Origin of the sequence: Pedobacter fastidiosus (genome assembly GCF_014306625.1) — a bacterium.
In the GTDB taxonomy this organism is placed as follows: domain Bacteria; phylum Bacteroidota; class Bacteroidia; order Sphingobacteriales; family Sphingobacteriaceae; genus Pedobacter; species Pedobacter fastidiosus.
The window spans coordinates 236,778-352,120 of record NZ_JACRYL010000001.1; the positions used below are offsets into that span (position 1 = coordinate 236,778).

Annotated in this window: 93 protein-coding genes and 1 riboswitch (1 of these 94 only partly in view); of the genes, 71 read left to right on the top strand and 22 right to left on the bottom strand. The window is 36.2% G+C overall.

Annotation, left to right across the window (positions count from 1 at the left end):
• Positions 1-108 precede the first annotated feature (108 nt).
• The 3 genes from era to H7U22_RS01065 all read left to right on the top strand — a co-directional run bounded on the left by era (position 109) and on the right by H7U22_RS01065 (position 3,247).
• Positions 109-1,005, top strand: a complete 897-nt coding sequence (gene era / locus H7U22_RS01055; RefSeq protein ID WP_187069484.1) for a GTPase Era — start codon at positions 109-111, stop codon at positions 1,003-1,005.
• Between the two features lie 131 nt (positions 1,006-1,136).
• Complete coding sequence (gene der / locus H7U22_RS01060) at positions 1,137-2,438, top strand: ribosome biogenesis GTPase Der (protein ID WP_187069485.1); 1,302 nt, start codon at positions 1,137-1,139, stop codon at positions 2,436-2,438.
• A gap of 299 nt (positions 2,439-2,737) precedes the next feature.
• Positions 2,738-3,247 carry a GNAT family N-acetyltransferase gene (locus tag H7U22_RS01065; protein ID WP_222621773.1) on the top strand — a complete coding sequence of 170 codons (510 nt, stop codon included), beginning with the start codon at positions 2,738-2,740 and terminating at the stop codon, positions 3,245-3,247.
• A gap of 4 nt (positions 3,248-3,251) precedes the next feature.
• Here H7U22_RS01065 and blaB1PEDO read toward each other — a convergent pair whose 3' ends face one another.
• The 3 genes from blaB1PEDO to H7U22_RS01080 all read right to left on the bottom strand — a co-directional run bounded on the left by blaB1PEDO (position 3,252) and on the right by H7U22_RS01080 (position 6,512).
• Positions 3,252-3,965: a PEDO-3 family subclass B1 metallo-beta-lactamase gene (gene blaB1PEDO / locus H7U22_RS01070; protein ID WP_187069486.1), complete on the bottom strand. Its 714-nt coding sequence runs from the start codon at positions 3,963-3,965 to the stop codon at positions 3,252-3,254.
• A 10-nt stretch (positions 3,966-3,975) separates the two neighbouring features.
• Positions 3,976-4,482 carry a GNAT family N-acetyltransferase gene (locus H7U22_RS01075; protein WP_187069487.1) on the bottom strand — a complete coding sequence of 169 codons (507 nt, stop codon included), beginning with the start codon at positions 4,480-4,482 and terminating at the stop codon, positions 3,976-3,978.
• A gap of 422 nt (positions 4,483-4,904) precedes the next feature.
• A complete protein-coding gene (locus tag H7U22_RS01080; protein ID WP_187069488.1) occupies positions 4,905-6,512 on the bottom strand; it encodes a S41 family peptidase in 1,608 nt (535 codons plus the stop codon).
• Between the two features lie 189 nt (positions 6,513-6,701).
• On the opposite strand from H7U22_RS01080, the gene murQ reads away from it, so the two are divergent.
• The 10 genes from murQ to H7U22_RS01130 all read left to right on the top strand — a co-directional run bounded on the left by murQ (position 6,702) and on the right by H7U22_RS01130 (position 18,376).
• Positions 6,702-7,517, top strand: coding sequence for an N-acetylmuramic acid 6-phosphate etherase (gene murQ, locus H7U22_RS01085; RefSeq protein ID WP_187069489.1), 816 nt, complete (start codon positions 6,702-6,704; stop codon positions 7,515-7,517).
• 114 nt (positions 7,518-7,631) lie between these two features.
• Positions 7,632-8,198, top strand: a complete 567-nt coding sequence (locus H7U22_RS01090; RefSeq protein ID WP_187069490.1) for a hypothetical protein — start codon at positions 7,632-7,634, stop codon at positions 8,196-8,198.
• Positions 8,199-8,236: 38 nt separating this feature from the next.
• Positions 8,237-8,992: a Bax inhibitor-1/YccA family protein gene (locus tag H7U22_RS01095; protein WP_187069491.1), complete on the top strand. Its 756-nt coding sequence runs from the start codon at positions 8,237-8,239 to the stop codon at positions 8,990-8,992.
• 115 nt (positions 8,993-9,107) lie between these two features.
• A riboswitch (SAM riboswitch) is annotated at positions 9,108-9,211 on the top strand.
• Positions 9,212-9,384: 173 nt separating this feature from the next.
• Positions 9,385-13,092, top strand: a complete 3,708-nt coding sequence (gene metH, locus H7U22_RS01100; protein WP_187069492.1) for a methionine synthase — start codon at positions 9,385-9,387, stop codon at positions 13,090-13,092.
• An 81-nt stretch (positions 13,093-13,173) separates the two neighbouring features.
• Positions 13,174-14,127, top strand: coding sequence for a methylenetetrahydrofolate reductase (locus H7U22_RS01105; protein ID WP_187069493.1), 954 nt, complete (start codon positions 13,174-13,176; stop codon positions 14,125-14,127).
• 33 nt (positions 14,128-14,160) lie between these two features.
• Positions 14,161-15,849, top strand: a complete 1,689-nt coding sequence (locus tag H7U22_RS01110) for a WG repeat-containing protein (RefSeq protein ID WP_262890342.1) — start codon at positions 14,161-14,163, stop codon at positions 15,847-15,849.
• 142 nt (positions 15,850-15,991) lie between these two features.
• Positions 15,992-16,291 carry a hypothetical protein gene (locus H7U22_RS01115; protein WP_187069495.1) on the top strand — a complete coding sequence of 100 codons (300 nt, stop codon included), beginning with the start codon at positions 15,992-15,994 and terminating at the stop codon, positions 16,289-16,291.
• Between the two features lie 81 nt (positions 16,292-16,372).
• Positions 16,373-16,792: a tail fiber domain-containing protein gene (locus H7U22_RS01120; protein WP_187069496.1), complete on the top strand. Its 420-nt coding sequence runs from the start codon at positions 16,373-16,375 to the stop codon at positions 16,790-16,792.
• Between the two features lie 98 nt (positions 16,793-16,890).
• Complete coding sequence (locus H7U22_RS01125; protein WP_187069497.1) at positions 16,891-17,445, top strand: hypothetical protein; 555 nt, start codon at positions 16,891-16,893, stop codon at positions 17,443-17,445.
• A gap of 67 nt (positions 17,446-17,512) precedes the next feature.
• Positions 17,513-18,376 carry a hypothetical protein gene (locus tag H7U22_RS01130; protein ID WP_187069498.1) on the top strand — a complete coding sequence of 288 codons (864 nt, stop codon included), beginning with the start codon at positions 17,513-17,515 and terminating at the stop codon, positions 18,374-18,376.
• 87 nt (positions 18,377-18,463) lie between these two features.
• Here H7U22_RS01130 and thrC read toward each other — a convergent pair whose 3' ends face one another.
• The 3 genes from thrC to thrA all read right to left on the bottom strand — a co-directional run bounded on the left by thrC (position 18,464) and on the right by thrA (position 23,430).
• Positions 18,464-19,771: a threonine synthase gene (gene thrC, locus H7U22_RS01135; RefSeq protein WP_187069499.1), complete on the bottom strand. Its 1,308-nt coding sequence runs from the start codon at positions 19,769-19,771 to the stop codon at positions 18,464-18,466.
• Positions 19,772-19,850: 79 nt separating this feature from the next.
• Entirely contained in the window at positions 19,851-20,813 is a 963-nt protein-coding gene (locus H7U22_RS01140) for a homoserine kinase (protein ID WP_187069695.1), read from the bottom strand.
• 166 nt (positions 20,814-20,979) lie between these two features.
• Entirely contained in the window at positions 20,980-23,430 is a 2,451-nt protein-coding gene (gene thrA / locus H7U22_RS01145) for a bifunctional aspartate kinase/homoserine dehydrogenase I (RefSeq protein WP_187069500.1), read from the bottom strand.
• 783 nt (positions 23,431-24,213) lie between these two features.
• Between thrA and rsgA the strand changes: the two genes are divergently transcribed.
• A complete protein-coding gene (rsgA, locus tag H7U22_RS01150) occupies positions 24,214-25,134 on the top strand; it encodes a ribosome small subunit-dependent GTPase A (RefSeq protein ID WP_187069696.1) in 921 nt (306 codons plus the stop codon).
• A 174-nt stretch (positions 25,135-25,308) separates the two neighbouring features.
• The gene (locus H7U22_RS01155; RefSeq protein ID WP_187069501.1) at positions 25,309-26,259 is read left to right on the top strand and encodes a Smr/MutS family protein; all 951 of its coding nucleotides are present in this window, start codon (positions 25,309-25,311) and stop codon (positions 26,257-26,259) included.
• A 199-nt stretch (positions 26,260-26,458) separates the two neighbouring features.
• Here the strand turns inward: H7U22_RS01155 and H7U22_RS01160 are convergent, their stop codons facing one another.
• The 3 genes from H7U22_RS01160 to H7U22_RS01170 all read right to left on the bottom strand — a co-directional run bounded on the left by H7U22_RS01160 (position 26,459) and on the right by H7U22_RS01170 (position 28,469).
• On the bottom strand, positions 26,459-27,163 hold the full coding sequence (locus H7U22_RS01160) for a pirin family protein (protein ID WP_187069502.1): 705 nt from the start codon (positions 27,161-27,163) through the stop codon (positions 26,459-26,461).
• Position 27,164: 1 nt separating this feature from the next.
• On the bottom strand, positions 27,165-27,671 hold the full coding sequence (locus H7U22_RS01165) for a hypothetical protein (protein WP_187069503.1): 507 nt from the start codon (positions 27,669-27,671) through the stop codon (positions 27,165-27,167).
• Positions 27,672-27,740: 69 nt separating this feature from the next.
• Positions 27,741-28,469 carry a dioxygenase family protein gene (locus H7U22_RS01170; protein WP_187069504.1) on the bottom strand — a complete coding sequence of 243 codons (729 nt, stop codon included), beginning with the start codon at positions 28,467-28,469 and terminating at the stop codon, positions 27,741-27,743.
• Between the two features lie 263 nt (positions 28,470-28,732).
• Here H7U22_RS01170 and H7U22_RS01175 point away from each other — a divergent pair, with 263 nt between their 5' ends.
• The 13 genes from H7U22_RS01175 (at position 28,733) to H7U22_RS01235 (ending at position 42,097) form a co-directional block, all read left to right on the top strand.
• On the top strand, positions 28,733-29,032 hold the full coding sequence (locus tag H7U22_RS01175; protein ID WP_187069505.1) for a hypothetical protein: 300 nt from the start codon (positions 28,733-28,735) through the stop codon (positions 29,030-29,032).
• A 135-nt stretch (positions 29,033-29,167) separates the two neighbouring features.
• A complete protein-coding gene (gene secA, locus H7U22_RS01180) occupies positions 29,168-32,470 on the top strand; it encodes a preprotein translocase subunit SecA (RefSeq protein ID WP_187069506.1) in 3,303 nt (1,100 codons plus the stop codon).
• Positions 32,471-32,615: 145 nt separating this feature from the next.
• Positions 32,616-32,891, top strand: a complete 276-nt coding sequence (locus H7U22_RS01185; RefSeq protein WP_187069507.1) for a type II toxin-antitoxin system Phd/YefM family antitoxin — start codon at positions 32,616-32,618, stop codon at positions 32,889-32,891.
• A gap of 2 nt (positions 32,892-32,893) precedes the next feature.
• A complete protein-coding gene (locus H7U22_RS01190) occupies positions 32,894-33,169 on the top strand; it encodes a Txe/YoeB family addiction module toxin (protein ID WP_187069508.1) in 276 nt (91 codons plus the stop codon).
• Entirely contained in the window at positions 33,169-33,396 is a 228-nt protein-coding gene (locus H7U22_RS01195; protein ID WP_187069509.1) for a hypothetical protein, read from the top strand. Before H7U22_RS01190 ends, H7U22_RS01195 begins: the two co-directional genes overlap by 1 nt.
• A 168-nt stretch (positions 33,397-33,564) precedes the next feature.
• Entirely contained in the window at positions 33,565-34,008 is a 444-nt protein-coding gene (locus tag H7U22_RS01200; RefSeq protein ID WP_187069510.1) for an SPOR domain-containing protein, read from the top strand.
• Positions 33,995-35,179 carry a M20 metallopeptidase family protein gene (locus H7U22_RS01205; RefSeq protein WP_187069511.1) on the top strand — a complete coding sequence of 395 codons (1,185 nt, stop codon included), beginning with the start codon at positions 33,995-33,997 and terminating at the stop codon, positions 35,177-35,179. Before H7U22_RS01200 ends, H7U22_RS01205 begins: the two co-directional genes overlap by 14 nt.
• A gap of 97 nt (positions 35,180-35,276) precedes the next feature.
• A complete protein-coding gene (locus H7U22_RS01210; protein ID WP_187069512.1) occupies positions 35,277-36,218 on the top strand; it encodes a hypothetical protein in 942 nt (313 codons plus the stop codon).
• Between the two features lie 58 nt (positions 36,219-36,276).
• Positions 36,277-37,851 carry a serine hydrolase gene (locus H7U22_RS01215; protein WP_187069513.1) on the top strand — a complete coding sequence of 525 codons (1,575 nt, stop codon included), beginning with the start codon at positions 36,277-36,279 and terminating at the stop codon, positions 37,849-37,851.
• A gap of 21 nt (positions 37,852-37,872) precedes the next feature.
• On the top strand, positions 37,873-38,532 hold the full coding sequence (locus H7U22_RS01220) for an SGNH/GDSL hydrolase family protein (RefSeq protein WP_187069514.1): 660 nt from the start codon (positions 37,873-37,875) through the stop codon (positions 38,530-38,532).
• A 163-nt stretch (positions 38,533-38,695) separates the two neighbouring features.
• Complete coding sequence (dnaG, locus tag H7U22_RS01225; protein ID WP_187069515.1) at positions 38,696-40,669, top strand: DNA primase; 1,974 nt, start codon at positions 38,696-38,698, stop codon at positions 40,667-40,669.
• Positions 40,670-40,677: 8 nt separating this feature from the next.
• Positions 40,678-41,043, top strand: coding sequence for a YraN family protein (locus tag H7U22_RS01230; protein WP_187069516.1), 366 nt, complete (start codon positions 40,678-40,680; stop codon positions 41,041-41,043).
• Positions 41,021-42,097, top strand: a complete 1,077-nt coding sequence (locus tag H7U22_RS01235) for a glutaminyl-peptide cyclotransferase (RefSeq protein ID WP_187069517.1) — start codon at positions 41,021-41,023, stop codon at positions 42,095-42,097. Before H7U22_RS01230 ends, H7U22_RS01235 begins: the two co-directional genes overlap by 23 nt.
• Positions 42,098-42,129: 32 nt before the next feature.
• On the opposite strand, the gene H7U22_RS01240 is transcribed toward H7U22_RS01235, so the two are convergent.
• The 5 genes from H7U22_RS01240 to pgi all read right to left on the bottom strand — a co-directional run bounded on the left by H7U22_RS01240 (position 42,130) and on the right by pgi (position 46,715).
• The gene (locus H7U22_RS01240; RefSeq protein WP_187069518.1) at positions 42,130-42,660 is read right to left on the bottom strand and encodes a DUF4251 domain-containing protein; all 531 of its coding nucleotides are present in this window, start codon (positions 42,658-42,660) and stop codon (positions 42,130-42,132) included.
• A gap of 169 nt (positions 42,661-42,829) precedes the next feature.
• The gene (locus H7U22_RS01245; protein ID WP_187069519.1) at positions 42,830-43,282 is read right to left on the bottom strand and encodes a QcrA and Rieske domain-containing protein; all 453 of its coding nucleotides are present in this window, start codon (positions 43,280-43,282) and stop codon (positions 42,830-42,832) included.
• A 12-nt stretch (positions 43,283-43,294) separates the two neighbouring features.
• Entirely contained in the window at positions 43,295-44,233 is a 939-nt protein-coding gene (locus tag H7U22_RS01250) for a DUF5777 family beta-barrel protein (RefSeq protein ID WP_187069520.1), read from the bottom strand.
• Positions 44,234-44,237: 4 nt separating this feature from the next.
• Positions 44,238-44,798 carry a YceI family protein gene (locus tag H7U22_RS01255; RefSeq protein ID WP_187069521.1) on the bottom strand — a complete coding sequence of 187 codons (561 nt, stop codon included), beginning with the start codon at positions 44,796-44,798 and terminating at the stop codon, positions 44,238-44,240.
• Positions 44,799-45,068: 270 nt separating this feature from the next.
• A complete protein-coding gene (pgi, locus tag H7U22_RS01260; RefSeq protein ID WP_187069522.1) occupies positions 45,069-46,715 on the bottom strand; it encodes a glucose-6-phosphate isomerase in 1,647 nt (548 codons plus the stop codon).
• A gap of 160 nt (positions 46,716-46,875) precedes the next feature.
• On the opposite strand from pgi, the gene H7U22_RS01265 reads away from it, so the two are divergent.
• Positions 46,876-47,397 (top strand): hypothetical protein, encoded by a 522-nt coding sequence (locus H7U22_RS01265; protein WP_187069523.1) that lies wholly within the window; start codon positions 46,876-46,878, stop codon positions 47,395-47,397.
• A 209-nt stretch (positions 47,398-47,606) separates the two neighbouring features.
• Positions 47,607-48,911, top strand: a complete 1,305-nt coding sequence (locus H7U22_RS01270) for an amidohydrolase (RefSeq protein WP_187069524.1) — start codon at positions 47,607-47,609, stop codon at positions 48,909-48,911.
• A 68-nt stretch (positions 48,912-48,979) separates the two neighbouring features.
• Here H7U22_RS01270 and H7U22_RS01275 read toward each other — a convergent pair whose 3' ends face one another.
• From H7U22_RS01275 to H7U22_RS01285, 3 genes are all read right to left on the bottom strand, one after another.
• On the bottom strand, positions 48,980-49,306 hold the full coding sequence (locus H7U22_RS01275) for a hypothetical protein (protein ID WP_187069525.1): 327 nt from the start codon (positions 49,304-49,306) through the stop codon (positions 48,980-48,982).
• 65 nt (positions 49,307-49,371) lie between these two features.
• The gene (locus H7U22_RS01280; protein WP_187069526.1) at positions 49,372-52,206 is read right to left on the bottom strand and encodes an outer membrane beta-barrel protein; all 2,835 of its coding nucleotides are present in this window, start codon (positions 52,204-52,206) and stop codon (positions 49,372-49,374) included.
• Between the two features lie 9 nt (positions 52,207-52,215).
• Positions 52,216-53,472, bottom strand: a complete 1,257-nt coding sequence (locus H7U22_RS01285) for a 6-bladed beta-propeller (protein WP_187069527.1) — start codon at positions 53,470-53,472, stop codon at positions 52,216-52,218.
• Between the two features lie 298 nt (positions 53,473-53,770).
• Here H7U22_RS01285 and prfB point away from each other — a divergent pair.
• The 3 genes from prfB to H7U22_RS01300 all read left to right on the top strand — a co-directional run bounded on the left by prfB (position 53,771) and on the right by H7U22_RS01300 (position 56,641).
• A protein-coding gene (prfB, locus tag H7U22_RS01290; protein ID WP_187069528.1) for a peptide chain release factor 2 occupies positions 53,771-54,845 on the top strand; the annotation gives its coding sequence in 2 pieces (ribosomal slippage) (positions 53,771-53,830 and positions 53,832-54,845; 1,074 coding nt in all).
• A gap of 10 nt (positions 54,846-54,855) precedes the next feature.
• Complete coding sequence (locus H7U22_RS01295) at positions 54,856-55,770, top strand: alpha/beta hydrolase (RefSeq protein WP_187069529.1); 915 nt, start codon at positions 54,856-54,858, stop codon at positions 55,768-55,770.
• Positions 55,771-55,813: 43 nt separating this feature from the next.
• Entirely contained in the window at positions 55,814-56,641 is an 828-nt protein-coding gene (locus H7U22_RS01300; RefSeq protein ID WP_187069530.1) for a hypothetical protein, read from the top strand.
• A gap of 58 nt (positions 56,642-56,699) precedes the next feature.
• Here the strand turns inward: H7U22_RS01300 and H7U22_RS01305 are convergent, their stop codons facing one another.
• On the bottom strand, positions 56,700-57,572 hold the full coding sequence (locus tag H7U22_RS01305) for a transglutaminase-like domain-containing protein (protein WP_187069531.1): 873 nt from the start codon (positions 57,570-57,572) through the stop codon (positions 56,700-56,702).
• 45 nt (positions 57,573-57,617) lie between these two features.
• On the opposite strand from H7U22_RS01305, the gene H7U22_RS01310 reads away from it, so the two are divergent.
• The 4 genes from H7U22_RS01310 (at position 57,618) to H7U22_RS01325 (ending at position 62,394) form a co-directional block, all read left to right on the top strand.
• Positions 57,618-58,400, top strand: coding sequence for an O-methyltransferase (locus H7U22_RS01310; protein WP_187069532.1), 783 nt, complete (start codon positions 57,618-57,620; stop codon positions 58,398-58,400).
• Positions 58,401-58,402: 2 nt separating this feature from the next.
• Entirely contained in the window at positions 58,403-59,074 is a 672-nt protein-coding gene (locus H7U22_RS01315; protein ID WP_187069533.1) for a DUF1345 domain-containing protein, read from the top strand.
• Positions 59,075-59,833: 759 nt separating this feature from the next.
• Positions 59,834-60,196 carry a BlaI/MecI/CopY family transcriptional regulator gene (locus H7U22_RS01320; RefSeq protein WP_187069534.1) on the top strand — a complete coding sequence of 121 codons (363 nt, stop codon included), beginning with the start codon at positions 59,834-59,836 and terminating at the stop codon, positions 60,194-60,196.
• 2 nt (positions 60,197-60,198) lie between these two features.
• The gene (locus H7U22_RS01325) at positions 60,199-62,394 is read left to right on the top strand and encodes a M56 family metallopeptidase (protein ID WP_187069535.1); all 2,196 of its coding nucleotides are present in this window, start codon (positions 60,199-60,201) and stop codon (positions 62,392-62,394) included.
• Positions 62,395-62,419: 25 nt separating this feature from the next.
• Here the strand turns inward: H7U22_RS01325 and H7U22_RS01330 are convergent, their stop codons facing one another.
• A complete protein-coding gene (locus H7U22_RS01330; protein ID WP_187069536.1) occupies positions 62,420-63,550 on the bottom strand; it encodes a BamA/TamA family outer membrane protein in 1,131 nt (376 codons plus the stop codon).
• Between the two features lie 394 nt (positions 63,551-63,944).
• Here H7U22_RS01330 and H7U22_RS01335 point away from each other — a divergent pair, with 394 nt between their 5' ends.
• The 26 genes from H7U22_RS01335 (at position 63,945) to H7U22_RS01460 (ending at position 93,809) form a co-directional block, all read left to right on the top strand.
• A complete protein-coding gene (locus H7U22_RS01335) occupies positions 63,945-64,925 on the top strand; it encodes a deoxyhypusine synthase family protein (RefSeq protein WP_187069537.1) in 981 nt (326 codons plus the stop codon).
• 300 nt (positions 64,926-65,225) lie between these two features.
• Positions 65,226-66,530 (top strand): c-type cytochrome, encoded by a 1,305-nt coding sequence (locus H7U22_RS01340; RefSeq protein WP_187069538.1) that lies wholly within the window; start codon positions 65,226-65,228, stop codon positions 66,528-66,530.
• A gap of 48 nt (positions 66,531-66,578) precedes the next feature.
• Complete coding sequence (locus H7U22_RS01345; protein WP_187069539.1) at positions 66,579-69,605, top strand: TAT-variant-translocated molybdopterin oxidoreductase; 3,027 nt, start codon at positions 66,579-66,581, stop codon at positions 69,603-69,605.
• A gap of 26 nt (positions 69,606-69,631) precedes the next feature.
• Entirely contained in the window at positions 69,632-71,104 is a 1,473-nt protein-coding gene (nrfD, locus tag H7U22_RS01350; RefSeq protein ID WP_187069540.1) for an NrfD/PsrC family molybdoenzyme membrane anchor subunit, read from the top strand.
• Between the two features lie 2 nt (positions 71,105-71,106).
• Positions 71,107-71,643: a DUF3341 domain-containing protein gene (locus tag H7U22_RS01355; protein ID WP_187069541.1), complete on the top strand. Its 537-nt coding sequence runs from the start codon at positions 71,107-71,109 to the stop codon at positions 71,641-71,643.
• The gene (locus H7U22_RS01360) at positions 71,615-72,226 is read left to right on the top strand and encodes a c-type cytochrome (RefSeq protein ID WP_187069542.1); all 612 of its coding nucleotides are present in this window, start codon (positions 71,615-71,617) and stop codon (positions 72,224-72,226) included. The genes H7U22_RS01355 and H7U22_RS01360 overlap by 29 nt, the downstream gene beginning before the upstream one ends.
• Before the next feature lie 15 nt (positions 72,227-72,241).
• Positions 72,242-73,465, top strand: coding sequence for a quinol:cytochrome C oxidoreductase (locus H7U22_RS01365; RefSeq protein ID WP_187069543.1), 1,224 nt, complete (start codon positions 72,242-72,244; stop codon positions 73,463-73,465).
• A 71-nt stretch (positions 73,466-73,536) separates the two neighbouring features.
• On the top strand, positions 73,537-74,763 hold the full coding sequence (locus tag H7U22_RS01370; RefSeq protein ID WP_187069544.1) for a cytochrome c oxidase subunit II: 1,227 nt from the start codon (positions 73,537-73,539) through the stop codon (positions 74,761-74,763).
• Positions 74,764-74,785: 22 nt separating this feature from the next.
• Positions 74,786-76,666: a cytochrome c oxidase subunit I gene (locus H7U22_RS01375; RefSeq protein ID WP_187069545.1), complete on the top strand. Its 1,881-nt coding sequence runs from the start codon at positions 74,786-74,788 to the stop codon at positions 76,664-76,666.
• Between the two features lie 79 nt (positions 76,667-76,745).
• A complete protein-coding gene (locus tag H7U22_RS01380; protein WP_187069546.1) occupies positions 76,746-77,804 on the top strand; it encodes a COX15/CtaA family protein in 1,059 nt (352 codons plus the stop codon).
• Positions 77,805-77,815: 11 nt separating this feature from the next.
• The gene (cyoE, locus tag H7U22_RS01385) at positions 77,816-78,724 is read left to right on the top strand and encodes a heme o synthase (protein ID WP_187069547.1); all 909 of its coding nucleotides are present in this window, start codon (positions 77,816-77,818) and stop codon (positions 78,722-78,724) included.
• 15 nt (positions 78,725-78,739) lie between these two features.
• Positions 78,740-79,306 carry a cytochrome c oxidase subunit 3 gene (locus H7U22_RS01390; RefSeq protein ID WP_187069548.1) on the top strand — a complete coding sequence of 189 codons (567 nt, stop codon included), beginning with the start codon at positions 78,740-78,742 and terminating at the stop codon, positions 79,304-79,306.
• Between the two features lie 31 nt (positions 79,307-79,337).
• On the top strand, positions 79,338-80,045 hold the full coding sequence (locus tag H7U22_RS01395) for a cytochrome c oxidase subunit 3 (protein ID WP_187069549.1): 708 nt from the start codon (positions 79,338-79,340) through the stop codon (positions 80,043-80,045).
• A 25-nt stretch (positions 80,046-80,070) separates the two neighbouring features.
• Positions 80,071-80,427 carry a cytochrome C oxidase subunit IV family protein gene (locus H7U22_RS01400; RefSeq protein WP_187069550.1) on the top strand — a complete coding sequence of 119 codons (357 nt, stop codon included), beginning with the start codon at positions 80,071-80,073 and terminating at the stop codon, positions 80,425-80,427.
• Positions 80,427-81,122, top strand: a complete 696-nt coding sequence (locus tag H7U22_RS01405; RefSeq protein WP_187069551.1) for an SCO family protein — start codon at positions 80,427-80,429, stop codon at positions 81,120-81,122. The genes H7U22_RS01400 and H7U22_RS01405 overlap by 1 nt, the downstream gene beginning before the upstream one ends.
• 74 nt (positions 81,123-81,196) lie before the next feature.
• Positions 81,197-81,736 (top strand): DUF420 domain-containing protein, encoded by a 540-nt coding sequence (locus H7U22_RS01410; RefSeq protein WP_187069552.1) that lies wholly within the window; start codon positions 81,197-81,199, stop codon positions 81,734-81,736.
• A 110-nt stretch (positions 81,737-81,846) separates the two neighbouring features.
• Positions 81,847-82,449 (top strand): RNA polymerase sigma-70 factor, encoded by a 603-nt coding sequence (locus tag H7U22_RS01415; RefSeq protein ID WP_187069553.1) that lies wholly within the window; start codon positions 81,847-81,849, stop codon positions 82,447-82,449.
• 118 nt (positions 82,450-82,567) lie between these two features.
• Positions 82,568-83,542 (top strand): FecR family protein, encoded by a 975-nt coding sequence (locus H7U22_RS01420; protein WP_187069554.1) that lies wholly within the window; start codon positions 82,568-82,570, stop codon positions 83,540-83,542.
• 26 nt (positions 83,543-83,568) lie between these two features.
• Positions 83,569-87,231, top strand: coding sequence for a SusC/RagA family TonB-linked outer membrane protein (locus H7U22_RS01425; protein ID WP_187069555.1), 3,663 nt, complete (start codon positions 83,569-83,571; stop codon positions 87,229-87,231).
• 11 nt (positions 87,232-87,242) lie between these two features.
• On the top strand, positions 87,243-88,703 hold the full coding sequence (locus tag H7U22_RS01430; RefSeq protein ID WP_187069556.1) for a RagB/SusD family nutrient uptake outer membrane protein: 1,461 nt from the start codon (positions 87,243-87,245) through the stop codon (positions 88,701-88,703).
• A 16-nt stretch (positions 88,704-88,719) separates the two neighbouring features.
• The gene (locus H7U22_RS01435) at positions 88,720-90,075 is read left to right on the top strand and encodes a zinc-binding metallopeptidase (RefSeq protein ID WP_187069557.1); all 1,356 of its coding nucleotides are present in this window, start codon (positions 88,720-88,722) and stop codon (positions 90,073-90,075) included.
• Between the two features lie 15 nt (positions 90,076-90,090).
• A complete protein-coding gene (locus H7U22_RS01440; RefSeq protein WP_187069558.1) occupies positions 90,091-91,404 on the top strand; it encodes a DUF4302 domain-containing protein in 1,314 nt (437 codons plus the stop codon).
• 112 nt (positions 91,405-91,516) lie between these two features.
• The gene (locus H7U22_RS01445; RefSeq protein WP_187069559.1) at positions 91,517-91,789 is read left to right on the top strand and encodes a hypothetical protein; all 273 of its coding nucleotides are present in this window, start codon (positions 91,517-91,519) and stop codon (positions 91,787-91,789) included.
• Between the two features lies 1 nt (position 91,790).
• Positions 91,791-92,186, top strand: a complete 396-nt coding sequence (locus H7U22_RS01450) for a DUF983 domain-containing protein (RefSeq protein WP_187069560.1) — start codon at positions 91,791-91,793, stop codon at positions 92,184-92,186.
• Positions 92,187-92,264: 78 nt separating this feature from the next.
• The gene (locus H7U22_RS01455; RefSeq protein WP_187069561.1) at positions 92,265-92,924 is read left to right on the top strand and encodes a DUF2461 domain-containing protein; all 660 of its coding nucleotides are present in this window, start codon (positions 92,265-92,267) and stop codon (positions 92,922-92,924) included.
• Positions 92,925-92,969: 45 nt separating this feature from the next.
• A complete protein-coding gene (locus tag H7U22_RS01460; RefSeq protein WP_187069562.1) occupies positions 92,970-93,809 on the top strand; it encodes an OmpA/MotB family protein in 840 nt (279 codons plus the stop codon).
• Between the two features lie 57 nt (positions 93,810-93,866).
• Here the strand turns inward: H7U22_RS01460 and H7U22_RS01465 are convergent, their stop codons facing one another.
• Positions 93,867-96,449: a hypothetical protein gene (locus H7U22_RS01465; RefSeq protein WP_187069563.1), complete on the bottom strand. Its 2,583-nt coding sequence runs from the start codon at positions 96,447-96,449 to the stop codon at positions 93,867-93,869.
• A gap of 233 nt (positions 96,450-96,682) precedes the next feature.
• Here H7U22_RS01465 and H7U22_RS01470 point away from each other — a divergent pair, with 233 nt between their 5' ends.
• The 4 genes from H7U22_RS01470 (at position 96,683) to H7U22_RS01485 (ending at position 112,930) form a co-directional block, all read left to right on the top strand.
• A complete protein-coding gene (locus H7U22_RS01470; RefSeq protein WP_187069564.1) occupies positions 96,683-106,900 on the top strand; it encodes an Ig-like domain-containing protein in 10,218 nt (3,405 codons plus the stop codon).
• Positions 106,901-106,941: 41 nt separating this feature from the next.
• Positions 106,942-107,943 carry a PorP/SprF family type IX secretion system membrane protein gene (locus tag H7U22_RS01475; RefSeq protein ID WP_248284645.1) on the top strand — a complete coding sequence of 334 codons (1,002 nt, stop codon included), beginning with the start codon at positions 106,942-106,944 and terminating at the stop codon, positions 107,941-107,943.
• Positions 107,944-108,018: 75 nt separating this feature from the next.
• Complete coding sequence (locus H7U22_RS01480) at positions 108,019-110,010, top strand: OmpA family protein (RefSeq protein WP_187069566.1); 1,992 nt, start codon at positions 108,019-108,021, stop codon at positions 110,008-110,010.
• 115 nt (positions 110,011-110,125) lie between these two features.
• On the top strand, positions 110,126-112,930 hold the full coding sequence (locus H7U22_RS01485) for a lantibiotic dehydratase (protein ID WP_187069567.1): 2,805 nt from the start codon (positions 110,126-110,128) through the stop codon (positions 112,928-112,930).
• Here H7U22_RS01485 and H7U22_RS01490 read toward each other — a convergent pair.
• Complete coding sequence (locus H7U22_RS01490; protein WP_187069568.1) at positions 112,923-114,041, bottom strand: sensor histidine kinase; 1,119 nt, start codon at positions 114,039-114,041, stop codon at positions 112,923-112,925. The two genes, H7U22_RS01485 and H7U22_RS01490, sit on opposite strands and share 8 nt — an antisense overlap.
• A 141-nt stretch (positions 114,042-114,182) precedes the next feature.
• Here H7U22_RS01490 and H7U22_RS01495 point away from each other — a divergent pair, with 141 nt between their 5' ends.
• The 4 genes from H7U22_RS01495 to H7U22_RS01510 are packed head-to-tail and all read left to right on the top strand — an operon-like array spanning position 114,183 to position 114,802.
• Positions 114,183-114,329, top strand: coding sequence for a hypothetical protein (locus tag H7U22_RS01495; RefSeq protein ID WP_187069569.1), 147 nt, complete (start codon positions 114,183-114,185; stop codon positions 114,327-114,329).
• Between the two features lie 12 nt (positions 114,330-114,341).
• Complete coding sequence (locus H7U22_RS01500) at positions 114,342-114,488, top strand: hypothetical protein (RefSeq protein ID WP_187069570.1); 147 nt, start codon at positions 114,342-114,344, stop codon at positions 114,486-114,488.
• Between the two features lie 13 nt (positions 114,489-114,501).
• The gene (locus H7U22_RS01505) at positions 114,502-114,645 is read left to right on the top strand and encodes a hypothetical protein (protein WP_187069571.1); all 144 of its coding nucleotides are present in this window, start codon (positions 114,502-114,504) and stop codon (positions 114,643-114,645) included.
• A 13-nt stretch (positions 114,646-114,658) separates the two neighbouring features.
• Positions 114,659-114,802, top strand: coding sequence for a hypothetical protein (locus H7U22_RS01510; protein ID WP_187069572.1), 144 nt, complete (start codon positions 114,659-114,661; stop codon positions 114,800-114,802).
• A gap of 183 nt (positions 114,803-114,985) precedes the next feature.
• Here H7U22_RS01510 and H7U22_RS01520 read toward each other — a convergent pair whose 3' ends face one another.
• Positions 114,986-115,343, bottom strand: the 3' portion of a protein-coding gene (locus tag H7U22_RS01520; protein WP_187069574.1) for a LytR/AlgR family response regulator transcription factor. It continues 386 nt past the right edge of the window; only the last 358 of its 744 coding nucleotides appear in the window; its start codon lies beyond the right edge, outside the window; its stop codon occupies positions 114,986-114,988.

Below are 115,343 nucleotides of genomic sequence, written 5' to 3' on the forward strand. Positions count from 1 at the left end.
ACAACTCGTTTTTTCACTTGAATTAAATCCTTAACTCTATTTCCGAATTGGAATGCAAAGATATAATTCGTTTCTTTGTACTGCAAATTTTTTTTAAAAAATATTTTAATGGCGCATAAAGCAGGTTTTGTTAGTATAATAGGTAAACCAAATGTAGGTAAATCGACCCTCATGAATGTGCTTGTAGGCGAGCGACTTAGCATCATTACGCCTAAGGCTCAAACCACAAGACACCGTATTTTAGGGATCGTAAATGAGGAAGATTATCAGATTGTTTTTTCTGATACTCCAGGTATAATCAAGCCAAAATACAGCTTACAAGAGAGTATGATGAGCTTTGTTAACGGATCTTTAACCGATGCAGATGTACTTTTGTTCGTAACAGACATCAATGAAGAGCACGATGAAGAAGATGTTTTGGAGAAAATTTTGAACCGAGATATTCCAACAATCGTACTGATTAATAAAATAGATAAAGCACTTCAAGATCAGGTTGATGAGAAGATTGCCTACTGGCAAGAAAAGCTAAATCCGGTTTCCATCCATGCAATTTCTGCGTTACATAAACACAATGTCGACGGAATTATGGATTTGGTTCTAGATTTATTGCCAGAACACCCAGCATATTACGATAAAGAAGAATATACAGATCGTTCTGAACGTTTCTTCGTTTCGGAGATTATCCGCGAAAAAATCTTCCTAAATTATCAGAAAGAAATTCCTTACAGCACCGAAGTTATCGTTAAAAGTTTCAAGGAAGAACAACTTAAAAATGGCAAAGGCGAGATGATTCGCATCAGTGCAGAAATTGTGGTAGAACGCGATTCTCAAAAAAACATTCTAATTGGTACCGGTGGCAACATGCTGAAGAAAGTCGGTACGGAAGCTCGGATGGAAATTGAGAAATTTTTAGATAAAAAAGTCTTCTTAGAGATGTTTGTAAAGGTGATTCCCGATTGGAGAAGCAAAAAGAACTACCTAAAGAGCTTCGGTTACGATAATTAAGCGTACCTTTGCAGCCCGAAAGAAATCGGTTAGTAGTTGATAGTCAATGGTTGATAGCCAAATCATTTAAGCGTAATGCGTAAATATCCCGACCATTAACTATAAGCCATTAACTATCAATAATACAGATCATGAGTAACATTATAGCCATCGTAGGCAGGCCGAACGTAGGCAAGAGCACCCTTTTTAATAGATTAACCGAAAGTCGCAAAGCAATTGTTGATGATTTAAGTGGCGTAACCCGCGATAGACATTACGGTGTTGGCGAGTGGACCGATAAACAATTTACAGTAATTGATACTGGTGGTTATGTAGCCAATTCGGAAGATGTTTACGAAGCTGCAATTCGCGAACAGGTAATGATTGCGATTGAAGAAGCTAGCGTTTTAATCTTCATGGTTGATGTTACTACAGGCATCACCGATTTGGATGATGATATTGCTCAGGTTTTACGTAAAAGCAACAAGCCCGTTTTTGTAACGGCAAATAAAGTAGATAATACAGCTTTACATAGCGAAATCAGCACTTTTTATGGTTTCGGTTTAGGTGAAGTTTTTCCGTTATCTTCAATGACGGGTTCTGGAACAGGAGAATTGTTGGATGAAATCATCAAAAATTTCGAAGATATTCCTGAAGAAGAAAATCAATTGCCTAAAATTACCATTGCTGGTCGCCCAAATGTGGGTAAATCTTCTTTGGTAAATGCCTTAATTGGTAAAGAACGTAACATTGTAACGGCAAATGCTGGTACAACCCGCGATTCAATTAAAATTCATTACAACCAGTTTGGTCATGAATTTATGCTGATTGATACCGCTGGATTGCGTAAGAAAACCAAGGTGAAAGAAAATCTTGAGTTTTATTCGGTAATGCGTACCATTAAAGCTTTAGAAGAAGCTGATGTTGTTATCTTAATGATTGATGCTCAGGAAGGAATCGAAAGTCAGGATATTAATATTTTCCACCTTGCCGAGAAGAACAAAAAGGGGATTGTAATCTTAGTAAACAAATGGGATTTGATCGAAAAAAATACGCAAACGATGAAAGCTTTCGAAGAGCAGATTCACGAGCGGATTCGTCCTTTTACAGATGTACCGATTATCTTCACTTCAGTATTAAATAAGCAACGTATTTTTAAAGCAATTGAAACGGCTTTAGAGGTATATAAAAACAGAAGCAAAAAAGTTCCTACATCGAAATTGAATGATGTAATGTTGCCGTTGATCGAGAAATTCCCACCGCCAGCACTAAAAGGAAAGCACATCAAAATTAAATACATCACTCAAATTAATGCCACTTCGCCAATGTTTGCATTTTTCTGCAACTTGCCACAGTACATCAAAGATCCGTATAAACGTTTCATTGAGAATAAATTGAGAGAGAACTTTGATTTTTCTGGTTCTCCAATTCAGATTTATTTCAGACAGAAGTAAGAGATAAGACTAAAGCTAAAAGACCAAAGTCTAAAGCGATGGTTAGGTTTTAAAATAATTATAAAGCAGGGTTTGCATGAGTTGCAAATCCTGCTTTTTTGTTTTCTTAGCCAAGCCATCATCTAGAATAACCCGTCATCTCGATCGAGTTCCGATTTTTCATCGGAAGAGGAGAGAACTGTGTTGTTAATTTAGGTTTCTCCTCGCGAAAAGCTCGTTCGAAAGGACGGTGTGGTGGGAAATCCCATGCGTAAAGGACAGTGTTTTAGATTTCCAAAAACCTTTCTACCTTCGTATCCATGCAAATCCAAGTATTAAACAGCCAAAGCAACGACATCGATACCATTTTTGAATTTTATGATTTCGCCGTAGCACATCAAAAGAAAGTATTTAACAAACATTGGCAAGGCTTTAGTTTGGAATTGGTTTCACAAGAAGTTTCAGAAAACAGGCAATATAAAATCTTGGTTGATGGTATTGTCGCCTGCGTTTTTGCAGTTACATTTGATGACAAATTAATTTGGGGCGATCGCGATCAGGATTCCATTTATATCCATCGGATTGTTACCCATCCAAATTTTCGCGGATATTCTTTTGTCAAGGAAATTATCAAATGGGCGAAAAAATACGCCTCAGAAAACAGCATTAAATACATCCGAATGGATACTTGGGCCGATAACGAAAAGCTCTTAGAATATTACACTGCTTGTGGTTTCGACTATGTTGGTGTAGTTACCATGAACGAAACTGAAGGTTTGCCCAAACATTACGAAGGCATCAGTTTAAGCCTCTTTGAAATTGTAGTGTAGTCTATCACTTCTTCTCGCTCAATAACTTTAACGTATAATCTAAAGATTCCTTTCCTGCCCAAGCTTGATGACCGGTAACAACAATCTTAGCATCAGGATATTTTTGCTTCAAATTTTTTATGGCCGTGGGCCATTGGGCTAGGTTTGCCTCAACGATATAACCTAAATCTTTTGCCTCCGTACTTTTAACTAGGCAACCTCCAAATAAGACTTTATCCTTCTCGAACCAGATCACGATATTATCTTTTGTATGGCCCTCGCCAGCAAAAAAAGTATTTATTTTGTAACCATCAACAACAAAAGTTGTGTCATTTGAAAACGTAAATTGTGGGCGCTCTAGTTTTTCAGTCTTTAAAATTTGATCAGTTTTTTTGCTCGTATAAGTTTTAATTCCTTTAGCTTTAAAAAAGGCCAATCCGCCAGCTCGGTCTTCATGCGAATGTGTTGCAATGTCTAAAATAACTTTCTTGTGGTGCTTGGTTTCAATGCTATCTAAAAAAGGCTGAAACTGTGCCGAATCCCAAGGAGCATCAACCACCACAACACCTTTACTCGTTACCAGATAAACTGAATTAGCATCAGTAATTGTTCCCTTATAATCATGATAAGTAGTGTAAGAATATAAATTTCCCGTTAGATGTTTTATTTTGATTTTTGGGTTTTGGCCTAGAGCAACTGAAAAAATAAAGCTTAGGGTAATTGAAAATAGGTAACGCATCGTAAATAGTTTATTTAATTAGAATTTTCCAGACCATCATGTCATCCACTTCGCCAACGTGTACAAAATTGTTTTTCTCTAGTATAGAATAAGAAGCAACATTGTCTTTAGCGGTAGAAGCGAAGATTGATTTAACTTTCGGCTGCGCTTTAGCCCATTCAATTATCCTGCCAACCGCTTCCGTCATAAATCCCTTTCCACGAAACTCCTCATAAGTTCCATATCCAATTTCGATTTCTCCATTTGGATCAGGTTCGCCAACAAAACTGATATCGCCAACTATTTTATTATCTGGTTTGGAGATGATTGTCCAAAGCGTATTGTACAGATAATCTTTATCCTTATCGAATACATTTGGCAAAATGGTTTCCTCTAATGCTTGTTGAAGCGTGGGAGAGATGTTTTTTTTAGTTGGTAAAAGTCCAAACTCCTGCTCTAAAGAATGATCATCTTTAATGTATTTTAAAAGTTGATCGTGGGTTAAAGGCTTTAATATGAGTCTTTCGGTTTCTATCATTTTGAGAACGGTTTATTAGATAACCGAAGATAGTTTTTTGAGTTTTAAAATATCTGTTATTTTATTTAAGTTTTTGTTAACTCAAATATTGGGTTGAAGAAAAGCCTAACCAACAATTAAAGCTTTGCTAATTGATAAATCGACAAGGTATTTGGAAAGCAAAAGCGGTGCTTATCGGCTTCGGTAGTCCCGCTCTTTGCTTTAATCTTTTTGATGAAATTTCTGTTAACAATGAATTTCTTTGCAATCAAAAAGGATTAACGCGTTGATCGGGTTTAGCTAAATAAAATCATTGCAAAAACTTAATTTCTTAAACATTAGGGCAAATGAAATACTGTTTGCAAACGTCGTAGGTTTTTAAAACCAACAAGGTGTAGATAAAACATTTATCGTTTGGTGTCCCAACCGGCCGAAATTGAAGACTATTGAAGATTAGCCAATGCCTGTTTTACAGCATTATCATTCTGGTTAACCGCTTTGTAATAACCAACATCACCTAAATAATAACGGCAAAGTAAGGCTTTCAAATCGTTTTGAATAACCGCTTTTGAACTGTACAACTGAAGCCGATCTATCTGCACATTTTTACGTTGAATGAAACCGATAAAATCTTTAAAATCGTTGTCGTTAATGTTGAAGATATTGATGTTCTGTTCTACAAAACTTGCACTGTATCTGCTGGTTAAAACATTGAAAACAAAATCGGAAAGAATTTTTTTACTGACTAAATTGCCATAAAATTTATTGTAACCTGTAGTGTCTAGTTTTACAAAAACATCGGGCTGGATGCCTCCACTTGTTCTGCCTTTTTTTACGGACGGAACATTAACTCCTTCGGCTTTTTCTACAGTATCCTGAAAAGATGTACGATCACCTGTGAGTTCACCATCAGTCATGCGTTCATCAAGCTCGTGTTTGTAAGCATCATAACCTTTTTTATATGATTTTTGAATGCTCCTGCCAGATGGCGTATAATATCTTGCTATGGTTAAATTTAAGGCAGAACCATCGCCAAAAGCAAATTGTTCTTGCACCAAGCCTTTGCCAAAAGAACGGCGACCAACAATAATACCTCTGCCTAAATCTTGAATCGCACCTGCCACAATTTCACTTGCTGAAGCGGTATTTTCATTAATTAGGATGGCCAGTTTTCCCTGTTGGAAAGAGCCATTTCCGGTAGAAAAATAATCTGTACGGGGTTCGTGCTTGCCATGAGTATAAACAATTAACTTATTTTCTGGCAAAAACTGATCGGCTAAGCCGGTGGCTGCGGTAAAATAACCGCCGCCATTATCGCGTAAATCTAGAATGAGTTTTTTCATTCCCTTAGCTTTAAGGTTAGTTGCTGCGGTTGCAAAATCATCATCCGTATTTGCACCAAATTTGCTAATTCGAACATAACCCGTTTCGTTATTGATCATATAAGAAGCATCAATACTGCTCACATTTACCTTGCCTCTAGTAACCATTAACCTGCTCGGTTGGGGCATTCCGGCTCTTGTTAAAAGTACGCTAACACCACTTCCAGCTTTGCCTTTAAATCGGCCGGTAAGTTGTTCTTTAGGTAAATTTCTGCCACTTACAAAAGTAGAATCTATGCTTAAAATTTTATCGCCAAGTTTAATTCCTGCCTGATAGGCTGGCCCATCTTTAACCACTCCGGTAACCATCATGGTATCGTTAAGCATATAATATTCTATGCCCACACCTTCAAAATTTCCTTCTAAGTTATCGGTCATATCTTGAGCGTCAGAAGGCGGAAGATAAACGCTATGCGGATCGAGTTGATGGAGAACGCTGTCAATTGGCAAATTTTGTAAAGAATCTGTATTGATGTCGTCTACGTAATTCCTGTTGATGATGTGAAGAATTTCATCTAGTTTTTCGGAATTGTTATCAGCAAGTTTTGTGTTTTTTTGAACGCCATAACCTTGATCTTTGATGAATTTTATGCCCAAAAACATTCCAACTATTAAGATCACAGAATAGCTTAAAGATATAAGTAGATTGTTGCGGGTGTTTTTTTTCATCAGCGTTGCTGCAAATTTATGAAAATTAGCGGGTTGATTAATTTTTTAACTCCATTTTACTGTCTTTTGTTTATAATTTTTAACATAAATTAACTCGGCGATTTATAAGATTGGAGTTTGAACACATATTTTTGAATTTTTAAGACAGTTTTTAGAAAGAATTTACCGAATTTTATCAAAATTTAATTTATGGATAGAGTAACCGAGCATGAATCCAACTACAACCACATTGATGAAATGTCGGTGATGGAAGTTCTGCAGGGCATTAATAACGAAGATAAAACTGTTGCTTTTGCTGTAGAAAAATCTTTGCCTCAGATAGAAAAATTAACAACGGCTGTAGCCGAAAGAATGAAAAAAGGCGGTCGTCTTTTTTATATTGGAGCAGGTACAAGTGGCCGATTAGGTGTTGTAGATGCTTCCGAATGTCCGCCAACTTATGGCGTTCCTTTCGATTGGGTTGTGGGGATAATTGCTGGTGGCGATACGGCCATTAGAAAGGCGGTAGAGTTTGCTGAAGATGATGCTGAACAGGCTTGGAAAGATTTGCAGGAATTTAACATTAACGAGAAAGATTGCTTAGTAGGTTTGGCCGCATCTGGTACAACGCCTTATGTAATCGGTGGTTTAAATACGGCTCGCAAAATGGGCGTTTTAACTGGTTGTATTGTTTGTAATACTGGTGGGCCGATTGCTGCAGAGTCTGATTTTCCGGTAGAAGTTGTTGTGGGTCCTGAATTTATTACAGGTTCTACACGAATGAAATCTGGAACCGCTCAAAAGCTCGTTTTAAATATGTTGAGTACCACAGTAATGGTTCAATTGGGGAGAGTTGTTGGCAATAAAATGGTCGATATGCAGTTAACTAACCATAAACTGGTCGATCGTGGTGTGCAAATGGTAGCCAATGAATTGAAAATTCAATACACTGAGGCCGCCGATTTGTTAACACAATACGGAAGCGTTCGCAAAGCTGTTGCTGCAGGGCAAAAACAACCTCATTAGGAAATAATTGAATTATAGAATGAGAGAGTGAATGTAAGATTGAATTATTTGTATTGGCCAATTAAGATGACCATTCATTTTAATCATGATTCATTCATTCAATAATTATTAAAAATGCACGAAATAGAGCCTTATTATCAGTGGAGAGATGAATATATTTCGGCGGAAGATGAGCGTTCGCCATTTTACAATACCGAATATTCTGAACTTTATTTCGATAAACAGATTTATAACTTTTTACTGCACCCGCAATGGGACGAATTTGGATCGAACACACTTTATATGAAAGTGCTGTTTGCAGATTACGACCGAAGTTATGCCATAATAGAGTTTATTGGGGAATGGAATGACGCCATAAACAACGATATTATGTTGTTAAAGCGAGATATTCTCGAGCTAATGATGGATGAAGGCATTAATAAATTTATCCTAATTGGCGAAAATGTTTTAAACTTCCATGCGTCAGATGACAGTTACTATGAGGAATGGTTTCAGGAAGTTGAAGATGGCTGGATTGCTGGCATAAACTTTAGCGACCATGTAATTAATGAGTTTAAAGATAACAACATCGATTACTTTATAAACTTTGGCGGCGCTTTTGATGAGATGCCTTGGCGCACATTGAAACCTTTACAATTCTTTAAAAAAGTTGAAGAGCAACTGACAAAAAGATTGAATTAAAGCTTTATTTTTATATAATTTAAATACACAAAATTAAAATGGAACAACAAAATTTTCAATATCAAAAGAATAGTGTTTTTGTACAGGAGGGATCGGTTTCTAAAAAATTCTTTGCAAGCGTTTTTACGTGGATGTTTGTGGCTCTGGGATTATCAACAATAGCAGCGTACTTATTTGGCACCAATCTGGAGTTGATGCAATATTTAAGAGTGGTAAACCCACAAACTGGGAAAATGAGCACTACCATTTTTGGTTACATTGCTATGTTTGCCCCACTTGGTTTGGTTATGACAATTAGTTTTGGATTAAGTAGACTGTCATACGTTGCTTTAGTATCGCTATTTGTACTTTATGCAGCATTAACAGGCGTAAGTTTAAGCTTTATATTGTGGGCATACACCTCTAATTCTGTAGTTAGCTGTTTTGCTGGTGCTACCGGGATATTTGGCATTATGGCTTTTATGGGTTATACCACAAATGTTGATTTAAGTAAATTTCGAACTATTTTAATGGTAGGTATTGCTGGGATCATCATTGCTACATTGATTAATTTCTTTATCCGAAGTGAAAGTTTTAATTTGCTTTTGGCTTACGCCGGTGTTGCGGTATTTACGGCTTTAACAGCTTATGATGTTCAAAAGATTAAAAGAATTGGAGAAGGGATTGAGGCAAGCGGAGATCAGGTATTGTCTATAGATGCCAAGAAAACTTCCATAATTGCTGCGCTGTCGCTTTATCTGGATTTCTTGAACATATTTATCTTCTTACTGCGAATTTTCGGAAATAGAAAGTAATTCGATAAACAGAACAATATTCTTAAGGCTGTGCAGATTTGCATGGCCTTTGTAATTTTATTTGGCAGCAAAGCGATAATTTTTGGAATTGATGTTGCTTTGTTGCATTTTTGTATGCTTATTAAGAAAGACGGAGGGATTAGACCCAAAGATGTCTTAGCAACCTGTGCCAACAAGGTGCTAAATTCTAATCTCAGCAGTGGCGAGAGAAGATAAGTTTAGGGAGGTAATCAATTGCCAACTTTTAAGATAAGCCTTTTTTTAAGTATCGGGTATTAGGTATCAAATATCAAGCATGATAAGCTTGCCTTGGTTTCTATAATCCGAATGCCTGTATTAATAATTCAAGAAAATCTTGATACTTAATACTCGCTACTTGCTACTACAAACAAATGAGCATTAGAGAAGAATTAGAAAAACGTATTTTAGTAATCGATGGTGCGATGGGTACCATGATTCAGCGTTATACATTATCTGAAGAAGATTTTAGAGGGGAACGTTTTGCAAATCATCCTTGTGATGTAAAAGGAAATAACGACCTTTTGAACATTACTCGTCCGGATATTATTAAGGCCATTCATTTAGAATATTTGCAGGCTGGTGCAGATATTATTGAAACCAATACCTTCAGCACACAGCGCATTTCCATGGCTGATTATCAGATGGAAGACCTTTCTTACGAGATGAGTTTCGAAGGTGCTCGTGTCGCAAAAGAAGCTGTAAATGAATTTATGGCAGCCAATCCAGATCGTAAATGTTTTGTGGCTGGCGCTGTTGGTCCCACAAACCGCACACTTTCCATGTCGCCTAATGTGAACGATCCTGGTTACAGAGCCGTTTATTTTGATGAATTGGAAGCTGCTTATTACGAGCAAGTTCGTGGTTTGGTTGATGGTGGTTCTGATGTGCTTTTAATCGAAACTATTTTTGATACTTTAAACGCTAAAGTGGCTATTGTTGCCATTAAGAAATACGAGGAAATTATCGGTAGAAAACTGGAAATTATGATTTCTGGTACCATAACCGATGCTTCTGGCAGAACACTTTCCGGACAAACTGCTGAGGCATTTTTAAATTCGGTGATGCATGCCAAGCCTTTAAGTATTGGTTTTAACTGTGCTTTGGGTGCAAAAGAAATGCGTCCGCACATTGAGGAACTGGCGGCGAAAGCAGGATGCTATGTTTCTGCTTATCCAAATGCAGGCTTGCCAAACGAGTTTGGTGCTTACGATGAACAACCACATGAAACTGCACATTTGGTTGATGATTTTATCGCCTCTGGTTTTGTAAATATTGTGGGTGGCTGTTGCGGCACTACGCCAGAGCATATTGGTTGTATTGCTAAAAATGCGAGAAAGGCATCGCCAAGAAAAATCCCTAAAATTGAGCCATTTATGCGCTTGAGTGGATTAGAACCAGTTACCATTACACCAGAAAGTATCTTCGTAAACATTGGCGAAAGAACCAATATCACAGGATCACCAAAATTTTCCAAATTAATTTTAGGTGGCGATTACGAAGCTGCGCTTGCCGTTGCCTTGCAACAAGTAGAAGGTGGTGCGCAGGTAATTGATGTGAATATGGATGAAGGGATGCTGGATTCGGAAGCCGCCATGACTAAATTCTTAAACCTAATTGCTTCTGAACCGGATATTGCAAAACTGCCAATCATGGTCGATTCATCTAAGTGGTCGGTTATTGAAAATGGTTTGAAATGTTTGCAGGGAAAGGGAATCGTTAACTCCATATCTTTAAAAGAAGGAGAAGATAAATTCCGGGAGAGTGCCCGCAAAATTATGCAGTATGGCGCCGCTGTTGTGGTAATGGCTTTTGATGAAAAAGGTCAGGCAGACAACTACGAGCGGAGAAAAGAAATCTGCAAGAGAAGTTACGATATTTTGGTTCACGAAATTGGTTTCCCAGCGGAGGATATTATTTTCGATCCAAATATTTTAACCGTTGCAACTGGGTTAGAAGAGCACAATAATTATGCTGTCGATTTTATAAATGCCACAAGGTGGATTAAAGAAAACCTGCCTTATGCTAAAGTAAGTGGAGGGGTTTCTAATATCTCATTCTCTTTTAGAGGTAATAATACCGTTCGCGAAGCGATGCACTCTGCATTTTTATACCATGCTATTCAGGCAGGTTTAGATATGGGAATTGTAAACGCTGGCATGCTTGAGGTTTATCAAGAAATTCCACCAGAACTTTTAGAGCGGGTAGAAGATGTTTTGCTTAATCGCAGAGATGATGCTACTGAGCGTTTAGTAGAATATGCCGACACGATTAAAAGTAAAGGAAAAGAAATTGTTCGCGATGAGGAGTGGCGTAAGAACTCTGTTGAAGAAAGATTATCGCATTCTTTGGTAAAAGGAATAGTAGAGTATTTGGATGATGATGTAGAAGAAGCTCGTCAAAAATATGCTCGCCCAATTCAGGTTATCGAAGGCCCATTGATGGATGGGATGAACATTGTTGGAGATTTATTTGGAGCAGGAAAAATGTTCTTGCCTCAAGTGGTAAAATCTGCAAGGGTAATGAAAAAGGCAGTTGCTTATTTGTTGCCATTTATCGAGCAGGAAAAATTAGATAATCCCGATCAAAATCAAAGTTCATCAGCAGGACGAGTTTTAATGGCCACCGTAAAAGGCGATGTTCATGATATTGGAAAAAATATTGTGGGTGTGGTATTGGCTTGTAATAACTTCGAAATTGTAGATATGGGCGTGATGGTTCCTGCACAGGAAATCATTAAAAAAGCCAAAGAAATTAATGCCGATATTATTGGTTTAAGTGGCTTGATCACGCCATCGTTGGATGAAATGGTTCATTTTGCCAAAGAAATGGAACGTGAAGGTTTTACCATTCCGTTGATTATTGGCGGGGCTACAACTTCTAGGATTCATGCTGCCGTTAAGGTTGCACCAAACTATTCTGGTCCTGCAATTCATGTTTTGGATGCTTCGAGAAGTGTAACGGTTTGCAGTACCTTGATGAATCCTGAAACTAAAGACGACTACGTTGCGGGAATTAGAGCCGAATACGATAAAGCTAGAGAAGCACATTTAAATAAGCGTTCTGATAAACGATTTAAAACAATCGAAGAGGCTCGAGAAAATAAGTTTAAGATCGATTTTAAAGAGAATCTTCCTGTTCCAGAATTTACCGGAACTAGGGTTTTCGATAATTATCCGTTAGAAGAATTGGTTCCTTATATCGATTGGACACCATTTTTCCATACTTGGGAACTTCGTGGCAGTTATCCAAAAATATTTGATGATAAAAATGTTGGCGATGAAGCGAAAAAACTGTTTGATGATGCGCAAGTATTATTAAAGCGGATTTTGGATGAAAAATTGTTAACCGCAAGAGGTGTAATTGGTTTTTGGCCAGCAAATTCAGTTGGAGATGATATTGTTTTAGATGTAAGAGGTAAAATGGAAAATGGAATGGAAAACCCATCATCCATCTCACATCTTCCATCTTCGGTTACCATTCACACCCTCCGCCAGCAGGCAGAAAAAGTAGATGGACAACCTTACTATGCACTATCTGATTTCATTGCTCCGAAAGAAAGTGGCATCCAAGATTATTTTGGTGGTTTCGCCGTTACAACAGGGATTGGGGTTGATGAGTTAGTTGCCGAGTTTGAAGCCAATTATGATGACTACAATAGCATTATGGCAAAAGCATTAGCCGACAGGTTAGCAGAAGCTTTTGCAGAACGGATGCATGAGAGAGTGCGTAAGGAATATTGGGGTTATGCAAAAGATGAAAACTTAAGCAATTCTGAATTGATTAAGGAAGAATATGCAGGTATTCGTCCAGCGCCTGGTTACCCCGCTTGCCCCGAACACACCGAAAAGGGAACTTTATTCCAGTTGCTTGATGCTGAAAAAGAGATCGGCTTACGCTTAACAGAAAGTTACGCCATGTATCCAACGGCTGCGGTTAGTGGTTTTTATTTCGCACATCCAGAATCGAGATACTTCGGATTGGGAAAAATTACCAAAGATCAGATTGATGATTACGCAACTAGAAAAGGCATGTCTGTAGAGGAAGCAGAAAGATGGCTGAGCCCGAATTTGGCGTATTAATCCCCCGACCCCAAAGGGGAGGGCATAAAAATTAAACTACATATAAAAGAAATTTAGAAGCCCCTTTAGGGGTTTGGGGTTATGAAGATTACAGACCATATAAAAAACGCAAAGGGTAAAACCTTATTCTCTTTTGAACTTTTGCCACCAATAAAGGGCCAAAGCATTCAATGGATTTACGATGCAATTGATCCTTTATTGGAGTTTAATCCTCCTTTTATTGATGTGACATCTTTAAGGGAAGATTACATTTATAAAGAACAGGAAAACGGCCTCTTGCAAAAAGTTTCTTACCGCAAACGCCCAGGTACAATAGCCATTTGTGCAGCCATAATTCATAAATATAAAATAGATGCGGTTCCACATTTAATTTGTGGTGGTTTTACCAAAGAAGAAACCGAAAATGCATTAATAGATTTGCAGTTTTTGGGCATTGATAATGTTTTGGCTTTACGTGGCGATGCCCGTGCTGCCGATCATTCGTTTATTCCGACAAAGGGTGGCCATTGCTATGCAACGGATTTAATTCAGCATATTAAAAACCATAATGATGGGAAATTTTTGCACGAGGATATAGAAACCTTTAAAAGCGATTTTTGTATCGGCGTTGCCGGATATCCTGAAAAACATTTCGAAGCACCCAACTTAAATGCAGACTTCAAGTTTTTGAAGCAAAAAGTAGATATGGGCGCTGAGTTTATTGTAACTCAAATGTTTTTCGACAATCAAAAATATTTCGACTTTGTTAAAAAATGCAGAGAAAATGACATTAACGTCCCTATTATACCAGGTTTAAAACCGATTAGTACGCTTACGCAGTTAAACGTTCTCCCTAAAATTTTCCATATTGATTTGCCAGATGAATTAACCGATGCATTAGCTCATGCAAAAAGTAATGCAGAAGCTAAAGAAATTGGAACAGAAGCCATGATTAAACAATGTAAAGAGCTGATGGAGTTTGGTGCGCCAGTATTGCACTTTTATACAATGGGCAGACCGGGCCAAACTAAGGAAATTGCAAAGGCGATATTTTAATAATATATTTGAGGTCTAAATTAGACTCTCAACATGAAATTTAAAAATTATCTATTATTTTTTGTCATCTTAAGCCTTAGTTGCAATTTCTTTAAAAAATCCCGCGAAATAAATTTAGTCCCATTTTCTCAAAAGGATAAATTTGGCTATTTTGATTTGAAAGGAAAGATCATTATCAATCCACAGTTTGCTATAGCATCTGCATTTCGGGATGGATTAGCATTGGTTAAAACATTTGGTGTTAACGGAAAATGGGGGTTTATTGCTGAAAGTGGCCATTTTACGATCAATCCAATATTTACTCAGGCAACTGTTTTTCAAGAAGGCATTGCATGGGTTACTACTGAGAATTCTGCACCGATGGCTATTGATGCCAAGGGAACTACTAAATTTACCCTACCACAGGCAGAAGAGGTTCATAACTTTTCTGAGGGTATGGCTGCATTTTCTCAAAAGGATTCATCAGAAACAAAGTGGGGCTTCATAGATAAAACAGGTAAAGAAATCATCCACATTCAATTTTCTGAAGTTTCTAAATTCTCCAATGGATTTTGTGCCGTTAAGAATACACTTGGTAAATGGGGATACATAAATAATGCAGGTCAGATCGTAATTAATTGTCAATTTGATGAGGCACAAGTGTTTTTAGGAAAGAAAGCTGTTGTTAAAACTGGAGATAAATATGGCGTAATAGATGAAAATGGCAAATATTTAACTAATCCTCAATTTGATTTTGCCATAAGCGATGGAGATAAATTGTTGGTAATCTCCGATAAAAAATTCGGATGGACAGATTTTAATGGGAAATATTTAATAAACCCACAATTTGATGATATTCGACTTTTTGGTGAGGAAAAATTAACTGCTGTAAAAGGCTCAGAAAAATGGGGATATATTGATGTTGAGGGAAAATTTATAGTTAATCCTCAATTCGATATGGCATCTTCGTTTTTCAATGGGCTATCAGTTGTTAAAAGTGGTGATAAATTTGGGTTAATTGATAAAAATGGAAAATTTGTAGTTAATCCACAATTTGATAGTATATCCGATGATTTTTTTGCATTTCTATTTAATAATACTAACTATTCTTCAATTTTATCAGAATATGTCGATGTTCAAAATATTCTTAAGGTAATTAACGTAACTGATCCAGAAAAACTTTCACTAAATGATTCATTTGTTTCAATAGTAAAAAAAATGAATAAAAAAATTGGTGATTTTAATTACAGTAATTATTTTCACGAGCTGTTCTCGGAAAAAAAAATAGATCAGAATTCAACTTATAATTTTTCTGTAGTTGGAAAATTAAAAGCTATTGACTACAATACATATACAGAATACATCACTACGGATCGTCCAGATGGTTTTTTGTATCAATTTAATTTGATTAACAGAGCTTATGGAAAGGCTGAGTTATTGAAAAAAGAGTTTGAAAAGAAATTATCGGCTTACGTTCTTGTTAAAAAAGGATATGTGGATAGTGAATATACAGCTGTTTATAAATCCAGCAAAAATATTATAATTATAACATCTAAAGATACTTCGCATCCATATATCTACTTGTTAAAAAATGGATTTGATTTAACAGCCTATTTGAGTAAAATTGAAACGCAACTCACAAAAACGATTGAACGAGATTACAGCTCTGATACAACACTTACCGATTCTTCAACTATCGTAACGGATACAACTGCGGTTGATACAACAGTATCAGATTATTAAGTAAATAATGGAAAAGAGGAATTAAAATTTATAATTCTTCTTTTTTTATGGGAGCTTTTAAAGCATAATGCCTACGGAATTCTGACAGAACTTTAACCTTAATTGGTCGTTAAACAGATTTTACAACTTATATTTGTAGGTAATGAATTTTAAAAGCCCAAGATATCTCATTATTGTTGCTATTGCGCTCACCCTATTCTTAAAGGTTAGCAATGTGGTATGGTATTTTGGTAATTCATCAGTAGATATTGAAAATGTTGCTGCTAACGATGCAACTGAAAAAGAAGAAAAGAAAATCGAAACAGAATATTTGGTTGAAAGTATCTTCCTTTTTGATGATAATTCTTATGCTATACAAAACAGTAAAAAAGTGATTAGCCCTATTCACTTTAATAAATTAAATTATTTCCCAGAGGTTTTAACACCTCCTCCTTTAGTTTAATAAGGTTTTTTTCAATTAATTCCCTGTATTCGGCAGTGGAAAGCAATTTAGTATATCATTAATTTCAAATTAAATTATAATATGAAACGAGCAATTTCATTATCTTTTGCGGTATTTTTAATATCCGCATCTCTTAAAATTAGGGCCCAAGAAGTTGCGCAGACAAATGTAAAACCAGTTGAAAAAGCTTTGGAAATGGTTTCAAGACTTCAACCAGTAACCTTTAATTACGATAAAGCTTGGGCTGAAAAACTTAAACTTCCATCAACTTCACAGTATGGATTTGTAGGTGTAGATGCTAAAGCTGCAGTTCCATCTGTGGTGACTGTGCAGGCGAAACACTATCCAGCAGCTAAAAATGCTTTTAATTCTGCCAACATTACCAAAGTTGATAGCGAAAGTTTAATTCCCTTGCTGGTGGGAAGCATTAAAGAACAGCAACAGCAAATCGAAGAACTTAAAAGAGAAATCGATAGCCTAAAGGCTCAAAATGCAAAATAATTTTTTTAGTTTTTAGTTTGGAGGTTGGGATGAAAATCTCAACCTTTTTTTATTTGACAATATTTAGCGTAGATTCAAAAAATAAATAAAATCATTATATGAGAAAAACCTTTCTAATCATCATCCTTTCCCTATCCCTAAATTATCTTCATGCCCAAATTACTTCTATCTCTATGAGTGTTGAAGATTTAAAAGATGCACCATTTAAGTTTAAGGGAACACGAGCGATGATGGTGGATCGGATAGATGATGCGTCATCAAAGAATATCTTCGTTTTCTCTAAAGTAAAATCTGGAAGTAATCCGGATACTTTATATGCCGAAAAATTCACCAAGATTAATGATATATGGAAGTTAACACAACAAAAAACCATTACTTACAAAGGGGTTATCAGCATTTGGGGAGCAAGAAAGACATTTGCTGATGCGGATAAGGATAAGCAAGTTGACGCACTGTTTATATATAGCTTTCATGATGCATCGATGAAAACGCAACTCGCTGTAAATCTTTTATTGATGTATAAAGGTGAAAGTTATACCATTAGCGAAACACCCGATAAGAAAAATACGTTCAGTTCGAATTATACATCGCTTCCAGAAAACTTAAAAACTTATGTTAAGGAGTACTGGGAGAAGCTGGATAAATGGAAATAATTAAATAATAATTGATTGTGATTCCCTATTGTTATCTAATTATTTTTTGATTTTTTATCCATTTTAAATGAAATTTTTAAAGAAAGTAGACTGGTGGAGTTTACTAAGGGAAATTGTGATTCCTCATTTGGGCACTGTAATATTATATGCTGTCATTTTTTTTCTAATTGGAATCATCTGCGGGATATTCTACAATCTAATTTTATGGAAAAAGAAAATCTATGTAAGGAAACCTAAATATTATAACTGGGCAGTAAAACTTTACATCGTGGCCAGTATGGGAGTTTTTATTTATTTTCCAATTCACCTTGCCTTAATTTTTGCTGCGAAAGATATTCTTAAAAAGGAAGAACCTCGAATTGTTGCTCAACTGTATGAACAAATCGCATCAATAACTTTTGAAACTCCAGCGCTCCGACAAAAGTTTATCCAAAAAATTCAAAGCGGTGCGACAGAAATTCAGCAGGGAACCAAGAATACTGCGATTAGTTTAAACGAATATATTGCGAAGAAAAATACTGGAATCCACCTTGTTGATAATAGTAAAAATAAATTATCAGCATACCTAGTTGATAAATATAAAGAAGATATTTATAGTGCAAGTATGTATGGAATGTTGCTGGCAGCCGGAAAAGGTCACGTGCAAATTGAAGATCTCAGTTATACAGATTTGAAGGCAATCGTTGCAACACTTAATTCGCTCGAACCAAAAACAATCGAACAGTCTATCAAGATAAAATTAACTGAAAAAGTAGATGAAATTCTCTCAGAAAAAATAAATCGGTTGATTAAGGGTAACTTTATTTTGTTTTTTGCATTGTTGCTAATTCCGATCATTGAGTTTTTTATTTATGGACTATTTATGAAAAGGCAGAGTAACAAGGGATTGAATACGGTTAGTTCAAAAGACGGGATTGCAAATCCCGTCTAGCAAGTTTTTTAGGTTGGTCGAGAAATGTTTTCTCAACCATTAGAACGGTGGATTTGCCACAAAGCGGTTCCTGTGGAATAATCCACATTAGCTCTTCAACAAATAATTTTTAAAGCCTTCAAAATCTACTCCTAATTTATCGGCATGTTGAGGTTTACTGTCTAAAGCTTTTACCTGTTCTGGGATTTCTATTTTAACAGCAATATCCTGCGGAAAAATATCTGGAAATTTACAAGCATGTGCTGTTGATAAAAATACGGTTGCACTTTCATCATCAGGATTTTCTTTTCTATATTTTTCTATAGCTAAATATGCAATCGCTGTATGTGGACAGGCAACATAATTAAATTTCGAATCGATCTCTTTAATGCCTGCAAGTGTTTCTTCATCGTTAAAACGATAAGAAGTAACCACTTTTTTCAGTTCTTCAACATCACCATCAAACAAATCCATAATGCGGATCCAATTACTTGGTGCGCCAACATCCATGGCGTTTGAGTACGTTTGTGTAGATGGTTTGGTTTCATAAACTCCACTTTCCAAAAAGCGTGGCACCGTATCATTTACATTCGTAGCAGCGATAAATTGTTTTACGGGTAAACCTAATTTATAAGCCAACAAACCTGCACCGATATTTCCAAAGTTACCACTCGGAACAGAAAAAATAACATCCGTTAATCCTTGCTTTTTCAACTGCGCATAAGTGTTGAAATAATAGAAAGTTTGCGGAATTAATCTCGAAATATTGATTGAATTTGCAGAAGTTAATCGAAACTTGGCATTCAATTCAGCATCAGCGAAAGCTTGCTTTACTAAAGCTTGGCAATCATCAAAAGTGCCTCTAACTTCGACTGCCCGAATGTTTTGGCCGTTAGTGGTTAGTTGTAATTCTTGTATCGGACTAACTTTTCCTTCAGGATAAAGAATGGTTACTCTGGTATTTGGTACACCTAAAAAGCCCAATGCCACAGCGCCACCTGTATCGCCTGAGGTGGCTACTAAAACATCTAAAAGTTGTTCGCCATCTTTCAAGAAATAAGCCATTATGCGACTCATAAAACGAGCTCCAAAATCTTTAAAAGCTAAAGATGGTCCGTGAAAAAGTTCTAATACGAAAGTCTTGTCATCAAGTTTTACTGCAGGTGCTTCAAAATTAATGGCATCATCAATTAATGCTTTTAAATCTTCAGTAGGAATCTCATCCTTTAACAAAGTTGAGGTAACTTTATAAGCAATCTCTGGCAAAGAATACTTTTCAATATTATTGATAAAATCAGCTTCAAGATTAGGGATTTCTACAGGCATGTACAAGCCTTTATCTTGTGGCATGCTATTAAAAACCGCTTCTTTAAAGGAAACGCGTAAATCTTTATTGTTTGTTGAATATAGTTTCATTTTGAGAATGGAAGAGGTAAGATGGGGTGATGGATGATGTATTTACACATCGCCCATTTTCCATCTCACATTTATGTGTTTATAGTACTCTTGGTCCTTCAGCGTTAACCGAAGAAACATAAGCTTTGCTATTAATATTTAATTTGTGTAAAAGTTGCTGTTGTGCTTTGGTAATGCGTTTTGCAGTTTCCTCATCTTTGGCCAAAGAAAAAACCGATGGTCCTGAACCCGAAATTCCAAAGCCAATTGCGCCGTTTTCCATAGCTAAGGCCCTCATTTCTTCAAACCCTGGAATTAAAATTGACCGAGTTGGCTCAATTAAAACATCTTTCATACTTCGGCCGATTAAATCGAAATCATTCATAAATAGTCCGCTAACCAAACCGGCAACATTTCCCCATTGGGTAACGGCATCTTTTAAAAGCACTTTACTGCGGATCATTTGACGGGCATCTTTGGTTGGAACATCAACCTCTGGATAAACAATTGCAGCATACATTCCAGCAGGTGTTGGCAAGGAAATTACATCCAAAGGGTCGTAACTTCTAACTAAAACAAAGCCACCTAAAATGGCTGGTGCAACGTTATCAGCATGACCGTAACCACAAGCCAGTTCTTCACCTTTCATGGCAAAAGGAACCAGTTCTTTTGGGGTTAATAAATCGCCCATTAGTTTGTTAATGGCAAATAAACCCGCAACTGTACTGGCAGAACTCGAACCCAAGCCGCTTCCGATTGGCATTTTTTTGTGCAATTCAATTTCTACGCCAACATCTAATCGGTTAATGTGCTGTAAATAATGCTGAACACTTGCGCTTACCGTATTTTTTGCTGCATCTAAAGGCAATTTGCCATCATCGCCAGTAATTCTTTTAATTATTACTCCAGGTGTTTCGGTTAAACGCATTTCAACTTCATCGCCAGGCTCATTTACTGCGAAACCCAGCACATCAAAACCGCAAACTACGTTGGCAACAGTTGCTGGAGCGAAGACTCTAACCCCCCGACCCCCTGAAGGGGGAGTTGCCTTTCCTGTGGTCATATCTAAAGTTTCAGCAGGACTTAAATTGTTATTTGACATTTTATATCTTTTTTATAATCCGGGGTTTCAACCCCGGGCTATTCATTAATTTCATTAAATTTAGGCTTTAACTATTGTTTTTGCCTATTTCTATTTCCATCTCGCCTTTAGTTCCCCCTTTAGGAGGCTAGGGGGTTTGGCCAACATTTATAATATCTGCAAAAACACCTGCAGCTGTAACTTCAGCCCCTGCACCTGGGCCTTTTACCACCAACGGACGAGATTTGTATCTATCTGTTGTAAAGGAAATAATGTTATCACTTCCAGAAAGCATATAAAAAGGATGACTGTCATCAACCATTTGCAGGCTAATTTCTACATTTCCGTTTTCCAGCTTACCGATGTAGCGTAATACTTTTTTATCATTAGCTGCTTTCGTTTTTAAATCTTCGAAATAAGCAGAGTTTTTTTGTAGCTCTGAATAAAAATCTTCAACCGATGTTGCGTTTAAACAAGCTTCTGGTAAAATGTTGTCGATTTTTACATCTGATGCTTCTAAAGGATAACCGGCGTCTCTAGCCAGAATTAACATTTTACGCATAAAATCTTTTCCATTCAAATCATCACGAGGATCTGGTTCGGTGTAGCCCAATTCTTGTGCTTCTTTAACCGTTTCGTAAAATCCTGCATCACCTTTAAAGTTATTGAAGATATAAGAAATCGTTCCAGATAAAATTGCCTCAATTCGAGCCACTTTATCCCCGCTCATCATCAATTCTCTTAATGTACGGATGATCGGTAAACCTGCACCAACATTAGTTTCATAGTAAAAATCTACACCAAATTTACGTGCTGTATCCTTAAAAGATTTGTACTGGGCAAAGTCTGCCGAGTTTCCTTTTTTATTACACGTAACTACAGATATGCTGCTCTCGAAAATTCCCTGATAAAACTCAATCGGCGCTTCTGCTGCAGTGTTGTCTACAAAAACACAGTTTGGCAGATTCATCGCTTTCATTTTTTCAACAAAACTGGCTAAATCGGCTTGTTCTCCATCGTTGTTTAATTCCGACTCCCAATTTTCAAGAGATAAACCCTCAGCTTTAAAAATCATTTTTCTGGTGTTGCTAATTCCCGCAACTTTAACCTGTAAATCATTGTTAGCAGCTAGAAACGGCATCTGCTCTTTCAATTGATTGAATAAAGTTTTGCCGATATTTCCTGTGCCCAAGCAGAAGATATTTAACGTTCTTTTTAAGTCTGTAAAGAATGCATCATGCACTGCATTTACTGCTTTGGATAAATCGCCAGCATTGATAATCACCGAAATATTGTATTCAGAAGATCCTTGAGCAATTGCCCTAACGTTAATTCCGTTTCTACCTAAAGCATTAAACAATCTGCCACTCATGCCTGGCGTATGTTTCATGTTTTCGCCAACAATGGCCAAAACCGCTAAATTATTCTCTACTTCTGGTAAGGCTAATTTATTTGCATCCAGTTCCAGTTCGAATTCCTTTTTAATTAGAGCAATTGCCTGACTAGCATCTGTCGGTTTTACCACGAAAGTAATGCTATGCTCAGATGAAGATTGTGTAATCAATACCACATTAATCTGCTCTCGAGAAAGTAGAGAAAATAATCTCCCACTAAAGCCAGCTTTTCCAACCATTCCGCTTCCACTTAGGTTAATAATGCTGATGTGATCGATTGATGAAATACCTTTAATTGGCAAATTTGATGCCTTAACATCACTTTTTATATAAGTTCCAGCGAAGTCCGGTTCGAAAGTATTTTTAATTACGATCGGAATTTTTTTCATAAAAGCCGGAATCATCGTTGGCGGATAAATTACTTTCGCTCCAAAATAACTCAATTCCATTGCCTCTGTATAACTCAGTTCTGGTAAGGAGAAAGCTTTTTTCACAATCCGCGGATCGGCAGTCATCATTCCATTTACATCCGTCCAAATTTCTATTTCCTCAGCGTTCAAAGCTGCGCCCCAAACCGCTGCTGTATAATCAGAACCACCTCGACCTAAAGTAGTTACTCTGCCGTTTGCATTGCTGGCAATAAAGCCAGTTACAAATAAAACCTTCTCTTTATTTGCTTGGTAGAAATCGTTAATTAACATTTCGGTAAGCTCGGTATCAACTTTTGCCTGCCCGAAATTGCTATCGGTTTTTATTAACTCAGAGCCATTCACATACATTGCTTCTGGTATTTGCTGCGATGCAATGTGCCCGACCATGAAAGACGAACAACGTTCGCCATAACTCAAAATCTGATCTTTGGTTTGCAAGCTCAACTCACGCAAATTGGTTACGGCTTGCAATAAATCTTCTAGCTCATTAAAAAAGATTTTTAAACGTGTAAACACTGGGTTTTGTGCCGCTGCTGGTAAGAGCGAACGAATTACCGCGAAGTGTTTAGCTTCAATTTCCTTTAAAGATGCATCGTAATCTTCACCACGTTCGGCCCTTTCGGCCATATCGGTTAGTAAATTGGTTACGCCACTCATTGCCGATAATACAACTACCGGATTGCTCTGTAATTTTTCTTGGGCTACTATTCGCAGTAGCGTTTTAATGTTCTCGGCCGAACCTACGGATGTGCCACCGAATTTTAATACTTTCATTTGGTTTGGGTTTAAAAAAAAAGCGTCCCGACTTGTGTCGGGACGCTTTCTGTGTTTTTATGTTTTTAATTCAATTTACAACAAATTAGCCCCGCTGGTTTAACCCGGTGGTAATAATAATCGTTGTAATAATCGAAGTGTTAAAATTCATTTCTTAGTGTATTATCTACACCGTAAAGTAGCAGATTATTTTTCTTAATTGCAAACAATTTTTTAATTTTTTTGAAAATATTTTAATAAAACGTTTAATCGGATGAAATAGCCACATTTTCTGAGCCGAAAACTAAACTGGTCAAGTCGTCATCATGAGGAGGAAAGACGCGAGAATCTTAATGCTGTGGGTTTTTAACTCCCCACCTTTTTTTAAGGAGGGGTGCCCACAGGGCGGGGTGGTTAAATTGCAATGGCTTAATCATTAGAAAAGGTGCTGCAGCAATTCTTCGGATGCAGCAGCCCTGCTATCCACTGTAGCTCCGATGAAAAATCGGAGGCTGCCGTTTCTGTCAGGTTCATTTAAATTGGGGTTGAGGTACTGTTTTGAGTCTCATGGCTGGCGCATGCGTGTCGCGTGTGACATATTGAAGTTGCACACTCGACACGCGTGCGTCAGCGGACGACCTTAAAGAAGTCCGTCATTTCGAGCGCAGCCGAGAAATCTTTGTACTTTGAAAAACATCATAGTGAAAAGATTTCTCCATTCGCTGTGCTATAGTCGAAATGACGATTATACAAGTAATTTTTACCTCTAACATCTTCCGTCCTTTTCTTACCTTTGTTGCAAATATGCAGGGCTTAGTAATTAAATCTACCGGAAGTTGGTATAGCGTTTTGGCCGATGATGGCGAACGCTACGATTGCCGTATTGTTGGAAAATTCAGAATGAAGGGAATCCAGACCACCAACCCGATTGCGGTTGGCGATCAGGTGAAATTTGATTTGGAACGTGATGGAATTACCGGAATCATTAACGAGCTTTTACCACGAAAAAACTACATTATCCGTAAGTCTATAAATCTAAGTAAGCAAGCTCAAATTTTGGCAGCGAATTTAGATATGGCGATTTTGCTAGTCACATTGGCATCTCCACGTACATCTTTAGGTTTTATCGATCGTTTTTTAGTAACTGCTGAAGCTTACGATGTGCCAGCGGTTTTGGTGTTTAACAAACTCGATTTATTTAGTAAGGAGGGTTTGGAGATTCTGCAAGATTTTAAAGAAATTTATCAAACCATTGGTTATCCTTGCTATGAGGTTTCCGCTTTAAAGGGAATCAATATTCCGATTATTCAAGATTTAATTGCCAATAAAATTACCTTAATCTCTGGGCATTCTGGTGTAGGAAAATCGAGTTTAATTAATGCACTTTTACCCGATCGGGATTTAAGAACGGGCGAAGTTTCTGATTGGAGCGATAAAGGACAGCATACTACAACCTTCGCCGAAATGTTCGAATTGCCGCAAGGTGGTTTCATTGTAGATACGCCAGGAATTAGGGAACTAGGGGTAATCGATATTGAAAAAGAAGAACTGGGGCATTTCTTTCCAGAGATTTTTAAAACCTCACATAATTGCCGTTTTAATAATTGTAGACATGTTAACGAACCTGGTTGTGCAGTTTTAGAGGCCGTAAATGAGGGCGATATCGCAGTATCGAGATACGAAAGTTACTTAAGCATTTTTCATGGGAATGATACAAGACATTAACCCCCCAGCCCCCTAAAGGGCGAGCTGAATAATAGGACGGTTAGGCAAGAGTGCAATAAATAAAAATAAATGTTTTGGCGTTGTGCTAAACTATAGAAAGTCAAAAGCCCTCTTTAGGGGGTTTGGAGGTTAAAACTTTAGAAAGGAGAAGTCCCCTTAGGGGATTTAGGGGTTATGAAATTTAAACTAGGTGATTTTGTTCGTTTTGTTGATGAAAAACGTGAGGGTTATGTTACCAAAATAATCGATGCCCAAACTTTGGGTGTTACAGATGAAGATGGCTTCGAAATTCCGGTTGCGGTAAGCAACTTAACATCGGTGCATGGACATGGCGCTGTGGCTGAAGAATTAGATGCCCCAAAACCAATTCAGGTTAATGTTCCCAATATCAGTAAAATTGAAAATGGAATTTATCTTGCTGTAGCAAATGATAATAAGGCCGGAAATGTAGTTCATTTCAATCTGCAAAATCAAACACCCAATATTTTGTTGGTTACCTTAAACACAGAACGTAAGGATAAATACGCAGGTGCATTTTATGGGGTTTTGGAAGCCTATAATACTGCGTTGGTTTATTCGGCTTCTTTGGCAGATTTAGATCTTTGGCCGGAATTTAATTTTCAGGTTTTAATGTATAGCAAAGCTGATGTTAAGCCTGTAGAACCACTCGTAATCCGTAAAAAATTTAGGGCAAAAGATTTTAGTGGAGAACTTAAAGAATTGCCAAACTCGAAGCAAAAGGGCTGGTTGATTCGTTTAGATGATAAAGCTCCATTAATTGATGCGCAAAAGCTAAAGGAAAGTTTTTTTAGAGGTGCTGATCAGAAAAAAACGGTCGATGTGCCTGCAAAGGAAATTGATTTGCACATAGAAAAATTACGAGATGATCATCATTTCTTGGAAGCAGATGAGATGTTGCAGATTCAGCTTAATCATTTTCAAACAGCAATTGATGCTGCAGTAGTTCATCATTTCGATAAAATTGTTTTTATTCATGGCTCTGGCAATGGAACACTGAGAGATAAAATTCATAAACTGATTAGTAAGAATCCGCATGTGAAAACATATATGGATGCCCAGAAAGAAAAGTTTGGCTACGGAGCAACTGAAGTTGTTTTTAAATAATTGGGTAATTGGTTCATTAGTCACTGGTTCATTTGTCCAGTAAATTGCCCATGACTCGAATATCAAACTGCTAAGCTTTCGTAGTGTTGTTCATTCTGTGCGCAACGAAGGATCTCTAAGTTAATAGCTCCAAATTACGTTAGTTGCTGATTTTAAGTTGAATACGTACTATTATCTGCAGTCTATCAACAGAAAACCGTTAACTGTCCAGATCTGAAGTCAATTCTAATATAAGCACTATCGCATTATTACTTAATGCCTCTAGTTCTACTTGTTCTAAATTCCATAAGGCTAAGCCATCTCGTGCATGCATTAGTCTGCCTTCAATTTCGAAGGCACCATCAATAATAAAGCAGTAAAATTTATTGTTGGAGTTTTTTATACTGTAAATCGCTTCCTCGCGACCAGCAAAAATTCCAGCGCTTAATTTAAAGGGCAATTTCGGATTGGAGATAATTTTTATAAGTTGATTTTGATTATTTTCAAAATTGAAATTAAACAGCATTTCACTCGCCCTCATTAAAAAGATATCAGTCTTAATCCCAATCTGTAGGTAATTAATTACATCCGTTGGATACGGATTGCTAATTTCCAAAACCTCACCTTTACCCAAATTAAGAACCTGAACTTGTCCGGTTTCCAAGGCGTATTCTCTCCCGTTATAAACGATGTCGATTCCTCCTGTAATTGGCATAAATAGATGGACAGAGTCATCTTTGGAGAGGAAGAAGGTTAATTTTCCGCCAGCCACAAAATCATCGTTACAAAGAAATAAATCGCCAAAAGGCTCTTTATGCTCGTTGTAATATTTTTTAAAATTAAAGGTAGAATAACTTCTTAATATAGTGGTTTCTGCTAAGCCACGTTGATCGGCCAAATAAATTTTTCCCGGTGATAATTCCATTTTATTCAACAATTTTAATAGAATAAATACTTACAAAAGGTTGCATTGGAAATAGATTGGTAAAAGTTTCTTCCTCCACTGTTTCTGTAAACTGCGAAACCAAAAGCTGATTATCGATTGTATCATGCCAAACCAATGGTTTTGAGAAAAAATTGATCGCAATTTTATGCCGATCTATATCATTTATATCTGAATTGATTAGTTCAAACCGAAAGTTTTCGAAGGCTAAAAATCGTCTCCCCAAATTATCCAATACATCTGGAATAATGCCTTTCAGTTGTTGCAAATAACCTGTAATAGAAGCGCTAACCAAGAAATGGAGTTTTTCTGCATCTGTTACATTCAAAAGCAGTTCGGCAAAAGTGGTATATTTCTGTTCTTGATTATAAAACTGCGATTGCATTTTAAATTCGGCAAAACTATCTTCATGTACAAATTTATCCCAAGGTTTAATATTGGTATTGTCTATAATTTTGCGATAGCACAGCGTGATTACTTTTTTCGGCATGGCATAAAATTAAAAAAGACGTTAAGAAATCCTAACGTCTAGATAAAAATAAAACAATTTATAAGGATACTATGCTTTAACGTTTAATTTGAAAGTAAGTTCGAAGCCTGCCGCCAATGTTCCTGTTACTTTTGATATTTCTATACCAGAAGAGTCATCACTAAAAACATTATCGGCATTATTATAAGTATAACCCGTCATCCCTTTAGCATAGCCGTTTACTAAAGCTAAGGCTGTTCCTGTTCCTTCTGGGAAGGCAATTTGGGTAACATTTAATGAGGTTCCACCAGCGGTATAAACGTGCACGTGGATATGAGTAGCTCTTCCACTATACCAACCGGGAAAGATTGAGGTAAAAGTTACCAAGCCGTTTGCATCTGTAGTTTGCCGACCGCGTAAAAAATGGACCGATTGATAATTTGTACTTTGCATCCCACTTCCACCGTATTCAGAATAATTTCCTTCCGCATCGCAATGCCAAATGTCTACTATTGCACCGGCTAAGCCTGCACAGCTATTATTCAAATTGCCAATGGTAATTTTTGCTGTCATTTTATAGCCCGAGCGACCGTCGGTTATATCACTTCGTACGTAAGATGCAGGTACTTTGGTAGGGAAGGGCCCTTCAGTTTCAGTAGGGGCAACGGTACAAGTTCCATTTGTGCCAGCAGTTCCGCCAGCTGTACCAGAACTTGTTGAAGAACCATCGCTAATGCTACTTTTTTTACATGCCTCTATAATTACTGGAGTTGAGATTGCCCCAATCATTAAACTCCTGATGAAATTTTTTCTTTCCATGGTTAGAATGTTTTGCTTTGTTGATATAAAAGTAAAATGTTAGGCAATAAGTAACAGCTGTGTGACGATGTATGCCGATTTTGTATCGTTAAATGATGAAAATTCGGATAGCACATTCCCCGGTTTTATCAACTAAGCTATTCAAAGTGAGATCTGCCCGAGCGGTTGAAGGGCAAAACAAAATGGGCTAGAAATTGAGGTACGCTTTTTGCGAAGATGTAATTTCTTTTTATAAAAGATTAAAACTAGCTTTGCCGCTATTAATGAAACACCTAGTTACCATATCACTTGTATTTTTTAGCTTAACACATTTGGCAAAGGCCGAACGTGTTGAAGGGCTTAGAATATTGAATGAATATTGTAATGAACATAAAATCAGTGCTAGTTCTACTGATAGAGCATCTGTTCAGCTCAACGAACAACATAATCCTTACTTATTATCCTATAGCAGTCTTGCTTTAATAGGAACTCAAACTCCTTACAAAGTTTCGAAATATGTAAGTGTTAACCAGATAATCACTGATTTAACGATAAGGAAAAAACCGAAGAACAACAGTCCGTAGTTCTACTCTCTTAAAAATCTTTAGAAGATTTTCTGCCCCATTTATACCAACAACTGCCAAACTGACTTAAGCAAGACAATGGCTTGGTTGTTGTAACACACCATTTTTTTAATAATAAATACGATTTAGAACATAATGTTAGGATTTTTAGCGAAGGTTTTCGGAAGTAAATCAGAAAGAGATATAAAAAGCATCCAGCCTCTGGTTGTTAAGATAAATGAATACTACAGTAAACTTTCGGTGCTAAGCAACGATGAGTTACGTGGAAAAACAATTGAATTTAAAGAAAGAATTTCTACTTTCTTAAAGGATATTGATGAGAAAATTGCAGGTTTAAAAGCAGATGCAGAAGGAGACGATTTAGATCTTCATCAAAAAACGGCGTTGTACGATCAAGTTGATGCATTGGGTAAGGAACGTGATGCAGAATTAGAAAAAGTACTTTTGGAAATTCTTCCAGAGGCTTTTGCTGTAGTTAAAGAAACTTCTCGTCGTTTAAGCGAAAACGATTATCTTGAAGTTACCGCCACACAATTTGATAAGGATTACGCTGCAAGAAAAAACAATGTAAAAATTGTTGGCGATAAAGCACAATGGGCAAATAAATGGGATGCTGCAGGAACTGAAGTTTCTTGGAACATGGTTCATTACGATGTTCAGTTGATTGGTGGTGTTGTTTTACACAGCGGTAAAATTGCCGAGATGGCTACTGGTGAGGGTAAAACCTTGGTAAGTACCTTGCCAGCTTATTTAAATGCACTTGCCGGGCAAGGGGTTCACATAGTAACCGTGAATGATTACCTAGCTCGCCGTGATAGTGAGTGGAATGGTCCATTATTCGAATTCCATGGTTTAAGTGTAGATTGTATTGATAAACACGAGCCAAATTCAGAAGAAAGAAGAAAAGCTTACGCTGCGGATATTACTTATGGAACCAATAATGAGTTCGGTTTCGATTACCTGCGTGACAATATGTCGCAAACGCCAGATCAATTGGTTCAGCGTAAACAGCATTTTGCAATGGTGGATGAGGTCGATTCAGTTTTAATTGATGATGCCCGTACACCGTTGATTATTTCTGGTCCGATTCCTCGTGGAGATGAACACGAATTTTATGAGTTGAAACCACGTATCGAACGTTTGGTAAATGCTCAAAAAGCGTATGTTTCTTCAGCATTGAACGAAGCAAAAAAATTAATTAATGCTGGTAACACCGGAACTGAAGAAGGTGAAGGTGGTTTAGCCTTATTACGTGCATTCCGAGGTTTGCCAAAAAGCAAAGCTTTAATTAAATTCTTGAGTGAAAGTGGCGTTCGTGGTTTGTTATTGAAAACGGAAAACCATTATATGGCAGATCAATCTAAGAATATGCCTAAGGTAGATTCGGAATTGTTCTTCTATATTGATGAAAAAAATAACCAAGTTGAATTAACTGAAAAAGGGATCGAATTAATTACCCAATCGGGTGAAGATCCTCATTTCTTTGTATTGCCAGATGTAGGTACTGAAGTTGCCGATTTAGAGAAATCTGATTTGCCTTTAGAAGAAAAAGTTGTTCAGAAAGATGCTTTAATGCGTGATTATTCTGTTAAAGCAGAAAGAATTCACTCTGTAAATCAATTATTAAAAGCTTATACTTTATTCGAAATTGATGTAGAATACATCATCGACGAAGGCAAGATTAAAATTGTTGATGAGCAAACGGGTCGTATTATGGATGGCCGTCGTTACTCTGACGGTTTACACCAAGCGATTGAGGCTAAAGAAAATGTGAAAGTTGAGGATGCAACACAAACTTACGCAACCGTAACCTTACAAAATTATTTCCGTATGTACCACAAACTTTGCGGTATGACGGGTACTGCAACTACTGAGGCAGGCGAGTTTTGGTCAATCTATAAATTAGACGTAGTTGAAATTCCAACCAACAGAAATATTTCTAGAAGAGATGAGCAGGATTACGTTTATCGTACAGTTCGCGAAAAATATAATGCAGTAGCAGATGAAATTGTAAAATTAACAGAAGCTGGTCGCCCAGTGTTGGTAGGTACAACTTCAGTTGAGATTTCAGAATTATTAAGCCGAATGCTTAAACTTCGTGGAATTAAACACAACGTTTTAAACGCAAAAATGCACCAGAAAGAGGCAGATATTGTTGCCGAAGCTGGTCAAGCAGGACAGGTTACTATTGCAACAAACATGGCTGGTCGTGGTACGGATATTAAATTAGGCGCAGGCGTAAAAGATTCTGGTGGTTTAGCAATCGTTGGTACTGAACGTCATGAATCTCGTCGTGTGGATAGGCAGTTGCGTGGTCGTGCTGGTCGTCAAGGTGATCCAGGTTCGTCTCAATTCTTCGTTTCATTAGAAGATAATTTAATGCGTTTATTCGGTTCGGAGAGAATCTCGAGCATTATGGTTCGTATGGGAATCGAAGATGGAGAAGTAATTCAGCATTCAATGATTACCAAATCTATCGAACGTGCTCAAAAGAAAGTAGAAGAAAACAACTTCGGAATTCGTAAACGTTTATTGGAGTATGATGATGTGATGAACTCGCAACGTACTGTTATTTATGCTAAACGTAAAAACGCTTTATTTGGCGAACGCTTAGATGTGGATATGAACAATATGGTATTCGATGTTGCCGAAGATATCGTTACAGAATATAAAGAAGAAGCTAATTACGACGGTTTTAAACTGGAAGTAATTAAAAACTTCTCGGTTGATACTGCGATTACTGAAAAGGAATTCTCTTCGACAAATATTCCAACTTTAACAGAAAGATTATTTGAAGAAGCTGAAGCATTTTATGCTCGTAAATCAGAAGCCATTATTCAACAATCACTACCTGTTTTAACTCAGGTTTACGAAGAACGTGGTCAGCAGATTGAACAAATTGTAGTTCCTTTTACGGATGGTATTCGCGGAATTCAGGTTGCTGTAGATTTGAAGAAAGCAATTGATAATAAAGGAAAAGAAGTTGTTCGTTCATTCGAAAAAACAATTGTTCTTGCTTTAATTGATGATAGCTGGAAAGAGCATTTACGTGAAATGGACGATTTGAAACAGTCGGTTCAAAATGCAGTTTACGAACAAAAAGATCCATTGGTAATTTATAAAATGGAGGCTTTCAACTTGTTCAAAAACATGCTTAATGCAGTAAATAAAGAAGTTGTAAGTTTCTTATATAAAGGTGGCATTCCTGTTCAACAAGAAGCTGAAGATGTTAGAGAAGCACCAGCTCCAAAGAAACAACCAAAGTTACAAACCACCAAACAAGAATTTGGTAACGAGCAAGCAGGTATTGAATTTGGAGATACTCGAGAAGCTGTTCCTCAGCAACCTATTCGTAAAGAAGCAACAGTTGGTCGTAACGAACCTTGCCCTTGCGGAAGTGGTAAAAAGTACAAAAACTGTCACGGAGCGAATTTGTAATTCAGCAAACATTGCGAGAAACGAAGCAATGCTAAGAAGATAGAAAATTTAAGGCCACATCATTGATGTGGCTTTTTTTGTTGTTAAATTGGCTTGGTTTATTGTACTTTATAACGTACATTTGATTGTACATAAATTTAATGATATGAAAGCAGTAACTATTTCTTCTTTACGAACTAATATGAAAAGCTATTTTGATGAAGTGAGTCTTACAGAGGATGTTCTAATTGTTCCAAGGAACAATAATGAAAGTGATGCAGTAGTTGTAATTTCTATCAAGGAATACAATTCGCTTACAGAAACTGCACACCTCATGTCAACAGAAACAAATCGCAAGCGGTTAGAAAGCTCAATTGGGAACTTAAAGAAGGGCAACATAAAACAATTTTCAATAGATGAAATTCCTAAAGGGAAATTATAACCATGAATATCGTATTCACGGAGGAAGCTTGGGAAGATTTTGAGTATTGGATGGATAATGACCAAGAGGCGGAAAGAAAAATTAGAGATTTGTTAAAGGACATAAAAAGAACACCATTTCATGGTTTAGGAAAACCAGAGCCTTTGAAGCATAACTTAAAGGGCTTTTGGTCTAGGCGTATTACAGGAGAACATCGACTTGTTTATCAAATATCTGGAACCAAAGGTAAAGACCAGCAATGTGCACTTATTCAATGTCGTTTCCATTACAATAAATAATGGAAACATTAACCATAAAAATTCCAAACGAGAAAAGTACCATTGTAAAACAGATTATGAAAGAATGTGGCGTTACCATAATGGATGCAACCTCGCAAAGCAAAATCTTAAATCTGTCTCCAGAACAGCAACAAGAGATCATTTCATCCCAAGAACAAGTTAAAAATGGCATATTTGTAGAGCAATCTGCACTTGATGATGAAATAAACGAATGGCTAAAAAAGTAATAGCCCATAGTTATTTTCATCTTGTAAATTATCTTCATCAGGTGAACTAACAAAAAATAAAGAAGGCAAAACTACCATTTGCACAACCCATAAAGAATGCCGAATTTTGTAAGAAAGTTCGGCATTCTTGTTTCTAAACAATTTTCGAATTTCTACAGTTAATTATACATGAAAACAATATTTACTTTTATCGGCTGTCTACTTTTATTTAAAGCATCGTTTGCTCAAAAAGGCGAAGTAACCGTAATAAAAGACCCACAGATTGATAGCTTAATTGCAAAGCGATTAGAAGTTTACAAAACGGGAGGCGATGTGGTTAAATCAAACAAACCAATCGTTTCAGGTTACGGTTATCGAGTACAAATTTTTTATGGTTCCGACCGGCGGGAAGTCTTTAATCAACAAGCCCGATTTAAAGGGAGTTACCCGAAATTAAATACCTACATTGTATACAAAGAACCAAATTATTACGTTCGTGTTGGCGATTTCCGTACCAGATTAGAAGCCCAACGTTTAATAAATGAGCTTCGTCCTAGTTTTCCTACCTTATTTATTTTTAGGGAAAAAATTAATGCACCAACCTTAGATACTACAACTGATGATCAAAAATAAAATTAAAGATTTAGCCGATAACATTTTTAACGATGTAGTAGGCTATCGTCAACATATTCATGCCAACCCAGAATTATCTTATAAAGAATTCCAAACTTCACTATTTGTTAAAGATAAATTAACCAAATGGGGAATAGAATTTACCGACTGTGCAAATACTGGTGTTGTGGGTCTAATTAAGGGCAATCAAACTTCTGATAAAGTTATTGCCTTGCGTGCCGATATGGATGCTTTGCCAATTCACGAAGCAAATGATAAACCCTATGCATCAAAAAACCATGGCGTAATGCATGCTTGTGGTCATGATGTGCATACTTCATCACTTTTAGGAACAGCCTATATTTTAAGTCAGTTAAAAGATGATTTTGGAGGAACGATTAAATTGATTTTCCAGCCTGCAGAAGAACTCCTTCCAGGTGGAGCAAGTATCATGATTAAGGAAGGTGTATTGGAAAATCCAAAGCCAGATTATATCGTTGGTCAGCATGTTATGCCATTAATAGAAACCGGTAAAGTTGGTTTCCGTTCAGGAATCTATATGGCTTCTACCGATGAATTGTATGTTACTGTAACTGGAAAAGGCGGGCATGGTGCGCAACCACATCAAAATATTGATCCAGTTTTAATTGCATCACACATCATTGTTGCTTTACAGCAAATTGTAAGTCGCAACGCCGATCCTCGTTTGCCATCTGTTTTATCTTTTGGAAAAGTTACGGCAAACGGTGCAACCAATATTATTCCAAATGAGGTAAAAATTGAGGGAACATTTAGAACCTTAGATGAAGATTGGAGAGCAGAAGCCCATAAACGAATGAAGAAAATGGCTGAAGGTATGGCAGAAAGCATGGGCGGAAGTTGTGATTTTGATATTCATAGAGGCTATCCTTTTTTAATTAACGAAGAAAAATTAACAGCAAATGCAAGAAGTTTTGCAGAAGATTTTCTAGGAAAAGAAAACGTTGTTGATCTGGATATTTGGATGGCTGCGGAAGACTTTTCATTCTATTCGCAAATTACTGATGCTTGCTTTTATAGATTGGGAACTGGTAATGCTGAAAAAGATACGCAGTATTCTGTTCACACGCCAAGATTTGATGTAGACGAAGATGCCCTAAAAATATCGACAGGTTTAATGGCTTATATTGCTTTAAAGCAATTGGGAAACTAAAATAAAATGTATAATGGAAAATGTAAGATGGGGTAATACTCGTTCAAGTTCCCTTATCCATCCTAAATAGGCATTGTTTTTGCCATTACAACATAGCATGAAAAAAATATTTTTGTTCTTAATTTTAACCTCTCTTTTTTATAAAAGCTACAGTCAGGAAATCCCTCGGTTTAATCCAGATACTATAAAAACGATTACGCTTGATTCTGCTGTAAATATCAAGGCGGAACGACTAAACATCGAAACTTTTATCAATAGGATTATAAATGATACTTCGTTTTATCAATCTTTTAGAGATATGAAACGATATACTTTTATCGCTGAAAATCGTATTTATACATACGATAAGAAGAATAAAGTCGATGGTAAAATCTATCGCAAAATTAAGCACAACAACAGTGGACCCTATAAAATGGAATATCTTGTTAAGCAGGATACTGGAAAAGTCTATAAAAAAAATGGGAAGTATCAGCTCTACACGGTAGAAATGTTCGATTACATTTTTATGAATGCCTACAATACTGATTTTGTGCCAAATGCACCAGTTAGTGATGGTAAGGGTGGAACGAATGAGGGGTACAAGGATAAATTAAAAACATTAATTTTTAACCCCGGCAGGCCAGTTAAAGTTCCTTTTATTGGCAGTAAAACAGAAATTTTCTCTGCAAACATGCGCCAATATTACGATTATGGCTTTACCAGTGGTACATATTTAGACTCGATTCCAGTATATCGATTTAAGGTTTCGGTTAAGCCAGACTTAAGCAGCTGGACAAAAGATGGGATAATGATCAAGGAATTAGTAACCATTTTTGATAAGCGGAATTTTAATATTTTAGGTCGTTATGTTGATATGAAATATAGTAATATGCTGTTCGATTTTGATGTGCAGATGAATATTGAAATGGGTTATTTTGGAGAAGACAAACTGCCAACAAAAATTACTTACCAAGGCAATTGGGATTATCCTTTCAAAAAGGAAGAACGGGCAAGTTTCTTAATTGTTCATAAAGATTACAAACTCGAAAAGGGTAAATAAGGATTAACTAACGCATAAAAGATTTATTATCTTTAAACGATTATTTAAACCGATTAAAATGCAATTTTTTTCTTCATTAAAATTTAAGATAACGGCTGTTTTATTATTGTTCTGCGCAGTTAATTTACAAGCGCAGGTACTTTCCTCAAAACAGATCGATAGCTTGGTTGAAAAAACCTTAACCACATTCAACGTTCCTGGAATCGCAGTTTCAGTAATAAAAGACGGTAAAATAATTCATTTGAAAGGCTATGGTGTTCGTTCAATAAAAACCAATCAAAAGGTAGATGAGAATACGCTCTTCGGTGTAGCATCGAATACAAAAGCGTTTACAGCTGCCGCTTTGGGTATGCTGGTTGATGAGAAGAAAATTACTTGGGATACAAAAGTTACAGATGTAATACCTGAGTTTAAAATGTATGATGCTTATGTAACCAGCGAATTTACCATCCGTGATTTACTAACGCACAGAAGCGGTTTAGGCTTAGGTGCTGGCGATTTAATGATCTGGCCAGATTCATCAACAGTAGATAAAAAACAATTAATTCATAATCTGAGATATTTAAAACCAGTTTCCTCTTTCCGTACAAAATACGATTACGACAATCTAATGTACATTGTGGCTGGCGATGTAGTTGCGAGAGTTTCTGGAATAACCTATGAAGATTTTATCGAAAGCAGAATAATTAAGCCTTTGGGCATGACGAAAACTGCTGCTTCTTGGTATCGCTTAAAAGATAAATCTGATGTGATTGATGGTCATGCACCTTACGAGGGTAAGCTCCTTCCTGTAGGCTTGAGTTTCGGAGAAATAGCAAATGCTGCTGGTGGAATATATTCTAACGTAACCGATATGAGTAAATGGGTTATGGCCATGATGAACAGTGGTAAATATGGTGAAGCCATGGATAAGAAATTATTCAGCCCCGCTGTAGCTAGAGAACTTTGGACTCCCCAAACCATCATAAATGGAGGTTCACCATACAATACACACTTTAGTGCTTATGGTTTGGGCTGGTTTTTAAGTGATGTTAATGGCTATTTTCAAGCAACACACACTGGTGGTTTATCAGGAATTGTAACTCAGGTAACGATTATTCCAGAAATGAAATTAGGTATAATTGTATTAACCAATCAACAATCTGGCGCCGCGTTTACGGCGATTACCAATACCATTAAAGATGGTTATTTTGGCATAAAAGGACAAGATAGAGTTAAGGCTTATAACGATAACCGATTAAAAGGAGAGAAGCAAGCTGATGAAATAGTTGGTAAAATCTGGAGCGATATTGCTTCACAGCAAAAACTATCAATTGCAAAACCTGATGTTAAAAATTTTTATGGAACTTTTCATGATGCTTGGTTTGGTGATGTAACCATTAGCGAAGTAAATGGCAAAATGCACTTTCAAGCTAAAAATGCGCCGAAATTAAGAGGCGACATGACGTATTATAAGGGGAACACTTTTATTGTAAAATGGTACGATAGAAGTTTGGATGCCGATGCCTTTGTTAATTTTAGCTTAGATAATAGTGCGCTTGCTGATGGTTTCAAAATTGAAGCCATTTCTCCATTAACTGATTTCAGTTTCGACTTCCAAGATCTGGATTTTAAAAAAACCGATAAAAAATAATTCTAACCAATTTATATAATTATGAAAACCCTATTTAAAACAAGCATTCTAGTTTGCATTTGCTTAATCGCATTAACCTCAATGACATTTAAACCAAAACGCATTATTTTCTTCGGCGATTCGATTACACAACAAGGTGTATCGGCAAATGGATATGTTACGCTGATAAAAAAATCTTTAGATTCTACTAAATACAATGTTACAGGAGCAGGAATTGGTGGTAATAAAGTATATGATTTATACTTGCGTTTAGAAGATGATGTGTTAAATAAGAAACCCGATTTGGTGGTTATTTATGTTGGAATCAACGATGTATGGCACAAACAATCTTCACATACAGGAACAGATTACGATAAATATTTAAAATTCTATCAAGCCTTAATTAATAAAATTCAGGGCGTTGGAAGCAAGGTTGTTTTGGTTACGCCATCTGTAGTTGGCGAGAAAAAGGATGGAACAAATGAACTCGATGCTGATTTAAACAAATACGCTGCAGGCATTAGAGAATTGGCTGCAAAAAATAATCTTCCGGTATGCGATCTGAGAAAAATTTTCGCAGAATATGAAGCTAAAAATAATCCAGAGGATAAAGAAAAAGGAATTTTAACAGTTGATAGAGTGCACTTAAACGACGTTGGAAACAAGTTGGTTGCAGATCAGTTATTGCCATTAGTAAAATAACCCCCCTAGCTCCCTGAAGGGGGAACTACAGGCGAGGTGGAAATAGCGGTGCAAATAATTAATATCAAAAAAGTACATATTCCCAAGACCGTTAGAACGGAAAAGCCCCTTTAGGGGTTTGGGGTAAAATAGAAAGGAAAAGCCCCTTTAGGGGTTTGGGGTTATGATAAACCGCGACACGATAGATAAGATAATGGATACCGCTCGAATTGAGGAGGTAGTGGGAGATTTTGTGCACTTAAAAAAACGCGGAACAAGCTTAATTGGTAATTGCCCTTTTCATGGCGAAAAAACACCATCCTTTCACGTATCGGTAACCAAAGGGATTTATAAATGCTTTGGTTGCGGTAAAGGCGGTGATTCTGTGCGGTTTATTATGGATCACGAGAAATATTCGTATCCAGAAGCACTTAAGTTTTTAGCCAATAAATATAATATTGAGGTTGAGGAAACAGAACTTACTCCTCAAGATGCAGAAGCACAAAGCGCAAAGGAAAGTCTATATATCGTTTCACAATACGCATCAGCATTTTTTGTTAAGCAACTTTGGGAGACTGAAGAGGGCAAGGGCATTGGATTAAGCTATTTTAAAGAACGAGGTTTTAGAGAAGATATCCTTAAAAAGTTTGAAGTTGGTTACTCGCCCGATGTTTGGGATGCGATGACACAAAGCGCAATAAATGCTGGTCATAATCTGGAATTTTTGGAAGCCACGGGTTTATCCATTAAAAACGATAACGGCAAAATTTACGATCGCTTTCGAGGAAGGGTAATGTTCCCGATCCATAATTTTACAGGTAGAATTATAGGTTTCGGGGGTAGAACCCTCAAAACAGATAAAAATGTTCCTAAGTATGTTAACTCACCGGAGAGTGAAATTTATCATAAATCGAATGTACTTTATGGGTTATTCCATGCCAAAAAGGCAATTCGCGATACGGATAACTGCTATTTAGCTGAAGGATATGCCGATGTGCTTTCGGTTCATCAAGCCGGAATCGAAAACGTGGTAGCCTCATCAGGTACTTCTCTAACGGTTGAGCAGATTAAATTAATCGGTCGTTTTACGCAGAATGTAACCATACTATTTGATGGAGATGCGGCCGGAATAAAAGCCTCACTCCGGGGTTTGGATATGATTTTGGAAGAAGGACTCAATGTAAAAATTGTGTCTTTCCCTGACGGACATGACCCGGATTCTTACATGCATCACGTAGGTGCTGGAGCTTTCAAAACCTATTTAGAACAAAATAGAAAAGACTTTATCCTTTACAAAGCCAATGTTTTACTTAAGGATGCAGGAGATGATCCAATAAAAAGAGCAGGCATTATTAGAGATATTGTAGAGAGTATTGCAAAAATTCCTGATCAGATTAAAGCATCTGTTTTTATTCGGGAATGTAGCAGTCTTTTAGAAATTGAAGAAAGAATTTTACTGACCGAATTGAACAAAATGCGTTCGGCAAAAAGTAAAAAAACTTTTGAGAGCAATCAAAGAGCAAACCACAGCAGCAATAATTCCTATTCATCTGGAGCACCAGAGCCATTAGGTCCGCCGGATAATTTATGGGATGATCAGGCTGGCCCTGGGGAAGTACAACAAACTTCGGCAGAAGACCACCAAGAAAAAGAAGTTGTTCGTTTATTATTGGCTTATGGGCACGAATTTGTTAACTGGGATAGCATCGATGATATGTACATCGGTTCTTTTATTATGCAGAATTTAGCAGATGTCGATTTTGAAAACTCACTTTGTAAAAAAATAGTCGATTATTATAAATCTGAAATTGATAACGGAAGATTGCCGACAGCAAATCATTTTATAAAAAATGAAGATCGCGATATTGCAGATTTGGCCATTACCCTTTCAACTTCAGAATATGCGCTGAGCGAAAACTGGTTAAACAAACATCAGATTTACGTTAAAGATGAATCGATGCATTTAAAAGCAACAATTCTTGGCGGAATTTTTCACTTAAAAAAACACAAGGTTGATAAAATTTTATCTAATTTGTTAAGAGAAATTAAAGAAGAAAAAGATGCTGATAACCAAATAATTTTAATGCAACGTTACGGCGTAATTAAAGGTGTAGAGCGGGAGATTTCGAAATTTTTAGGTTCAGTTGTAGTAAAATAATTATCGATTTGGCCATTCATAACGATTTAGGGAAAGAAGGCGAGCAGATTGCCAAGCAACATCTAGAAGATAATGGTTACGAAGTTTTAGATGAAAACTGGGTTTATGGCAAAGCCGAAATAGATTTGATTGTTTACAAGGATGGAATAATGATTTTTGTTGAAGTTAAGACAAGAAGTTCTGTAGCATTTGGCGAACCTGAGGATTTTGTTCGCGAAGCTAAACAGAAACAGATGGAACTTGCTGCAACAGAATATATAGACATTATGAACCATCAAAATGATATTCGTTTTGATATTATTGCAATAACATTTACAAAAAATAAAAATTACACATTAAATCACATTGAAGATGCTTTTTGGCCAGAAGATTAAAAACCTATTTTTTATCGCAGTTTTAATTGCTTTTGCAAGTTCTTGTAAGGATTCACCATCAATTACCTATCGAAGCATTGTTTCGCCAATTATGGGCTTAAATGTTCCATCGGGTAATGAGATTGAAGTTAAAATTCAGTTTGGAAACGATAGAAAAGTTGATTCAGTTGTCTATCTATTGGATACGGTTAAAATTGAATCCAAAACAGATACTTCTATTTTAAAGCTTAAAACTGCAGGCTTAAAATTGGGTAATCACTTAATTACCGCAAAGGTTTTCGGCGAAGGAAAGTCAGATGATTTAACAACAAACATTAATATTTTACCAAATCAGGCGCCTGCACAATACACGTATAAAATTATTAAAAGTTTGCCACACGATACTTCATCTTATGTAGAAGGTTTGGAATATCATGATGGATTTTTTTACGAAAGTGCTGGAGACTATGGTCATTCGAGTTTGCGAAAAGTAGAGCCGTCAACAGGGAAAATTGTTCAGAAAGCAGATTTGGATAAAAAGTATTTTGGAGAAGGTATTACCGTAATCGGAAATAAAATCATTCAGCTTACTTACCGCGAAAAAATTGGGTTCGTTTATGATAAATCTACTCTGAAAAAAATAGCTGAGTTTCCTTATACACATGGTACGCAAGAAGGTTGGGGCTTGTATTTTGATGGTGATAAAGTCTTAAATACCGATGGGTCGGGTACTATATTTTTCTTAGATAAAAATACCTATCAGCCAATTGGTTCAATAGATGTTTTTGATAATAAAGGTGCCATTAAAGACCTAAATGAGCTTGAAGTTATTGACGGAAAAATTTATGCAAATGTTTATACAACCAATGATATCCTGATCATTAACCCGACTACTGGAGCGGTTGAAGCAAGAATAGATTTATCCGGATTACTGCCCGAAGGTTATTTTAAAACAGAAGAAGCGATTGGAAACAATGTGCTAAATGGAATTGCTTATGATAAAGCCACTAAAAGACTTTTTGTAGCTGGTAAGAAATGGCCACATATCTTCGAGATAAAAATCGTCAAGAAATAAAAATGGGAGTCAGTTTTTGGCTCCCATTTTTATTAATCATTCTCTTTAGGTTCGCTTAGATAGCCATTAAAGGTTATCGGTTGCTTATTTACGCTACTGGCAATGAGCGAAGCATAACCATTTGCCGAAATGTTAATCGTAAAACGATAATTTTCTCTCTTTACATCTTTTGTATTGATCTGGATGATGTATGAACCTTTCTTCGATTTAGATTCTGTATAAGTGAAGTCTTTTGAGGTAAATTTTATCCCGCCTTCCGAAGAATTATATGGCGCATTATAAGAGCGACCATAGAAAGGCAAATAAGCAATAACGCTATCCTTATTCACTTTTACATCATACTGCGAACCTGAAAGATTGATCATGCCTGCTCCTTGTCCGCCGGGCATTCTAGAGAGCACGTTGTTAAGGTCGGCGCTCGCCATTGGGATTGCTGTATTGGCAACAAACGTATAATTTTTATCGGCAACAATTTTAGCCGTAGTCTCTTTATTTGTTTGAGCAAAAGCTTGTGTGGCTAAACCAAACATCGCAATACTCATAAGAAATTTTAAATTTTTCATGATTAATATTTTTAATGAAATAACAACTTAATGATGTGCAAGCTTGTCGGATTCCATAAAATACGGCAACTCAAAATTTTTTTATATTTAAAGATACTCAATAATTCAGCCAAATAAAAAAGGCGATACCGTTAAAACAGTACCGCCTAACCCTAATAAAAACAAATTACTATGCTGTGGCAGAAAGAGTTGTCCCAGATACAGTGAGTGGGTAAGTTTTTAATGCGCTCGTAGTTCCACCATCATTTGGTTGTGCTAAAATGCTTCCTGTAGTTGTGTATCTTGATGCGTGTAAACTGCATTGAATAAAGTTGCTTGCTTGGATAAAATTTAATGAACCGCCTTGATGTGGGCAAGTTGCCTGTGTTGCTGCAAAAGATGTAGTTGCATTTCCGGCAGCCGTTCTAATAAATAAAATGCCACTTACAACAACTGATGCACCAACAGTTAAAAGTTGTGTGCCCAGATCTACACTCGCCGTTGTGCCAGAAGGTACGCCACCGCCACTTGGATTGTTTGGGGATGGATCATCGCCTTTTTTACCACAGCTAGATAAGCACGAACCCGTGCATACAAGGGCTATTCCTAAGCCCAAAGATTTAATAAAATCGTTACGTTCCATAATTCTGTTTTGTTAGTATATTTTAGATTGAAGGTCTTTATCTTTTGATTTGAACAAGGTGAAGTTTCTAGAAATTGTAAATCCAAACCGAACGCCACCATGTCTCCATGATTTTTTGGTGTCGGGTATAAAACTGTTTTCTGAGATAAATTCGGAGTTCATAAAGTTGAGAGAGAACACGTGTCCGCCTGTTTCTATTTCTAAACCTACGCCCAATGGATTATAAAATTTCTGCACCAAATCTATTGGCCTATTTATGCCATTAACCAAAGTGTAATCGGCAACAAACGATAATCTTTTGGTTAGTTTCACTCTACCAGCAAAGCCGATGCTGAACAAACTTTCTGGATCTTGTGTTTCAGTTGTGTTTTTTCTTAGCAATACCGATGGTGCAACCTGTAAAGAAATTCGTTGCGTTATTTTTCTGGAAAATATAGGTTGCAAAAAGTAAGTAAAACGATTGGCATAAGTTGTAAATTCTGTAGTTGTAAAGGGTTCTCTAGCAATCCATCCCATTTGCGCCAATAACGTAATATTTATTGGAATGTTTCCGGATTTCCCTCCGCCTTGCTCTAATAGTTTGTATTTTAAAAAGCCATTGTAAAGCTCATCATGCTTGCTTCTGCCTATGCTTACCGTTAATTTATCGGTAATGCCGTAATCAAATCCAATAAAAAGATCAGAAGCTACATCTAAACCATAAAGCGTGTGCGCACTCCCAAATTCACCGCCAATATCACCGAAATGGTGGCGAATACGCATATCAAGATCATGCTTCTTTTGAGTTTCTGTAGATTGTGAAAGTACAATCCGAGTTGATTTGAAAGTTGGATTCAGCACTTTTATTTTGGCTGTATCTGTCATGGATTTCAACAGAGAATCTGCAGATTGAGCATAAATGTTGCCGCTTAGTAAAACAGCAAAGCTAAGTAAAGTAGAAAATTTTAACATGTATTTAGGGCTTTTGAGTGAGTGTTCCATTTACTTTTACTGAAATTATCTTGGCTATTTTGGTGAATACCAATGTTGGAATTTCGATCCCATGATCTACACAAGTCACATCAAAACTCGAAGCAATTGTTGCAGCTCCGTTTTTAATAATAATTTTTGTGGGAATGTTTCTCGGTTTACTAACCCCATGAATGGTTAATGTCCCTTTTGCCAAAACATTATATTCGCCATCCTTTAACCAGTTAATATTGGGATCTATTATTCCCTTAAACCCTGCTGAAGCATATTTATCACTTTCCATATAGTTCTCGTTGAAATGTTCCTGCATTAGTTTCTTTTCAAATTCGAAACTTTTAATGGGTACTTGAAAGGCGAATTCTCCAGTTTTGGAAATTAACACAGCCGAAGTTTTACTGCTAGCCGCCTTGATATCTTCGATGGGCGTAGAAGAAAAAAATGAGGTTTTAACATTGCTCGCAATAAAGCTTTGGGCACTTACGGAGATACAAAGCATTAATAAAAATGCAGCGAAAAGAATTACTACAACCTGTTTTTTGTTAGTCATAACCGGAGTTTCTAGAATTTTATGTTTTGTTTATAAAAAATCTATCTATTGTGCCCGGTTAATATTTAACAATCAGAAATGAAAAACAGGGATGTATTTCACAATAGCAAAGATTTTCTATTTGAATTTCTATTGAATTCAGGTTGATTACGTTTGCTTCTGATTTTTGGTTGCTTAGTAAACTAAAAAAATAAATTATGTGAATGCCTTAAAACAAAAAATCCTGCTCAAAATGAATTGAGCAGGATTTTATAAGGAAATATTTTATTGTTATCTCCAAGCTTTATATTGATTGATTAGTCCGTTGGTAGAGCCATCATGACTAGAAATATCCTCATTACCTTTTAATTCTGGTAAGATTTTCTTCGCCAATTGTTTTCCCAATTCAACTCCCCATTGGTCGAAACTGAAAATATTCCAGATAATACCTTGAACAAATATTTTATGCTCGTACATGGCAACCAAGCTACCCAAACTATATGGAGTAATCTTTTTCAATAAAATTGAATTTGTTGGTCTATTGCCTTCAAAAACTTTAAATGGTGCTAACTGAGCAATTTCTGAATCCGTTTTGCCGTCTTTTTTTAATTCCGCTGAAACTTCTTCCTCGCTTTTACCATTCATCAAGGCTTCCGTTTGTGCGAAGAAATTAGATAATAAAATTTCGTGATGTTCGCCAAGTGGATTTAAACTTTGTGCCGGTGCAATAAAATCAGCAGGAATAATTCTTGTGCCTTGGTGAATTAATTGGTAAAATGCATGTTGGCCATTCGTTCCTGGCTCACCCCAAATAATAGGCCCAGTTTCGTAATCAACTTCATTTCCATTTCTATCCACATGTTTACCATTACTTTCCATATCTCCCTGTTGGAAATAGGCAGAAAAACGGTGTAAATATTGATCGTAAGGTAAAATGACCTGTGTTTCTGCATTGTAGAAATTGATGTACCAAACCCCAAGTAAACCTAAAATAACAGGTAGATTGTTTTCAAATTCAGCGGTTTTAAAATGATTATCCGTTGCATGCGCACCCGCCAAAAGTTGTTTAAAGTTATCAAAGCCGATGCTTAATGAAATTGATAATCCAATTGCGCTCCATAAAGAATAACGACCGCCAACCCAATCCCAAAACTCGAACATATTTTCGGTGTCAATGCCGAAAGCAGAAACATCTTTTGCATTGGTAGATAATGCTGCAAAATGTTTGGCAATATCATCTTCCTTACCACCTTTTTCTAAAAACCATGAACGAGCAGAATGTGCATTAGTCATGGTTTCTTGTGTGGTAAATGTTTTCGAAGCCACTAAGAATAGAGTTGTTTCCGCGTCTAAATTTTCAAGTGTTTCTGCTATATGTGTTCCATCGATATTTGAAACGAAGTGGATATTTAAATGATTTTTATAATGTTTTAAAGCTTCGGTAACCATCACAGGGCCTAAATCAGACCCACCAATTCCAATGTTTACTATGTCGGTAATTGCTTTGCCGGTGTAACCTTTCCACTCACCACTAATAATGCTGTTGCTAAATTTTTCCATTTTGGCAAGCACTGCGTTCACTTCTGGCATTACATCTTTTCCATCAACCAGAATTGGTGTATTGCTTAGGTTACGCAAAGCGATGTGAAGTACCGAACGATCTTCAGTTTCGTTAATTTTATCGCCATTGTACATCGCCTTAATTGCCTCGTCTAATTTACATTCGCGAGCCAATTGCATTAATAAAGCTAGGGTTTCATCACTAATTCTATTTTTACTGTAGTCTAATAAAATATCCTCAAAAAAAACTGAAAACTTTGTAAAACGATCTGCGTCTTCAGCAAAAAGAGACGCAATGCTTTTTTGATTAATATCTATAAAATGATCAGCCAGATATTTATAGGCTTCGGTTTCTGTAAAATTAATTTTAGGTAACATAATCTTTTGAGTTTTCTGTAAAAGTAATAAAGCAAAAATTTAAAACTGTCTTTTTAATGTTCAAAAAGATAGAATTTTTAATTTGGAACAAACAACGTAACTTGGTTATAAAATCATCCTAACAAGAATTGTTATTAAAATTAATGTAAACTAAACTATCATGTTAGAAAATTTAAATGAATTGGTACGTGAAAACGTTCAAGAAACTGTTGTAAACAATAGTGAAATTCCAAATGAGCACAACGAGGCTGTAATTCAGGCTGCATCAGGATCAATTTTTGATTCTTTGAAAGATCAATTATCATCAGGAAATATTGGCTCACTTGCTGAGATTTTTAATGGAGGTAATGCCGATGGTTCTGCAGTTTCGCAACAGGCTTCGGGAAGTTTTATCGATAAACTGAGTGGTTTGGGCATAAACGCAGAAACCGCAAGAAATCTTGCTTCAACTATAATTCCTGGTATAATCGGAAAACTAACACAGAAAACCGCTGATCCAAATGATAGCTCATTCAATATTAAGGATATTTTGGGGAATCTTTCTGGCGGTGCCGATGGTAAATTCGATGTTAATGATGTAATCGGAATGTTTAACGGTGGACAAAACCAACAACCCGGACAGGCTGGAGCTACTCCAAATGAAGGAGGTATTTTAGATAAGCTTAAAGGAATGTTTAATTAAGGTTGTTAAATAATATTATACTTAGGATCACGATAATATTGTGATCCTAAGTATATCGAAGAAATTAAGGTTATTGAAATCATTTCGACAAGGTCAATCTGATTAAGTCTTAATAGATTTATAATAGCATATCTTTTCATTTTGTAATCATTTTCTCTCCTTAAAATTTGCTAGATTAGAACATAATTTAATCCCAAACTAAATTCTGTATGAAAAGACTTTACTTTTTACTTTTTTCATTAATTTCTTTCGGCGCTTTCGCTCAAAAAACTGAACAAAGAACTATTGTTTCCAAAAAAGCCGATGCAATTGAACAAAAAGTTATCGCTTGGCGGAGAGATTTTCACGAACATCCAGAATTAGGGAATAATGAAATAAGAACAGCTGGTATTATAGCTAAACATTTAGAATCTTTAGGAATAAAAGTAACAACAGGAGTTGCAAAAACTGGCGTTGTTGGTATTTTAAAAGGTGGTAAACCCGGTCCTGTAGTTGCGCTTCGAGCCGATATGGATGGATTACCTGTTACCGAAAGAGTAGATGTTCCTTTTGCTTCTAAAGTAAAAGCACAATATAACGGACAAACAGTTGGCGTAATGCATGCTTGCGGTCATGATAGCCATGTTGCGATTTTAATGGGTGTAGCAGAAGTGCTTTCTTCTATGCAAAAAGACATTCAAGGAACTGTTAAGTTTATATTTCAGCCTGCAGAAGAAGGGGTTTCTGCTGGTGAAGAAGGTGGAGCAGCATTAATGGTTAAAGAAGGTGTTTTGGAAAATCCAAAGGTTGATGTAATTTTTGGTCTTCACATTAATTCTCAAACTGAAGTTGGCACGGTTACCTATCGCCCCGGCGGAACAATGGCGGCAGTTAACGATATGAAGATTACAATTACCGGCAGACAGGCACATGGCGCTTACCCGTGGAGCAGTATTGATCCAATTGTTACTTCTGCACAGATCATCAATAACCTTCAAACCATTGTAAGTAGAAATTTAAACGTAACCGAAAATCCTGGTGTAGTTACAATCGGGGCAATAAATGGTGGCGTTCGCTCTAATATTATTCCAGAAAAGGTAGAGATGTTGGGTACGGTTAGAAACTTTAGCAAGGAAGATGAAGCGATGTTTATCGATAGAATAAAAACGATTGTGACTAAAACGGCTGAAGCAAATGGCGCAACTGCCGAAGTTAAAATTCCTTACAGCAATCACTATCCAGTAACTTTTAACAATATTGCATTAACCGAAAAAATGTTGCCAAGTATGCAGGCAACGGCTGGTGCAGACCATGTGAAATTAAAACCTCCGGTTACAGGCGCAGAAGATTTTTCATTCTTTCAAGAAAAAGTGCCCGGATTATTCGTGTTTTTAGGTGGTATGCCTAAGGGTGGCGACCCTTTAAAAGCGCCATCCCATCATACACCAGATTTTTATCTAGATGAAAGTGGATTCGTTTTAGGGGTTAAACTCCTATCTAACCTAACGCTTGATTATATGGCAATGAAGAAGTAAATTATTTTTCAAATAAAAAAAGGGCTGTAAAATATTTTTACAGCCCTTTTGTGGTTCAATAGGTTCTTTTATTTTCTAACTCTTGCATTGTGTTTTTTCGCATAAATGTTGCGACTTAACTTTGCCTCGTCTCTTGCTACTTTTTTCTTTTCGGCTAAGGTTACTTTTCCGTCGGCTCTTGCATCTTTAACATCAGCTTTCAGATCTTTATTGTCCGTTCTAATGTCTTTAACTTCTGCCTTGGTAAGTTCGCCACTTTTAACACCTTCTTTAACCCTTTTTTTATCCAGTTTATGGATTTCTTTTGCAGTTTTTGCTGGTGCAGTTTGTGCAAATGCAAATGAGCTTACTGCTATACTTGCAATAATTAAAGCTCCTGATAATTTCATTTTCATAATTTATATGTGTTTATGTTTAGTAGCATAGACGAGTGTCTTTGTAAAAAGTTTAATACATAAAATTATTTCTTTACTGCTTTCTTGCCAAACTGCCTTGGGTAATAAGAAAAAGTGGTCATAAAGTATTGCTGGAGAACATTTCGAGATCCTATGGTAAAGCTATTTCCACTGCCATAATTTATAATATTAGTATTCTGGTGGAGTATGTCTAAAGCCGAGAGCTTAAATTCAGCATTATTTCCTTTTAAAAAACGATAAACCGCATTGGCATTCCAAATGGTAAAATTTATATCGTTAGCGTTTGATGAAGAACTTTGGTTGAAGCTGATGTTGGTGTTAAGCGTAAATTTCTTGGTAACGTTGTAGCTGGAGCTTAATGTACTGGCCTTATTTACGCCACTATATACCGTATTAAAAGCCTCCTGTTTCGATTGATAAGTTCCATAGGTTTGGCCAATAGCAAGTGCTAGATAGCTTTTATAGGTATAATTTACAGTGACGCTAGTATTTGTGTTAAAGTTTTTTGAGAAGGCAAATAGAGAATTAGTATATCCGGGTGTTTTTGTATTACTAATTTGCGTATTTAAATTAATCTGCAATTCTGATGTTTTAAATTTAAAGGCTTTACGAGCATCGCCATAAAAATTTAAATATCTGTTGCCATTTGCATTGGTTAAAAAATTAGTTCTTCGGTTTTGATTATCAATAAATGTGCTATCAACTATCTGGTCATTTGTAAAACCAACTATCATGCTTAAATTGTAGTTAAGCGTGTTTTTATTGGTTTGGTCATAATGATTTAAGCTTAAACTAATCTCACGATCTACCGCCTCCTTTAAGTTTAAATTTCCTCTTTGCAACGAATACAAATTGGTACTATCTGTTAGCGGTGCCAATTGATCTAGAGATGGGATTCTAACTTTTGTATTAAAACTTAAGCTATAGCTCTTATAATATTCGCCAAACTGATTGTCCGAATAACTAATAGCAACATCAGGCATAAATCTTTGATAATTCTTTGTGATGTTTTGAAACGATTGTTGAGATCTATTTTCTTGATGGATGAATTTCTGCTTTGGTGCAAAGTTTAAACTTAGGTTTTTATTATAGCGGTTTGATAGATTTTTGTAAAAGGACTTACTTATTGTTAATCCAGGCGTTTCTTCTATATAGTTGGTTTCAACATGATTGCTTAGGTAAGCATTATTAATGTAAATATTGGTTATTGTGTTCAAATCTTGAACTTGATTATCATCTTTTCTGTTGTTTAAATTAAGGGAGTTTGATAATTGAAAATCGATTCCCCCGAGATCACTTTTTCCAAATAATAACGATTTTAGATTAGGTAAATCTATGTTGATTTGTTGGTTAACTTCATTGTACGTGGTTTCATAACGGCGGTCAAATTTTCTGTTCGATGTGGCATCAGTAAAAGAAGTGAAATCCGTTAAATTTGATCTGTTACTTTGATTGTCAGTAACTGTAATTCCATAAGATACATTTACGCCCTTTATCAGTTGCTTAGGTTTCATATAATTTTGTGAGAGTCGAAAATCTACCTGAAAGTTAAATCTAGAATTATCAAAGCTATTTTGGTTGAAAGTATTATTCGTGCTGGTGAGTACATTCTGGGTGTTTAGCGCATTTCTAAATGTTTCATTTATGTTTTCTCCCTTGTTTTTAGAAAAATTATGGCTCATGGTAAGGGCTTTGTTTTTCTTAGTCAATTCATATTTTGCATCAAAAATTTGTCTATTATTTATCGATGAAGTTGTATTGGTATTTTGCTCAAAGATTTTATCAGTTGCGTTGATGGATGTAGTGGTTTCAGAATCGCTTACGAAATCATTATTTGTGTTTTGAATAAAATAACTAGATGTTACCGTATTCTTATTTTCCCAAGTGGGCTTCTCTACAAAATTATAAGTAAACTTTACGCCTCCAGCATTAGGTTGGTTAATACCTGATGCTCTAAAATCTGGCTGATACTCTACATTTGTTCCAACACCCTTAAAAGTGCTATTATTAATTAGCGTGTTTATGCCATTAAGTGATTTGTTAATGTTATTACTGGCTCCAACAATTGCCAATTGCATTTTTGGAGAGAAAACATTAAAACTGGCATCAGCCTCATATCGATGATCTGTTCCATAACCACCTCCAATCTTGCCGAAGAAACCGAGTTCCTTCCCTTTTTTTAATCTTAAGTTTACTGTCAATGTAGAATCTAGTGGATTACTTTTATCCTTTACCGTATTATAAACCTGTATTTTCTCCAAAGCATTTTTGGCAATATTTTGCGTAGCCACCTTTACATCACCACCAAAGAAAGGCTTTCCGTTAACCAATACGCTTTTTACCTCTCTACCATTAACTGTAATTTGGCCATCTCCCCAAAGCGTAACATTCGGAATTTTTCGTAGCAAATCTTCAACAACAGCATTGCTATCTAGCTTAAATGCAGCCGCATTAAATTCCAATGTATCTCCATTCATCGTGATGGGCGGGACGGTAACAGTTACTTCCTCAAGAGTGTTATCTTTTGGATTAATAATTATTGTACCTAAATCAACGAAATTTTTATCGCTGGGGATGGTAAATTTTTTCCTCAATGTTTGATAACCTACATGACTAGCATCTAACCTCAACGATACGCCAACTGGAAGGTTTTTGAAACTGAATTCCCCATAATTATTGCTAATTTGATAGCTAATCAGGCTACTATCTGATAGTTTGTAAACTGAAACTGTTGCCGATTTTAAAGCATAATTATGAGCCGTATCTCGCAAGATACCTTTTGTAGAGCCAGGTAAAGTGGGTTTACTTTGTTGCCCTGAGGCATTATTTATAGTTATCGCAAATGTAAACGCAAGAACTATTTTAAGAAGATTGAGCATGAGAGCGCTTTAGTTTTTTTTAGGTTTTAATTGTATGATGATTGGGTTGCTTTTTTTGTTTTGGGTTTCAAAAAACTTGGTTAATACAGGATCATACTTTCTATCCTTCCCAACATTTAAATCCTTAAAAGTAAAAAGAGCAAGAGAAGAATAACTAGTGTATAAATAGCCATTTTCGTAAGAATGAAAGCCATTATTGGTAAAATCATAAAATGAGCCTCCATCGGTTACAGGTAAAAACTGAGAGAGTGTATCAGGCTCAAGATTTTTTAAAGATGTTAAATCTCCATTTTTGAGGTTGTACACGAGTGCATTTTTTTTATCTTGACTCCATCCCCAGCTGTTGGTTTTGAAATAAATATTGTCGCCAATTAAATATGGATTACTGATGCCATAAATTTGATTAGGATTTTTCTCAAAATATTCAACCCTCTTTTTCTTATACTCAGTCATATCCATAAAATTTTTCGGAATGGAAATACTTGCGGGGAAGATGATGCGATAAGCTAAAGAAACTGTTTTAGGCTTAATTTTATAGAGATTATATTCGTAATATCTAATGTAAAATAACTCATTAGCTGTTCCATAATCCGTAACGGGATTGCCACCTCCCATATATTGATCCTTCTCAAATCGCTCAGATTCAAAAGGAAAATAAAGCCCTACTTCTTTCTTGTTATTTAAGATTGCAATTTCATAGTTTGTACTATCCTTTCCATTTTTGTAGATATGGAATGGTGCAATGGTGGTTATACTATCGGCAAATTTAATATATCTGTCTTCCGCATTTCTTTTTCCTACAGCCTCCTTTTTAACCAACTTTCCGTCTAAATCAAAAAAGAAATAGTTTTTCCCAGATGATATTCTGATTAACGATTCGTCTTTGTTTTTGATTAGGTTAAAGCCATAAAAAACCTGTTTGTCTTTCTCGTTTGCATCAGCAGTAACCTTACTGCTATTTACCTTTGCCCTATACTTACCATCTTTATTAAAAATGAGTACTGATTTTGTGTCGTAATCATAAATTACATAAGAATCTTTTGTTGTTCGAAGTTGGCTTATAGATCCAAATAAACTTTCTTTAGTGGTTTCCAGTGGGATGAATTTTACCTCCTCGAAAATTTGCGAAACGGCAGCGCCACGGGCAGCATCAGGATCAATTCGGAGCGTTACCATTTCGGAACTGTCTACTTTACTGGTTTGGGCTAGGATGTTGAATGCAAATAACAAGCACACAAAAATGGATGAGAGTGTTTTTTTGAGCATTGATTAATAAATGATGAGTAAAAAATATTATCTAACAGGAATAAGAAAAGGCTAAGACCGTTTTTATATCAAAATTTAATTTTCCTTGATCTGATTAGAAATATGAAATTACTAAATTATTAGTTGTTAAAGAATTTATTTTGAGGTTTAACATACTTTTAACATAAACTAAATCGATTTTCTATGTTTACCAAATTCAAATTCATGATCCGTAGGTATTCTCTAATTCGATCTCTTATTAAGATTTAAGCCTATCATTACGTGTTATAAATTATATAATCATTGTTATATTTGCCTCATGACAAAAGAACAATTGCAGGATTTAAGAGACAGAATTACGTCTCTGAGGAGGCATCTTTGACGTTGATGAGCTACTTTACGCGATTCGCGAAGAAGAAAAATTAACAATGGCGCCCGATTTCTGGGACGATCCAAAAAAAGCAGAAAAAATTTTAGCAGAAATTAGTTCAAAGAAAAAGTGGACTGATGGTTTTACCAGTACAAATAATGCGGTTGAAGATTCGGCCGTAATGTTTGATTTTTTCCAATCTGGCGATGCTTCTGAAGAGGAACTTAACGACCAATTCGAAGCTAGCAAACAAGCTGTTGAAGAGTTGGAACTCAAAAACATGCTCCGCAATAAGGAAGATCAACTCTCGGCAGTAATGCAAATTACAGCAGGCGCCGGTGGTACCGAAAGTTGCGATTGGGCATATATGCTGATGCGGATGTACATGATGTGGGGCGAGAAAAACGGTTATAAAATAACCGAACAGGATAGTCAGGAAGGGGAGATTGCCGGAATAAAATCGGTTACGCTTCAATTTGACGGTGATTTTTCTTACGGTTATTTAAAAGGCGAAAATGGTGTTCATCGTTTAGTTCGTATTTCACCATTCGATTCAAATGCTCGCCGCCATACTTCGTTTGCTTCAGTTTATGTGTATCCTTTGGTTGATGAAACCATCCAGATTGATATTAATCCGGCTGATATAGAATTCGAAACTTTTAGGGCTGGTGGTGCTGGTGGGCAAAACGTAAACAAGGTAGAAACTGCGGTTCGTTTATATCACAAACCATCAGGAATTATAATCAAGAATCAAGAATCGAGGTCGCAATTACAGAACAAGGAAAATGCAATTCGATTATTAAAATCACAGTTGTACGAAATCGAAGAACGTAAGCGTAACGATGCAATTGCTTTGGTAGAAGGTTCGAAAAAGAAAATCGAGTGGGGATCTCAAATTAGAAGTTATGTTTTGGATGACAGGCGAGTAAAAGATCACCGAACAAACTATCAAACTTCAAACCCACAAGCGGTATTGGATGGCGATATTAACGAATTTTTGAAGGCATATTTAATGGAATTTTAAAATAAATAAAATGGCAAAATCAATCCTTTTTTCAATCTTGTTTTTCACAATGGCAACAATTTCGCAAGCACAACAGGTTATTCCGCTGTATGCAGATGGAATCCCTGGCGCAAAACCAACACCTGCAGATTATATCGAAAATACTGAAACCCGTGCAAACGGAACTTTAAGCATTACAAAGGTTTCTATCCCAACCTTAACCATTTTCGAGGCGCCAAAGAATATTGCAACAGGAACTGCTGTTATTATTTGTCCAGGTGGTGGGTACAGTGCTTTAGCTTTCAGTCATGAAGGAACAGATGTTGCCAAACGTTTCAACGCAATCGGAGTTACAGCTTTCGTTTTAAAATACCGTTTGCCAAGCGATTTGATCATGGTTGATAAAACTTATGCCTGTTTACAAGATGCACAACAAGCCATTTATCTAGTTAAAAAGAATGCCAAGAAATATGGCATTAAAGCACACAAAGTTGGGATTATGGGTTTCTCGGCAGGTGGTCATTTTGCTTCGACATTACTTACCCATTACAACGATTTAAAAATTGCCGATAAGGAGAAACTGAGCCTTCGTCCGAGTTTTTCTGCATTAATTTACCCGGTAATTAGTTTCGAGGAATCTGTTCATACCGGTACAATGAAAAACTTGTTAGGTCCAAATCCTCCAGATAGTTTAAAACATTATTTCTCGGCGAACAAAAATGTAACCACCAAAACAGCACCAACTTTTTTGGTTCATGCTAAAGATGATAAAACCGTTCCGGTAGAAAATAGCATTTTGATGAATGAGGCATTGAAAAATAAAAATGTACCCACAGACATATATTTATATGAAAAAGGTGGACATGGTTTTGGCTTAATTAACAAAACATCAGATGTAGATTGGTTTAATCTTTTGGCCACTTGGATGAAGAAAGAAAAACTTTAATATATTTGCAGCCAGATAATTATCCTCTCAATCAGAAAACTTTATGAATAACACGCTCAAATTTGTAATGGTTGGCTTCGTTGCCATCATTTCTATTGCTAGTTGCAAAAAAGAGATCGACTTTAACGCAGGCAAAAGCAATAACTGCCAACTTACAACTTTAACAGCAGACTTAGGTGTGCTAGGAAAGTATATCATCAATTATTTTTACGATGCTTCTGGCAAAATATCAAAAGCAACTAGCGATGGGCAAACCAATACTTACGCCTATAGTACAAATAAAATTACAGCCACTGATGAAGATGGTTACGTTGCTGAAATTATTTTAGAAAACGGTAGGGCAGTATCTAGCGGGAGCGATGGTGTAATTGTTTCAGGTGGAATTTCTTACGATTACACTCGAAAATATACTTATAACGCTGAAGGGTATTTAATTGAAGTTAAAAATTATTTGGACGGAGATTTAAATTCTACTGATGTTCTAACTTATTCTAACGGAAATTTGGTAAAAGGAGTTTCTACAGAGGCAAATGGTGGGTATGTTTCTACTACCGTTTATAGCTATTCAACAGAGACTGCTCAAAATACCTATGAAATTGCAGACCCACTTTCTTATCACGTAGATTATTTTCCTGGTGGATATTATGGAAAGCAATCTAAAAATGTGCTAACTAAAACTTCTACCAAAACGGTAGATTCTAGTGGAAATCCATTTACGGATGATATCGTTAATTATACCTATCAATTTGATGCAAAAGGCAATGCAAGTTCGCTTACATTTACTCAAGTAACGAATTTCTATCCATCAAGCGGCCCAATAACAACCGATACTTACACTACTAAGTTTAACATAGCTTATAACTGTAAATAATTTATTAAACCATATTAAAAAAAAGCTCGAAGTTTTCAATAAACTTTCGAGCCTTTTTTTATTCCTTTCCTACCTCTGCAATTATATTTTGCAACTCATTTAACTCGGCAACTTTTTCAGTTGCACCTGCATTTTCATAAGCAGAAATTAAATTTCTAATTACCCTACGGATGATGTCTGTGTTGCTACAAGGCCTGTAGTATTCTGGTAAAGCTTCTAAATTTAGCTGGCGAAGAAATTGATCAACATCATGTTTACCGAAGATATTTCCCCGATTAAAAGCATTTATATAAAATAGAACTCCATATTCAGTACCTTCTTGCTTGCTATCATCAATATAACCTAAAATAAAATGCTGAGGTAAGTTGATGCCATAAACCGGTAAATCCAATTTTTGTGCAAGCGTAGAATAAATAATTGCCAATGTAATTTGATTTCCCTTTTTGCTTTCTAAAACTTGATTGAGGTAAGAGTTTTGAGGATCGTGGTGATTTTTGGTGTTCCCACCGAAACCATATTGCTGATATAAAACATGGTTAATCAATTTAACTTTCTCAACCGAACTCATTTCATACTGTAAACCAAGCCAGATATCGCGTTTAATTTCTTCAATCTGATTAATAATTTTTTGCTCATCCAAATCCGGATATTGGTAACGGTTAATAATCATTGCGCCTTGCAACAAATCAAAAGCACCACTTAAATACCAAAGATTTAAATCCTCCTTAACGGTATTAAACTGAATCTGATGAACAATATTTTCAATTCGTTCCTGTAAAAGCGCATCAAATGATTGTTCCCAAGCGTTTTCTAAAAAGTGGATAACTTCGCCGCCATATTCGAGCAATTTTTTCTCTACATGCTGATAAATCTCTTCATCAGGATCATCAAGCAATTTAACTAAAGCACTTATCTCTGCTATATTTTCCATAAAACATACATACGTTTGCGGTGTTTAATTACTTTTGCAATATATATGATAATTCAATTTATTACAGATTTTTTAAAGCACCGTTTAACTGCCAAAAGCCGACACGGAACGCACTCGCCATTTGTCTATCAATTAGCTGATGAGGTAATTTACGATTTTAACGACAAATCTGATTACAAAAACATAGAACTTCAGCGAAAAAAACTTTTTAATGACGATTCCGTAATCACCGTTACAGACCTTGGAGCAGGTTCTCACCTCAATAAAAATAGAACAAAAAAGATAAGTCAGATTGCAAAAAATGCGTTAAAAAGCCCGCGTTTAGCACAGCTGATTTATCGTTTGGCAAAAAACACTAACCCAAAAACTGCAATAGAATTGGGTACTTGTTTAGGTATTACTACCGCATATCTTTCAAAAGCTTGCCCAATTGCTGAAATTATTACCATAGAAGGTTGCCCTGAAACCGCTGAAGTTGCAAAGAAAAATTTCGCTGATTTAAACTTAAATAACATCGAGTTGCATTTGGGTAATTTCGATTTAATCTTGCCAGATCTAATTGCTAAGCAACCTACATTAGATTTTGTTTACATAGATGGAAATCACCGTAAAGATGCTACCTTGAACTACTTTAAATGGTGTTTGCCTAAAGTTACCGAAAACTCATTGCTCATATTTGATGATATTTATTGGAGCGAAGGCATGAAGAAAGCTTGGGGAGAAATTAAAAACCACCCCGATGTAACGCTAACAGTCGATTTGTTTTGGATCGGTTTAGTTTACTTTAAAAAAGGACAAGCAAAAGAGCATTTTAAATTGAAATTTTAATAATGGAGATAAAACCTAAACTCAGTAGATTCCAGAAACTTTCTGCAGCTAAAATTTTGCTATTAAGTTTTAGCGTAGGAATTGTTGTTTATTTAGGTGCATTTTTTATTCATTTAGAAGCATTAACGCATATTATGCTTGGATGGGACGCTTCCTGTATTGCACTAATTGGTATGCATTGGTACATGTTTTTCCATACTGGCACTTCTCAAACACACTTAAAGGCAAAACTTCAAGACGAAACCAGAGGAGAAATTTTTGCCGTAGTATTAGTTTCAACCTTTGCTGGGCTACTTGCTGTTATACTTCTCCTCCTAAATAAAAATGTGGAGGCGGTAGATTTAACCATCGCATTATCGGGGATGTTTTTGTCCTGGTTTTTGGTTCATACCACTTTTACAATGCGATACGCCCATTTGTATTATGGAGATCGCGAAACAGTTAACGATACAAAAAAGGGTGGAGGTTTGGATTTTCCTGGTGAACATGAGCCCGATTTCATCGATTTTGCTTATTTCTCTTTTGTTTTAGGGATGACCTTTCAAGTTTCGGATGTGGAAATATCCTCTCGAAGATTACGTAGACTAGCGCTTTTGCATAGTATGATTTCTTTCATTTTCAACACCGTAATTGTAGCCTTAACCATAAATGCGCTTGCCGGCTTAAGCAAATAAGTTTCTGCAATTTACAATTCCCCTCTTCTAGAGGGGTGTCCGTAGGATGAGGTGTTTCTTTTATATTACTAAATATCATGGCTGATATTCCACCTACCTATAACTTTTTGTAAATCACCAAGCATCAGTTTATGTTTTTTTTGAAAATGAAAGGTTCTGTGCTTTTGGAGGTTTTCAGTCCCGCTCACACTTCTGCCGAATAATCCCGATAGCTATCGGTACGGCATCTCGCTTCGATCGGGTTTAAAGACAAAAATCGGATGCTTTTGGCAAATCTGCATAGCGTAAAATATAAAATAGTTCCTTTATTGATGGCTTTACCCAACATAAATGGTAGGTAAGCCACAAATCACGGAATAAACAAATTGTTGGTGGTGCTGAGCAAAGGTTTTGCGATTTGCAATTCCCCTCTTTTAGAGGGGTGTCCGCAGGGCGGGGTGTTTTCTTTAATAAGACCATAAATCCGCAACTGGTAGCCTTCCTGTAATATAGCTATTCGCTAGAAACAAGCCACACCTTATAAACCTAACAAAAGCGACACCCCGTCCAGATTTTATATCGGGATTACAAGGGCTACAGCGAATAGCTCCAAGGAGTGCCTTTGATATAGGACTTAAATTGCCATGTAATACTGTCTACTCATTTTTAATAAGTAATTTATAATATTGTAAATCAATGATTTAAGTATTTAAACTGCTTTTTCAGTAATATAACTTATTTTATAGTTGTAAAACTGAAAATTAAGTTATAGATTTGGTTATGGAAGAATTAACCAAGGCAGAAGAGCGGATTATGCAGGTTTTATGGAAACTCGATAAAGCATTTGTTAAAGACATAATCGAGGAGCTTGAAGAAGAACCTAAGCCACCATACAATACCATTTCATCGGTAGTTAGGTTATTGGAAAAGAAAGGTTATGTTGCTTACAAAGCTTATGGGAAAACCTACGAATATTTTCCAGCAATTAGTAAAGAGGAGTACACAAAAACCACATTTTCGAAAATGTTTTCTGGTTATTTCGATAGTTCTCCAGCCAGCTTATTATCGTTTATGGTAAAAGAAGAAAAATTAAGTGAAAAGGATATAGAAGAAATCAAAGCCCTCATTAACAAACGCTCCTAATTATGGAATGGCTAATCTATTTGCTCAAAGTAAGTGCGTGCTCTGCACTGTTTTTTAGTTTTTATTTGTTGGTTTTAAGAAAACTTACTTTCTTTAAAATTAATCGATTTTATTTACTCGCCACGTTATTATTAAGCTTTCTAATTCCTGCCCTGCAATTTAGCTTAGTTAGAACTGTTGATGTACCAAGTTTAATCGTTTCCAATTATCCGCCCACCACACAAGCATATACTTCGGCAGAAGTACAACCAATTATTCAGACTCAGTTAAATACTAATGCTTCAAATTTCAAAAACTTCGATTGGTTAGAAGCAACTCAGTATGGCTATATTTTCATCGCAATTTGTTTACTTTCAATTTGTGTTTGGCAATTATTTCAGCTTACCAAATACGCTAAAAATCATACTGAAACGATTGACGGTTTAAGACTCGTTCCTAAAAAAACGGGATTCACCAATTGTTCCTTTTTTAACTATGTTTTTATTAACGATGAAAGCTTAACCTTAACAGAATTACAGGTTTTGTTAAGGCACGAGCAAGTACATGCCAATCAATTTCATTCTATCGATAAAATCTTATTAATGGTTTTTAAAGCCGTTTTATGGTTTAATCCGATTGTTTATTTGTACGATAAGGCATTAGAAGAAGTGCATGAATTCGAGGCCGATGAAACTACGTCTTTAAGTTTCGGCCATCAAATTTATGCCAACATTTTATTAAAGCTCGCCGTAACCAAAAGTGATGTTCCATTGATTCACAACTTTGTTAAAAGCCCGATTAAAGAACGAATTAAAATGCTATTTAACTCTAAATCGACCGACATTAAAAAATGGACTTATGTACTGATTATACCTGTTATGCTTATTTTAACTTGGTTATTTGCAGTTCAGGTTGTGTATGCGCAGAAGGAAAATTTTAAGAATGTTGAGGAAAAAGAAGCATCAGCGTTAATTGGTAAAACGGTTACAGGGAAAATTATTGGTTTTGAGAAATTGGTGACTGGAAATGTTTTGCAATTAGAATCTGGCAATAAAATTTATCCGATAGAGTGTAGCAGTTTTAGAAGTAAAGTGAATAATGGCGATAAACTTACTGCAAGTGTTTCAGGATACATTAGCAATTTTAAAATAACCCGAGATGGTGTAGAAAAGGTAATCATTGATAAACCTGTTTATACGCTTTCTAAAGTTGCTTTTGCTAATGGAACCTTAATTTGGAAATTTGAAAAATATGCCTTTTTGTACGAGGCTAACAAAGCCAGATTTGCTGATTCCAGAATCAAATCAATAAAAAAGAATAGTAGTGGAGTTGTAAGTAAAATCATTTTGAATGATGGAATTTTTACTATAAACCTCAACGTAGAGAGCCTAAAAGTGAAGAAAACTGCTTTCAAGCCTGGCGATTCTGTTCTTGTTAAGTTTATTGGAGAAAAGCTAATTTCTAAAAATGTTTATTCAACTGATAAAATGATTGTGCTTTCCTCTCAGCCAAAAAAATATGAGTTAAAAAATGAGGTTTTGTACAATCGTTTCTATACTGAGGATGGAAAACAGAAACTTTCATCAGCACTAAGTGATACCACAAAAATTAATCCATCGAAAATTAAAGTAGTTTCTTTTAAAACGATGACAGGCGGAAATACCGATAAAATCTCTCATTTTAGAGATGTAGTAATCGAAGTTAATGGAGATATTTTAAAAGCTGAAGAGGTTGATTTGGATAATCTGAATTATAAAATGACGGCAAAAAATGCACAGCTTAACAGTCACGATGGAAATGTCCTTGAATCAGAGAAAATAGTCTTCGATTTAAAAAAGAGAACCTATCACACAAATCAAAGCATCGATAACTTTCGATACAACGGCAATAACATTGGCGATAAGAATTTAAATGTTAAGGTTGCTTATAAAAACGAAGAGGATAATCAGGAAACTAAAATAGAGTACAGAGCAATTGATTCTGTGAGGCTTAGTAAAGATAAGTCTACGGTTTATCTGTACGGAGATGCAAAGATTTCTTATGGAGGAATAGTTTTAAGAGGTTCAGAAATTGTTTACAATAAAAATCTGAATACTGCGAAAGCAAAACAGGCTTATTTAATTGCTCAGCCTAACCAACCAGCAATTAAGGCAGATTCACTCCAAATTAATTTTGATGATTCGAAAGTAAAGATTTTTGGAAAAGGACCCAATAAATAGCAAAGCTAGAATTTCAGCTAAAAGCTTAAAACGCTTCAGCCAAGCTGATGTAAAATCCGCTTTGACGTTTTTCGTTAGCTAATTTTTCACCTATTCCGTAATCTACTCTAACACTCAATCCTTTTGCCGTATCGAAGAAATATCTGCCCCCAAAACCGTAATTAGGCTTTAAACTTTTAAGATCGAAATTTCCATTGTCGAAAACTTTGCCTGTGCCAGCGAAAGCTACAATTCCGAACCGATTCATAAAGCGATAACGTAACTCTAACTGCGAGGCAATCATGTTTTCATCGCGGTAACGACCGCCATAATAACCACGCATTATTTGGTCGTTACCCAATTGTTGCAATAAATAAAATGGGGTTTTGGAACCTTGGATGGTATAATAAATGCCTTGAACACCCAAAACAATCTTTTTACTAATAGACCAAAAGTTTCTTAAATCGAGTTTAATCTGGCTTCCTGTAAAACTATCGCCACCAAAAAAGTGTGGTGCGTATTGATAAGTAACGCGACCGAAGAAACCATTAGTTGGGTAGTTGTTCGAATTTCGAGTATCGTAACTTTGACTTAAGCCTACGTAAACTACCGAGCCACCATCTTTATCTAAAATTGCAGGATTATTGCTGAAAATTCCACCAACTGCTTGGTCGGTAAATTTATAATTTTCAAAACCAAGAGAAACGCCTGTATAAGCATGATTGACAAAACTTTTTTCTGCATCAAACAATGCTTTAATCTGATTCATGACCAATTTATCTTCATCAGTTTTTTGTGTGTTATTGCCAATTCCGTAAAAATTAAAAGGCATCTTTTTAAAACGGACATCGCCAATAAAATGATATTTATTTCCCGGCGACCAAGCATCACCTTTCAAAGTAATATTGTATGTTTTTTTGGTAGAATAAGTTGCGTTTAAAGAGAAGTTTGAGCTTCTGGTTAACGTATCTTTTCTATCTGTGTAGTACGAATAAATAGCGCCAACACCAAATTCGAAGCCAGTTTCTTGTGCATAACCCAATGACGGAATCGGTAAGAAGCTCGCTTTTCTAGTAGTGTCTTTCTCGTTAGAAAGCATTCTTTTAATCAATTTCATCTGAGCCATGCCTGACATAGAAATCATCAAAAGGATAAGGAAAGCATAAATTCTTTTCATGGCGCAAAGAAAAGGAATTTCCTGAATAAATATTATGGTTCATAAGTCATTTGTTCTTCTTCAACTGCTTCACTTTTTATTCTCTTATGTTTACTAATTAATAATTTCGACTTGCTGACTGATGGTTTAAACCAAGTTTTATGGCGATGGATTTGATGTTGCATTAATAGTTATGGTATTGAGCCATTTAAACCGGATTGAAGGGGAAAGCCCGCAATCCCGATATTTTGGCGGGAGCGGACTTGTACCAAAAAGCCGGACCGCTGTTAACTATTAGCAGTACCAGTGCTTTCCAAAATAGGGCTATCGTAATTAAATATTATTGGCAAAACGCTTTATGTTTTAACCTTTCGGGCTAAATGCCTATTTTTGCCGCAAAACAACACAAAACAAAATGAGCAATACACGAGGACCAATATCTCAGTTTATGGAGCGTAATTACCTCCATTTTAATGCGGCGGCGATGATGGATGCAGCAAAGGGTTACGAAACGCATTTGGATGAAGGTGGTAAAATGATGATTACTTTAGCTGGTGCCATGAGTACTGCAGAGTTGGGCATTTCGCTGGCAGAAATGATCCGTCAGGATAAAGTTTCTATTATTTCTTGTACTGGTGCCAACCTAGAAGAAGATATTATGAATCTGGTTGCACATTCACATTATAAACGTGTACCTAATTATCGCGATTTAAGTCCTCAGGATGAATGGGACCTTTTAGAAAACCATTATAACCGCGTTACGGATACTTGTATTCCAGAAGAAGAAGCTTTCCGCCGTTTACAAAAGCACATTCAAAAAATTTGGATGGATGCTGAACAAGCTGGGGAACGTTATTTTCCACATGAGTTTATGTACAAAATGCTTTTAAGTGGCGATTTGGAGCAATACTATGAAATTGATCCAAAAAATTCGTGGATGCTTGCGGCTGCGGAGAAGAATTTGCCAATTGTTGTTCCGGGGTGGGAAGATTCTACAATGGGTAATATTTTTGCCTCTTACGTAATGAAAAAGGAATTAACGGCAACTACTGTAAAAGGTGGTATTGAGTATATGGGTTGGTTGGCCGATTGGTATATTGCAAACAGTGGGGGTAAAGGAATTGGATTTTTTCAAATTGGTGGCGGTATTGCTGGCGATTTCCCAATTTGCGTAGTACCGATGCTATATCAAGATATGGAAATGGAGAACATTCCTTTCTGGAGTTACTTCTGCCAAATTTCAGATTCAACAACTTCATACGGTTCATATTCTGGTGCTGTTCCAAACGAAAAAATTACTTGGGGCAAGTTGGATATCCATACGCCGAAGTTTATTGTAGAAAGTGATGCGACAATTGTAGCACCGCTGATGTTTGCTTGGATATTAAAACAATAAATATTTAAGTATTGGGAGTTTCATAACGCAATAAGAACTGATAATTGCAAATCGAAAACTCTCAACACGAATCAATAATAGAGTGGCCGTTTTAGATTTCGATCAAAATGGCCATTTTTATTGCTCCAGAGCCTTGAATCAGCATTTGTTTAGAATGATTATAAATTGTATTTCCAGTCACTATTATGTCATGGGATTTATTAATAAGTTATACTTTTGTTCAAGTTTTGATGGGGTTCTTTCAACTCAGGCATCAATTTCACAACAAAAAGTAAATTAAATAAGTATAAAGTGTTCATTATGAGAGATATCTCGATGATTTTAAAAAGCGTTTGGAAGTCGTTATTCTTGTTTTCAGCTATTTCCGTTATAGCGGTTTCGACCGTTAGTGCGCAAGATGCTAAAGAAGGAAGAACGCTTTTCAAAGCTAAGTGTTCTTCGTGCCACGCATTAGATGCTAAATTGATTGGTCCTGCCTTAACGGGCGTTAGTGATCGTCATCCAGAAGCCTTCTTGCTAAAGTGGATTCCGAACTCACAAGGTTTAATTGCTTCAGGCGATCCTGCTGCTGTTAAGCTTTTCAATGAAAACGGTAAAATTGCAATGACTTCTTTTCCAGAATTGGACGAGGCGAAAGTTAAAAGCATTTTAGCGTATGTTAAAGAAGGTGAGCCGAAACCTGCTGCTGGTGCTCCAGGCGCTACTGATGCAAATACAGTTGCTAAAGATGATGTTTCAGGATTATCTATCGCTGGAATCGTTGCTATTGTATTAGTTGCTATTGTAATTTTAGTAATCTTAGGTCGTGCGAGCAAATTGCTAGAGCGCTTAATTTTACAAAAACAAGGTATCGAGATTGAAGAGGATGTGCCTTTGAAAGTTGGTGTTCGCAAGATGTTCAAAAACAAGAAATTTGTTATGTTCTTCATCTTGTGTTTAATCATCGCTTTAGGTTCATGGGGTTGGATGGGCATGTGGAATACTGGTGTTCATACTGGTTACCAACCGGTACAGCCAATTAAATTCTCACACGAGTTGCACGCTGGGATTAATCAAATCGATTGTCAGTATTGTCACTCAGGTGCATTCAAATCTAAAAACGCATCTATTCCATCATTAAATGTTTGTATGAACTGCCACAAAGCAGTACAGGCAAGAGATAAATATGACGGACAGATTTCTCCTGAGATCAAGAAAATCTACAATGCTTTAGGTTACGATCCAGAAACTCAGAAATACGACGAAAGTAAATCAAAACCAATGGAGTGGGTACGTGTACACAATCTTCCAGATTTTGCTTATTTCAATCACTCTCAACACGTAGTTGTTGCAGAAGATGCTATTCGTAAAGCAAAAGGATTACAACCAACAGAGCCTGTGTGTTTCGCTTGTCACGGTCCGGTTAATACAATGGAAGAAATTTATCAATATTCTCCATTAACCATGAAATGGTGTATTAACTGCCATAAAGAAACAGATATTTCTGGTCAGAAAAACAATGCTTTCTACGCTAAGGTTATCGAAGCGCATGAGAAAATTAAAAAAGGCGAGAAAATTACACCAGCGTTATTGGGTGGTTTAGAGTGTGGTAAATGCCACTATTAATAGATTAGAGTTTAGTAAGAACGTTCGATAAACAGTAATATAGCTTAAATGGAAAGCAATAAAAAATACTGGAAAGGCTTAGAGGAGTATAACAATACACCCGATTTTGTTAAAAATAACAAAAACGAATTCGCCGAGCCACTTCCAATAGAAGATGTTTTAAATGAAGCAGGGTTAAGTACCGTTACCCCACGCCGCGACTTTTTAAAGGCGTTAGGTTTTGGTTTAGGTGCTGTAACTTTGGCGGCATGCCAAAGTACCCCGTTAAAAAAATCTATCCCTTATTTGGTAAAACCTGAAGAAGTAACTCCAGGTATTCCTAACTATTATACTTCTAGCTTTAATGGCCAGAGTATCTTAGTAAAAACAAGAGAGGGTCGCCCAATTAAAATTGAACCAAATCCAAATGCGGGTCAATTTAACTGTGGTACGGATGCAAGAGCGCAAGCTTCTGTTTTAGATTTATATGATGTTTCTAAATTAAAAGCACCAGTTCTTAAAACGAAAGAAACTACTTGGTCGGAGATTGATGGTTTTGTAAAATCAGAATTAGCTAAAGCACAAGCTTCAGGTAAAAAAATCCGTATTGTTGCTTCAACAGTAAGTAGCCCATCTACAAATGCAGTTATTACTGGTTTCATTACGAAATATCCTGCAGCTAAATTGGTTCAGTACGATGCTGTTTCTTATACAGGGATTATTCAAGCCAATCAAAATAGTTTTGGTAAAGCAGTTTTACCAAAATACAATTTCGATAAAGCAGATTTAATCGTGAGTTTCGGTGCCGATTTCTTAGGCACTTGGATTAGTGGCGAGGAGTTTACTGCTCAATACACTTCTAATCGTAACTATAAATCATTAGAAAATAAAAAAATGAGCCGCCACATTCAATTCGAAAGTGGAATGAGCTTAACAGGTACTAATGCAGATACTCGTGTTCCGGTTAAATTATCTGAACAAGGACCAGCTTTAATCGCTTTATATAATGCAATTACTGGCGGTGCTTTACCTGGTGGAACGTTAGATAAAAACGCAACTGCTGATAAAGTAATTAAATTAGTAGCAAAAGAATTGTTGCAAACTAAAGGCAAAGGCTTAGTTGTTTGTGGTTCTAATGATGTTTCTACTCAAATTTTGGTAAATGCCATTAACGCCGCAATTGGAAGTTATGGTACTACTATCGATTTGGATAACGCTTGCTATTTATATGCAGGTAACGATGCTGAATTTAATGGTTTAGTTGCTGAAATGAGTCGTGGAGAAGTTGGTGCAGTTTTATTCTTAAATAGCAACCCAGCTTACGATTCGATTGATAGCAAAAAATTCGCTGATGCTTTAGCAAAAGTACCTGCTAAAATTTCATTCTCTGATCGTTCTGATGAAACAGCTTCACTTTGTGATGTTATTGCAATTAATCATAACTATTTAGAATCTTGGGGTGATGCAAATGCTTACGAAGGATATTATTCTATCGTACAGCCAACCATCAATCCAGTGTTCAACAGCCGTCAAGCTGAAGAAAGTTTATTAGTTTGGGCTGATGCTCCAGTTAAAGATTACTATCAGTTTGTTCGCAACAATTGGGAAACCAAAATGTTGCCAGCTTTAGGTATTAAATGGGATGAGGTTTTAGATAAAGGTGTAGTTTCAGTAACTGCAAAACCTGCAGGTGCCTATTCATTCAGCTTATCTTTAGCAGCCGTTGCTACGTCGATTGTTAACAGCAGCAAAGCATTAGATAAGGACGTTCAATTACAGGTTTATGAAAACATCGCAATGCGTGATGGTAAAAATGCAAACAATGCATTCTTACAAGAATTACCTGATCCAGTTTCTAAAGTAACTTGGGATAACTATGTTGCTATCGCTCCAAAATATGCGGAGAAATTAAATATTAAAGAATTTGATGTTGTAACTGTAAAAGGTAGCAACGGATATTCAATAGATCTTCCTGTTTTAGTACAACCAGGACAAGCACAAGGAACAGTTTCAATTGCCCTAGGTTATGGCCGTACCAAAGTTGGTAAAGCTGGTAATGATGTAGGTAAAAATGCTTTCCCGTTTGCTTCTTTTGTTAACGGAACTATGCAATATGCTACTACCGTAACGCTTACCCCAACAGGTGGCCATTACGAATTAGCACAAACACAAACTCACCACTCTTTTGAAGGCCGTAACGTAATCCGTGAAGCTACTTTTAAAGAATATTTAAAAAACCCTGCTGCTGGTACAGGTAAAAGCGAAGAAGGACATAAAAACTATGACCTTTGGGATCAATACGAAAAACCAGGTAACAACTGGGTTATGGCAATCGATTTGAATGCTTGTACAGGTTGTGGTTCTTGTGTTGTTGCTTGTAATGTAGAAAACAATATTCCTGTTGTTGGTCGTGATGAGGTTCGCCGTCGTCGTGAAATGCACTGGATTCGTATCGATCGTTATTACAGCTACGAAACTAAAGACGGTGATGTAACAAGAGAAAAGGAAATTGCTAAGTTGGAAGATTTAGATCATGTTTCTGTTGTTCACCAACCAATGTTGTGTCAACATTGTGATCACGCACCTTGCGAAACAGTTTGTCCGGTATTAGCTACTGTACACTCAAGTGATGGTTTAAACCACATGGCTTATAACCGTTGCGTAGGTACACGTTACTGTGCAAATAACTGTCCATATAAAGTACGTCGTTTCAACTGGTTTAACTACTGGAACGATTCTCGTTTCGATAACTATTTAAATAACGAGTTTACTCAATTGGTTTTAAATCCTGATGTAACTACACGTTCTCGTGGGGTTATGGAGAAATGCTCTATGTGTATTCAACGTATACAGGCTGGAAAATTGAAAGCTAAAATTGAGAAACGTCCATTAAAAGATGGCGATATTAAAATGGCTTGTCAAGAAGCTTGTTCAGCAAATGCCATTGTATTTGGTGATTCAAACGATCCAAATTCAGAGGTTTCTAAAGCATTACGTTCTGAGCGTATCTACTACGTATTAGAAGAAATTAACGTGAAACCAGGTATCGGATACATGACAAAAATTAGAAACACAGATACAACAGTACAAGCGTAAGCTTTAGTATAAAGAAAATACAAATTATGTCAGGACATAACGAATCAATACTTAGAGAACCATTAATTACCGGAGATAACATCACGTATGCAAAAATTACGGATGATATTTTAGGCCCGGTAGAGAATAAGCCAAACAAAGCTTGGTGGATCGGGTTCACTTTTGCCTCATTAGGTGCTTTACTTTGGGTTGTAGCAGTTAGCTATACTTTCTGGAACGGTATCGGTGCTTGGGGATTAAATAAAACAGTTGGATGGGCATGGGATATCACCGGTTTCGTATGGTGGGTTGGTATTGGTCACGCAGGAACACTGATCTCTGCAGTACTATTACTATTCCGTCAAAACTGGCGTAACTCAATTAACCGTTCGGCAGAGGCGATGACCATTTTCGCCGTTATTTGTGCGGCAACTTATGTTGTATCTCACATGGGCCGTCCTTGGTTAGCGTATTGGGTTTTACCTTTACCAAATCAATTCGGATCTCTTTGGGTAAACTTTAACTCACCATTGGTGTGGGATATGTTTGCAATCTCAACTTACTTCTCTGTATCATTATTATTTTGGTACACAGGTTTATTGCCAGATATCGCTACAATCCGCGATCGTGCAGTAGGCACACGTAGAAAAATCTATTCTATCTTTTCTTTTGGATGGAGCGGAAGTGTTAAAACATGGCAACGTTTCGAAGCTGTGTCTTTAATCTTGGCCGGTATCTCTACACCACTTGTACTTTCGGTACACACAATTGTATCAATGGACTTTGCAACATCGGTAATTCCGGGATGGCACACTACAATTTTCCCTCCTTACTTTGTTGCTGGTGCAATTTTCTCAGGCTTCGCGATGGTGTTAACCTTATTATTGGTTGCACGTAAAGTATTGGGTCTTGAAAACTACATCACCATGTTCCACATCGAGTCGATGAATAAAATCATCATCTTAACAGGATCAATCGTAGGTGTAGCGTATTTAACAGAATTCTTCATTGCATGGTATTCAGGTTCTGAATATGAGCAATACGCATTTATCAACCGTTCTACTGGTCCATACTGGTGGGCATACTGGATGATGATGACTTGTAACGTAATCTCGCCACAATTACTATGGTTTAAAAAGATTCGTTTAAGCATTAGAGCAACATGGATTTTATCAATCGTTGTAAACGTGGGTATGTGGTTCGAGCGTTTCGTAATTATCGTTACTTCATTACACCGTGATTATATTCCATCAAGCTGGGCAATGTTCTATCCAACTTGGGTTGATGTAAGTGTGTTTGTAGGTTCAATTGGATTGTTCTTTACCTTATTCTTATTATTCTTAAGAGTATTACCATCAATTGCTATTGCTGAGGTTAAATTATTATTAAAATCTGCAAGTGAGCAAGCTAAGATGAAACAGATTAAAGAAGGACATGAGAATAAAGAATATGTGGCAGAGTACATAGAATCTTTAGAGAAATTTGATAGTGTTAAACAAGAAGATTACGCAAAAATATAACAATGAGTGATATCAAATATATTTTAGGCAGCTTTGGTGATCCTGATGAAATGATGCATGGCATCGATGTTCTTCAGGAAAATAACATCAGTATACATGATGTGTATACTCCAATGCCTATACACGGAATAGAAGCCAAATTAGGAGTTAAAAGATCGAGAATTGATATTGCAGCATTTTGCTTCGGTATTACAGGAACCTGTGCAGCTTTCGCTTTAATTTATTTTTGCGCAGTTATCGATTGGAGAGTAAATATTGGTGGTAAGCCATCATTCGCATTGCCGGATTTTATTCCGATAATGTTCGAATTAACAGTATTGTTTTGTGCTTTTGGTATGGTTTTAACTTACTATGCTTCAACACATTTATTTCCAGGAAGAGCTCCAAGAGTAATGGATCTTCGTGCAACTGATGATCGCTTTGTAATTGCAGTTGATGCAAAAGAAAATGCGGAGCATACCGTAATTGATGAATTATTAAAAAACGCTGGTGCTTTAGAAGTAAAGTATAATGAAAGGAAGTACATTAGCTATGAATAAGAATAAATTTATTTACACTGCGCTTTTAGCTATTGCTTTTGTAGCTACATTCTCGGCCTGTAAAGATAAACGTAGTACTGGTTTAGAATATGCCAGGAATATGTATGATCCGATTGCTTATAATCCAGATCAGCCAAATAAAAATTTTAAGGATGGTAAAACTGCACAGTTGCCACCAGCTCACACAAAACCAGTAGGTTTTACAGAGTATGATGAATATCCTAACACAAAAGAAGGATATGAAGCAGCAGGTGTTAGCATGGTAAATCCATTACCTGTAGATACACTTAACCTTGTTGATGGCAAACATTTGTTTACAGTTTTCTGTAGCCCTTGTCACGGTGATAAAGGAGATGGACAAGGACACTTAGTTAAAATTGAGAAATTTAGCGGTGTACCTTCATATTACGAAGGAAGTTCATCAAGAGGTGGTGCAATGGCTGATCTTACTGATGGTAAAATCTACCACACGATAACTTATGGCGTAAACAACATGGGTTCGCATGCTTCACAAATTTCTCCGAGTGATCGTTGGAAAGTGGTGATGTATGTTAAACAATTACAGTTACAAAAAGGACAATAAGTAAACAGAATATAAATGGGAACTCACAATATTAATTTTAGTGAACAATTTGAGTTTACAGGAAAAGTAAAAACTTTGAGCATAGTCGGTATCGTTTTAGGTATTGCAGCTATTGCTTACGGTTTCTTAGCTGGCGATAAAGTAATGCACGAGCGTACTTTTGCCAACCTGTTACTTATGGGATATTACTTTGCATGCGTTTGTATGTCGGGTACATTTTTCCTTGCTGTTCAATATGTAGCTCAAGCAGGATGGTCTGCATCAATTTTACGTGTACCACAAGCAATGGCAAAAACATTGCCTATTGCAGCTATAATACTTGTTGTAATTATTTCAGCTGGATTATACACACACAATTTATACCACCACTGGCATGCCGATGGTTTAACTGATCCAAACAGTCCTAACTATGATTCTTTAATCGCTGGTAAAGCAGTTTTCTTAAATGTTCCTTTCTTTTTAGGACGTCAAGTCGTGTTTTTAGGTGTTTATAGTATTTTCTCTATGCTTTTTGTTAAGTATTCATATAATGAGGATTTGGCTGGAGGATTAAATTCTTACAGGAAAAGTTTTAAAAATGCTTGTATCTTCTTGGTAATTTATGGATTTACAACTCCAATTTTTGCTTTCGATACGATCATGTCTCTAGAGGCTCACTGGTTCTCAACTATGTTTGGTTGGTACAACTTTGCCGCTATGTGGGTAAGTAGTTTAGCAACAATTGCAATTATCATTATCTTATTAAGAAGAGCTGGTTATATGCAATGGGTTAATAATAGCCATCTACATAATTTAGGTCAGTTTATTTTTGGTTTCTCTATCTTCTGGACTTATGTATGGTTCGCACAGTTCTTATTAATTTACTATGCAAACATGCCTGAGGAAACCATTTATTTCTACAGACGCTTTGAATATTATAAGTTCTGGTTCTTCTTAAACTTGGCAATGAACTTCTTAGCACCAGTATTATTGTTAATGGATAGAGATAACAAAAGAACAGACAAGAAACTTTTATTTGTTGCCATCGTGGTATTGTTAGGTCATTGGGTAGATTACTACCAAATGATTATGCCAGGCGCAGTAGAAGATGGACATAATGGTTTTGGTATTATCGAAATTGGAACAGCAATAGGTTTTGTAGGATTGTTTACCTTTACGGTTTTAACATCCCTAAGCAAAAAGCCTTTAATAGCGAAAAATCACCCATTATTACAGGAGAGTTTGCATCACCAGCTTTAATTTGGTGATTATATAAGGGCAAATATTTAATTATTATTATAATAGAAGTACGGCGTACTACTTTTAAGAAAATGAGTTTAAGAAAGTTTATCACGAATAAAACGACCGCAGCTTTAGCAGTATTACTTACTGTTTTTGCAAACACCAGCGCATTTGCACAAAATGCAGCAGCAGCGGCGGCACCTAAGGTTGATATGGGCGAGGTCTATAAGTCAGTAATATTTTATATTCTGGTTTTTCTTGCTGTTTGTTTATTCATAGCAATTGTGGGTAAAGCCCTAAAAGTTTATGAATTGAGCCGTGAGGCACAAGGCAAAGAAGGTGGTATCAACTGGAACAGAGTAAATTCTAGTTTATTTGCACTGTTTTTAGTTTTAGGTTTATATGGTGTGTATTGGGAATATACAGTTCATGGAGCAATGTTGCTTCCAGATGCTGCATCTGTTCACGGAAAACGTATCGATGATATGTTCAACTTAACGTTGATCATTACAACCATCGTTTTCATTGCAACACACATCTTGTTATTTGGATTTTCTTACATCTACAAATATTCAGCTAAAAGAAAAGCTTACTATTACCCACATAATAATACAATTGAAAAAATCTGGACAATTGTTCCTGCATTGGTTTTAACTGTATTGGTATTAATGGGTTTCTTAACTTGGAGATCAATTTTCTTCAAAGTTGAAGATCCAAACCACAAGCCACTTCAAATTGAAGTTACTTCAGAGCAATTTAAATGGTCTATTCGTTATCCAGGCGCTGATGGAATTGTAGGACACAAAAACTATAAACTAACAACAGCTAGTAATACCTTAGGGATCGATTTTAGCGATTTAAAATCTCGTGATGATTTAATGGCTGATGAGATGGTTATTCCAGTTAACAAACCAGTTAAACTGATCTTGAACAGTAAAGATGTAATTCACAGTTTTTACATGCCACACTTCAGAGTTCAGTTGAACACGGTACCGGGTATGCAGACAATTTTTGAATTTACACCAACAAAAACTACTGCTCAAATGCAAGAGGAAACGAACGATCCTAACTTTAAGTTCCTTTTCTATTGTGCTAAAATTTGTGGTGCTGGTCACTACAACATGCAAAAAGATGTCCGTGTAGTTTCTGAAAAGGAATACGAAGAATGGTTAACTAAACAGAAAACCTACTTAAACGACGATTTGAGAAAACAATTTAATTTGCCAGTGGCACCTGCGCCTGTGAAATCAGTAGCAGATTCAGCAGCTAAAGATTCAGCAGCTGTGAAACCCAACCAAATGGCTTTAAATAAATAATATACTGCAGAGCGAAAGAATTATGTCAACAATAGCATTACACGACGAACACAATCACGATCACGCTGATCATGGGCACCATAAGGAGACTTTGATTTCAAAGTATGTTTTCAGTATGGATCATAAAATGATTGCTAAGCAATTCCTAATTACAGGTATTATCATGGCAGTTATCGCTATGGGCTTATCAATTTTATTCCGTATTCAATTGGCATGGCCTGATAAAAACTTCCCATTCCTAGAAACTTTCTTAGGTAAATGGGCAGAAGGTGGCCGTATTAAATCAGATTTCTATCTAGCTTTAGTTACTATTCATGGTACCATCATGGTATTCTTTGTTTTAACTGCCGGATTGAGCGGTACCTTTAGTAACTTACTAATCCCATTACAAATAGGCGCAAGAGATATGGCATCGCCATTCTTAAACATGCTTTCATACTGGTTCTTCTTTATGGCTTGTGTGGTAATGATGTCTTCATTCTTTATTCAAACAGGCCCTGCATCTGGTGGTTGGACAGTTTATCCTCCATTATCTGCATTGCCAACTGCAATACCTGGTTCTGGATTGGGGATGACCTTGTGGTTAATTAGTATGGTTATGTTCGTTGCATCATCACTAATGGGTGGTATCAACTACGTAAGTACAATTTTAAACATGCGTACTAAGGGTATGGATCTTTGGAAAATGCCTTTAACAATTTGGGCATTCTTCCTAACTGCTATCTTAGGTATATTATCTTTCCCAGTATTAGTTGCTGGTGTGGTTTTATTAGTATTCGATCGTAGTTTCGGTACAAGTTTTTACTTGTCTGATATTGTGATGGGAACTACAATTTTACCAAATGAGGGTGGTTCTCCAATTCTATGGCAACACTTATTCTGGTTCTTGGGTCACCCTGAGGTATATATTGTAATTATGCCAGCTTTGGGTATTTCATCAGAAGTAATTTCAGTAAATTCACGTAAACCGATCTTTGGTTACCATGCAATGGTTTACTCACTAATTGGTATAACAGTACTATCATTCATTGTATGGGGTCACCATATGTTTGTAACGGGTATGAACCCATTGTTGGGTGGTGTATTTATGATTACTACATTGATTATTGCGGTACCATCAGCTGTAAAAACATTTAACTATTTGGCAACATTATGGCGTGGTAACATTCGTTTCACACCTGCAATGTTATTTGCAATTGGTTTAGTATCCTTCTTTATTTCTGGAGGTTTAACAGGAATCTTCTTAGGTAATGCATCTTTAGATATTAACTTACACGATACTTACTTTGTTGTTGCCCACTTCCACTTGGTAATGGGATCTGCAGCTATTTTTGGGATGCTTGCTGGTGTTTACCACTGGTTCCCTAAAATGTTCGGTAAAATGATGAATGCTAAACTTGGATATTTACACTTCTGGTTAACATTTATTGCAGCATACTTAGTTTTCTTCCCATTACACTTTTTAGGTTTAGATGGCGTTCCTCGTCGTTACTATGCTTTCACAGAGTTTGAATTTATGAAGAAATGGTTAACTGTAAATATATTTGTAACATGGGCAGCGATTTTAGCAGCATTAGCGCAAATAGCTTTCTTGTTTAACTTCTTCTATTCAATTTTCAAAGGAAAGGTATCACCTCAAAATCCATGGGAATCGAATACTTTAGAATGGACTGCTCCAGTAGAACATTTACATGGAAACTGGCCAGGAGAAATTCCAACAGTTTACAGATGGCCTTACGATTATAGCAAACCTGGTCATGATGCAGATTTCATTCCTCAAACTGTTCCTTTCTCTCAAACAATGAGTTCTAATTTACCTCACGATTTTGAAGGAAATGCAGAAGCAGAAAAAATACAGCAAGATTGGGAATTGGCAAATCCAGTTGTACAAAATAAAGGCTAGTTTAGAGCTTTAAAAAATTAAAAGGGGTATCTGATTAAGTTTCTGCTTATCCAGATGCCCCTTTCATCTTAAATAATATATGATCAGTAGATCAGAACAACGTTTCATTAGGATTAACCTCATAACCATAATAGTTACGCTATTGGTTATTTTAGCGGGTGGTATTGTGCGCAGTACCGGCTCTGGAATGGGTTGCCCAGATTGGCCGAAATGTTTTGATCGATATATTCCACCAACTAATGCATCAGAACTTCCTGCAAATTATAAGGAAAAATATGTTGCAAGTAGGGTTAAAAAGAATGAACGCTTTGCAAAATACTTAGAAAGTATGGGCAAGGTTGCATTGGCTGATAGTATTAGAAAAGATAAAAGTATAACGATACCCGAAGAATTTAATCCGGCTAAAACATGGACGGAATATTTAAATAGGTTAGTTGGAGTATTGGCAGGCATATTTCTATTGCTCACTGCAATCTATTCATTTGCTTATAAAAAGACGGCTAAACGAATAATTGTTCTGAGTATTTTAAATATTGTTGTTGTTGTATATCAGGCTTGGTTAGGATCTATTGTAGTTTCTACAAACTTGGCTCAATGGGTTGTAACAGTACACATGCTTTTAGCATTGGTTATTTTAGCAATCTCTATTTATACCTATAACTACGCAAAGCAACTCCATAAAACGCCGTCGGTAATTATGTATCGGATTTTATGGTTGAAAGGTTTTTTGTTTTTTACAGTATTGTTAAGTATAGCCCAAATTGTTTTGGGAACAGAAGTTAGAGAATCCATCGATGTGATTGCAAAATCATTATTATATGGAAGTAAGCAAATCTGGATTACTAAAGTAGGATCAGTATTTTCTTACCATAGAGATTTGGCCATATTGGTTGTAATTTCTAATGCCATTGTTTATAAAATGGTTATTGATAGATTTAGTGGGAAAGCAGCGCCATTATTAACCGCAAGGTTTATATTAATTACGTTACTTATCCAATTATTAAGTGGTATTGCATTGGCGTACATAGCTTTTCCACCTGCAGCGCAAGCATTACATATTTTGTTTTCTACGCTGTTATTTAGTTTACAGTTTTATCTGTACTTGTTGGTTTATAGAACAAGTACTTATAAACAATAATATTAAGAGAATTGAAACAAGTTATTTCTGATTTTTCTAAGCTGGTAAAGTTCAGGTTGAGTTTTACGGTTGTATTTTCTGCCTCAATCTCATTTTTGATCGGACAGAAAATGCAAGTTGGGAGAGGCAATATACCTTCCATTGATTGGGGAAATTGGCTTATTTTAATTGCTGGAGGATTTTTAGTTACAGCTTCCGCGAATTGTTTTAACGAAATTATAGAGAAAGACTTGGATAAGTTAATGACTCGAACCAAAGATCGCCCAATGCCTGCCGGTAGAATGACAACCGGACAAGGATTAATTTTGGGTGTATTTATGGCTTTCTTAGGCACATGGTTGTTGGGTAAGCTCAACTTAGAAACAGGATTATTATCTGTATTTTCAATTTTGTTATACGCATTTGCTTATACCCCATTGAAAAGGAAATCGCCGATTGCAGTATTTGTGGGTGCAATACCAGGAGCTTTACCTCCACTTATTGGATACCTAGCCGCATTTGGAAGTTTAAAGGCAGAAATGTTTCATGAGATTGATTACTATATCGCAGGGATTTTATTCTTAATCCAATTTGTTTGGCAGTTTCCACATTTTTGGGCAATTGCCTGGGTTTTGGATGATGATTATAAGAAGGCCGGTTTTAGATTGTTACCAACAAAGAAACGGGATAAAACTACCGCTTTGCTTACATTTTTAAGCACGTTGGTTTTAATTCCTGTAAGCTTAATGCCAACCTTTTACGGGTTTGGTGGTTACTATATAGCAGGATTATCAATCATTGGTGGTCTTATTTTTAGTTGGTTGGCACTTAAACTTCTATTGAACAGAGAATTAGTGGATGCGAAACGTGTTATGTTCTGTTCATTTTTTTATATCCCAGCAGTGCAGTTGGGCTTATTATTAAATTTTATCGCGAAATAATTTATGATTTTAGCAATGAAAAATATTCCAGATACATTTGATCCAAAACCCAGAAAGTTTATCGTCTGGCTATTTGTTGTATCCTCTACCATCATGTTTGGTGGCTTTACAAGTTATTATTTAGTATTTGCCGCATCGAAAGGAAAAGGGCATGGCTTGGTTTTACCAGATGCTTTTATTTACAGTAGTTTAGTTATTATTGCCAGTAGCATTACATTAATATTGGCATCCAGAGCATTAAGAAAATTAAACTTTAGCTTACAGAGAAATCTGCTTTGGGTTACGGTTATTTTGGCCATAACTTTTGGCTTTATGCAGTTTAATGCATGGGGAAGTATGGTTAAAACAGGTGCCACCTTAGTTGGTAACAATGCAGCAATCTCGTTCATCTATATTGTTTCTGGAATGCACTTGTTGCACATTATTGCTGGTGTTGCACTTATTATCAGTACTTTAATTGGGAGCTATAGAAATATTCCACTTGCAAAGAGCCAATACCGAATGGAAATTGCTTCTATTTTTTGGCATTTTATAGATATATTATGGATATATCTGTATGTTTTTTTACTTTTGAACCGTTAAATTTGTTAACAAACTATTATACTATTTCCAAATGAATACAGTATCACAATTAGATCAAGTTAAAACCGGACCATGGAATGGTGGTCGTTCTCCCTGGTCGGTAGAATATGGTAAAATAATGATGTGGTTTTTCCTTTTATCAGATGCTTTTACCTTTTCATCATTTTTGATTTATTACGGCGCTCAGCGTTTTTCTAAATTAACCTGGCCAGCTCCAGATAAAGTTTTTCAATCAATTCCAGGTGTAGTAGAACATGGTGCTCCATTGGTGTTTGTAGGAATCATGACTTTTATTTTGATTATGAGTTCGGTAACTATGGTATTGGCTGTAGAAGCAGGACACAGAAGGGCTAAAAAGGAAGTAATTGGTTGGATGATCGCAACAATCATTGGAGGTTTAATGTTCTTAGGTTGCCAAGCAATAGAATGGACGCACTTATTCCATGAAGGATTTGGATGGGGGGAGATTCCATCCGCAGAAGAATTAAAACAATTCTTTAACGGACCAGTTTCCTTAGTGGCTGCACAACAGTTTGCAAACCTATTTTTTACAATAACAGGTTTCCACGGTTTCCACGTATTTACAGGTGTATTAATTAATATCATCATTTTAGTTATGACCATTAATGGAACTTTCGAAAGAAAAGGACATTATTTAATGGTAGAAAAAGTTGGTTTATATTGGCACTTTGTAGATTTAGTATGGGTGTTTGTATTTACATTCTTCTATTTGGTTTAATTTATCATTATATAAAAATATTATCATGTCAGAACATAACGTACATACATCAGAAGGGCACGGACACGAGGAGCACGCGGGTTTATCAAGAGGAAAAATCTGGAAGGTTTTCGGAATATTACTGTTGATTACCGTTATCGAATTTATCATCGCATTATGGGCAATTCCAGGGGGTCATATTACGCAACACATCGGTAACTACATTTATATTGCTTTAACGTTATTAAAAGCATTTTACATTGTGGCTTACTTTATGCACTTAAAGTATGAGAAACTTGGTTTACAGTTAGCCTTAACTGTATCATTCATTTTCATTATTTACTTTATTGTATTGATGTTGATTGAAGGTGGATTTATTTTCCACCACAGCCAAAACTTTTAATGAAATCATTTTCTATATCAAAAACATTAATCCTGGTAGGCATCTTAGCTGTACCGGGATTTTTGTTTTTTTACTTATTGCCCCACTTTGCCAAGAATAGGTACAAAAGCCTTCCAATTTATGGCGAAAAGAAAGTAGCATCTACTTTTCATAGTGTAAAAGGCAAAAAGATTCCAGATACTATTTATCACGTGGTTCCAAATTTTAGTCTCGTAAATCAGGATAATGATTCAGTAAGTTGGAAATCGTTAGAAAATAAAATTGTAATCCTTAACCTATTCTACACCGCATCTCCAATTAAGGAAGTTGCTAAAAGTGTTAAGGCTTTGGTGGATGAATATCAAAAGAATGGTTTGATAAAATTTGTCAGTATCTCCGTTGATCCAACAGATACAAACAAACTTTCCCTGTATGCAAAATCAATGAAAGCCAAAACAGGCAAATGGGATTTACTTGCAGGAGATACAACAAAGATTTATCCGTTTATCAGAAAGGGTTTAATGCTCGATGTAATTCATAGTGAAGAGACTAACGGATCTAAATTTATTTACAGCAACCAAATGATTCTTTTAGATAATCAACATAGAATTAGAGGTTATTATGAAGCTACCAATGCCGATGCACAGTCAAAGCTAACAGATGAAATTAAAGTGCTCGTGGCAGAAGATTTGAGAAATATAAAGGACGGTAGATAGTCATTGGTCATTAGTAATTGGTCAATAGTCAATAGTAAATTGACAAACAAGATAGTCGTTTTTAAGGTAAGAATATGAATACGCCAATAGAAAAAAAATATAACAAATGGATCATTTTCCTTTCTATTTTGATACCTGTTGCGGTGGCTCTGCTATTCGTAATTAAATTGAAAGATCTAGGGATTGATGCCAAACCACTACCTTTTTTACCACCCATTTATGCTACAATAAACGGCATTACAGCAGTATTATTAATAATTGCAGTTTGGGCAATTAAGAATGGCAAAGTACAGCTACATCAAAATCTAATGAAAGGTGCAATAGGATGTTCCTTAATGTTTCTGTTGATGTATATTGCCTACCACATGACCACCCCCTCTACTAAATTTGGGGGTGAAGGCGTAATTAGATCTGTTTACTTTTTTATTCTAATCACTCATATTCTTTTATCTATCGCTATAATACCTTTGGTATTAGTTACTTATGTAAGAGCTATAGCAGAAAGATTCGATAAACATAGAAAGATAGCCAGAATTACTTTTCCCTTGTGGTTGTATGTGGCCATTACTGGTGTTGTAGTTTACCTTATGATATCTCCATATTATATTTATTAACCTATATTTTTAGTTTTAAGAGCCAAAATGCATCTGTATTTGGCAATTTATTCCACATTAATTTGTAATATTGATTTATAGTTAGCAAATGCGAACGTTTGTCTTTATTAATGGATGCTTTAAATATAGAAACTGGAAGAGATTTAATCTCTTTAATAGAGAGGGGACAAACGGCTACCTTTACCAAATTCTATACATCTTATTTTGAGAAACTTGTTTTAGCAAGCGACAAATATCTTAAAGACATTCATGAGGCAGAAGAAATTGTTCAGGATGTTTTTCTTAAAGTTTGGGAAAATCCTGAATATCTATCAGAAGTAAAATCCATAAAATCTTATTTATATCGAACAGTAATTAATTCTTCCATTAATTATTTCAATCGACAGAAAAATATCGAACAGCATCATTTAAAGTTGGCTTCAGAACTTTCTGATGAATATCTAATCAACCTTGATGAAGAAAACGAAATGATTGTTTTGCTAAGAAGCGAAATAGAAAAGCTTCCTGCTCAATGCAAGAAAGTTTTTAAATTGAGTCGCTTTGAAAGCTTAAAGTATAAGGAAATTGCTAATCAGCTAGATATTTCTGAAAAAACCGTAGAAAATCATATTGGAAATGCCTTAAAGATTTTGAGGGAGCGTTTTTTGAATGATGAGCAATTAAATAGACAAGGTAAAAGCTATTTAATGCTGATGAATCTATTTCTTTATTAATTAAATTGTCCTCTAGCGAGCATTTAATCCATTAATCTTTCTTTTTTAACTTTTTTTTCAAAATGACTAGGGGTTTTCTTGCGTTTGTTTGTCTTATAGTACAAACCTAAACGAACTAATGCTTAACAAACCTGAATATTTGGACTTAATTGTTCAGTATTTAAACAATCCGCAGGATGAAAGCCTTCATCGTGCTGTAGAAACTTTTCGTACAGAATCTGTTGATCAAGAAAAATATTTTCTTGAAATAGAGAAGATATGGAATTTATCGGCCAAATCATCTAGACTTGATGGCGTAAATAAAAGGCAAGCTGAACAACATTTTAGGCGTGCTTTGAGAAATATTACGCCCAATTCATTTAGCCTAATGAAATGGGTAAGTAGCGTTGCTGCCACAATTTTAATTGTTGGGATAAGCTATTGGTTCTATGAATCGACTAATTCTTCAGCCTTAATAACTAAGCAAACATTTGCCAATCAACAAGATTCTGTTATGCTTGTTGATGGATCTAAAATAATATTAGCAGCCAATAGTGAGATTAAATATCCCAAAGCCTTTAATTCTGATTCTCGAGAAATATATCTGAATAAAGGTCGTGCGTTTTTCAAAATAGCAAAAGATCCCAAACATCCATTTCGAGTTTTAATGGGCGAATCGAAAGTGAGCGTGCTTGGTACTTCATTTAACATTGATTATTCCCCAAATAAAATAGATTTAGATGTTAAAACCGGAAGAGTTATTTTCTCTCCTTATCAAAATAGAACATCATCTATTTTAACTGCTGGGCAAGCCTTAACCTACAACATTCAGAAACGAGAATTTACAGCAAGGTTATCTCAAAACTCAGATTCATGGCTCACAAATGAGCTTGTATTTGTAGATACGCCATTGGAAGATGTATGTAAACAACTTAGCGATTACTATAAAACAGATATAAAATTAGAAACCAATCAGCAAATGGTTAAAAAGTTGAATGCAACTTTTAAGAACAATTCGCTGAATGAGGTTTTAGAAGTATTGAAAGTAACCTATGGACTAACTATCCAGAATAATAAAGACAGTATCATCCTTAAAACACCTAGTATCAACTAATTAATCAAACAAACAAAAATCAAACTATGGAGAGAAATTTCTACAAAAGAAATGCGGGAATGAGTTTGCGCCAAATGGCCTTACTTGTGTGTGCAATCTTTTGGGGTGTTTTAGCACATGCTGATGTTCAGCAGGCTAATGCAAAACCCGAAAGATTAGACAATTACTTAAAAAAAATCGAACAGGCTTATAAAGTAAGCTTTGTGTACGATGCAGCTGAAATTAATAAATCAATGGTGTTAGATGTTCCAGCTAAGCTTACAACAATTACTGAATCATTAGATCAATTAAAACAGAAAAACATTGGTTATAAGTTAGTTGGCAATCAGGTGATTCTAAAAATTCAGGAAGCAATAAGGTCTGGCTCAAAAAAAGATATTATTGTTAAAGGGCGAGTTAGAGACAAGAAGGATGGTTCCGCTATGCCAGGAGTGAGCGTTAGAGAAAGGGGAATGGCAAATGCAATATCTACTAATGGCCAAGGTGAGTATCAAATTACGGTTAAAGATGGTGCTACACTGTCATTTGCTTCCGTTGGTTATAAAACTGTGGAGGTTGCAGTTAATGGAAGATCATCAATTGATGTTTCCTTGGAAGAGGATGCAAGTCAGTTAAAAGAAGTTAATATTGTTTCAACAGGTTATCAGGATATTAATAAGAAATTATTTACAGGTGCTGCAACTGCTTTAAAGGCGTCTGATGTAAGACGTGATGGTATAAACGACGTGAGTCGAATGCTAGAGGGTCGCGTAGCTGGAGTTTCTGTTCAAAATGTTTCGGGAACTTTTGGTGCTGCGCCAAAAATTCGTGTACGTGGGGCAACATCAATTTCCGGAGATAATAAACCACTTTGGGTGGTAGACGGTATTATTTTAGAAGATGTTGTAAATATTTCTAACGAACAACTGTCTACAGGTGATCCTTCAACTTTGGTTGGTTCATCAGTTGCTGGTTTGAATCCAGATGACATCGAAAGTTTTAATATACTTAAAGATGCGGCTGCAACTGCGCAATATGGAGCAAGAGCAATGAATGGGGTTGTTATTATTACTACTAAAAAGGGAAAAAATACTGATGGAAAGCCTGTTATATCGTATACAGGAAACTTCTCAAGTTATATGAAACCATCTTACAATAACTTTGATATCCTAAATTCTGCCGATCAGATGAATGTCTATCTCGAAATGCAAAATAAAGGTTGGTTAAATCATTCTAGTTCTTCTCGTAGTTCTAATGGAGGTGTATTTACGAAAATGTACAATCAAATGTATAATTATGATGCTGCTACTGGAACTTATGCCCTAAGGAATGACGCTCCGAGTCAGAAACAATTCTTGCAGCGATATGCAGATACTAATACAGATTGGTTTGATATTTTGTTCAAGCAATCATTTATGCAAGAACATTCTTTAAGTGTTGCCACTGGTACTCAAAAATCAAAAATTTATGCTTCTACAAGTTTTTTGCAAGATAATGGCTGGAGCATAGGTGATAATGTTAAAAGATTTACTGGAAACTTACGTGGGAACTTTGAAATTAGCGACAAACTGAGTATAGAATTAATTACTCAAGGATCTATTCGCGACCAAAAGGCACCTGGTACTTTGGGCAGAAATGGCAATCCAGTTTATGGAACGTATGATCGGGAATTTGATATTAATCCGTTTAGTTACGCACTAAACACGAGCCGTACCCTCACAGCATATGATGCGAATGGAAATCGCGAGTTTTTTACTCAAAACTATGCGCCATTTAATATTCTAAATGAGTTAGAAAATAATACGTTAGAACTAAACTTAATTGATTTTAAAGTTCAAGGAGGTTTAAAATATAAAATCACAAAGGATTTAAAGTATTCATTTGATGGAGCGTACCGTTATGCTAGAACTAGCCAAGAACATAAAATAACCGAAGATTCTAACATGGCGCAAGCTTACAGAGCAGGTATTAATCCGAATGATGCAACGATTAGAGGTGCAAATAAATTTTTATATAAAAATCCTGATGATCCGAATGCATTGCCAGTTTCTGTATTACCGTACGGAGGTTTTTACAAAACAAATGATGACAATATCATTAATTATTATGTTCGTAACAGTTTGGAATATGATAAAACTTTTAATGAAGATCATTTGGTGAATTTTTTCGCTACTCAAGAAATGAGGTACATAAATAGGCAAAATAAAGTATTTGATGGTTATGGTTATCAATACGACAAAGGAGGAGTGCCATTTATTGATCCAAATATTGTAAAAGCAAACGTTGAAGGTGGATTTAATTATTACAGTATGGGTTACCGATATGAAAGATACTTAAACTACTCATTGAGGGGAGCATATTCTTATAAGGGCAAATATAGTATCAATGCAACAGGACGTTATGATGGTTCAAATTTACTTGGAGAATCTCCAACTGCTAGATGGTTGCCAACATGGAATATTTCAGGGGCTTGGAATATTGATAAGGAAGAATTCTTTGGTGCAGAAACACATAACAATAAAACACCTTCACGCTTAAGTCAGATTTTAAATCGTGCCACATTGAGAGGAACTTATGGGTTGGTTGCTAGTATGGGCTCAGCACAGAATTCTAGTTTGGTAGTTAAAAGTACTGGCACAAGAAGACCTTACCTAGCTGAAAAAGAAACCAAGCTGTATATCGATGGTTTAGAAAATTCAGAATTAACATTTGAAAAACTTAATGAATTGAATGTTGGTTTGGATTTAGGTTTTTTCGATGAGAGAATGACATTAACTGTTGATGCTTACAAGAGAAAAAGTTTTGATTTAATAGGTGCATTCAAAACTTCAGGAATTGGTGGTGAAGCAATTAAGCAGGCCAATTATGCTGATATGAAGTCTCATGGTATTGAAGCTACTTTAGGTGCAAGAGTATTAAAAACAACTAATTTTAATTGGTCAACTCAATTGATTTTTGGCTATAACAAAAATGAGATCACGAATTTAAAAAATCAGCCGTCAATATTCAGCTTGATTGGAGCTGATGGTGGTCCGCTCGAGGGATATGCTCAAAGAGGATTATTCTCCTTAGATTTTCAAGGTTTAGATCCTTTAAACGGATCTCCTAAGTATATCAATGATGAAGGTATTGTTAGTGGAGATGTTTATCTTCAAAGTAATGTGGTAAAATATTTGAAATATGAAGGACCAATTGATCCAACATATACAGGTGGTTTTTCGAATACTTTCAAGTATAAGGATTTTACATTATCGACTTTAGTAACTTTTGCTGCTGGCAATAAAGTACGCTTATCCCCAGCATTTAAAACAAGTTATACAGACTTAGATGCAATGCCAAAGGCCTTTTTAAGTAGATGGGAAATTCCTGGGGATGAGTTAATTACGAATGTGCCTTCGATTTTGGATGCACTAGAAGCCACCAATTTTGGAAGTAATTATGCTTATAATAATTATAATTATTCTACCGAAAGAGTTGCTGACGGTGGTTTTGTTAGAATGAAACAAATTATATTAAGTTACAATATTCCAGCAAAATTTTCTAAAAAACTAGGCTTTACAAATAGCTCACTTAGCGTAGTTGGTAATAACTTATTTTTAATTTATTCAGATAAAAAACTTAATGGACAAGATCCTGAGTTCTTTGGATCTGGTGGGGTTGCTTTACCAATTCCACGTCAATTTACTTTGTCATTTAAGGTGGGATTCTAAAAATTAATATCATGAAAAAAATATACATATCAATTTTTGCTTTGGCACTTATTTCTGCATCCGGATGTAAGAAATTTCTAGAACAAGCTCCAGATCAAAGAACACAAGTAAATACTGTGGAGAAAGTCGCAGAGTTACTTACAAGTGCATATCCAGAGGCTAATTATATTCCATTTACCGAATCATCTTCTGATAATGCTGAAGATAAGGGACCTACAGTTGGCTCAGAACCCAGAGAAATTGTACTGCCATATTATTGGAAGGATAATGATGATGATGATGAAGATACTCCAACTTATTATTGGAATTCCTGTTATCAAGCCATTGCGGCTGCAAATGCTGCACTGTATGCTATCAGTCAAGCTAATGATCAAACACCTTATGCACCATATAAAGGAGAAGCATTGGTGGCTAGGGCTTATGCTCATTTTATGTTGGCTACGCTTTATTCGAAAACCTATGATCCTGATGGAGCAAATGATTCCCCAGGGATACCGTATGTTACTGAGCCGGAAAAAGTTGTCACCGGACAATATACGAGAGGGACAGTAGCTTCCGTTTATGCAAATATTGAAAAAGATTTACTTGAGGGTTTGCCATTATTGAAAAATACTTCTTACAAGGTTCCCAAATATCATTTTAATGTGGCTGCTGGCAATGCTTTTGCTGCTAGATTTTTCTTGTTCAAAAAGGAGTATAATAAGGTAATTCAATATTCTAGTGCTGTTGCTCCGGGAAATGCTTTTTCAACCATTATAAGACCATGGAACACTAGATATAGTCTTTACACACTTGATGAAATGGAGATTTATTTCACTCAAGCCACAGAGCCTTCAACATTATTGTTAATTGAGACAGCTTCTTCTTGGGCAAGAACAGTTAGCCCAAGATACGGATTTGGACAAGTTGAAAACAATGAGATGTTCACTAATAATGTAACTGGAGGGCGATGGGCTTATAAATCAGCTTATTATGGTGTTCCGCATTATACAATGCTAAAATGGAATGAATATTTTGTAAAAACCAGTCCAAATGCAACAATCGGATTTCCATATACTATTGTTCCAGTTTTAACTGCTGATGAAGCGCTTCTTAACCGTGCAGAGGCATATGCTTCAACCGGACAGAATACTCTAGCGCTACAAGATTTAAATACTTATTGTAGTACTAGGGTATCAGGTTATAATTCCACAACTCATGCTGTTACACTAGCTAAAATCGCATCTTATTATGGAATTATCGATGCTAAACTGGGGTTGATCGCAACAATTTTGGATTTTAAAAAGAAAGAATTTACTCAAGAAGGATTACGTTGGTTTGATATACTGCGTTACAAAATAAATGTTAAGCATAAAGTATTTGCAGTAAATACATCATTTGTAACTATGGAATTGCCCGCTGATGATCCTCGCAGATTATTTCAATTACCTGCTCAAGTGGCCTTGTCTGGTATTCAACAAAATCCTAGATAATTTTAAATTATAAAATATGAAAAAGGTATTTCAATTTGGATTTTTCGCATTATTTATGCTTTCAATCCTGGCTTCTTGCAAAAAAGAAGGAGCGCTTAACGCTAATTTGGATGTTATTGATAAAAATGTGGTAGCCAAAACAGCTACAGATACATGGTTAGATCAGAATTTTTTAACTCCATATAACATAGAGACAAAATATAGATTTGATCGTTTCGAACTTGCTTTAGGCAAAAATATTACACCTCCAATGGAATCACAAGTTATACCAGCTATGGAAATGGTTAGGGATGTTTGGATTAAACCTTATGAAGCTGCTGGGGGAGCTGACTTTATAAAAAAATTATCTCCAAAACAGTTTGTCTTGGCGGGTAGTGCCGAATATAATAGTAATGGCTCAATTACCCTTGGTTCAGCAGAAGGTGGTCGTAAAATAGTTCTATATGTAATTAACTCATTTGATAAAACAAGTTTAGCTTCAGTAAAACAAATGATTCAAGTTATTCAACATGAATATACACACATTTTGAATCAAACTGTGGATATCCAGCCAGACTATCAAACAATTTCTAGGGGGGGGTATGAAGCAAACTGGACTCAAAGACCACTATCTGAAGCTTATCAATTAGGATTTATTACCCAATATGCTAGAGTTTCACCACTTGAGGATTTTGCAGAACAATCATCTAACATGCTGATGTTGGGAAGAGTACAATATAATGCTATTGTTGCTGCTGCTCCTGCTGATGGCCAAGCTAAATTGAAAAAGAAAGAATCATATGTTGTAGAATACTTTAAGACTGCATTTAATATTGATTTTTATCAACTGCAAACAGAAGTTCAAAATGCTTTAAACAAAATTTCTGCACCAGTTTTACATAAAATGATTGGGCCTAGTATTGGATATACTACATTATATTCAAACCCTTCAGTTGATCCAAATCAGTCTGCCGAATTCCTAACTAATTGGAATGCAGCTAAAACCTTAATGCAAACAAATGGATTTATTTTAAAAGATTTTACAATGACGTTTAAAGCAGCTAATGCAATGACTTTAAGATATTCTTTTACGAATGCAGCGGGAACAACAACTTATTTTGCCGATGCAGATTATAGTATGGTTGTTAACGCCACAACAGGTGTAGCCACTTTAACCTTATTAGCAATCCAACCCACAACAACAACATATTCAAACATGACCTTTATTAACAATTGGGTGGTTGGCGTAAACAATTATTTTAAAACAAATACTTTTAGAATTGGCTGGATCAACCAAATAATACCCGGTCAAATTGGTGTAGTAGGTTCATTAGGTGCGTTTTATAAAACCACTAATAATGCATCTTATTTTTATGGAGTAATGGGTCAATAATTAAGCGGAAATAACATGAGAAAAATATTATTATATTCATTATTATCTTTTGCCCTGTTTTCGGGTTGTAAAAAAGATGAAATATTGGTCGATGGTGAACGTCCAGAAGAGCGAGTTACAGAAGCTTTAACCAAGTATAACGACCTTTTAACTGGAAGTGCTTTTGGATGGAAGGCTTATTTATATCCAAGTGGAGGAGGAGGATATTCCTTTTACTTAAATTTTACAAAATCTAATAGAGTAACCATGTTTGCCGATTTGGATTATGGACCTGCACAAACCAGTATGGAAAGTTCTTATCGGATGAAGGCGATGCAAGCCCCAACGTTATCTTTCGATACCTATAATTACATGCATATACTTGCAGATCCAAACCCGAGTGTTTTTGGAGGGGTTGCAGGTTATGGTGTTTATTCAGATTTCGAATTTGCTGTTGATAAACAAGTTGGTGATACCCTAAAACTAAATGGGAAATTTTTAGATAGTAAGTTGATTTTAGTAAAAGCTACGCAGGCAGAACAAACTTCTTATAACTCAAAAGGTTTGTTTAACTCCGTTTCAAATACGGTTAATTATACTTCTGCAAATCCAAATTTATACGTATTTTTAGGAGACGCAACTAAAATTCAAACTTCAATAGACGTTTATAATAAGGTTTTTAGTTTAACTTATGAAAGTAATGGAGAAGTAATTACAACCTCAACAGGTTTTGCATTTACACTAACCGGGATTATTTTACAGGATCCGCTTTATTATAAAGGTAAAAAAATAAGCGAACTGACTTGGGATTCTGTTAAGGGAGTATATTACACTATTGTTGATGGGGCAAGGGTTGAAATTGTAATATCCCCTACTCCAATTTTACCGCTACATTTATTGATTGGGATTAACTACACAACAATAACGGCGCCAAACGGAACTACTTATCCAGGTTGGTCGTCAGATTTTCAAGCAAGAAGAGCAGCAGCCGCAGCGGCTATGTTAGCGGGCCCGTATGCACTTAGACTTGATAAAATGGCCTTCAAATTTAACACCATTCAGAAAACAATGGTCTTAACAGTTGATATTTATCAAGGAGCAACTCGCTTTATTGGTGATTTTCCTTACACATTTGTTAAATCAGCAGCTGGGGTTTACAAGTTTACTGCTGGAACACCTACTGGTAATGCTGCATTAATTATAGCAAATATGGCACCCTTAACAACACAAAGGTTAAATGTAGATCAGTTCACTTTAGATTATTTTACGCATCCTTCAACAGGAGCAACACTTGGTCAGTTCAAAAGTGTTGAAAATCCAGGATTTACATTTACAGGGGCTCTACAATAACATTCCAATAAATTAACACTCGCTCTCGCTCAAGCCCCCGAAATTTTCGGGGGCTTTTTTTATGACATAATTTTTAAACCGCTCCTTTCGTTAAATCCGTATATTTGTAACAATGAAGAAGAAAATAATTTTTGTCTTATTTCTATTTGCCTTAACCTTTGCCATTTCTCCAAATGTTAATGCACAATGTGCCATGTGTAGCATTAATGCAGAGCAAGGCGTTAAAAATGGTAATACAGTTTCGGCTGGATTAAACACAGGCGTTCTGTATTTATTGGCCATCCCTTATATAATGGCTATGGTTGTCGGCGTGATCTGGTATAAAAAATACCGTAAAAAAAATGTTCATCTCAATATGAAGAATGAGCCGTTCAACCTAAACTAAAATGGCCGATAAAACCTCAAAGCTATATGCAATTGTACATGCAAAATGTCCGCATTGCCGTAGAGGAAATGTTTTTACCGGTAGTATGTACGGTTGGAACATTCAGCATACCAAAGAAATTTGCGGTCACTGCGCACAAAGGATAGAAATTGAGCCTGGCTACTTTTACGCAGCCATGTACGTGAGCTATGCCATGAATGTTATCGAAATGCTTTTCGCGAGCTTTATAACCTACTTAATTTGCGGTCCTTTGGAAGATAATACCTTTTGGAATTATTTAATCGTAATTTTTGCAGGATGTTTTTTACTCTCTCCATTCAATTATCGATATTCAAGGATAATTTTGCTTCATGTATTATCGCCAAATATTAAGTATAAGCCATATTACGATAAATAGATTAATTGTTTTAAACTGTAGAAATCGGTTAACCAACATTAACCAGTTAAACAACTAACCGATTAACCTCAAAACCGTATGTTAAAAAAAGAAACCCTTAGTTTTATAAAAGATGTTGCGGAAAACAATAACCGCGAATGGTTTGCCGAAAATAAATCCAAATATGAAGAAGCAAAGGCAGATGTTTTAACACTAGTTGCTTCAATTATACCTGAACTGGCAAAGGTTGATCCAGCACTTTCTGCAGAGGCTGATCCTAAAAAAAGCTTGATGCGCATTTACCGAGATGTTCGTTTCAGTAAAAATAAAGACCCTTATAAAAATAACTTTGGAATGTGGTTCTCTACCAAAAAAGGAGGCAATGAACCGGGTTATTATTTGCATATTCAACCAGGAAAAAGTTTTATAGCAGGTGGTTATTGGATGCCAGATGCGCCCCATGTTAAACTTATCCGCCAGGAAATAGATTATAATATCGGCGATTTTAAAGAAATCATAAACAATAAAGACTTCAAAAATAACTTTCAGCTTGGTGTAGGCAATGCCTTAAAAAATGCACCAAAAGGTTATGATCCGGCAGATCCGAATATAGAATTTTTGAAACTTAAAAGTTTCGAGGCTACTATGCCTTTAAGCGATTCAGAATTTTTTAAGCCAACGCTCGTTAATAAGTTGATAAGTTCTTTCAGTACGGTACAACCATTAGTTGTATTTTTACGAAATGCGATAAATCCATAATTAATTTTAACCGCAAAAAGATTCAATACTTGATACTACCCCCATATGAAAAATACCTTTCTAGCTTTTGCAATACTTCTACTCGTTTCCTCTATTTCATCATGTGTAATTCTTTCGCCTAAAAAGTATAAGGCTTTATTGGGTACAAAAGATTCTTTATATACCGCTTTTAATGAAGGTTTAGTTAAAATTGAAAACCTTGAAGGTGAGGTTTCCAAACTTAAAAAAGATACTTCGATGATGGCTGAAGAGCTTCGTGATTTGCAGAAGGATTATAATGAGATGGATGTAAATTACAAAAAACTTAAAAACAACTCTTCTTCTGAAATCACGAAATTATCGGGTGATTTGGCTTCTAGAGAAAAACGTTTAAAAGAAGTTGAAGAGGTTTTACGCAAACGCGATGAGGCAACCAATTCATTAAAAGAGAAATTGCAACAGGCATTATTGGGCTTCACTAAAAATGGACTAACGGTAGAAATTAAAAATGGAAAGGTTTACGTTTCCTTAACGGATAAGTTGTTGTTCCCATCGGGAAGTATCATTATTGATGATAAAGGTAAGCAGGCATTAACTTCGTTGGCAAATGTTTTAAAGCAACAACCCGAAATAAATATTGCTGTTGAAGGCCATACCGATAATCAAAAAATTAACAATCTTGGTCAAATTAAAGATAACTGGGATTTGAGTGTATTAAGAGCAACTTCTGTAGTGCGTTATTTAACAGAGAACGAAAAAGTAGAAAGTGTAAGAATGACTGCAACTGGAAAAGGAGAGTTTCAGCCTTTAGGTTCTAACGCAAGCGCAGACGGTAGAAGTAAAAATAGAAGAATAGAAATTGTACTTTCTCCAAAATTGGATGAATTGTACAACCTAATTAAATAAAAGTTTAATAGAATCATATTTGAAAGTCCTGCAAAGCAATTTGTAGGACTTTTATTTTTACTGATGTTTTCTGTACGACTTTAGAATTTTAAAGGTATGCTCAAACTCACCTCCATTTAAATTGGCATAATCTGGCATCGATATTTTATTTATGGCTAAGAAATGTAAAAGCTCTTTAATTACATTAGAAACCTCTTCTGTAGCGTCGGTATGTTTTAGCGCATCTATTTTTATCAGCATTAAAGCAACCTCAAACATTTTAAAATCATACTCAGCTGCAATTTTTAATCCTACATTTATTTCAATAAGCGCTTGTTCATAATTGTCGGTGTAATTGTAAAAATTGGCTTTAAAAATGCTAAATGAGGTTGTTATAAAATTTGTAAAGTAAGTATATTCACTACTGATAATTTTATCCAGAAACTGAATAATTCGTTGTGCCTTTTTAAAATAATTTAATTTAAGATAGGTTTGCCCTAAATGAATGAGTAAAAATGGCGAAAACACCGAGTGCCTAATGTAGAAAATGTTTGGATATTTGTTTAAAATAGCCATTGTAAACCGATGCGATTCTGCATAATTTTTTTGAGAGAATAAAGTAATCAACACAAGTCGAAACGTTAACATTTCTGCTGTTGTTAAGTCCTCATTTCGATGTGCGGGGCTTTTATCTATTTGATGGCAGAGCTTAATTATTTTTTCCTCAAGCGACTTACTCTCATTCGGTTTATTTACCAAATTATTATAGAAGTAAAGGATTAAATCATAAGGATTAATAGGGAAAAGCTCATTTAAGCGCTTGTAATTCCGCTTTAAAAGATGCATTGTATTGGTTAGTGCAGCTCGGTCAATATCAATTAAGTTGATGTTGCATTCGATTATGTGGAGCATAATCTGCGCATCTTCATTTAATACATTATCGGATATTGTTTTGATGGTATCTTTATATAATGTGCTCATGGTTCTACCAATGGCCATAATATCTATAAATTCTGATCCAACACTTTGCTTGTTAAAACTTGATAACGGTTTGCTAAGCTCGTATTTTGCAACGTAACATATAAAATCGAACGATTTGTTTTTTTCTTCGTTGGTAAACGGAAGTTTTAAAATGTTTTTGAGTTCGGCAATTTCATTTCGGTTAATGCAGAATCTTATGGTCCAGTTAAGGATGTGTTCTCTTAGCGTTGTATTATTGAATGTTTTTAAAATATATTCGAAAAATTCTTTACTCGCTTTATATTCAAATTTTTCTGTTAGCTGTATAAAAATAAAATAGGTATAAATATCGTTGTTCAGAAAGCGAACAACTTCTATGGGTATAGCTGTAGTCAGTCTTTTTTCTTCAACAATAATTCCACTAAAAATCAGCTCTTCATAAATAATAGGATAGGTTGTGGCGTAACTTAAAATTTTTTCTTTTGCAACTCTAAGCCCTTTATTACCTTCAGAAATGGAATCGCTAATTTTTTTAAGGATAAATATTTTTTCTGTACTGTGCTTGGCCAGGAAGATTTTTTTCTCTAGGAAGTAATTAATGAGTTCATACCTTAATAGAGGATTTTTAAGATCTAAAAGTTCATTTTCGAACTTAATTTTATAATAAACCTGAAGCCAGAAAGGGGTTTTAAATTGCTCAAGAAGTGATGGATTGATGTCGTTCTTGGTCATCGTTTTTCCTTCAATCTGGCTTAGGGTATGTAAAATTTCTTCTGTATTTAAGAAGGGAACATTGCTTAAAAGATCAGAATCATAGAATAAGCCTGTGTACCAGGTTTTGGTTAAAAAGGCTGATCCTGTTATAATTGGCTGAAGATTTACCCATGTATTGGCTCTTAAGCCCATTGCAACTTTGAAAAAGTTGTTTTCTTCTATACTGTATAAAAAATCTATAAAAATTTTAAAATAGCTACTTTTTAATAAAAACTGATCAATTCCATCGAGGATCAAAACAAACCTTCCTTCTCTTTTTTCTGGATTCTTTTTGAAAAAGCTGATTAATTCGCTAACGCTTCCAAATTTAAATTCTTTTAAAAACCAATCTTTTAAGCTCTGCCCATTTTGAATAATGGCACTTACGCTTGCTGAGTTAATGAGTAAAACAATATCATTTTTGTACAGTGCATTTTCTGCATAAAAGAAATGCTCCACCATGTGGGCAATTAAAATAGATTTTCCATGTCCGGGTTGGGCACTGATTGTAGTAAATTGATAGCTATTTTTTAAAAAGTAATCAAAATCTGGATAGAAAAAACTTCTGTTCGCAGTTGCGTTGAATGGAACTCCTGAATTATTCTTTTTTGCAATTAATGAAATTTCAGTAATGGCATGAGTTTTAAGTCGTAGATCTTGCCAAATACTTTGAACATCAGAAATGTCACTTTCCTTATCGGAGCAAAAAGATTCCCAATTAGAGTATCCGATATATTGTGATAAGCTATTAAGCGTAAATAATGAAAATTTATGTAGGGTATTTGCGAAGCCAAAGAAACGCTTGATAGTGGTTTCACTGACGTAATTTTTGGTTTCTTGAAACACATACTCAGAAATTATCTTACAATGTCCTGGATCGATGTTTCTCAATCCTGACTTTATAAGCACAAACTTCCTGAGTTCGATGAGGAGTTCGTTAGTTTTCATTAAATATATAGATGACTGACTTATGCTAATGTCATCATAATTTCACAATCAGCGAAACAATTTTGACAAGAAAGATTCCTATGAACGAAATGAATGAAAAGTTACGAAGAAAGAATGAATAGTAATGGATAAAATTCATTATTGGTGTAAATGTAGATTTGTCATGTAAGTGTACAAAATCAACTTAAGGTTGCCATTGTATCTTATTCCATCAACCTATATACACGCCTGACATGATGAAATATTTTACCTCTCCATCTCTTAAAGGGATAATTTGCAATATTCAAGTTATTGCAGTTATTATTTTATTAACGCTGTTCAAATCGAATTCGTATGCTCAAACTAAAATTTATGCAAATTCTGTAAGCGCTACCACTCCTAATGCTGTTTCCTCTTTAACGGGTTGCGGTTTGTTAAATCTTCAGCCCTGCTATAACACATTAACGGTAGAAAATGCCAGCAATGCTTTAACTGCAGATAATGCAACTTTTGCAACGGTAAAATCTTACGGTGGCGCTGCTTTAGGCATTGCTGGTTACAGTGGTGAATTGGAAATAAAATTCCCTACAGATGTTCCGGCAGGGAAAACCACTTATGTAAGAATTGATTTTAATGCGGATGTTTTGAATGCACTGCTCGGTGGAAATTTAGGAGGCTTATTGGCAAATGTGGTTGGAAATGTGGCACTTGGTGATCATACTTTTGAAATTGGGGCTAGAAATTCTGTCGGCACAACGGTTTTAAGTGGAACAAGTTCTGCAGCTTTTTCAAGTAATAATTTGCGTTTGGTAAAAGATGCCAATGGATATTTTTATGTTGCAATTACTCCCGATCAAATTTACGATCGGATTTATGTGCGGGATAGAACAGCTGCTTTATTATTGAGCACCGCAAATAACACCAAAGTTTATTATGCATTTTATAATTCAGGATCAGATGTTTGTGCACAGGCTGCCTATACCAGTTTTGATGGAACAGGTTTAACTGTAGATGCCTTAGGACTTGGCGGCGCTGGAGTTACGAATCCTGAAAGGGCGATTGATACTGATCCAACAACATTTTCTCAAATTAGTTTAGGCGCTTTAGGTGTTGCAGGATCTATAGGACAGAATTTTTATTACAATACCTTATCTGATGCCGGTGATGATTTTAATTTAAGATTGAGTACTTCTTCAGCATTGCTGAATGCAGGCGTTTTAAATAATATAATGGTTACGGCCTACAATGGCAATACACAAGTCTATACTCAATCGGCTGCTAATTTGCTTGGGCTAGATTTACTTGGATTACTGAATGGAGGCCAAATTGCAACCATTCCGTTTTCTCCCGGTGTACCGTTCGATCGGGTTCGGGTTTCATTATCATCATTGCTGAACGTTAATTTAACCCAAACCATTCAGGTTTATGGAATTTCAAGATCAGCAGGCAGACCAACCTTTACCTCACCCGCAAGTAATGCTGTTTCTGCATGTTATAATTCTTCGGCAGCATTAACCGCCACCACGCCAAATACAAATGAATTATTATGGTATGCTACTGTGGAAGGTGGTGCACCATTGGCCACTGTAGCTTTTAATGGCACCTATAATACACCTACTTTAACTGCAAACGCCACTTATTATGTGGCTGCCCGCAAATTGGGTTGTACTGCAGAATCTGTACGTGTGCCTGTAACGGTGACTGTTAATCCGGCAATTGTGTTCAATACCACAACTTTAAATAATGCAACAAGTGGATTTGCTTATGCTAAACAAGTAAATGTTGCAACTGGAGGAACCCCTACATATACCTATGTTTTAACAAGTGGAAGTACCTTGCCTGCTGGATTAACGCTCTCATCTACTGGTTTAATTTCTGGCACACCGACTACGACTGGTACTTTTACCTTCTCGATTACAGCAACAGATACCAAAAATTGTACTGCAACTGCTAGTTATACTTTAATTGTAACGGCTACGCTGGCATTAACACCTGGAGCATTGCCTGATGGAGTAACTGGAACACTTTATCCAACGCAAATTATTCCTTCAGCTACAGGCGGAACAGGTCCGTATGTTTATTCGGCAACTTCACTTCCTCCGGGATTAAGCTTTAATCCAGCAACAAGAGAAATAACAGGAACACCAACTCAAAGTGGAACTTATACCATTCCAGTTACAGTTACTGATGCAAATGGAAATACAATTACCTCGAATTATACAGTTAAAGTAACCGATCCTTTGGTTTTACCACCAGCTACTTTGGCCAATGGCACAACTGGAACGGTTTACACCACACAGATTATTCCAATTGCAACGGGCGGTACTGTTCCTTATACGTATTCGGCAACTGGCTTGCCTGCCGGATTAGCTTTTAACCCAACAACTAGAGAAATTACCGGAACACCAACTACCGCCGGAACATTTACCATTCCGGTAACTGTAACAGATAATGTTGGAAAAACCGCTACGACTAATTATTCCATTACCATAACCGACCCATTATTATTGCCAAGTGCAAGTTTACCAGATGGAACTGCTGGTGTTGCTTACCCAACACAGGTAACGCCCGCTGCTACAGGAGGTGTTGGTCCTTATACATACGTTGCAACAAATCTTCCTCCGGGATTAACTTTTGATCCTGCAACCAGAGCAATTACTGGCACACCAACTCAAGCCGGAAATTACTCAGTTTCAGTAACGGTTACGGATAGTCAGGGAAAAACGGCTAGCAATACATATCCTATTAAAGTTAATGGAGTATTATCGTTACCTCCGGCAACTTTGGCAAATGGTATAGTTGGAACTTCTTATCCAACACAAACTTTACCAGCCGTATCTGGTGGTACAGCACCTTATACTTATTTAGCAACTAATCTTCCTCCGGGATTAAATTTTAATACAGCAACTAGAGAAATTACAGGCACCCCAACCTTAGGTGGAACCTACATCGTTTCCCTAACAGCAACTGATGCAAATGGAAATAAGGTAAATACAGATTATAGCATTACAGTAACTGTAAATGCACCAGTTGTTGCTGCTGCAACAGTTTGTGCAGGTAGTTCGGCCACTTTAAGTGTAAGTAATTTGCAACCTGGTGTTACTTATAATTGGTATGCATCAACAGGAAGCACCGCTTTGGCCACCAATAATACGGGTGTTTTTGCAACTCCAATTGTTAATGCTCAAACGGTATTTTATGTAGAAGCAGTTTCTGGAACAGCGGTTAGTCCGCGTACTGCTGTTACGGTTTCAATCAATCCATCAGCAAATTTAGCAGTTGTTACCACAAACAATCAAATTATAAATAGTGGTCAAACCACAACCTTATCGGCAACAACAGATGCTGGCAATACCATTAGATGGTTTGATGCTCCAAATGCTGGAACTCAATTGGCAACCGGAGCAAGCTTTAATACGCCAGCCTTAAGTACAACAACTACATATTATGTGGAAACCGTAACTGCAAATGGTTGCGTAAGTACAAGTCGTGTTCCAGTAACTGTAACCGTAATTAATGGAGGTGGAGGTACGGCTTGTAATGCAGCAAATTCGCAAAATAGTGGCATTACAGGACTTTGTATTTTATGTGGAATCAGCAATGCTGGAAATTCTACTGATGCAGATCCAAATAACTTTACCAGAATTACCTTAGCGGTTGGCGTAGGTTCAGCAGGCTATCAACAACTCATATTTCCATCTGTTGGTTTAGCTACAGACAGCATCCGTTTAGATTTGGGCTTACCAACTGGATTGTTGGATCTGGGAGTTTTAGGTGGCGTAACTGTAAATATTTTAAATGGAACTACAATTGTAAAAACTGTTCAGTTGAACTCATCGGTTCTAAATCTTCAGCTTTTAGGTGGCAGTCGCTTTGCAGCTACTTTGGTTGCTGGCGGTGCTTATGATCGTGTAGAAGTTCGAATCAACGGATTAGTTTCCGCGATAACCAGTCTAGATGTTTACGGAGCAAGTATTATTTATCCAAATCCAACTTTAACTTCGGGTTCACAAACCATCTGCTCGGGCAGTACAGCTACATTAACCGCAACGGCTAATGGTGGTACAACACTTAATTGGTACACTGCTGTAACTGGTGGAACGTTGTTAACAACCGGAGCTTCATATACAACCCCAGCTTTAACAACAACTACAACTTACTACATAGAAGTAAGTAAAGGCGGTTGCGCAAATGCAACTCGTGTTCCGGTAACTGTAACGGTAACTCCTGTTTTGGCTACACCGGTTCTTGCTCCAATTGTAAGTGCTTGCGAAGGATCAACTTCTACACTTTCGGTAAATAATCCTGATCCTGCGATAACTTATAATTGGTATGATGCATCTACAGGTGGAACGTTGTTGTTCACTGGATCAACATTTATTACGCCAGCTTTAACCGCAACAACAAGCTATTATGTAGAAGCTATTCAAGGATCTTGTACCAGCGCAAGTCGTGCGGTTGCAACAGTAACCGTAAATCCTCGTCCGGCTTTGCCAACAGTTACAGCATCATCATCAACAGTTAGCGCAGGGCAATCGGCAATTTTAACTGCAACTTCTACAGATCCTGGTGTTACTTTTAACTGGTTTACATCTGCAACTTCTACAAGTTCTGTTTACACAGGAGCAACCTATGTTACGCCTCCATTAACAGCAACAACAACATACTATGTAGAATCTGTTTCTCCAAATGGATGTTCTTCGGCTAGTAGAGTTCAAATTACAGTAACGGTAGATGGAACAATTACACCAAACCCAGTACCATGCGAAGCCGCAATTTCTCAAGCCAATGGCGTAACTGGAGTGGCATTGCTTTCTGGAGTTTTTAACGCAGGTTTGGCAATCGATAACGATACCCAAACAGCTTCATCATTGGTTATGCCTGTTGGTGCTTTGGGCGCATCGGTTTATCAATATTTAGGTTTTGGCTCGCTATCTAGAGTTGGAGATACTGTAAAAGTATTGGTTTCATCTCCAGGCAGATTACTTTCTTTATCACTTTTGGGCAATGCTCAAATCACAACATTTAACGGTACAACAAGTAACGCAGATTCGAAATTATTAAATAATAACCTCCTTAATGTTCAATTGTTAAGTGGAAATACACAAGCCTTAATCACCTTTGTTCCGACAGTTCCATTTGATGGTGTAGAACTGAGATTAAATTCGGGTGTACTTGGTGCTTTAACATCAATCAATTTAAATTATGCGCAACGTGTTTTGGTTGCGCCGACAGTTATTTCGGCAAATGTTTCTGGTTGTGTTGGTTCTACTGCACTCTTAGAAGTTAGCAATCCAACAGCTGGATTTACCTATCAATGGTTTGATGCCTCTGGTATATATTTAACCGGAAAAGACGGTGTGAGTTTTACAACTCCAGCTTTAACCGCCAATACAAAATACTTTGTGGCTGCGGTTTCCGCTTCAGGTTGTGTAAGTGCAAAAACTGTAGTTAATGTAACTGCGAATCCTTTACCGGCAACGCCAGAATTATTATCGCCAACAGTTTCAACCTGTGCTGGCCAAACCGTTGTGCTTCAAGTAAAAAATCCAGTTGCTGGCATTGTATATAAATGGTATGATGCGGCAAATGTTTATCAAGCAGGAAAAGATGGAGATACTTTTACAATTACCAATATTGGTGCGGGTACAACAACTTACTCGGTTGAAGCTACAAATGCTTGCGGTGTTTCTACGGCAAAAGCAACAGCCACCATTCAAACTGGCGGCGGTTTAGATACCCCAATAATTACACCAGCTTCGGTAACTATAAATAGTGGTTCGGTAGCGGTATTGAAAGCAACCTCTACAACAGGAGGCGTTGTATTTAATTGGTATGATAGCTCAACATCAACTACTTCGCTATTTACAGGTGATACCTTTGTAACGCCACAATTATCAAGTACAACAACCTATTATGTAGAAGCTACAATTGGTGGATGTTCTACAAACAACAGAGCTATAGTTGTGGTAACTGTAATTCCGAATGGTGCTCCTGTTCCTACACCTTGTGGTGCGGCTACGGTTTCGGTGGCGGCAGGTGCAACTGTAGGAACGATAGGTGCTTCGGTTGTTAATCCAGGTTTAGCTATTGATGGTGATATAAGTACAGGATCTAGCTTGGTGATTCCGGTTGGATTACTTGGTGGATCGGTTTATCACCAATTAGGTTTTACCGGTGGATTATCAAATATTGGAGATACGTTGAGCGTAAGCATTACTTCTCCAGGCAAATTATTATCGCTTGCAGTTTTACCAAGCCTAACTGTAACTACATTCCAAGGTGCAGTGAGTAACAACGACGGAATTACTTTAAACAACCCATTAATTAGCCTTAATTTATTGAGCGATGGAAGTGGAGCAATATTAACCTTTGTGCCATCAGCTAAGTTTGACGGGGTAGAATTAAGATTGAGCTCAGGCATTTTAGGTGCTCTAACTTCGGTTAATTTGAATTATGCACAAAGAACCATTCCGGTTCCAACCGTTCAGGCATCTTTAACAAATGTTTGTCAGGGAACTTCAGCTGTGCTAAATGTTCAAAATCCTCAGGGTAACGTAACTTATAAATGGTACTTGGGCACAACTTATCAAACTGGAAAAGATGGACCAACATTTACAACGGATGCAAGTTTACCTGCGGGAAGTTATATTTATGGTGTAACAGCGACAGCAAATGGCTGCGAAACGGAAAGTGCAAAAGTAACCATTACGGTACAGGCACCACCTGCTTCGCCAATTCCATCAACTGGAAATCCGGCAACAACTTGTATCAATACACCGGCAACATTAAGTGTTCAAGCGGTAGCAGGTGTAATTTACAATTGGTACGATGCACCAACGGCTGGAAACATGCTGGTGAATAACAACAGCAGTTTTACAACTTCGGTATCGCTTGCAGCAGGTACTTATGATTATTATGTAGAGGCGGTTAGTGCTGGAGGAAGCGGTTGTTCAAATTCAGTTCGAACTAAAATTTCGATTACCGTTAATCCATCTTCAACAGCGTTGGATCTTGCGGTTACTGGAAATACATCATTGTGTAATTCAGGTAGCGCAGTACTTACAGCAACTAGTACAACGGTTACCAATCCAATATTTACTTGGTACACCGATGCAACACTAACAACGATTGCTTTTACTGGGCCAGTATTTACAACGCAAGCAATCTCTGCAACTACTAAATATTATGTTACGGTTAGCGGAACAAATAAATGTGCCAATACACCTGGAACTGCGGAGGAAGTTACCATCACCATCAATCCAGTTGCTGTAGCTACAGATATTAATTTATCTGGAACAACAACGATATGTGGAGGTTCATCAGTTACACTTACTGCAAGTTCTACAACGGTTACCAATCCACTATTTACGTGGTATAGTGATGCAGCTTTAACAACGGTTGCCTATGTTGGTCCGGTATTTTTAACTCCTGTTTTATCCACAAACACAACTTATTACGTAACTGTAAAAGGAGATAATCGATGCGAAAATACCGCTGCAACAGCAAAATTGGTAACAATTACGGTTAATCCAGCTGCAACAGATTCTGATATTACAACAAGTGGAGCAACTTCCATTTGCCAAGGTTCATCAACAGTGTTGTCAGCCACAACGACTACGGTTACCAATCCGGTTTTCACTTGGTATAGTGATGCAGGATTAACAACTGTGGCATATATCGGTGCAACTTTTAACACACCGGCTCTTAATGCAACTACTACTTATTATGTTACGGTTAGAGGAGATAATAAATGCGAGAATGCGCCAGCAAATGCAAAAATTGTAACGGTAACCGTAAAAGAGTTCGCCACCGCGGCCGATATTACAGTGAATAATGCTCAGATCTGTTCGGGCACTTCAGCAGTACTTATGGCATCGAGCTTAACAGTAACGCAACCAGTATTTACTTGGTATAGCGATGCTTCTTTAACCAATGTGGTATTTACTGGTCCAACATTTACTGTTCCGGTTACTGTAACTACAAATTATTATGTAACCGTTAGAGGTGCAAATAAATGTGAAAACACAGCTGCAAATGCAAAAGTGGTAACGGTTACAGTTAATCCTTTGGCAACAACAACAGATATTATTGCTAATGGAGCCGTGGCCTGTACATCATCATCTACTACTTTAACGGCAAGTTCTCCAACGGTAACTAACCCGGTATTTACTTGGTACACGGATGCTGCGTTAACCAATATCTCATTCATTGGTGCATCGTTTGTAACGCCAACATTAACCGCTAATACCACTTATTATGTAACTGTAAAAGGAGATAATAAATGTGAAAACGCACCGGGTAACGCAAAAGTGGTTGTGGTAAACATTAAACCATTGGCTTCTGCTTCTGATATTACTGCTGCAGATGCAACGATTTGTGCAGGATCATCAGCTCCGCTTAATGCGAGTACCACAACGGTGGTAAATCCTGTATTCACATGGTATAACGACGCTAATTTAACCACCGTGGCAGCTGTTGGATCATCATTTAATACTCCGGCATTAACAGCAACCACAAAATATTATGTTACTGTAAAAGGAGATGATAAGTGTGAAAATTCTGCAGCGACAGCGAAAATTGTAACAGTGAATGTAAATGCGATAGCAACAGCTGCAGATGTAACTTTATCTACCCCAGCATTAATTTGCGGTTCGGGTTCAGTAGTTATCAATGCAAGTTCTACTACGGTAACAAGTCCGATATTTACTTGGTACAATGATGCATCCTTAACCAGTGTTGCCTTTACTGGCCCAACATTTACCACCCCAGTGTTAACTTCAACCACTACTTATTACGTTACCGTTAAAGGAGCGAATAAATGTGAAAATGGAGCTGCGGATGTAAAAGCGGTTACAATTATTGTTAATCCAAATGCGGTAGCTACGGATATTGCAGTAAGTGGCTCAACTTCTATTTGTGGAAGTACTTCAGCTGTGCTTAATGCAAGTTCTACCACAGTTACCAATCCAATATTTACTTGGTATAGTGATGCTGCTTTAACTAATGTAGCCTTTATTGGGGCAACATTTACTACGCCTGTTTTAACAGCAAATACAACTTATTACGTAACTGTTAAAGGCGATAATAGATGCGAAAATACCGCTGCAAACGCAAAAGTAATTAGCATCACCGTTAATGCCTTGCCATTAAATCCTGTTGTTTCAACAGCGGGAACCAATATCTGTGCAGGTGATGCAACATCACTTACCATTCAAAATCCACAAGCTGGAATTACTTACGAATGGTATAATGCAGCAACCGGTGGTAATCTTTTATTTACAGGAACAACTTATAATACTTTAGCATTAAGCACCACAACAGATTACTATGTTTCTGCTGTTAACGCAACCAGCTGTAACAATGCAGGTGGTAGAGTTAAGGTTACGGTAGTTGTAAATCCTAAACCAAATGTGCCTGCTGTTTCATCAAATAATGTTAATGTTTGTACTGGAAGTTCGGCGGTCTTAATCGTATCCAATCCACAAACAGGAATTGTTTATAATTGGTACACAACATCAACAGGAGGAACAATAGTTGGAACAGGAACAACATTTACAACCCCTGCAATAACTGCAAACATAACTTACTATGTTGAAGGTGCATCTGGCTCTTGTACATCTATTTCTCGTACAGCGGTTAATGTTTCACCACTGCCTGTACCAGTTGCCCCAACTTCCGTAACTGCAAATAATTCGCCTATCTGTTCTGGCAGTGCAGCAGTTTTAACCGTAAATAATCCGGCAGCAAATTTAATTTATAGATGGTACGCAGCGAGTTCTGGAGGTGCATCTCTTGCAGAAGGCGTAACTTTTACAACCCCAGCTTTAACCATAACTACCACTTATTATGTAGAAAGTGTTGCCGTTGGCGGATGTTCAAGTCCGACAAGAACGGCTGTAACCGTTAATGTGTTGCCGGTTTTAGCAACGCCAGTGGTTTCTGTTCAAGCTACAACCGCAAATAGTATAACTTTTGGATGGCCAGCAGTTCCGGGTGCAACGGCTTATGAGGTATCGACTAATAACGGCGTGACTTGGCAGGCTCCAACTTCGGGATCAGCAGGAACAGCATTCTTGGTTTCAGGCTTAAAACCAGATCAAAGTGTAACTGTAATCGTTCGAGCTAAAGGGCAGATTGATTGCCAAACCAGTGCAAATTCTACACCTGTTGTGGGTAAGGCTGCCAATCCATTGGGCAATCAGATTTATATTCCAAACATTTTTACGCCAAATAATGATGGCAAGAATGACATCTTCCTGATTTACGGAAATACAATTGCCAGCGCAAAAATGAGCATTTACACTCAATGGGGGCAGTTAATTTACCAATCAGATAATGTTGCGAATGGTTGGGATGGAACTTATAAAGGTGTCAATCAGCCAGTGGGCGTTTATGTATTCATGATTGATGTTCAATTTGCGGATGGAACAAATACGATGAGAAAAGGAACAATAACCTTAGTAAGATAATGAAGATGGAACCAAATTATAAACAGCAAAAATCAAATACCATGAAAATACTATCGGCCTTAAAAATATATGCAATAATGTTCGGTTTAATGCTTTGTGCATCAAAATCAATAGCGCAGACAGATCCTCATTTTTCGCAATATTATGCCTATCCTCTTTGGCTAAATCCAGCCTTAACTGGGGTAATAGATGGAGATTATAGAGCATCGGTAAACTTTAAGCAACAATGGAGTGCTTTAAATAGTTCGTTTTTAACAGGTGGAGCATCATTTGATTTGGCACCAATAAAGAACTTTGCTTTTGGTGTAACGGTGCTTAATCAAAGGGCTGGGGAGTTAGATTTTAACTATTTAACCGCCTTGGTTTCGGGTTCATATCGATTAAGATTTGGTGTTGAAGGATTGCAGATGTTTAGTTTTGGTTTGCAGGCTGGCTTTGTTAATAGGAGTTTTGATTTCTCTCAGGCTCGTTTCGGTAATCAGTTCAATCCAATAACTGGTTATGATGGTGGGATGATGAGTGGGGAAACCTTCTCATCAACTTCATCTTTTGTACCCGATGTTAATGCCGGCATAATGTTCTTTGATGGCAACCCAAACCAGAGTGTAAATGTTTTTGCAGGTGTAAGTGCGGCACATTTAAATCGCCCAACCGAACGTTTCTCTGGCTATAACGGAAAAACACCTGTTCGTTTTACCGCACATGGTGGTGCAAGAGTTCGTGCTTCTGAGTTGTTAGATATTGTGCCTAATGCTTTGGTGATGTATCAGGGAAATACAAACGAAGTTTCTTTGGGTGCTTATGCACAGCTTAACCTGAATAACTCATCGAACATTTTATTTGGCGGCAATTATCGTGTTAAAGATGCTGCAATTGCTTTTGTTGGTTTACAATTAAAAAACATGGTTTTTGGTTTAAGCTACGATGTAAATACTTCAACGTTTCAGCGTGCATCTAATAGCAATGGCGGTTTAGAACTTTCAATATCGCTTATTGGCAGAAACGGAATTATTGGTCCTAACTTCTTTTGCCCGCGTTTATAAATATTATCTGATGAAAACATTGCGATTTATTAATCCACACAAATCCTTCATCAACCTAAAAACAAATCTGTAGAGATGAAAAAAATATTAACCTTTTTATTGTTGGCATATAGTGGCTTGGCAAGCGCCCAGTTTGTGGTAAATTATAAAAAAGTTGCCGATACTTATTTTGAAAATAAGGACTACTATGCCGCATCTACCTTTTATAAAAAAGCACTAAAAATTACTGGCGATAGTACCCTTGCTATTTTACCTTATGGCAAGGAGCGCAAAACCAATACCGAGGATAAAGTAATTGAAGATTATGAGGGATCTATTTATAATCTGGCAGAATCTAGCCGAATGTATAAAGAGTTTACCGAGGCAGAGAAATACTACAGCATTGCGATAACCTTTACCAATACTCGATATAGAAAGGCACTTTTTTGGTATGCAGAAAGCTTAAGAGCAAACCGTAAATTTAATGAAGCTATAGATGCTTATGAAAAATTTATCCAGAAAAATGGAAGCGATATTTTTGCTAAAGATGCTCAAAAGGCAATTTTATCGAGCAAGTTTGCCATCGAAGAAATGCGTTTCCCTAGGATGGTTCAGATTAAAAAAATGCCAAATCATGTTAATGGATTGGGCTCTAATTATGCGCCAGTTAGGTTTAATAATGAGATTTATTTTACCTCATCAAGACCAATTGCCATTGCTGGGAAAAAGGATATTGTGAAAACGGAAAATGGCCAAATTCAGGTTTCAACCAAGGCAAATCCATTTATCAATAATATTTATATAACCAAAAATGCATCTAATGATGGAGAAATTTCGGTTAAAATGATGGGCATCAATCTTCCGAAAGACATGGAAGTTGCGGCAACATCTTTTAGTCCGGATGGCAATACGGTTTATTTTACCGCATGGCGAGATAAAGAAAAATATTCCATTTACAGTTCGAAAAAGACAGGCGATAATTGGACTGACCCCCAGCCTTTGGGTTTACAGGTTAATAGTAAAGACTTTAATGCCATGCAACCTTTTGTAACAGGCGATGGAAAATTCCTGCTTTTCTCGTCTGATCGAACTGGTGGCTATGGCAAATTCGATCTTTGGTATTGCGCTTTACGCGATGATGGATCTTTAGGACAGGCCGTAAATTTGGGTGAAGCCATTAATACAGACGATGATGAAAGAGCGCCTTATTATAATGTAATCACAAAAAAACTTCTATTTAGTACCGATGGAAGAATAGGTTTGGGTGGATTGGATTTCTTTGAATCGGAAGGGGATTTAATTACTTGGTCGAAACCCAAAAACATGGGCTATCCATTTAATTCTTCAAAAGATGATGTTTATTTTACAGCTTCAGATGCTGAAGGGAATCGTGGATACATTAGTTCTGACCGTGAATCTTCTTGTTGTTTGGAAATTTTCGAAGTTAAAAAGGAATACTTCTCGGTAAGTGGTTTGCTTACCGATTGCAAAACGAAAAAACCATTGGCCGATGCCACCGTAATGTTTACTAATTACGAAGGTGATCAAAAAACTATAACCAATGCATCAGGTATGTACAGCTTTAAAGTGGATAGAAAAAGACCTATAAAACTTACTTTTTCAAAAGACAGTTATTTCTCTATTACAAAGAATTATCCTTTCGAAGAACTTGCCAAAGCCGATACATTAATTTATAAAGATTACTGTATTAGTCCATTCAAAATTAATATTCCTATCGTTTTGGATAACGTTTATTACGAATTTAATAGTGCAGATTTAACGGAGCCATCTAAAAAAGTATTGGATGAATTGGCTACGATTATGGAAGACAATGCAGAAATGGAAATTGAGCTAGGCGCACATACCGATAACGTTGGTCCTGATGAATACAATCAAGAACTATCCGAAAAGAGAGCAAAATCTTGTGTTGATTACCTTATAACCAAAGGAATTTCTGCTTCTAGGATGACAGCAAAAGGTTATGGCGAAAAAATGCCGATTGCCCCAAATACTTTTAAAAAGGGTAAAGATAATCCGGAGGGAAGAGCTAAAAATAGAAGAACAGAGTTTAAGGTTACAAAAAAATAGAATTTATTTAGTTTGGATTTGGTTTGGCCATTCTCTTTGGAGAATGGCTTTTTTGATATCGACAAATAGCAGAATTAAAATTAATCTTTGTAATTTTCGCTGGTCAATCAGATTCATGAAAATAAATATCCACCCAACAGCTATTTTTCGAACGCCAAAATTTTCTTATCAATCTGATATTTCGGCCTGTTGGGATGAACTTAAAGAAGCAATAGCCATTTCATCAGAAGCTTTTTACGAAACTATAAAAGATGTAAAAGCCGATGAAATTCAACACCTTCCACCAAAAATCTTCTTTACGATTTGGAAATATTTTAATCGTGCAAAGTTCCGTTCAACGCCTTATGGCACGTTTGCAAGTTTTAGTGTTTTAAAAGATTCGATTAAATTCAATGCAGATAAAATTATAATTGAAGAACATCAGCAAGAGCATTCTTTTATCGATTGGCCTCAAAAAAATAATATAGCATTCTCCATTGCCGAATTGCTAGCCAAAAACTGTTTGTTGTTTAGCAACAGCAGTTATTATCCTACATCCAACAGCCTCAGGTACATTGCCTGTACGGATGGATTATTTGAACTGGCCGAAATTGACCAGGATATATTTGTCCAAAAGATTTTAGATGCCTGTTTAAAACCGATTAGCGTAGAAAATCTAATCAAAACAGTCGGTATTGCAGATGATGAACATGAATCGTTTTTTATTCTTATTGGAGATATGCACGATCTTCAACTCCTTTTTACCGATCGTGATCCAAACATTTTAGGTGAGGATTATTTTAAAAGAATAGGCATTTTAGATACAGATTTGCCAAGATATATCATCGCTGAGCGCAAAGCTAAAGCTGGCCAAATAGAGGAACGTTTATTGCAAAATGTTCCAAATCTTGTTAATTTATTACAGCAAATTATTCCTTACAACGAAAAGGAAGCCATTAAAAAATTTACAACTCGGTTTAAGAAAAAATTTGAACAGAAAGAGGTTTCGTTATTAATGGCGCTCGATCCAGAAATGGGCGTGGGGTACGATGAATTGGAACAGGCCGGACAAAGTGATGATTTTGTAGCTCAATTTAGCAATATTAAAAAAGATCAAACCAAAGATAAAGAAGCTGTAAAATCAGTTTTAGGCGGAGCTTTAAATCAAGAATCATTCAAAAAAGATAAGCCAATTTATTTAAATAAGCTGACTTTCAATTTAAACGAAAAACCAACTCAACTGCCCAATACCTTCAGCATGTTAATGTCTGTAAGTGATGATTTGGTCTGTGTAGATCAGGTAGGCGGAATTACAGCGAATGGTTTGAGCGGTCGTTTCACAATGGCGAATTCAGAAGTTGAGCATCAAAGTAAATTAATTGCACAGATAGAGCAACAAGCAAATCCAGATATTTTGTTTTTTGATGTAGCCTATATGGTCGAAGCCACGATTGATAACATCAACCGCCGTAAAATAATATATGGTCATCAGCTTTCCATTTTAAATTACGATACATCCGAAGAACCATTGTTGCTGAACGATATTATGATTTCTGTTCGGGGTTCTGAAATTGTACTTCGATCTAAAAAATTGAATAAACGCATGGTGCCAAAAATGGCTTCCGCATATAATTACACGCGTTCAGATCTTTCGATTTTTCGGTTGCTCTGCGATTTACAACATCAAAATATAGCTACAAATCTTACCCTTTCTTTAGAGTCGTTGTTTCCGGATTTAGACTACTATCCTCGACTTCAATTTCATAATCTCTTGCTTAGTAGAGCAAAATGGCAGGTTAAAAGGGAATCGATTTTCCCCTCAAAAAATGAACAGCTCAATGTGAATCAATGCCGTTCTTTTCTTACCGAACTTGGGGTAAGCAAATGCTTTAAAACCGGTGCTTCTGATCAAACCTTATGTTTCGATTTGGAAAATGATGATGATCTGAATTCATTTATCCAATATATGCAGAAGCAAAAAACTGTTTATTTGGAAGAGGTTTTATTGCCAGAAAGCAGTATGGTTGTAGATGAAAACGGCAAACCTTACTTGGCGCAGTTTATTTTAAATCTTTATCAAGAAGCGCAAATTTATGCACCATCAACCCTTGTTGAGTCAACGGATTCCATCGAAGTTACGCAGTATTTTCCGCCTGGAAGTGAGTGGCTTTATTTTGAGATCTATTGCCATCAGCAACGATCGGATGAGATGCTTACCGGTGTGATTAATTACTTTTTAGATACCCATCAGGAAGATGTCAAATCGTGGTTTTTTATCCGCTATAATGAAAACGGAAATCATTTAAGGTTGAGAGTTTTGTTAAACGATGTTGCGAATGGACAGAAGTTAACAGGTGCCTTGTCCAATTATTTGGCAGAAGATTTGAAAGTTGGTTTGGTATCCGATCTTCAGATTAAAACTTACAAACGAGAAACCCAACGGTATGGAAATGCTTTAATTGCAACAGTAGAAAATCACTTTGGAGTAGATAGCGATTATGTTTTATCGCTTTTGCAAACACAGTCTGATACTTTTTTAAAGTACAAATTATGTTCGGATGTGGCCGATAAAATCCTGGAATCAGGAATGTTTGATAAAAAGGACTTTGCTAAAATTATTAAAATGTTCTCCGATTCATTTAACGAAGAACATAAACTTGATGCTGCGGATTTCAAAAAACTGAATGCTCAATATCAGCTATATCGCAAGGCAGATCTTCCAGAACTTGATGCCCATCAAATAGATAAATTTGATTTATTTACTCAATCTTTCTCAAATATTTTAAAGCAGGCTAGTCCTGATAAAAAGGTCAGTTTATTTAGCGATTTAATGCACATGCACGTTAATCGTTTATTTAACAAAGATCAACGTACACATGAAATGCTGATGTATTATTACCTTTTAAAAGATGTTCAACGTAGAAACGCAATGGCTAATTAATATTTAGGTTAGCCATTAAATTAACAACTGTAACATTAATTTCGGTGATATATCTATTCTGTTGATCGGTATAATATTTAAATTCGAAATTATCCTTATAGAAATTATTTAGTCGTTTTTCTATGTTCTCTATGCCCACATGGTGGCTTTCAATTTTTTTGCTTTTTACATCATTAACCATATTGATTGTTTTAATACTGAGATGGTTGCCGTGATAATCTACCGAAATTATAGCAGGTTGGGTAGAGTGAGCAATATTTCCATGCTTAAATATGTTTTCTACAAGGGTAAGCATAATCAATGGCGGAAAGCGAAGTCCAAACAAATCGCCATTAATTTCTAATTCTACATTAAGCAAGTTTGCCGTACGCAATTTGTGTAGGTTAATTAAGTGTTCAATTTGCTCAATCTCTTCACTTAAAGGAACTAATTCTGATGCCTCTGGACGTTTTAAAGCATATCGCATCATTTCTGATAAGTTCATAATCGCATCTGCAGCCATTGGAGCTTTCTTGCGGGCATCGTTGTAGATGAAGTTTAAAGTATTAAATAGGAAGTGAGGATTAATCTGGCTTCTAAGGAAATTATTTTGTGATTGTACCAAATCGTTCTCCAAAGTTTGCTTTTCTATTTGAGTAACGAGACTTTGTCTTTCTAATTGTTCTACCTTTTTACGCTCTTTAAATGAGGTTACTAAATAAACATAGCCTGTTGAAAATCCTGTATAATAAATTGCTCGGAAAAGGCATGCCATAATAAAATCATGATCTAAATTCATGGGCCTTGTTGATTTTATAAAACCAAGCTTAATAAAAATTACGCCTAATCCAAAGCTAAAAAGTATATATCCACCAATGATAAAAATGATAAGCAACGGAATTTTTATGGCTTTAAACCGGGAGGGCTTTCCTTCGAGTATTTTATTCAATAAAAAGGCGTGAGAATAGAATAAAACGATGTTGGTGGTATAGATTAAGATGTATACACCTACAGGTCTGAATTTACTAGAACTTAAGCCTAAAATAAATACCTCATAAATTATATAAATGCCCCAAATAAAGAAGTGAAGCCTGTACTGTTTGAAAAAATTGTTAAAAGTAGAAATATTCATTTTATTGCTTTTTATCTATTTTATTAGGGCTTTTATCTCCTAAAACTAGGTGTTTGTGTAAAAAAATGGTAGTGGTGGTCTGGGAGTTGCACCTTTACATCAGATAACAACAACAACATTAAAATATTAAAATAATTTATCATGAAAGCTCAATACACTAATAAAATTGCTAAGAAAACTGTTTTTATTTACAAAAGCGTTAAAGAACAAAATAATTTTGTTACCAATCCAATTAGCGATCAAAGCCAGACTGTAATCACAAACGCAACCTTTAACGTTAACTTTTAATCTACTTATATTATGAAAGCTCAATACACTAACAAACTTGCTAAAAAAACTGTATTCGTTTATAAAAGCGTTAAAGATCAAAATAATTTCGTTACCAATCCAATTTCTGATCAAAGCCAGACTGTAGTCACCAACGCAACTTTTAACATTAACTTCTAAGTCGATTTACATCATGAAAACTCAAAATATTAAACTTGCCAAAAAAACTATTTTCGTTTATAAAAGCGTTAAAGATCAAAATAACTTCGTTACCAATCCAATTTCTGATCAAAGCCAAACAGTGGTAACCAACGCAACGTTTAACGTTAATTTCTAAGTCGATTAATATTATGAAAACTCAAAATATCAAACTTGCTAAAAAAACTGTTTTCGTTTACAAAAGCGTTAAAGATCAAAACAACTTTGTTACCAATCCAATTTCTGATCAAAGCCAGACTGTAATTACCAACGCAACATTTAATCTTAATTTTTAGAATAATAGAATAATAATAATATATTAGTCGATATATTATGAAAGCTCAATCATCTAAACTGACCAAAAAGACTGTTTTTATTTATAAAAGCGTTAAAGATCAAAACAATTTCGTTACCAATCCAATCTCTGATCAAAGTCAGACAATGATCACCAACGCCACTTTCATCTTAAATTTTTAGTGCTACTGACTCCTGTTAGATTTTAGCAAACTATTCTGAACATAAGCGAAAAAAGCTTCTTTATAACCTTCGCCAATCTGTATCATCTCGTTATTTACCAATCTAATAATATTACCATCAACTTTCTTAATTGCCGACTTAGCAACAATGTTTGATTTATTCACACGAATAAAAGCATGAGTCTCTAAAGCTTTCTCAATCTCCTTTAAAGTAAGGTAGGTAGTATGAGTTTCGCCCTTAGTAATAATCTGAATATAGTTTTGTAATGCTTTGATGTAAAGAATCTCATCAATGGCGATGTTAGAAAACGCATATTTATGATCGCCTTTAATGTATAAGGCCGCAACTTGATCTGCATCT

Excerpts from the sequence above, each read along its gene's own strand:
- era (WP_187069484.1), top strand. The coding sequence starts at position 109 with ATGGCGCATAAAGCAGGTTTTGTTAGTATAATAGGTAAACCAAATGTA.
- der (WP_187069485.1), top strand. The coding sequence starts at position 1,137 with ATGAGTAACATTATAGCCATCGTAGGCAGGCCGAACGTAGGCAAGAGC.
- H7U22_RS01065 (WP_222621773.1), top strand. The coding sequence starts at position 2,738 with ATGCAAATCCAAGTATTAAACAGCCAAAGCAACGACATCGATACCATT.
- blaB1PEDO (WP_187069486.1), bottom strand. The coding sequence starts at position 3,965 with ATGCGTTACCTATTTTCAATTACCCTAAGCTTTATTTTTTCAGTTGCT.
- H7U22_RS01075 (WP_187069487.1), bottom strand. The coding sequence starts at position 4,482 with ATGATAGAAACCGAAAGACTCATATTAAAGCCTTTAACCCACGATCAA.
- H7U22_RS01080 (WP_187069488.1), bottom strand. The coding sequence starts at position 6,512 with ATGAAAAAAAACACCCGCAACAATCTACTTATATCTTTAAGCTATTCT.
- murQ (WP_187069489.1), top strand. The coding sequence starts at position 6,702 with ATGGATAGAGTAACCGAGCATGAATCCAACTACAACCACATTGATGAA.
- H7U22_RS01090 (WP_187069490.1), top strand. The coding sequence starts at position 7,632 with ATGCACGAAATAGAGCCTTATTATCAGTGGAGAGATGAATATATTTCG.
- H7U22_RS01095 (WP_187069491.1), top strand. The coding sequence starts at position 8,237 with ATGGAACAACAAAATTTTCAATATCAAAAGAATAGTGTTTTTGTACAG.
- metH (WP_187069492.1), top strand. The coding sequence starts at position 9,385 with ATGAGCATTAGAGAAGAATTAGAAAAACGTATTTTAGTAATCGATGGT.
- H7U22_RS01105 (WP_187069493.1), top strand. The coding sequence starts at position 13,174 with ATGAAGATTACAGACCATATAAAAAACGCAAAGGGTAAAACCTTATTC.
- H7U22_RS01110 (WP_262890342.1), top strand. The coding sequence starts at position 14,161 with ATGAAATTTAAAAATTATCTATTATTTTTTGTCATCTTAAGCCTTAGT.
- H7U22_RS01115 (WP_187069495.1), top strand. The coding sequence starts at position 15,992 with ATGAATTTTAAAAGCCCAAGATATCTCATTATTGTTGCTATTGCGCTC.
- H7U22_RS01120 (WP_187069496.1), top strand. The coding sequence starts at position 16,373 with ATGAAACGAGCAATTTCATTATCTTTTGCGGTATTTTTAATATCCGCA.
- H7U22_RS01125 (WP_187069497.1), top strand. The coding sequence starts at position 16,891 with ATGAGAAAAACCTTTCTAATCATCATCCTTTCCCTATCCCTAAATTAT.
- H7U22_RS01130 (WP_187069498.1), top strand. The coding sequence starts at position 17,513 with ATGAAATTTTTAAAGAAAGTAGACTGGTGGAGTTTACTAAGGGAAATT.
- thrC (WP_187069499.1), bottom strand. The coding sequence starts at position 19,771 with ATGAAACTATATTCAACAAACAATAAAGATTTACGCGTTTCCTTTAAA.
- H7U22_RS01140 (WP_187069695.1), bottom strand. The coding sequence starts at position 20,813 with ATGACCACAGGAAAGGCAACTCCCCCTTCAGGGGGTCGGGGGGTTAGA.
- thrA (WP_187069500.1), bottom strand. The coding sequence starts at position 23,430 with ATGAAAGTATTAAAATTCGGTGGCACATCCGTAGGTTCGGCCGAGAAC.
- rsgA (WP_187069696.1), top strand. The coding sequence starts at position 24,214 with ATGCAGGGCTTAGTAATTAAATCTACCGGAAGTTGGTATAGCGTTTTG.
- H7U22_RS01155 (WP_187069501.1), top strand. The coding sequence starts at position 25,309 with ATGAAATTTAAACTAGGTGATTTTGTTCGTTTTGTTGATGAAAAACGT.
- H7U22_RS01160 (WP_187069502.1), bottom strand. The coding sequence starts at position 27,163 with ATGGAATTATCACCGGGAAAAATTTATTTGGCCGATCAACGTGGCTTA.
- H7U22_RS01165 (WP_187069503.1), bottom strand. The coding sequence starts at position 27,671 with ATGCCGAAAAAAGTAATCACGCTGTGCTATCGCAAAATTATAGACAAT.
- H7U22_RS01170 (WP_187069504.1), bottom strand. The coding sequence starts at position 28,469 with ATGGAAAGAAAAAATTTCATCAGGAGTTTAATGATTGGGGCAATCTCA.
- H7U22_RS01175 (WP_187069505.1), top strand. The coding sequence starts at position 28,733 with ATGAAACACCTAGTTACCATATCACTTGTATTTTTTAGCTTAACACAT.
- secA (WP_187069506.1), top strand. The coding sequence starts at position 29,168 with ATGTTAGGATTTTTAGCGAAGGTTTTCGGAAGTAAATCAGAAAGAGAT.
- H7U22_RS01185 (WP_187069507.1), top strand. The coding sequence starts at position 32,616 with ATGAAAGCAGTAACTATTTCTTCTTTACGAACTAATATGAAAAGCTAT.
- H7U22_RS01190 (WP_187069508.1), top strand. The coding sequence starts at position 32,894 with ATGAATATCGTATTCACGGAGGAAGCTTGGGAAGATTTTGAGTATTGG.
- H7U22_RS01195 (WP_187069509.1), top strand. The coding sequence starts at position 33,169 with ATGGAAACATTAACCATAAAAATTCCAAACGAGAAAAGTACCATTGTA.
- H7U22_RS01200 (WP_187069510.1), top strand. The coding sequence starts at position 33,565 with ATGAAAACAATATTTACTTTTATCGGCTGTCTACTTTTATTTAAAGCA.
- H7U22_RS01205 (WP_187069511.1), top strand. The coding sequence starts at position 33,995 with ATGATCAAAAATAAAATTAAAGATTTAGCCGATAACATTTTTAACGAT.
- H7U22_RS01210 (WP_187069512.1), top strand. The coding sequence starts at position 35,277 with ATGAAAAAAATATTTTTGTTCTTAATTTTAACCTCTCTTTTTTATAAA.
- H7U22_RS01215 (WP_187069513.1), top strand. The coding sequence starts at position 36,277 with ATGCAATTTTTTTCTTCATTAAAATTTAAGATAACGGCTGTTTTATTA.
- H7U22_RS01220 (WP_187069514.1), top strand. The coding sequence starts at position 37,873 with ATGAAAACCCTATTTAAAACAAGCATTCTAGTTTGCATTTGCTTAATC.
- dnaG (WP_187069515.1), top strand. The coding sequence starts at position 38,696 with ATGATAAACCGCGACACGATAGATAAGATAATGGATACCGCTCGAATT.
- H7U22_RS01235 (WP_187069517.1), top strand. The coding sequence starts at position 41,021 with ATGCTTTTTGGCCAGAAGATTAAAAACCTATTTTTTATCGCAGTTTTA.
- H7U22_RS01240 (WP_187069518.1), bottom strand. The coding sequence starts at position 42,660 with ATGAAAAATTTAAAATTTCTTATGAGTATTGCGATGTTTGGTTTAGCC.
- H7U22_RS01245 (WP_187069519.1), bottom strand. The coding sequence starts at position 43,282 with ATGGAACGTAACGATTTTATTAAATCTTTGGGCTTAGGAATAGCCCTT.
- H7U22_RS01250 (WP_187069520.1), bottom strand. The coding sequence starts at position 44,233 with ATGTTAAAATTTTCTACTTTACTTAGCTTTGCTGTTTTACTAAGCGGC.
- H7U22_RS01255 (WP_187069521.1), bottom strand. The coding sequence starts at position 44,798 with ATGACTAACAAAAAACAGGTTGTAGTAATTCTTTTCGCTGCATTTTTA.
- pgi (WP_187069522.1), bottom strand. The coding sequence starts at position 46,715 with ATGTTACCTAAAATTAATTTTACAGAAACCGAAGCCTATAAATATCTG.
- H7U22_RS01265 (WP_187069523.1), top strand. The coding sequence starts at position 46,876 with ATGTTAGAAAATTTAAATGAATTGGTACGTGAAAACGTTCAAGAAACT.
- H7U22_RS01270 (WP_187069524.1), top strand. The coding sequence starts at position 47,607 with ATGAAAAGACTTTACTTTTTACTTTTTTCATTAATTTCTTTCGGCGCT.
- H7U22_RS01275 (WP_187069525.1), bottom strand. The coding sequence starts at position 49,306 with ATGAAAATGAAATTATCAGGAGCTTTAATTATTGCAAGTATAGCAGTA.
- H7U22_RS01280 (WP_187069526.1), bottom strand. The coding sequence starts at position 52,206 with ATGCTCAATCTTCTTAAAATAGTTCTTGCGTTTACATTTGCGATAACT.
- H7U22_RS01285 (WP_187069527.1), bottom strand. The coding sequence starts at position 53,472 with ATGCTCAAAAAAACACTCTCATCCATTTTTGTGTGCTTGTTATTTGCA.
- H7U22_RS01295 (WP_187069529.1), top strand. The coding sequence starts at position 54,856 with ATGGCAAAATCAATCCTTTTTTCAATCTTGTTTTTCACAATGGCAACA.
- H7U22_RS01300 (WP_187069530.1), top strand. The coding sequence starts at position 55,814 with ATGAATAACACGCTCAAATTTGTAATGGTTGGCTTCGTTGCCATCATT.
- H7U22_RS01305 (WP_187069531.1), bottom strand. The coding sequence starts at position 57,572 with ATGGAAAATATAGCAGAGATAAGTGCTTTAGTTAAATTGCTTGATGAT.
- H7U22_RS01310 (WP_187069532.1), top strand. The coding sequence starts at position 57,618 with ATGATAATTCAATTTATTACAGATTTTTTAAAGCACCGTTTAACTGCC.
- H7U22_RS01315 (WP_187069533.1), top strand. The coding sequence starts at position 58,403 with ATGGAGATAAAACCTAAACTCAGTAGATTCCAGAAACTTTCTGCAGCT.
- H7U22_RS01320 (WP_187069534.1), top strand. The coding sequence starts at position 59,834 with ATGGAAGAATTAACCAAGGCAGAAGAGCGGATTATGCAGGTTTTATGG.
- H7U22_RS01325 (WP_187069535.1), top strand. The coding sequence starts at position 60,199 with ATGGAATGGCTAATCTATTTGCTCAAAGTAAGTGCGTGCTCTGCACTG.
- H7U22_RS01330 (WP_187069536.1), bottom strand. The coding sequence starts at position 63,550 with ATGAAAAGAATTTATGCTTTCCTTATCCTTTTGATGATTTCTATGTCA.
- H7U22_RS01335 (WP_187069537.1), top strand. The coding sequence starts at position 63,945 with ATGAGCAATACACGAGGACCAATATCTCAGTTTATGGAGCGTAATTAC.
- H7U22_RS01340 (WP_187069538.1), top strand. The coding sequence starts at position 65,226 with ATGAGAGATATCTCGATGATTTTAAAAAGCGTTTGGAAGTCGTTATTC.
- H7U22_RS01345 (WP_187069539.1), top strand. The coding sequence starts at position 66,579 with ATGGAAAGCAATAAAAAATACTGGAAAGGCTTAGAGGAGTATAACAAT.
- nrfD (WP_187069540.1), top strand. The coding sequence starts at position 69,632 with ATGTCAGGACATAACGAATCAATACTTAGAGAACCATTAATTACCGGA.
- H7U22_RS01355 (WP_187069541.1), top strand. The coding sequence starts at position 71,107 with ATGAGTGATATCAAATATATTTTAGGCAGCTTTGGTGATCCTGATGAA.
- H7U22_RS01360 (WP_187069542.1), top strand. The coding sequence starts at position 71,615 with ATGAAAGGAAGTACATTAGCTATGAATAAGAATAAATTTATTTACACT.
- H7U22_RS01365 (WP_187069543.1), top strand. The coding sequence starts at position 72,242 with ATGGGAACTCACAATATTAATTTTAGTGAACAATTTGAGTTTACAGGA.
- H7U22_RS01370 (WP_187069544.1), top strand. The coding sequence starts at position 73,537 with ATGAGTTTAAGAAAGTTTATCACGAATAAAACGACCGCAGCTTTAGCA.
- H7U22_RS01375 (WP_187069545.1), top strand. The coding sequence starts at position 74,786 with ATGTCAACAATAGCATTACACGACGAACACAATCACGATCACGCTGAT.
- H7U22_RS01380 (WP_187069546.1), top strand. The coding sequence starts at position 76,746 with ATGATCAGTAGATCAGAACAACGTTTCATTAGGATTAACCTCATAACC.
- H7U22_RS01390 (WP_187069548.1), top strand. The coding sequence starts at position 78,740 with ATGAAAAATATTCCAGATACATTTGATCCAAAACCCAGAAAGTTTATC.
- H7U22_RS01395 (WP_187069549.1), top strand. The coding sequence starts at position 79,338 with ATGAATACAGTATCACAATTAGATCAAGTTAAAACCGGACCATGGAAT.
- H7U22_RS01400 (WP_187069550.1), top strand. The coding sequence starts at position 80,071 with ATGTCAGAACATAACGTACATACATCAGAAGGGCACGGACACGAGGAG.
- H7U22_RS01405 (WP_187069551.1), top strand. The coding sequence starts at position 80,427 with ATGAAATCATTTTCTATATCAAAAACATTAATCCTGGTAGGCATCTTA.
- H7U22_RS01410 (WP_187069552.1), top strand. The coding sequence starts at position 81,197 with ATGAATACGCCAATAGAAAAAAAATATAACAAATGGATCATTTTCCTT.
- H7U22_RS01415 (WP_187069553.1), top strand. The coding sequence starts at position 81,847 with ATGGATGCTTTAAATATAGAAACTGGAAGAGATTTAATCTCTTTAATA.
- H7U22_RS01420 (WP_187069554.1), top strand. The coding sequence starts at position 82,568 with ATGCTTAACAAACCTGAATATTTGGACTTAATTGTTCAGTATTTAAAC.
- H7U22_RS01425 (WP_187069555.1), top strand. The coding sequence starts at position 83,569 with ATGGAGAGAAATTTCTACAAAAGAAATGCGGGAATGAGTTTGCGCCAA.
- H7U22_RS01430 (WP_187069556.1), top strand. The coding sequence starts at position 87,243 with ATGAAAAAAATATACATATCAATTTTTGCTTTGGCACTTATTTCTGCA.
- H7U22_RS01435 (WP_187069557.1), top strand. The coding sequence starts at position 88,720 with ATGAAAAAGGTATTTCAATTTGGATTTTTCGCATTATTTATGCTTTCA.
- H7U22_RS01440 (WP_187069558.1), top strand. The coding sequence starts at position 90,091 with ATGAGAAAAATATTATTATATTCATTATTATCTTTTGCCCTGTTTTCG.
- H7U22_RS01445 (WP_187069559.1), top strand. The coding sequence starts at position 91,517 with ATGAAGAAGAAAATAATTTTTGTCTTATTTCTATTTGCCTTAACCTTT.
- H7U22_RS01450 (WP_187069560.1), top strand. The coding sequence starts at position 91,791 with ATGGCCGATAAAACCTCAAAGCTATATGCAATTGTACATGCAAAATGT.
- H7U22_RS01455 (WP_187069561.1), top strand. The coding sequence starts at position 92,265 with ATGTTAAAAAAAGAAACCCTTAGTTTTATAAAAGATGTTGCGGAAAAC.
- H7U22_RS01460 (WP_187069562.1), top strand. The coding sequence starts at position 92,970 with ATGAAAAATACCTTTCTAGCTTTTGCAATACTTCTACTCGTTTCCTCT.
- H7U22_RS01465 (WP_187069563.1), bottom strand. The coding sequence starts at position 96,449 with ATGAAAACTAACGAACTCCTCATCGAACTCAGGAAGTTTGTGCTTATA.
- H7U22_RS01470 (WP_187069564.1), top strand. The coding sequence starts at position 96,683 with ATGATGAAATATTTTACCTCTCCATCTCTTAAAGGGATAATTTGCAAT.
- H7U22_RS01475 (WP_248284645.1), top strand. The coding sequence starts at position 106,942 with ATGAAAATACTATCGGCCTTAAAAATATATGCAATAATGTTCGGTTTA.
- H7U22_RS01480 (WP_187069566.1), top strand. The coding sequence starts at position 108,019 with ATGAAAAAAATATTAACCTTTTTATTGTTGGCATATAGTGGCTTGGCA.
- H7U22_RS01485 (WP_187069567.1), top strand. The coding sequence starts at position 110,126 with ATGAAAATAAATATCCACCCAACAGCTATTTTTCGAACGCCAAAATTT.
- H7U22_RS01490 (WP_187069568.1), bottom strand. The coding sequence starts at position 114,041 with ATGAATATTTCTACTTTTAACAATTTTTTCAAACAGTACAGGCTTCAC.
- H7U22_RS01495 (WP_187069569.1), top strand. The coding sequence starts at position 114,183 with ATGAAAGCTCAATACACTAATAAAATTGCTAAGAAAACTGTTTTTATT.
- H7U22_RS01500 (WP_187069570.1), top strand. The coding sequence starts at position 114,342 with ATGAAAGCTCAATACACTAACAAACTTGCTAAAAAAACTGTATTCGTT.
- H7U22_RS01505 (WP_187069571.1), top strand. The coding sequence starts at position 114,502 with ATGAAAACTCAAAATATTAAACTTGCCAAAAAAACTATTTTCGTTTAT.
- H7U22_RS01510 (WP_187069572.1), top strand. The coding sequence starts at position 114,659 with ATGAAAACTCAAAATATCAAACTTGCTAAAAAAACTGTTTTCGTTTAC.